We start from the raw sequence: 115,343 nt of genomic DNA, 5'->3' as shown, positions 1-115,343 counted from the left end.
GTAACTGTTGTAAAGAAGCGCTGATAGGGGGTAATGGAGTAATAGGCCTTCTCTTCCGGCTGTATCAGGTAGTAATTCCAGTTATTATAGGAAGAAGTCACTGTAGTAATCAGCATTTCCTCTCTGTCTTTTCCCTGGGAAACATGTGCAATATTGTGGTCAAAGGTCATATTTTTCAGGGTATCATACTCAATAACAGGACCGCCTCCGGAAAGAAGAAACACCTGATTGCCGTTTTTGTCATAGGCAACCAGATATCCGTCGTTATAAAAGTTGATGTTTGAAAAATAATTCATAATCTTGTCGTGGTCAAACTGATAGCAGATCACGGAGCTGCTGTGATTTGCCACCTGGGAGAGCGGCGTCAGAGGATATAGATAAAGAAAATTCTTTGACGAAACACCAAGCTGCTCAAAAGGAATAAATTTGTTCCAGTAAGCCGGATCTACCAGTATTTTTGATAACTGCGCCGGATCGATGGGATACTTCGTATTATGCCAGATGAAAAAATCGAAATCCGAAAAAACGATGGGAGAGATGGCATAGCTGGATTTCTCAATATAAATAAAAGCGTTGTTGATTGGCAGCAGAAGTTCCACTGGCGTAATGGATGATTTAAAACTCTGCTGGGTCTTATAACCAAGATAATAGAAGGAAGAATCCTCCCTGTTTTTTTTGTTAATCAGGTTATTAAAAAGGCTGTTGGCTGTTATCTGCTTCACGGATGCATTCGTCAGTTCCAGTGTATTGTCAAGCTGCGTGACTGAAGCAGACAGACTGAGCCGGTTCTGCTGATAGATACCGTTCTTTACCTGACGGTAGGAAAGCGAGTAAAGGATAACGCCGATCACGAGAATGATAGCCAGAATTAAAGTATAGGACAGCATCAGCTGTTTTTTGTAGGACATATTTTTATTATGTTTTAATGTAAGTCTGCGATTTTTCATATGCACCGTTCCTTTTTTCATATTGAAAATTATAGTATGAATCAGAGGTAAAATCAATCGTGTTTGCCCCTTTACATGAAGATGTGTACATAGAACGTAAAATATGTACTCAAAAACGAACTCAGTCACTTCATATATAATTATGTCAAACCACGTACGGACAAAAAAATGCAATATAAAATGTGCATAATAAACTACATGGAAAACAAGCTGTTTAGAGAAAAATGAACAACGATAGTAAATTATGTGCGTTGATATTGTGTGTCTGGGGTGCTATGATGGCAATGCAAAAAAGGTGCGCACCACCAAATAACAAAACAATTATATTGGGAGGTTCTAAATGAGAGTTAAAAAAATGCTTGCAGCTGGTATGGCGGTTACCATGGCTGCTTCTGTGGCTTTAAGCGGCTGTTCCTCAACCGGAAAATCAGGAACTGAGGCAACAAGTGCCGGGACAAATACGGAAAGCGGTTCTTCTGCGGGAGAAAGTAAGGCGGAGAACGATATCAAAAAACCTGAGAAGATTACCATAATGGTAAATGGAACGGTTACCACCAAACCAAATAACCGAGATGCATTTGAAAAAAGATGGGAAGAGCTGACTGGTATTGATTTGGAAATAATACAGCCTGATCATGATGCGTACTTTGATGTTCTGGGTCAGACATTCGCCTCCGGTCCTGAGAACTGGCCGGATGCAATTCTTCTTCAGGGAAGCTTCTATACCGGATATGCGGAGGAAGGGGCTCTCTGGGATATGACAGAAGCATGGAATAATTCCGAACTGAAGTCCTCCGGCCGTTTTACAGGAGAAGAAGTTGTTGATAACATGAAGATTGATGGTAAACTTTATGGATTTCCGGTCACCAGAGGAAACGGCTGTGTTACATATGTAAAGAAAAAATGGCTGGATAATGTGGGATTGCAGGCACCTACAACCTATGATGAGTATTTAAACATGCTAAAAGCGTTTACGGAGGGAGATCCTGACGGCAATGGAGTAAATGGGGATACCTATGGTTTATCGGCAGCCGGTTTCATTGGAACAGAAGAACCGTGGACCAATTATCTGCCTGAGTTTTATCAGGACGCATATCCATCCTTTGCAAAGGGAGAAGATGGTGTCTGGTACGACGGATTTACAAAGGATAATTTTAAGGCCGCACTGCAGCGTATGAGAGATGCCTATGCGGCAGGTTATATTGATAAGGAAACATTAACCAATGGTACAAAAGACTGCCGGAATAAGTTTTATGAGGATAAGTTCGGTGTGTTTACTTACTGGGCAGGTACCTGGGGAACCAACTTAAAGAACAATCTGGAATCAAACGGTCATGACAGTGAGCTGATTGCATTAAAGCCGATCAAGGAAGTTGGTACTTATGTAGAAAGAACTTCTCCGGTATGGGCAATTACTTCTTCCTGTGAAAATCCGGAGGGTGTATTCAAATATTTCATCGAATCCATGCTTGATGGCGGTGATCTGCAAATGCTCTGGTCCTATGGTGTAGAAGATGTTCACTGGTCAAAGAAAGCGGAAACTGTTCTTGATAAGACCTATAAAGAAGGTGAGTTCCATTTAAGAGAGAGTCTTGAAAACCCTGGCACACAGTACACCAAGCAGCACCTTGATCCTATGCTTGCCATCGCAGCCTGGGAGGGTGATCCGGGAAAAGATGCGGTTAAAGAAGAGGCTAAAAGCTCTCAGACTGTATTTAATGAAAACTGCCGTCAGGCGTCCATTACCCCTTCTACAGAAGAAATGGCTACGTATAACGGAGATTTAATGACACTGAAAAAATCAATTATTGCAGATGTTGTGGTACAGGGAACTTCTGTAGAAGAGGCATTTAAGCGTTTCGAAAGCGATGGCGGAGCGAAATGGTCACAGATGATTGTGGATTCACTTAATAAGAAGGAATCAGCAAAATAGATTTAGAAAGGTTTTCCTATGAATAAAAAGATGAAAGGGCCTGCAGCGAATGCTGCAGGCGAAAATAAACGGCCGCTGCTTGTTTCACTCCGTTATTACAAGGGATTTTATCTGATGTTTCTTCCTGTTCTGATTTTTGCACTGGTGTTTCATTACCTTCCCATGCTGGGAATCAGATATGCCTTTTATTCCTATAAAGGAATTAAGGAGCCAGTATTTATCGGTCTGGCACATTTTGAAAAGATGATGAATATGCCGGGCTTCTGGAACGCGTTTGTAAGTACCATCACATTAAGTATTGTGAAGCTTCTGTTAAATACCATTATGGCCGTTGTGCTTTCTCTTATGCTCAATGAGCTGCGGTCTGTAACTTTTAAAAAGATCACACAGACAATTGTGTATCTGCCCCATTTTATGTCTTGGGTTGTTACTGCATCTGTTTTTACTCTGATTCTTTCTCCGACCAGTGCAGGTCTTTTAAATGCTGTGCTGATTAAACTTGGAATTTTAAATGAGGGAATCTATTATCTTGGAAACCAGAGCTGGTGGCGCCCCATGTTTTATGTCATTAACGTCTGGAAGGATACAGGCTGGGGGACAATTATCTTCATGGCAACACTTTCCGGAATTAATCCGGAACTTTATGAGGCAGCTTCCATGGATGGAGCGGGCCGGTTTAACAAGCTGCGTTACATAACCATTCCGGCTCTTAATAATACCATTATTACAGTACTGATCTTAAATCTGGCAAAGGTTATGAACCTGTTTGAATCAGTATTCGTATTGCAAAACGATGCGGTACGCCAGCAGGCAGATGTACTTCAGACTTATATTTACACACAGACATTTAATTCCGGCGCTCTGCCTGATTACGGCTATACAACAGCAGTAGGCCTTGTTTCCTCGATGGTAGGCTGTTTCCTTGTTCTTATCTGCAACAAGGCCAGCTATAAAGTCCGCGGAAGAGGAATTGTGTAGGGAGGAGAAAACATGAAAAAGAAAGCAACCGCATTTGACTATATGCTGGTGATCATATTCGTACTCATAAGTCTTATCATGATTATCCCGATCTACAAGGTTTTAATTGACTCGTTTGATTTAAAGACAGCTTATGGTATGAAACTGTTTCCGGAAAAGTTTGGTTTTGCAGGTTATATTTCTGTATTTACCAATCCAACTTTATATAAACCGTTTCTGGTATCCATTTTTACGACTATAGTGGGGACGATTACAGGTCTTACTGTAGCAACACTGGGCGCTTATGTGCTGATTCAGTGGAAAATGCCAGGCAGAACGCTGCTTGCAAATATTATGCTGTTTACCATGATCTTTAATGGCGGTATGATTCCCACCTATCTGATTATGAAGTCATTTCATCTGACCAATACCTTATTTGTGGTAATCCTTCTTCCTGCTATTAATGTTTATAATATGGTGCTTATGAGAAATTTCTTTGAGGGAATTCCGGCCAGCTTATTTGAATCGGCAGAGATTGACGGCTGCCCGCCCATGGGAATATTTCTAAAAATTGTCCTGCCGTTATCGAAAGCGGCACTTACCGCAATCGGTCTGATGTATGCGGTATCCTACTGGAACGACTATACCAATTATAAACTTTATATTACGAATGAAAATCTATATAATTTCCAAATGAAGTTAAGATCTGTTATAATGGGAAGTGATTTACCCCAGGCAATCGGCGGCGCAACTGAGAACACAGTAAAAAACGCAGCGGTTATTGTAGCAATTCTCCCCTTCATGATCATATATCCATTCTGCCAGAAGTATTTTATCCAGGGTGTTAATATCGGTGCCGTAAAGGAATAACAATCAGGCAGAAAGAGGGGCAGAATTTCTGCTCCTTTTTTAGCGTAATTATTATGGGAGGTAATGGCGATGCCAATGTCAAAGTATCAGAACCCGGTTTTATATGCCGATTATTCAGATCCCGATGTAATACGGGTGGGAGATGATTATTATATGGTAGCTTCTTCCTTTACCTATCTTCCGGGTGTACCCCTTCTGCATTCGAAAGATCTGGTTCACTGGGAAATCATCAATCACTGTGTACGTTCTCTGCCTTTTGGGAAATATGAGCAGCCGTCACATGGCTCCGGCACCTGGGCGCCCTCCATCCGTTTTCATGAGGGTACCTTTTATGTATTTGTTCCACTTCCGGATGAGGGGATTTTTGTAGCCACATCAGATGATCCCTATGGAGAATTTAAGCTTCACTGCCTTCATGAGGTGAAAGGCTGGATTGATCCCTGTCCTTTCTGGGATATGGATGGAAAGGCGTACATGGTATTTGCCTATGCCAACAGCCGGTGCGGGATCAAACACCGACTGGATCTGGTGGAAATCGATCCCCTGTGCAGAGAAATCTTAGGAGAGCCTGTTACCATCTTTGACGGGGAGCAGATCGCTCCGACTACGGAAGGACCTAAAATGTATTATGATCAGGGATACTATTACATATTCATGCCATCAGGAGGCGTGGCTGCCGGCTGGCAGTCTGTTTTAAGAGCGAAGTCCGTAAAGGGACCTTATGAATACCGGATTGTGATGCACCAGGGGAATACAGCCGTAAACGGGCCTCATCAGGGCGGCTGGGTCATTGCGCCGGACGGCAGGCACTGGTTTATCCATTTCCAGGATGTAACAGAGCTTGGGCGGATTGTTCATCTGCAGCCCATGTGCTTTCACAACGGCTGGCCCTTCATCGGAACGGATCAGAACGGGGATGGAATCGGGGAGCCGGTTAAGGAGTGGAAGGTTCCTGCAGAAGGACAGCCGCAGTATAAAATTGCCCAGTCTGACGATTTTAAAAGCGGAAGACTTGGTCTTCAGTGGCAGTGGCAGGCAAATCCCAGAGAGTCTTTTTACTCCTTAGTTGGGCATAAAGGAATCCGGCTTTTCTGCCTGGCAAATCTCTTCAGGGAAAATCTTCTGTGGTATGCGCCCAATGCCATGACCCAGATTCCACAGCACAAGACATTTACTGCCGTCACAAAGGTACGTCTTAACTGGGAACAGGAGGGTGATATGGCTTCCATTGGCATGATCGGACATTCCTATGCCTATTTCGGCCTCCAAAGGACCGGTGAGGGTAACTGTCTTATGCTCTATACCGGAAAAGTAACCAATAAGGAGCTGCTTGGAGAGGCACAGGAAATTCCTGAGAGCTCCTGCCCATATGAGGGCGATACGGTTTATCTGCGCCTGGAGCTTTTCTCTGATAAGACGTACCGCTTTTCCTGGTCAGCAGATGGAATCCGCTATACCTTTACCGGAAGCCCCCAGCCTCTGTGCCGGGCGACCTGGACCGGAGCAAAGCTCTGTCTTTGGAGCGCAAATAAAAACAACGTAAGATCAGAAGGGTATGGGGAATATGAATTTATACACGTGGAAGACAGAAGCGGCGGCAAAGCAGGCGTTTGAGGCGGCGAAGCGGGGAGATTATGAAACAGTTGTCCGTTTGATTGATCACAGCTTCAATACAGAGGATTGTGATGAGGAAGGGAACAGCCTTCTCCACTATGCGGCAGTAGGAAAAAATCAGAAGCTGGTGAAGTATCTGGTGGAGCGCTGCAGGATGGACCCGACATGGGCGAATCAGTCTATGTGTACGCCTTATGACCTGGCGGAGGGGACCCCGCTGGAAGAATATTTTAAAGGTGTATGCGGTTTTTCCCGTGAGGAATGCTACCGCAACCCTGTTTTAAGAGGAATGCACCCGGATCCCAGTATTGTACGTGTGGGAGAAGATTACTATATGGTGAATTCCAGCTTCCTTTTCTTTCCGTGCATTCCCATTTCCCATTCAAGGGATTTAATCCACTGGGAAACCATCGGTTACGGGATCACAGATGAGAAATGGGCAGAGGAACATCTTGGAAAGCTGGAAGGCGGACGGGGATTCTGGGCGCCGGATATCAGCTGTCATAACGGGAGATTTTATATCTGTGCAACCCTGCGCAACAATGATGATGATGCCTTTATTCAGACCCAGATGGTTACCAGCTCCCATAATCCTGCAGGTCCCTATGAGACACCGGTCATTCACAATGTACTGGGAATAGATCCCTCCATTTTTACTGACGATGACGGAAAACGGTATATGCTCATTAACCGGGGTGCCAGAATTATGGAGATTTCAGAGGATGGAAAAGAACTGCTGTCATTGCCGGAGCTGATCTGGTACGGGCATTCCGGTCATGCGCCGGAGGGGCCTCATCTGATAAAAAAGGATGGGTATTATTATTGCTTTCTGGCAGAAGGCGGAACTGGAAAAGGACATATGATTACGGTTGCCAGATCTGAAAACTTATACGGCCCCTATGTGAACTGTCCGTACAATCCTATCATGCATCAATGGGATGTAATGGGTGCCATTCAGTGCTGCGGTCATGGAAAACCGGTTGAGACGCCTGACGGCAGATGGTTTATGGTATATTTATGCTCTCGGTTTATTGACGGGACCTATGGAATGCTTGGGAGAGAAACCTGTCTCGATGAAATTACCTGGACGGCAGACGGGTGGCCTGTGGTAAACGGAAGAAAAGGACCTTCCTATATGGCACCCCTTCCGTTTCCCTATGAGTCAGGAAAGCCCGCTTCCTGCAAAGCGGGGGACGGCTGGCTTTCCCCAAGGACCAGGGACAGCAGCCGGGTCCGGACAGAGAAAGACGGAACCCTGTGGATCAGAGGAGACGGACTGGATTTATGCTGCAGAGAGTGCAGCAGCCTGCTTGTTAAATTTCAGCCGGATTTCTGTTACCGCGCAGAGTTTGAGATGTGGATACCAGAGGAAGAGAAGGAAGAATATACCTCCGATGGAGGTGTAACGCTTTATTATGATGAAAACACCTACATAAAATTTGGTGTGACAAAGAACGAGGTATTTGTATCGGAATATGTGGATAACGCCTATGTAAGGACAGAGAGCAAAGAGTATTCCTTTGAAGGCCGTGTCCTGTTTCGGGTTGAGACAGACGGTCTTAACAGAACTTTTCTACTAAACAATAAAATCCTGTGGCGGTGGACCGATGTAACTTCCATTTGTTCGGAAGGCCTTATAAAAGGAAAACGTTTTACAGGAGCAGCTTATGGAGTGTACGTAAATGGCAGCAATCTTTTATGCTGGAGACAGCACGGTAAAATTTAATAAAGCCTCCACATACCCCCAGACGGGGTTATCACAGGCGATGCTTCTTTATCTGGCAGACGGTGTGGAGATGAAAAGCTTTGCCCAGAATGGGAGAAGCACAAAATCTTTTCTTAATGAGGGGCGTCTGGCTCTCATGGAAAAGGAGATGAAAGAGGGAGATTTTCTCTTTATACAGTTTGGCCACAACGATGAGAAGGATGATCCGGCCCGCCATACAGATCCGGATACCACATTTAAAGAAAATCTGATGAGATTCATTTTGGCGGCAAGAAAAAAAGGGGCTTATCCCGTACTCATTACCCCAATCGCCAGAAGACTTTTTAATGATCAGGGCAAATTTCTTCCTGGAAGCCATGGCGCCTATCCGGAGGCAGTTAAGCAGACCGGAGAAAAAGCCTGCGTTCCGGTAATTGATTTAACAGCTGTTACGGAAGCTTATCTGGAAGCAGTGGGTGACTTAGCCTCGAAAGCGTATTTCATGTGGCCTAAGGATAATACTCATTTAAAGCCGGAGGGAGCAGTCATCATAGCGGGGTTCCTTTGCGAAGAACTGAAAAAACTGGGAAAACCTTATGCAGACCTGTTAGACAATGGCAATGTTCCTGCCGAGAATCAGGGACTTGATGTTTCCTAGGGAGAAGACAATGGATCAATATGAGAAAATGGAACACCGGTTTGTGGACTGTTATAAGAGGTACGGGAATCGTTCGGTTATGGTGCTGCTTGGATTTTACAAGGGGCAGTACCATAAGTTTCTGCTTTCCACCTTCTTTTTTGTTATTAAACACGCCCCCAGTCTCTTTGCTGCGCTGCTGACCGCCAATGTGATCAACGGAGCCATAGCAGGAGGAGAAAAGGGAAAGCATGCAATCCTTTTAAACGTGGCAGTCTGGCTGGGGCTTTTGGCTGTTCATCTTCCGGCAAACTGGCTTCATAACAAATACAAAAACAAGGTAATTCGTAAAACAGAGGCCGGGTTAAGGGGCGCTCTGGTCAGGAAGCTTCAGGAACTGTCCATTCCCTATCACACGGAGATTCAGTCAGGCAGGCTCCAGTCCAAGATCATACGTGACGTGGAGGCAGTGGAGACTTTATCCTCCCAGCTGTTTGTTAATCTGATGAATATTATGATGAATCTGGTTATCACTCTGGGTATTACAGCCGTAAAAAACAGGGCCGTGCTTATGTTCTTTCTTCTGGTAGCTCCGGTGACTGCGGTGACAGTGGTTGCATTCCGCAAACGAATCCACAGCGAAAACAGGGCATTCCGCCGTGAGATGGAGGAGACCAGCGCCCGGGTAATGGAGATGGTGGAGCTGGTTCCTGTCACAAGAGCCCATGCACTGGAACAGCAGGAAGTCGAAAAAATCAAGGAACAGCTGGAAGAAACCGCGGACAAGGGATACCGGCTGGACATGGTACAGGCACATTTCGGGGCAGTCAGCTGGTGTGTATTTCAGGTGTTTCAGGCTCTGTGTCTGGGATTTTCCGGATATATGGCCTGGAAGGGATCCATAAAGATCGGAGATGTAACTTTTTATCAGGCAAGCTTTACCACGGTGGTCAACCAGTTTACAGGGCTTATTAATCTGCTTCCCATTCTGACCAAAGGACTTGAATCGGTTACTTCCATCGGCGAGGTTTTAATTTCCGATGATGTGGAGCATAATGAGGGAAAGAGAGAACTGAAGGAATTAAAGGGCAGGTTCACCTTTCAGCAGGTTGCGTTTTCCTATAAAGGTTCCAGTGAGCGGGTTCTTTCCGGAATCGATCTGGAAGTAAAGGAAGGGGAGACCATCGCGCTGGTTGGAGAATCCGGCTCCGGAAAGACTACCATATTGAATCTGCTGATTGGTTTTATCACACCCTGCAGCGGAAGGCTTTTCATCGACGGAACGGATATGAGTGACATCAATTTAAGAAGCTACCGGAGATTTATCTCGGTGGTGCCCCAGTCTCCGGTTCTCTTTACAGGTACTGTGAGGGAAAATATTACGTATGGACTTTTAAATGTACCGGATGAAGCGGTAAATCATGCGGTAGAAGCCGCAAATTTAAAATCAGTTATTGCCAGACTTCCGAAAGGGCTGGATACCATGATTGGAGAGCATGGGGCCAATTTAAGCGGCGGTCAGAGACAGAGGATTTCCATAGCCAGAGCGATTATCAGAGATCCCAGGGTGATTATACTGGATGAAGCAACCTCTGCACTTGATACGATTTCAGAAAAGGAGATTCAGGATGCTCTCGACCGGCTGATTAAAGGAAGAACTACATTTATTGTTGCCCACAGGCTTTCAACGGTAAGAGGAGCAGACCGGATCGTGGTTTTAGACCAGGGAAAAATCAAGGAAGAAGGAAGTTATGAGACACTGATGGAGTTAAAAGGGGAATTCTATGAGATGGAGCGGCTCCAGATGGCATTAAGATGAAAAAACGGTTTACATCTTAAACAATCCGGTGTATAATCAAATCTTACATACGTAGTAATTTAGCAGTCTGCAGGGAGGTTTTAAAAGGGGTCCCTGTTCCTTTCATATTATAAATATTACAAGCGTAAGAATAAGGAGAATTATGCGCCGCAGTCATTTATTTAAGAATAAGAGCTTTCCAGACATTTCCTTTCAGATTCCCAGATTATTGATATTGGGAATGTTTTTTGGATTTTTATTATCGGCACTGATCGTACGGTTATATCATTTACAGATCATGGAGGGGGCTGCCAGTCAGGAAGAGTTTATCACCTCCATTATGAAGACCCAGAGGCTTCCCGGCAACAGAGGGAACATCTATGACAGGAACGGAACGCTGCTGGCTTCCAACCGTCTTTCCTATAACATCACTCTGGAAGATTCCGGGAATTATAAGAATCAGAAGGAGAAGCAGAAAGCATTAAACGGAATCGCCTATCAGCTCATTGGTCTTGTAGGAGATGAGGATAAATTAAATGTCAGTCTTCCCATTAAGGTGAATGAGGAAGGAAACTATGAGTATACGGTAGACGGCTGGAAGCTGAGCAGGTTTAAGGCAGATTTTTATGGAAAGAGCCAGGTTACGGATTTAACAGAAGAGCAGTCGCAGAAGACAGCGGCAGAACTTATGGAGGATCTTTGCGGAAAGAAGAAATTCATGATTGATTCGTCCTATCCGCAAGAGGAGCAAAAGAAGTACGGACTGCCTGAGACGATGAGCGCCAAGGAGATCTTACAGGTTGCCAACATCCGTTACGGTCTGTCATTAAACTCCTATCGGAAATACTTACCATATCTTGTGGCCTCTGATGTATCAGACAAAGCCATGGTAGGAGTGATGGAACAAAAGCACAGTCTCCAGGGAGCCGATGTGGAGAACAGCAGCATCCGGGTATACTATGGCGGAGAAAGCATGTCTTCCATACTTGGATATACAGGCGGAATATCAGCCGATGAGCTGGAGGCTCTTGGTGAGAACAACAATATTTACTCCAATCAGTCGGTAATCGGCAAAAGCGGGATTGAAAAATCCATGGAGGAGTGGCTGCGGGGACAGGATGGAACCCAGGAATTCTATACAGATGTTGTTGGAAATCCCAAGACAGAACCGGTTATCACCAGCAGTCCGGGCACCGGCAAGGATGTTTATTTAACAGTGGACAAGGGATTGCAGGATGCGGTATATCAGATGTTAAAACAGCAGATTGCCGGAATTCTTCTGGCTAATATGGTGGAAACCAGAAGGGCTGAGATGCCAAAAGCTGCCGATGCATCCCAGATCCGCATTGCTTCTGACGAGGTGTACTATGCACTGATTCAAAATCATGTCATTGATACGGAACGGTTAAAAGAAGAGAATGCATCGGATCTGGAAAAAAAGGTATACGGAGATTTTAAGCGGAAAAAGGAAGCAGTGATTAGTCAGCTGTCAGCTGCCTTCGATGCGTCCGGAGCTGCTTATCAGGCACTTGGTCCGGAGGTGCAGGGATATTTGGATTTCCTGGTCAGTCAGGCTCGGAAAGACCAGTTTCTATTGAACGGAAGCGGAACCTGGGACTGGAAGGAAAAGAGCCTGAGGCAGTACTTAACTGAATCCATCGCAGCAGGCCATATGGATCTAAGCCGTCTGGAAAACAATGAAAAGTATACGGAGATCCAGGATGCAGAGCGTCTTGCAGAAGAAAAGATGCTGAAGGATATAACGGAAAACCGGGAATTTGAACAGAAAATTTATCAGGCGATGATCGGGGAGGGATCCTTAAGCGGAAAGGAGACGGAACAGCTGCTTTATGAACAGGGAGTTCTATCAAAGGATGATCCGGATTATCCCCTTCTGATGAATGGCCAGTTAAGTGCCTGGCAGTTTATCCGTAAGAAAATCACCAATCTGGAGATCACACCGGCTCAGCTGGCTTTAAATCCATGTTCCGGATCGGCAGTTGTGGTAAATCCCCAGAACGGAGAGGTGATTGCCTGCGTCAGCTATCCGGGCTATGATAATAACCGGCTGGCAAACCAGATGGACACCTCCTATTACCAGCAGCTGGAACAGGATTTGTCCCTTCCTCTTTTCAACCGGGCCACCAGCCAGCTGACGGCTCCCGGTTCCACCTTTAAGCCGGTTACGGTAATTGCCGGATTAACGGAAGGAGTCATTCAGACGGATACCAGCGTTTTATGTACCGGTGCATTTGATAAGGTAGAACCGCCTCTGCGGTGCTGGAAACGTGCCGGCCACGGGGTGATCTCTTCCAGTGCGGATGCACTGAAGAATTCCTGTAATGTATATCTGTCGGAGATCACCTACAGGCTGGGAACGGGTGCAGACGGCAGTTTTTCAGAGGATAAGGGACTGGGCAGCTTAATTAAATATGCCCAGCTTCTGGATCTGGATAAAAACACCGGAATTGAAATCGGGGAGGCAAAACCTCATGTGACCGATCAGTATGCGATTCCATCCTCCATTGGGCAGGGAACCCATAACTATACTACTTCCCAGATTGCACGTTATACGGCTACTCTGGCAAATCACGGACAAAGCTATCAGCTATCCATGATCGGCAAGATTACAGACGGAGACGGTACAGTGGTGAAATCCTTTGCCCCTTCCTTAAGCAGTACGGTTAACTTACCGGAATTTGTATGGAATGATGTGGCGAAAGGTATGAACGAGCTGGTAAAATCCAATGCGACCTTAAAAGATATAAAGATAGATGCAGCAGGAAAAACCGGTACTGCAGAAGAATCAAAAACAAAACCCAACCATGGTCTGTTTATTGGATATGCGCCCCTTGTCAATCCTCAGATTGCCATAACTGTGAGAATTGCAAACGGATACAGCTCCGGTAATGTGGTAGGCGTGGGAAAAAATATTTTTAATTATTATTTCCATCTGGAAGATACCGAAAAGATTCTGACCGGTACGGCTTCCGGTGTATCCAATAACCTTCGTACGGATTAAAGGAGGAATGGAATGAGTCGGGGAATAAAACGATTTGTATTCAGCACTGTCTGTACCTTATTGATATTGGTGACTGGTGTGGCCGGAGGGATGTTATTTCTCCGTTATGAGAATAAAAAGGAGTCAAAAAAGAAGCCGGATGCACTCCTAACAGATTATGTCTCCAGTTTACAACATGCAGATTACGGGGCCATGTACGGTATGCTTGACCAGCAGAGCCAGCTAAATATCAGTCTGGAGGATTTTACTGCCAGAAACAAGAATATTTATGAAGGAATTGAAGCAGAGGATATAAAGGCTGAAATAACAGGCGTTGACTTAAAAGATGGGGAAGCAGCAGTCACTTATCAGATGAGTTTAAACAGTCTGGCAGGTGAAGTCAGTTTTTCCAATCAGGCGGTTTTTAAAAAAGAGAAGAAAGCCGGCTATAAACTGGAATGGAATGACAGCATGATATTTCCGGAGCTTACTAAAACCGATAAAGTCAAAGTAGTAACGGATAAGGCGGAAAGAGGGAATATTTATGACAGGAACGGTTTTCTGCTGGCTGGAAAGGGTACTGCCTCCTCTGTTGGTCTGGTTCCGGGGAAAATGAGCCAGGATTCCGGCAAGGATGTGGAAAAACTGGGAGAACTGCTTTCCATATCTCCGGAGAACATACAAAAAAAGCTGTCTGCAGGATGGGTAAAGGAAGATTCCTTTGTTCCGCTGAAAACCTTAAAGAAGGCGGATGACTTTAAACTTCAGTCGGAACATGCCAGTGAAGAAGACAAAAAGAACAAAGAGCTTCAGGAACAGCTTCTGACCATTCCCGGAGTGCTGATTACAGATACAGCCGTGCGATCTTACCCGCTGGAGGAAAAAGGAGCCCATCTGATCGGATACGTCCAGAATGTGACGTCTGAGGATCTGGAAAAGCATAAGGGGGAAGATTACTTAACGGACAGCGTTATTGGAAAAAGCGGTATGGAAGGACTGTATGAAAAGGAATTAAAGGGAACAAACGGCCGTACCATATTCATTGCAGATGCGTCAGGAAATAGTAAGAAAAAGCTTGCGGTAAAACCGAGAACGGACGGTGCGGATATTACGCTCACCATTGACAGCGCGCTTCAGAGCACGATTTATGATACGTTCCAGGAAGATAAAAGCTGCAGTGTTGCCATGAATCCCCATACAGGAGAGATTCTGGCTCTTGTAAGCACTCCCTCCTACGATGACAATGATTTTATTCTGGGGATGCCGGCAGACAAATGGGATTCTTTAAATAATGATGAGCGAAAACCTCTTTATAACCGGTTCCGCCAGAAGTTTGCTCCGGGTTCTTCCTTTAAGCCAATTACTGCTGTAGTTGGACTGGGAAGCGGCGCTATTGATCCCAATGAAGATTATGGAAGCACAGGGTTAAGCTGGAGAAAGGATGAGAGCTGGGGGAACTATTACGTAACCACCCTTCATGACAGCAGTCCGCTTAATCTGGAAAATGCATTTATATATTCCAACAATATTTATTTTGCAAAGGCGGCTTTAAAGATAGGCTATGATGATTTTATGGCAGGGCTTAATAAGCTGGGATTTAACCAGCCCCTTCCGTTTGAGATTTCCGTTGCCCAGTCCCAGTATTCCAATTCAGACCGGATTAAGTCAGAAGTGCAGCTGGCTGACAGCGGCTATGGCCAGGGACAGATGCTTGTAAATCCGGTACATCTGGCTGCCCTTTATACGATGTTTGCCAATGAAGGGAATGTCATCCAGCCTGTTCTTAAGGCTGAACAGAATGCTGCGCCCAAAATATGGCTTCAGGGAGCCTGCTCTGCTGAGAATGCCAATCTGGTCCGTGAGGATTTGATTAAGGTTGTAAGCTCGGAGCATGGTACCGGTCATGCCATCATGAGATCTGACATTAAGCTTGCAGGAAAGACGGGAACTGCAGAGATCAAAGCCTCAAAAGGGGATACCACGGGGACGGAGCTAGGCTGGTTTTCGGTATTTACCGCAGATCCGGATACAAAATCACCACTGCTTCTTATCAGCATGGTGGAGGATGTGAAAAACCGGGGCGGAAGCGGGTATGTAGTGCGAAAGGATAAACGGATACTGGATTCCTATCTTCCGGTACAGTAGTGAAAAAGACAGAGCTTAAGGCTGGAGTAACTTCTCCTTTCTTAAGCTCTGTTTTATTGTTTGTAGATATTCCGGTCGTTTAAGATATCCAGTGTAATCGCTGCAGCGGTACGTCCATCGGCAAAACTGCCGTTGTGAATGTTGGTAGAGAACACATAGGTCTCATTGCAGGATTTTGCAAAACCGATAAACCAGCCGTTGATGCTTTGACGGTTTATTGTTCCGGTTCCCGTTTTCCCATATAAAGAGACACCCTGGCTGGAGGACAGGTAAATGGAATCCTGCACTGCTTTTATATGATCCGGTTTAAAAGGAAGCGTTCCCTGGGAAAGGCGGGCTAAGAGCTCCACCTGCTCTGCCGGGGAGATTTTAAGAGAAGATTCCAGCCAGTAGCTGCCAAGTCCTCCGGATAAATCCTGATTTCCATATTCCAGGCGCATCATGCAGTCTTTTAAGGCAGACATACCGTTCTTTTCATCAAGAGCTTTAAAATACCAGTTAACAGAGTGGTTCATAGCGGTATCAAGGGTCTGGTCCTCATTCCAGGCATCAAAGGGGTAGGGGGTTTTATCCCACTTTATGTAAGAGGAACCTGGGGTAATGACTCCGTGTTCCAGAGCGCACAGTGCGCTGTAAATCTTATAAGTGGAATCAGGGGAAATCCGGGTTACAGCCCCTTCCTGATTGTAGATATGGTATTGATTGGAATTGACTTCGTAGAGGACAAAGCTTCCTTCATATCCATGGAAATAAGAGTCTAAATCCAGCTGATTTATGTGTTCCGGATGAAACGGGTAAGAAGCCCCCCCGGATGCAGCTGCAGACGTGACAGGCATAAAGGCAAACAGCAGGAAAGCGGCAATGACCAGAATAAAACGGCTTTTCCACCGCACCCATCCGGATTCTTTCCGATAGGCAGCAATGCAAAGGATTCTCCTGTGGATTTCCTTTTCAGAACCTGCGATCTGGACAGCGGGAGAGAGGCGCCTGGACATATTTTCAGCGAAACGAATCAGGGTTCTGCCATAATCCAGATAGCTGTTCTCTTCCAGCCTGGAAAGCACCGATAAATCACAGGCAACTTCCTGATCCTTTCTCATCTCTTTTAACCCAAGCCATACTGCCGGATGATACCAGTACAGGATTTGAGCGAGAGCTATCAGCCGGTTAATAAAAAGATCTCCGTGTTTAATATGTGACAGCTCATGAAGAAAAATGTAGCGTATTTCTTTCTCAGTAAATTCTGACAGCATGTGAATGGGAATAATGATTACCGGTTTTATAAAGCCGGCAGCTATGGGTGAATTCAAATATGCACTGCTGTATACCGGGATATTCTTCTTTATTCCGAGTTCATGCCGGCAGCTGTCAAACAGCTGTCTGATCTGCCTGTTTTGCAGAGGAAGAGATGCCCTTGTGATTTGTCTGATTCTAAAGCTGGAAATAATATTCAGGACTGACATGACACCAATCCCAAGTCCACATATATATGGCAGAACGGAAGGAAAATGAAGAACTGCCCTGCGGCTGACGGATATTGAGAAATCTTCAATAAAACCGGAAACATCAGCACCATAACAGGAAGCTGATGCAGCTGCTTTTACTGGAGATATACCGTCTCCAAGCCGGCCAAACAGACCCAGTCCGTGACCTGCAGAAATCATGGAGGAGGGGAGAAATGGAAAGATCAGTACAAACAGCAGTAAATACCAGATTCTGTATTGGGCTTTCCAGGTAAGATGATTTTTAAGAAGCTTTTTTATCAGAGGGATGATTCCGGCTATTATAATTATAACAACGCAGTTTAACATAAGTCGGGTTATAAGTGAAAGAAGCATCATTATGATTCCTCCCCATGTTCTTTAAAAAGAAGCTTTTTCAGTTCAGCTAAGTCCTCGTCAGATATATGATTGCTGTTGATGTAATTAGTGACCATACCGGATATCCTGCCATTATAGAACCGGTTTAAAAAGTGGCTGTTTTCCTTCTTCAGATAGTCGTTCTCTTTAATAAGAGGAGTATAAATGAATACACGGCTCTCTTTTGTGTAGGTGACAGCCCCCTTTTGCACCAGCCTTTTTAACAGGGTGTGAATCGTCTTGGGATTCCAGTCAGTTGTCTGTGTCAGTTTTTCGGTTACCTCGTTGGTGTTAATTGGAGCGTACCTCCAAAGTACCTTCATCACTTCATATTCTGCTTCAGAAATTTGCGGAAGGTGGCTCATACTTAATCTCCTGTTCTTACAAGTGTAATACATATATTATAAGAGCACAAAGCCTAAGTGTCAACAAACCCGGTCCTATTATTTTATAAGTGTGTTTAAACCTGCCACATCATCAACCGGAATAGAGAATGTGATGGCGTGCTCTCCGGTTTCTTTTAATACGGTTTCACAGATGGATTTTAAAATCGCCGGTTTGTCTGTTTTGGGAACCAGCATAAGAAGAATTTCTTTCTCATTTGAAACTGTCATTCCTAACAGCTTTTTGGAAGAATCACCGCCCATTTCTCTTGCCTTTATAAGTGTGCCGCCTTTGCATCCTGCAATTCGTGCGGCCTCCATAACAGGGGTTGAAAGGTCTGTATGAATGACGGATGCGATTAACTCGTACGCGTTTGTATCTGACATAGGACGTTCCTCCTTGTGATAATCTGTAGATAAATGTTCCTGATTGCCCGTTATGCCTGGTTTCAGAAGATTGAAAGCCGCAGCGCTGATTCCGGTCAATGAGATGGTGAATACGATGCCATATCCGGGTTTATCCAGCTCCAGTTTTTTATGAAGCGCAGATAAAAGGGTATGGGAGGCTGACTGATCGGCAACTCCGATTATTAAGTCCTTTTCCGGTTCGTCCAGTCCGAGACAATCTTTAATGGCTGAACTGGCTGTTCCATGGCCTCTGACATTTAAAAGCAGTTCCTGATGATATTCTTTGAAAACGGAAGCAGCCTTTTCGCCTTTTCCACGGTCTGCAATGACCGTAATCCAGTAAATTTTATGATTGGAAGTCATCTGCTTCCTCCTTTCCTAAGTCTATAAATTCCAGTTCCATATCGATTGTGGGTATACCGGTGAAGGAACCGGATTTTTTCGTTTTGAAATGGTAGATCACCCCGATCAGCTGAATGGTGATTAAGGGTGTCATGGCAACCATGGCAACTATGCCAAAGGCATCAGTCACAATGTTTCCGCCCGCTGCTTCACATGCACCCATTGCAAACGGAAGCAGGAAGGTGGCTGTCATGGGACCGGAAGCCACGCCGCCGGAGTCAAATGCTATGGATGTAAAAATGTCCGGTACCACAAAGGACAGACCAAGTGCCAGTGCATATCCGGGAACCAAAAGTGCAAGAAGGGGGAGACCGGTTAAAATTCTTAGGACAGATAGTCCCAGTGAAACAGACATACCCACAGATAATCCTGTCATCATGGTTTTCTCGGAAACAGAGCCTCCTGTGATATCTTCCACCTGTTTATTTAATACTAAAACAGCCGGTTCAGCCTTTACAATGTAGTAACCGATGAGCATGGCGATGGGAATCATAATCCAGTTATAGGAAAGAGAGGCAAGCTGCTTTCCCAGGTAATTACCGGCCGGCATAAAGCCAACGTTGACCCCGGTTAAAAAAAGCGTGAGTCCAATGTAGGAATACACAATACCCATCAGTATTTTAATTACCTGTCTCTGCCTGAGCTTTAAGAAGAATATCTGAAAAACCACAAAAAACAGAAGAATGGGAAACAAGGCCAGAAATACTTCTTTTGCATAAACCGGGAATTCATGCTGAAAAGCCAGCCACAGATCCTGGGAATCGGTGAAAGCAGGAATTACCGTGGGCTCATAGCTGCTGGAAGAGGAACCGTAGAGCAATCCAAGAATCATAACTGAGATAACCGGTCCTACTGAGCAGAGGGCCACAAGACCAAAGCTGTCGCTGCCGGAATTTTTACTTCTGCCGGCAGAGGAAAGTCCGACGCCCAGAGCCATGATAAATGGAACTGTAATTGGCCCGGTAGTCACCCCTCCTGAATCAAAAGCCACAGCCAGAAAATCTTTTGGTACAAAAATGGCTGTAACAAAAAGTATTCCGTAGCAGATCAGAAGAAGCTTTGACAAGTTCCAGCCAAACAAAATTCTTAAAAAGGCCAGGGCAAGGAAGATTCCCACACCGGCTGCTACAAAAAGAATCAGCACCATATCAGGCACGGCAGGAGTCTGTCCGGCCAGAACCTGAAGGTCCGGTTCTGCGATGGTAATGATAAAACCAATAATGAAGCAGGCAAAAACAATAATGGGAAGTTTTTTTGATTTTGACAGATGGCTTCCTGTTTTTTCTCCGATGATCATCATGGACATATCTGCACCAAGAGTAAAAAAGCCCATTCCGACAATGAGTAAAGCTGCACCTACCAGAAACAGCATCAGCGGATCAAGCGGCATAGGTGTAATTGTTATACACAAAACCAGCACAATGCATGTAACGGGCAGAACAGATGAAAGGGATTCAATAATTTTTTCCTTTAATTTTTGTTCAAGTGAATACCTCCTGTTGTCCGTTTTTTTTTGAGCCGGGGGACATAGGAGTAAAATAGCCAAAAAGCCGTGTCCTGCCTCTCCGGCTCTGTTATATATTAAGTATAACACAAAAATAGTTGCGATTGCAACTAAAAGCCTGTTAGACTTTTGTTAATAAATTACCGGTACTTTGAAACCTCCTCGTAGTTTTCTCCCAGCCTGGTTTCTGTAAAGGGGACAGAGGGCCCAAGACGGAAAACAGGTTTTAATATAATGGGAGTGATAATGGTGGTAATAATGACAACAAGGACGACTGGTCCAAGAAAATCTCCGCTGAGGAGCCCTAGCTGCTGTCCTTTACCAGCCACAATAAGCGCGACTTCACCTCTGGAGATCATTCCCACTCCAATCCGAATGCTTTGATAATTTTTATAACCGCAGAGTTTTGCACCGATTCCGCAGCCAATTACTTTGGTTAATATGGCAGTGAGAGTTAAAAGAACTGCAAAGAGAACGATGGCAGGGGTCATGGGAGGAAGTTCCACTTTAAGACCAATGCTTGCAAAGAATACCGGTGAAAGCAGAAGATAGGACAGAGTGTCAAATTTTGAAGTTAAAAACTGGGATTTCTGGGTGTTGGATATGATGACTCCGGCGATATAGGCCCCTGTAATATCGGCTACACCGAAAAAGTGTTCCGCTATGTAAGACATAAGAAGACAGAGAGAGAAGGCAGCTATGGCGTGGCGCTGGAGGCCCCGTTCCGCGTTGTTGCTCCAACGGGAATATGCTTTATAGATCAGAACACCGCCAATGGCAGAAAAGACAAAGAATGCAGCAATTTTTAATAAAACAGCAAACAGATTGACGTTTGGATCGGTTGTGCTGGTGATGATGGTGAGTGCGATGATACCAAGTACATCATCGATTATGGCAGCTCCCAGTATGGCATTGCCCGAGTGGGTTTTTATTTTTCCGATTTCTTTCAGGGTTTCCGCCGTAATACTTACAGAAGTCGCAGTGAGAATGACTCCGATAAACATATTCTGAAGAAACAGAGAACAGGAAGCGTCTGATTCGATCATTCCCGGGCGGTTAAAGAAGCAAGCCACTGCGAAACCGCCAAACAGAGGCACAATGACACCAATCAGAGCGATGATAAACGCTGATTTACCGCTTTTTTTTAATTCCTTTGTATCCGTTTCCAGACCGGCACAGAACATGAGAACAATCACACCGATTTCAGCCAGTTTATCCAGAAACTCGGTTTCATGCAGCGTGCCTGTCACGGCCGGACCCATAATGACTCCTGCTAACAGCGCACCGACCACCTGAGGCATATGAAATTTTCTGGTGACAAGACCTAAAACCTTAGTGCTTAAAAGAATAATTGTGAGATTCAATAAAAATCTGTAATCCATACTAACCCCTCCTTATATTTATATAAGATCAACAAAATTTATCTTACTCCTCTTTAATAATACTGTCAATTGTTACTAAGAGTTTGTCTCTTCTTTACAGAAGTCCGGTTTCATGATATACTGACTGAAATAATTCTTCACTGAACCCGGAGGGCAGATTAATGCCATTATCTATTTTCTCATCATATGATCCCACGTAGAAAAAGTTGATATAATTTTTGGATTAAAAAAGCGCTGTTTTAAACAGAGCTTATTTTTGGTGCCTTTTATTCTACTAATTTTAGATCATTGGAGAAAATATGATATATAGACAGAATATATATTTACTTTATGCCATTTCCTTTTTACAGGGACTGGTATTTTATGGACCCGTTGCGACTCTTTACAGACAGGCAGCAGGTGTCAGTGTGTTTGAGATTACTGTAATTGAGAGCATTTCCCTGGCTCTTTGCATTGCACTGGAGATGCCCTGGGGGATGGTTGCGGACCGGATCGGGTACAGAAAGACCATGATTATTACCTGTGCCGTTTATTTTATTTCCAAGGCGGTATTCTGGAGAGCGGATGGGTTCGGGGGATTTTTGCTTGAGAGGGTGCTGCTCAGTGTGGTGATGGCCGGGATGTCAGGCTGCGATACCAGCATACTTTATCTTTCCAGCCGGGAAGGAGAAAGCCAGCAGACATTTGGTGTTTATCAGTCTTTCGGCATGGCAGGGCTTCTTGCTGCTTCCCTTTCCTATTCCATTTTCATTGGAAATAATTACAGGCTGGCAGGCTTTCTCACTATGGCCGCTTATGGTGTGGCAGCTGTTCTTGTTTTTGGATTAAAAGAAGTGAAGGAGCCGGAGAAAGAGAAAAAAAGCAGAAAGCATTTTTTTCGTACCTTTTTCGATGTGGTAAAAGACCGGTATTTTCTTCTTGGTATGGTGGGAATTACACTTCTTGAGGAGACGAACCAGACCATTACTGTATTTTTAAACCAGCTGCAGTATGTAAAAAGCGGCATGGAGCCAAAGACAATGGGCTTTGTTTATATCGTGGTTACCCTGTCAGGCATGGCAGGTGGTATGTGGTCTTTTCGAATGAACAGGAAAATGGGGATTCTACCTTTTTCCATCGCCCTGTTTTTTTGCGGCAGTATCTCCTGCCTGATTCTTTCCAGTACGAAAAGCGGTGTCATTTCCGTTTTATGCATCATTCTTCTCAGACTGGCCACCTGTCTGTTTACTCCGTTAAAGGCAGAACTGCAAAACCGACGGGTTACTTCTTCTGACCGGGCTACGGTTCTTAGCATCTATGCGGTAATCGGCGAGGCCTGCGGGACAGGGACCAACCTGATTTTTGGGAAGGCGGCAGCAGCGGATCTTTCCTTTGCCATGCTCTGCGGCGGGCTGCTGTGTGCCGTGGGAGGTACGTTTTTTGTGATTTTCCGCTTAAGAGAGGCTGGAAAAATTTAAGGAACTGTAAATTGGACTTCTCCTGTATGAAAGGTTTCATAACCGTTAAAGTGCAGGAGACTGTCCTTAAATTCTCTGGAATTGATTGTCTCAAGGATGGAGGCGAAACAGGTCTGTTCCATGGCAGACTTAAGAATAACCAGGTCCATGGAGGCCTCCGTTAAAGGGATGAATTCCAGCTGTGGATATGCAGCCAGATGGGAAAAATCTCCCATGCTGACATCGGCAAGTCCGGAGGCAACTGTATTGGCTGAAGACATATGGGACAGGCTTTCATCACTGTAACCCGGGATGAAGGACCTGTCTGTTTTTTGCTCTGTCAGCAGCCGGTCTAAATAAATCCGTAAGCCGTTTCCCTTCTCGCGGTTTAAAAATCTGATATCGGAGCGGCATAAATCTTTTAAGCTGTTTATTTTTTTCGGGTTTCCCTTTTGAACAAAAAAGCCTGTTTTTAGCGTACAGATATGGATGACAGCAGCTTCTATTCCGGGAAGAAAATGGCTGATCTGGCCGATCCTCTCCTCAAACTGCCGGAAACAAAAACAGGTGAGTGCCATATGCGTTTTTTCATAATAAAGGGAATACAGGCTGTTGTAATCGTTCATATAGGAATGAAGAAGGGGCAGGCTGTTTTCTCTCTGGCTTAACAGGCTGCGGAGCAGCTCAACAGTTCTGGATTCCTGGCTGTTTATAATAAGTCCGTTTGTGTGAAGAAGGTAATCCATCTGCCTGCTGGCCTGGTCGGCCGAAAAACGGGGTATGTCCATGACAGGAGGCAGCGCATCAGTAAGACCTGCGGGTTGTCCCGTCTGATTTGTTCTTGTTAAATATTCATCCAGCTGATCCTGGCTGATCCGGATCTGCTTGCCCACTTTTGCAGATTTTAATTCTCCCCGCTTAATTAGTTCGTATACGGTTGCCTTCTTGATTTTAAGCTGATCCGCCACTTCCTGGGGTCTGTAAATTTTTTCCATGTCATATCCTCTTTTCCCCTGTTCTCATTATTATTTATGTTATAACATGGTTTATTTTTTGTCAATCAAACGTGATGGTTTGTATGTTGAAAAAATTAATTAATATTTCATGGAATTTAAGAAATAATCTGAAGATGAAGGGATATTGACTTTTAATTATGGATCATATAAAATAAACTAATCATAACAAAACAGACCGAAACAGAACAAAACATAATGAAACACAGTACCAAAGAATCAGGAGCAGCCTGTGTGGATTGCTCCTCTAAAAAAAGGAGGAAAAAAATGAAAAAAGGAAAAAAATTACTGAGGATTATGATGGCGGTGTCATTGATTGGAGGACTGCTTTCAGGCTGCGGTCAGGCAGGCCCAAAAACGGTTCCAGCTTCCCAGTCTGCAGCGGCAGAATCACAGTCATCAAAACCGGCACAGGAAACGACGACTGCTGTTCAAACCACTAAGGCAGAGGAGACAAAGGCTGTTGATGTGTATGTATTTATTGCAGCAAGTCTGAAAAACACCATGGAAAAAATCAAGGAAAATTATGAAAGCGAACACCCGGGAGTAACTATCATTTACAATGCGGACAGTTCAGGCACGCTTCAGAAACAGATTGAGGAAGGTGCCCAGTGCGATATTTTCTTTTCTGCAGCACCCAAGCAGATGAATGCGTTAAAAGAAGGAGGTTTCGTAGAGGAAGGGTCTGATACAAGCCTTCTCATGAATCAAGTGGTTCTTATTAAGCCAAAGGGCGGAAAGACGACAGTTACCGGATTCGAAAATATTACGTCGGCTTCCAGTCTTGCACTTGCAGGAGAGGATGTGCCGGTTGGACAGTATGCCAGAAAGCTTTTCACCAACATGGGGATACTGGACCAGGTTATGAAGATGGAGATCAACGAAGGTGCCAATGTCACCGCAGTTTTAACAGCAGTTGCAGAAGGAAGCAATGAGGTAGGCGTGGTTTATGCCACAGACGCCGCTTCCATGCCGGACAAAGTGGAGATTATAGCAGAAGCGGATAAAGCAAAGATTGATCCGGCCGTCTATCCGGTAGGCTTAATCAAGGACAAGGAAGCCAGCGAGGACCAGAAAAAAGCAGCAGCAGAATTTAAGGATTATTTAACCAGCGATGAGAGTGTAATGAAGCTCTTTACAGATGCAGGATTTGCTAAATATACAGAATAAAACAACAGTAAGAAGGAGGTGAAATGCATTGGGGGAATTACTGAAAACCATCGACTGGAGTCCTCTCTATCTGTCTTTGAAAACAGGAATTGTGGCTACTGTACTGACCTTCTTTTTGGGAATCGGTGCAGCGAGGCAGATTATGAAGCTGAATAATACGGCAAAAGCCATTGCGGACGGGATTCTTACACTTCCCCTTGTGCTCCCTCCGACTGTGGCAGGCTTTTTTCTCCTTCTGATCTTCAGTCTGCGCAGACCATTTGGTAGATATCTTCTGGAAAACTTTGACATCAAGATGGTACAGACATGGCCGGGATGCGTTATGGCGGCATTTGTCATAGCCTTTCCTCTTATGTACCGCAATGCCAGAGCCGCGTTTGAACAGGTAGATGTAACCATGATACAGGCAGGAAGGACTCTTGGGTTGTCAGAAAGTAAAATTTTCTGGAAAATCGTGGTCCCCATAGCAGCCCCGGGACTGGCATCCGGTACGGTGCTTTCCTTCGCAAGAGCCATAGGAGAATACGGAGCGACTACCATGCTGGCAGGAAATATACTGGGTAAGACAAGAACGGTATCAGTGGCAATTGCTACGGAAGTGACTGCAGGAAACTGGGATACAGCAGGATTCTGGGTACTGGTAATCGTTTTGTTATCTTTCTTTATCGTCGCAGCAATGAACATCATATCCGGAAAAAAAATAAAAAATGGAAGCGGGTGGGCCTGACATGTCGCTGGAGGTAAGGATTATAAAAAAATTTCACGGATTTCATCTGGACGTGGAATTTGAAACTGACGGCGGATGCATGGGAATATTAGGGGCTTCCGGCTGCGGAAAAAGTATGACTTTAAAATGTGTGGCAGGGATTGAAAAACCGGACAGCGGCAGGATCGTCCACAATGGAAGGGTGCTTTTTGATTCGGAAAAAGGCATCAATCTCCCGGCAAGAGAACGCCATGTCGGTTATCTGTTTCAAAACTATGCACTGTTTCCCACCATGACTGTGGAGGAGAATTTAAAAATTTCCCTGGCAGGAAGGGAGAAGGAAAAGCGGATTCAGGTTTTAGAACAGATGGAACGTTTTCAGCTGCAGGGTCTGGAAAAACGCCTTCCCTCTCAGTTGTCAGGAGGCCAGCAGCAGCGTGTGGCGCTGGCACGGATGCTTTTATGTAAACCGGATATGATTTTGTTAGACGAACCCTTTTCTGCTTTGGATGGTTTTCTAAAAGATACCCTTCAGCTGGAGATGCTGGAACTTTTAAAGGAATTTAATGGAGATGTGCTGTTTGTTTCTCATTCCAGAGACGAGATTTACCGGTTCTGCGGCCATATGATATTGTTATCCAATGGCGAAAGTGTAGTAAAAGGACTCACTAAGGATATATTTCGAAAACCATTAAAAGTGGAAGCGGCAAGACTGACTGGCTGCAAAAATATTTCGCCAATAGAACGAATCAGTGAATATGAACTTTATGCACAGGAATGGGATATAAAACTGAAAACAGCCGAGCCCATTAGAGATTCCATTCATTATATCGGGATTAGAGGCCACAACCTGGTGCCAGTGGACAATCCTGAGGAAGAAAACACAATGAAAATTTCTCTTGCAGGAAGTGCCCATACAACCTTTCAGCGGCAATATTTAGTTCAGAACGCTTCCAGACTGTCATCTGCCAAAATCTGGTGGATCAGGGAAAAGAAAGAATATGAAGCGGAAGAAATGGAGACAATCCCATTATATTTAAAATTTCCAAAGGAAGATCTTTTGCTTTTGTCTTAATTTTATTAGGTATTCATGAAATAGATTGACAAATATGAGGAAAATAATTATTATGAATAAAAATAATACGATTAAGAGGGAGGCTGATGATATGAAACTAAGTGCCAGAAATCAGTTAAAGGGTAAGGTTGTAGAGATTGAGTCCGGTGCAGTGAATGCAATTGTAACCATAGACATCGGAGGGGGTAATTTTATATCTGCCACGATTTCCATGGCATCAGTAAATGATTTAAAGCTGGAAGTTGGGTCAGATGCATATGCCATCATAAAGGCGACTTCTGTTATGGTAGGGGTTGATTCATAAGACAGAACAGAGGAGGGGGCCGGTAATTCGGCTCCTTTTTATGATTACAGCGGCAGATTGTCAGGCTGTTATTTTTTTTAGATGGAATAATTTTTAGATAACAAGCATTAGTTTGTATAAAATACTGTAAATAAGAGATTTAAAGATTTATATTTGTGCATTGTGTTGTATTGAATTCAATGGTGAAAACATATATAGTGATAGCAACCTAAGTCGTCGACAAAACTTTAAGGTTACTTTTTCATTTTCTATTCACAAAGAGGTGGAATGGCAGGATCTGTGAGAGATCTGCCTTCCGCCTCTTCTTTTATGTAAGGAGGAATTGGTTATGAGACAGGTTGCGATCTATGGAAAAGGCGGTATCGGTAAATCCACAACGACACAGAATTTAACGGCAGGTCTGGCAGAGATGGGAAAGCACATTATGATTGTGGGATGCGATCCCAAAGCGGATTCCACCAGACTGGTTTTAGGCGGTCTGGCACAGAAGACGGTACTTGATACCCTTCGTGATGAAGGCGATGACATTGAGCTGGAGGCGGTTTTAAAGGAAGGATACGGCAAAATCAAAGGCGTGGAATCCGGCGGACCGGAGCCAGGTGTAGGCTGTGCAGGCCGTGGAATCATCACCTCCATTAATCTGCTGGAACAGCTGGGAGCCTATACCGACGATCTGGATTATGTTTTTTATGATGTTCTTGGCGATGTAGTGTGCGGAGGCTTTGCAATGCCGATCCGTGAGGGAAAGGCACAGGAAATTTATATTGTATGCTCCGGTGAGATGATGGCGCTTTATGCAGCAAATAACATTTCCAAAGGAATTACCAAGTATGCAAAGACCGGCGGGGTCCGGCTTGGAGGCCTCATCTGCAACTCCAGAAAAGTAGATAAGGAACAGGATCTTGTAGAGGCTGTGGCAGCGAAAATCGGCACCCAGATGATTCATTTTGTACCTCGAGACAATGCGGTGCAGAGAGCAGAGATCAGAAAAAGAACCGTTATCGATTTTTCCCCGGATGAGCCTCAGGCAGATGAATACCGTACTCTGGCAAGAAAAGTGGATTCCAATGAAATGTTTGTAATTCCAAATCCCATGAAGATTGATGAACTGGAAGAAATTTTAATGCAGTACGGAGTTATGGACTAAGAGGTGAGGGAGAGGAGAAAATATTATGTTATTGGTGAGAGCGATTATCAGGCCGGAAAAAGCGGATTTTGTTATGAAGGAAGCCTCAGAAGCGGGATTTCAGGCAGTGACCAAGATGGATGTATATGGACGGGGCAAACAGAAAGGAATCACGGTAGGAGATGTTCACTACGATGAGATTCCAAAAGAAATGCTGTTATTTTTCTGCAACGACGAAGATAAGGACGATCTGGTCAGAGTGATTATGAGAACCGCAAGGACTGGGGAAGGCAATTACGGAGACGGACGTATCTTTGTGTCTCCTGTAGAAGATGCTTATACCATCAGTACAGGAAAGCAGGGACTTTAGGAGGAACGATTGCTATGAAAGAGGTAATGGCATTTATCCGGGTGAACAAAATAAACCCCACGAAGAAAGCTCTGGCAGAAGGCGGATTTCCTGCATTTACCTGCAGACCGGTATTAGGAAGAGGAAAGAAACGGATTGATCCGGAGCTTTTGTCCCTGGTACTGGAAACAGGAGAGCTTCCCATGTCTCCCAAAGGAGAATATTTAACGGAGTCCTTCCGCTGGATTCCAAAAAGGCTGATCACCCTGATTGTAGAAGATCAGCAGGTAAAGGATGTGGTGGAAATACTGATAAAAACAAACCAGACAGGAAATCCCGGCGACGGAAAAATATTTGTGCTTCCCATTTATGAGGCTTACACCGTCAGAAGCGGAGAACGCACAATAGAGGCATATTGACAGGAGGTGAGGGAAATGTCAAAGGAACGAGATTTATTGCTGGATAAATATTCATCCAGAGTATTTAAAAATAGAAAAAGTCACATCACTCAGCTGGAATTCGGAGAAAATCCGGATGAGATTACAGCAAATACCAGGGCAATACCAGGGATTATTACAGCAAGGGGCTGCTGCTATGCAGGCTGTAAAGGCGTTGTGGTTGGACCGGTTAAGGATTCAGTCGTCATTACACACGGTCCCATTGGCTGTGCTTTCTATTCCTGGGGAACCAGAAGGAATAAAGCGAAACCTTCCTACGAAGGTGAACCCAATTTTGTTCCATATTCCTTTTGTACAGATATGAGGGCATCGGATATCGTATTTGGAGGAGAGAAGAAGCTGGAAGAGGGAATTGATGAGATAATGAAACTTTTCCATCCTAAGTGTATTTTCATCTGCTCCACCTGTCCCATCGGTCTGATTGGTGATGATGTGCAGGCAGTGGCAAGAAGAGTGGAGGAAAAATACGGCATTACTGCTATCGGCTATTCCTGCGAAGGCTATAAGGGAGTTTCCCAGTCAGCCGGTCATCACATCGCAAACAACGGATTGATGCGTTACGTAATCGGAAAAGGGGAAGAAGCGCCCAAAGGAAAATACAGCGTAAATATCTTAGGCGAATACAACATTGGTGGTGACGGCTGGGAACAGGAACGGATTCTTAAAAAGATTGGATATGAAGTGGTTTCTGTATTTACCGGTGACGGTTCCTATGAAACCTTAAAAAATTCCCATCTGGCAGATTTAAATCTGGTCATGTGCCACCGGTCTATCAATTACATAGCAGAGATGATGAAGACAAAATATGGAGTTGACTGGCTGAAGGTGAATTTTATCGGAGTAGGGGCTACGTCCAAATCACTGCGGATGATGGCGAAATATTTCAATGATCCGGAGCTGACGAAACGCACGGAAGAAGTGATTGCAGAGGAACTGGCGGAAATCAATGAGGATATGGAGTATTACAAATCCAAATTAAAGGGAAAAACAGCCGGAATCTTTGTGGGAGGTTCCCGTTCCCATCATTACCAGATGCTTTTAAGGGATTTTGGTATGGAAACAACCATTGCAGGCTATGAATTTGCCCATCGTGATGATTATGAGGGGCGGGAAATCATTCCTCAGATCAAGGCCGATGCAGATTCTAAAAACATCGAGGAGATTTCGGTGGAGAGGGCAGTGGGATATGAGGACAGATACTCTGAGGAGGAGTTGAAAGTTCTTAGAAATGAAGGGGTGGAACTGGATAACTACAGCGGAATGATAAAAGACATGAAGGCAGGCTATATGGTGGTGGATGACTACAACATGTTCGAGACAGACCAGCTGATTGAAGAGTATAAACCAGACATTTTCTTTTCCGGAATCAAGGATAAATATGCCATACAGCATGGCGGAGTCGTATCCCGCCAGATGCATTCCTATGACTATTCCGGACCGTATGCGGGCTTTCGGGGAGCAGTAAACTTTGGAAGAGATTTAACCATGAGTCTTTATACAAATGCCTGGTCACTGGTAAAACCGCCGTGGAAAACCATGCCGATGTTAGAAGGAACGTTAGGAGGTGCTGGCTGATGCTTGAATTAACACCAAAAGAAATTATGGAAAACCGCCACATGACCATCAATCCCTGTAAGACCTGTGAACCGGTAGGAGCGATGTTCTGCGCTCTGGGTGCCGAAAAGTGCATGCCCCATTCCCATGGATCCCAGGGGTGCTGTTCCTATCACAGAACGGTGTTGAGCCGGCATTTCAAAGAGCCTGCCATTGCTTCCTCAAGCTCCTTTACAGAGGGAGCCTCCGTATTCGGAGGACGCAGCAATATTAATACAGCAGTAAAGAACGTCTTTGATATTTATAAACCGGATATTATGGCAATACACACCACCTGTCTTTCAGAGACCATTGGTGACGACGTTGGTTCCTATATTCTGGATATGGAAGTGCCTGAGGGAAAAACAGTCCTTTATGCCAGTACACCTTCCTATGAAGGGTCCCATATTCAGGGCTTTTCCAACATGATGATTGGTTTCATGCGGTATATGACGAAGAAAACGGGAACGCCCAATGGAAAAGTAGCCATTTTCCCGGGCTGGGTCAATCCCGGAGATGACAGGGAGCTAAAACGGATTGCAGGGCTGATGGGTGCGGAATATATTTATTTTCCTGATCATGACGGAACACTGGATCATCCAATGGATGGAAAGAATGAATATTTCCATGACAATGCAGGTACCAAAGCCAAAGATATTGAAGCGCTGGGAGATTGTGAGAAGCTGATTTCCATGGGAATCTACTGTTCGCTGGAACCATCGGAGCATTTAAAAAAGGAATACAAAGTTCCTTTCTCCAATATTCCAGTCCCTGTAGGCGTCAAGCTGACAGACCAGTACATACTGGAGCTTCAGAAATTTACAAAAAAAGAGGTACCCAAAGAGCTGGAGGATGAGCGGGGCAGACTGGTGGATTTAATGCTGGATTCCCACCAGTATGTATATAAGAAGAAAGCCGCCATCTACGGAGATCCTGATATTGTGTATGGCTTCACCGCCTTATGCCTGGAACTGGGAATGAGTCCCAAATACATCATAACCGGTACCCCCAAAGCTCACTGGGAGAAAGAGATCAAAGAGCTGATGGATCAGTATGGAGTGGATGAAAGCGAATATGTGGTGAAGGCAGATACGGATTTATTTTATCTCCATCAGCTGATTAAAAATGAGCGGGTAGATCTTCTTTTAGGCTCCAGCTATGGAAAGCAGATTGCAAAAGCAGAAGATATTCCGCTGGTGCGGATGGGATTTCCTGTACTGGACCGCTACGGAAACCCCATACAGGCGACTGTAGGATATGCAGGTGCAATCCGGTATACGGAAAAGATCGTAGATGCCATGATGGACCGGCAGGACCGGGATGCGGCTGACGAAGATTTTGATGTAGTTATGTAAATCAGAAAGTGAATGGAACCAGGGAGGGAGCCGACCCCTCCCTATTTCTGTTTAAATTGGCGGGTCTTTGAAAGGAGTATGATCATGGAAACGGAGAACAGCAACAGGAATATATTGGACGCCAGGAGAAGTTCCATTGTTGTAAAAGACGGGTGCAATGGTCCGGGGGGCGGAATTTCATGTGACAGCAACAGTGTATCCGGTTCCGTATCACAGCGGGCCTGTGTATACTGCGGAGCCAGAGTTGTTTTAAATCCCATTACCGATGCCTGGCATATCGTCCACGGTCCAATCGGGTGTTCCAGCTATACCTGGGATATCAGGGGGTCCTTAACAAGCGGGGAGGACATTTACAGAAACAGCTTTTCTACGGATTTGCAGGAAACAGATATTATATTCGGCGGAATCAGAAAGCTTGAGGCAGCAGTCGATGAACTGATGGAGAAGGAAGATAACGTAAAGCTGATATTTATCTATGCCACCTGCATTGTCGGCGTGATCGGAGACGATGTGGAGGCCTTATGTAAGATGAAATCAGAGCAGTATCACATTCCTGTGATTCCTGTAAAGTCTCCCGGCTTTTCCGGTAATAAATCCACCGGCTACCGGATGGCATGTGATGCCATTATGAACGTGCTTCTTCCCCATAAAAGTGAAGAGAAGAGGACTGCCATTAACATATTAGGGGATTTTAATCTGGCAGGAGAAATGTGGATTATTAAAAATTATTTCAGGGAGATAGGGATTGATGTGATCTCCGGTTTTACCGGTGACACCTGCTATGAAGATATGATTGAAGCGCCGAAGGCTGCATTAAATATTGTCCAGTGTGCAGGCTCAAGCACCTATCTGGCAAACCGCATGGAGGAGGAATTCGGTATTCCCTTTATAAAGGTCAGTTTCTTCGGAATCGAGGATACCACCAATTCTTTAATCCGGACGGCTGAGGCACTGGGAAATGAACTGGCCAGAAAAAAGGCGGTAGAATTTTGCAGAAAGAAAGGGGAGGAGCTGGAAAACTTCTTAAGCCGGTACCGGAAAAATCTGGAGGGGAAAAAAGCCGCTATCTATGTAGGAGGGGGATTTAAGGCCATCTCTCTCATCCGCCAGTTCCAGGCTATGGGGATGGAAACTGTGGTGGTCGGAACCCAGACAGGGAAAAAGGAAGATTATGAAATGATTGAGAGTCTGGTGAAATCCGATACCATTATTCTTGATGATGCAAATCCTGCAGAGTTAGAAACCTTTATGAAAGAAAAGGGAGCGGATATTCTGGTGGGAGGTGTAAAGGAAAGACCTCTTGCCTATAAGCTGGGAATTGCATTCTGCGATCACAACCATGAAAGAAAGTTCCCGTTAGCTGGTTTTGAAGGGGTGGTCAATTTCACCATGGAAATCAATAAAAGCATAAACAGTCCGGTATGGGGATATATCAGCTGACAGAAAGGCGGAGTGACGATGAAAAGTGAAGTAAAACCTCTGGTGAATCTAAATATCAATCCCTGCAAAATGTGTATGCCTATGGGCAGTGCAACTGCATTTTACGGTCTGAAGAACTGTATGACCATCCTTCATGGTTCTCAGGGGTGTGCAACCTACATCCGCCGTCATATGGCGACTCACTACAATGAACCGGTGGATATCGCTTCCTCATCCCTGACAGAACAGGGAACGGTTTATGGCGGCAGTGAAAATCTGAAAAAGGGATTAAAAAATTTAATTGAGCTTTACCATCCGGAAATTATCGGTGTTATGACAACCTGTCTGGCGGAGACCATTGGAGAGGATGTTCCGGGAATACTCCAGTCTTTTCTGGAAGAAAATCCGGGGTACGGGGACATTACGCTGATCCCCTGCCATTCTCCCGGATATGGGGGAAGCCAGTATGAGGGATATTTTGCAGCCCTTTCTGCCATTGTTTCTTCTATTAAAATGGATGCCAAAAAGAATAATCTGGTAAATGTAATCACAGCGCCCTTAAGCCCTGCAGATACCAGATATCTAAAGAGGATGCTTTCTCTCTTTGGGATTGACGCCATTCTTCTGCCTGATTTATCCGATAATTTAGACGGTGCCCACGATCCCCGTTACAACCGTCTTCCTCATGAAGGAACGGAACTGGCCCGGTTAAAGCAGATGGGGGGAGCCAGATTTACTCTGGAATTAACCGCATTTCACCATAAGAATTCGGTGGGAGAATATCTGTCTGAAACATATGGAGTCCCTTATGAGCGGCTGTCCCTGCCGGCAGGTTTAAGAGATACAGATGCATTTTTAAATGCACTGTCCCGTATTTCCGGTAATGAAATCCCGGAGGAACTGAAAAAAGAGAGAGGGCGCTATATTGATGCCATGATTGATTCCCACAAATACCATTCTGCCGGGAGAGCCGCTGTATTTGGGGAGCCGGATCTGGTATATTCCACAGTGCGCATGATGTGTGAATGCGGAATCATGCCGGTCGTCTGTGCGGCAGGATCGGCAAGTCCAGAGCTTGACGGACTGATCAGACCGGAGATTGAAAAACTTGCGGGTCTGTATCTGGTGGACGAATATAAAATAGCAGATAAAGCAGATTTTAAGGATATTGAGGATATGGTTCTTGCCTATAAAGCCAATATCCTGACCGGCAGTTCTGACGGAAGGCGCATTGCAGAAGATTTACATCTTCCCCTGGTTCGCAGAGGGTTTCCCATTCATGACCATGTAGGGGGCCAGCGGTTAAAAATGCTGGGCTATGAAGGCTCCGTGGAATATATGGATGAGATTGCAAACCAGCTCATTGATACCGTTGAAACCACATTCCGCGAAACCTTATATGATACATACTACAAAGGCACAGCCATTGATCATAAAAAGCAGCCGGAATCGGAAGAAGAGATCATGAAACGCAAGACTAAGGAGCACCCCTGCTATAACTGCCAGGCCCATCAGTTCGCCAGAATCCATCTTCCGGTAGCCCCTGCCTGCAACGTTCAGTGCGGCTACTGTGTGAGAAAATTTGACTGTCCAAATGAAAGCCGTCCCGGAGTCACTTCTTCCATCTTATCGCCTGAAGAAGCGCTTAAGCGGTACCTGTCAGTGAAAGAAAAAATGCCGAACTTAACCGTAGTGGGCATAGCCGGACCGGGAGAAGCCCTGGAAAACTGGGAGAATGTGAAAAAAGTGTTTGAACTCATAAGGAAGGAGGATCCAAAAGTGACCTTCTGCCTTTCCACCAATGGACTGAAGCTGCCCCAGTATGCCAGGGAACTAAAGGAACTGGGAGTTTCCCATGTAACAGTAACAATGAATGCGGTTGATCCCCATATCAGCGGACAGATGTATCAATATATCCGGTTCATGGGCAGGGAATACACCGGTGACGCGGCAGGAGCTCTCATGGTGGCAAACCAGCTTGCGGGAATCAGGCTTTTAATTGCCAGTGATATATTGGTAAAAGTCAATATCGTAACAGTGAAGGGAATCAATGACAGTCATGTACCGGAGGTGGTAAAGGCTGTGAAATCACTGGGCTGCTTTATCACCAATATAATGCAGATGATTCCGGTAAAGGGAAGCGCGCTGGAGCATGTGGAGCCTGTTTCAAACAAGCAGCTAAATGAGATCAGAAAACAGTGTGAAGAGATCATGCCCCAGATGTATCACTGCCAGCACTGCCGGGCAGATGCGGTTGGAACGTTAACGGATGATAAATCTATACAATTAAAAGGATTTCTGTCTGAGGAAAAGCCGGTTTTTGTCCCTGTTCCAAAAAGCTACCGGTTTGCAGTCGCTTCTAAAAGCGGAGTCGTAGTGGATACCCACTTCGGCCATGCAAAGGAATTTTATTTATATGATTACCGGAATGGGGAAGTCCGGTTTGCAGAAAAAAGAAATGTGGAACAGTATTGTCAGGGGGAAGAGGAATGCGGGGAAAAAGAGGATAAAATTGAACGGATTATAGCTGCTTTAAACGGCTGCAACGGAGTCATTGCCATGCGCATCGGCATGGAGCCAGCCAAAAAGCTGGCAAAGCTGGGGATCAAGCCGGTGAATACCTATGACATGATTGAAGATGCGGTAAAAAAAGCGGCGGAAGCCATGTAAGAGGAGGAGAAAAATGGTACAGCCAAAATATCATGTATTTATCTGCACAAGCTGCAGAATCAACGGAACTCAAAAAGGGATGTGCTTTCAGAAAGGAGCGGTTGACTTAATCCAGGCTTTTATGCAGGAGATTGAAGACAGAGAGATGTCCGGAGAGGTGGTAATAAACAATACCGGGTGCTTTGGAATCTGTGACAAGGGGCCTGTTGTGGTGGTTTATCCGGAAGGAGTCTGGTACGGCAATGTATCCGGGGACGATGTGGAACGCATCTTTGATGAACATTTTGAGGGGGGAAAACCGGTTCGTGATTTAATGATCTAGCAGCTGTTATGACATGGAAGGGAGCACGGGAAAAAGGAGGGTTTGCTGTTGATTAAAATCATTGATGCCACACTGACTATGCTGGAGGAATATCCGTTAAAAAAGGAACTTATTTTTGAGTTTGCCCGGACCTTAGAAAGTCTTTGCGTATGGGGAGCTGTGTTAACTCCAAAAGTTTACCAGCTGATGCAGGGCGAATTACCACAGGGAATCACCTGGTATATGGAACTTCCAAATCCATCGGAAAGCGGGAAATATCCCGGAATTCATTTCTTCCTTTCCTCTTTTTGCGATGGTACCGGAAAGTATATACGCAATATTCAGGTCAATGATGTATCAGAGTTAAGAGGGCTGGAAAGTGCCGGACCGGATAATAAGCTAAGGCTTACGGGACTGGACGATTTACTCATTTATGAAAGCCGTGATATTTATGAACGGGGAATGAAGCTTTTAATCCAGGCTTCTCCCATCCTGTATCCGGAAAACTCCTGCTATTGTGCTTCTGCCATTGCGGCGGATTACTTACAAAATCACCATAACGGAACCGTGATGACCACTTTTACCGGTATCGGCAACAAGGCTGCCACCGAGCAGGTTATTCTGGCCATGAGAGTGGTGGAACGCTATAAACCCAACAACAGCTTCGAGAAGCTGGCTGACTTACGTAACATCTTTGAAGCCATGACAAATACACAGATCCCAGGTCATACACCTGTCATCGGAAGAAAGATCTTTTATATTGAATCCGGGCTGCATGTGGATGGAGTTTTGAAAAAACCATCCAATTACGAATCTTTTCCTCCGGAGCTTGTGGGAGCATCAAGAAAGGTGATCCTGGGAAAGCATTCCGGGGGTACGTCCATTCGGTATAAGCTGAAGCAGTACCATATGGAAGACTGTTGTTCAGTGGAGCATATTCTGGAAATGGTAAAACGGCTCAGCATTAAAAAGGGCGGGGAAGTAACTGATGAAGAGTTTTTAACAATTATGAGTGAGTGTGATAAGTATGAAAAGGCGAATCAAAATAGTTGATACCACTCTTCGGGATGGCGAACAGTGTCCGGGTGTCGTATTCTCACCTTCTGACAAGGTGCGTCTGGCTTTGTTTCTGGACAGCATCGGTGTTTCTGAAATCGAGGCGGGGATTTACGATGTAGGTACAGAGGGCGTTCATTATATCAGCGAAATTATGAAAAAGAAAAAGCAGGCAGCAATCTCCCTCTGGTCCAGACTAAACCCTGGGAATGTAGAGGAATCAGCCAGGCAGAAACCGGACTTAATTCATATCGGGACCCCTGTGTCTTATGCGCAGATCTATAATAAGTTAGGAAAAAATAAAAAATGGATTGAAAATTCCCTACAGGAATGTATTGTAGTTGCCAGGGATTATAACATTCCCATTACGGTAGGTTTAGAAGATGCTTCAAGGGCAGATGTGGCATTTTTAGTCTCTTTAATCCGTCTGATGAAACAAAAGGGAGTGGAGACCATTCGTCTTGCTGATACGGTTGGGGTATTGTTCCCAAAACGGGCAGGGGAACTGGTACGGGAAATAAAGCAGACAGGTATCATGATTGAGGTTCATGAACATAATGACTTTGGAATGGCAGTGGCCAATTCCATGGTCATGGCGCTGGCAGGCGCAGATCTGGTGGATGGAACGCTGCTTGGAATCGGAGAGAGGGCAGGAAATTGCAACCTCTATGAATTTGTCCATAGTGCAGCCCGTAAATTTGATTTAAGTGTCAGCAGTACGGATATCAAAAAAGGGGAAAATCTTTTAAATTCCATAATGAATGGAGGGAAGAGGAATGATTCGGAAGATTAAATTTGATGATGGCAGAAAAAAACTGGCGGAAGGAATTTTAAGTCTCTGCCGTGTTCTCTCCTTAGAAGGACAGGTGCTGGTAAACGGAGTTTACAGCTTTTCCGCTGCGGAGGTGGCAGGAAAGCTTGAGGGAACGGATTTATTTTTCAATCAGGGTATCCGTCTGGCAGCGCAGGCCATTGGTGAGATTAACCAGACTGCAGGCTGCGGAACCGGAGAGTCAGCACGTCTGGCAGCGGAGCTTCTGGCCTATTGTGAGAGAAAATCGGCATCGGGAATCAGTCCGGTACTTCTCGCCAGGGAGCTGAAGGCAGCTGCAAAAACCCTGGAAGCATTTGTCCGTGAAGAAGCGGTTCCCCTGTCTGATGCAAAAGCGGATCTGGTAGAAGCGATTACCAAAGACCGGGAGACTGCCCAAATGGTTGTTGATGGATCAAACGTGGGTGAGGTGGTTGTAAAAGATTCCATGTTTGGGGAAACAAGGCTGGAAATTACCAGAGGAATGCGTCTTGAAGGAGGGCTGGCAGTGGGAGCGGAAGGAACGGTATCGGATGCCCTGGTCCTGATTGTAAAAACCCCCATCACTTCCTTTTCAAGCCTCTATCCTCTTCTTGAAAAGACCGGACAGCAGAATTTATTCATTCTGGCTGACGGGATAGAGGGGGAAGCTCTGACTCTTCTTAATGCAAATGTAAAGCAGAACCGCATTCATGTAAGAGCCATGAAAGCGCCGGGAATGGGCAGGAGAAAAGAGGATCTGTTAGAGGACGCTGCGGTGTATACGGATACGGTGGTTTTTGACGGTATTTATCCTTGCAGAATAGAAGAAGTTTCGAAAGCCATGCTGGGGCGGGCAAAAACGGTGACAGCTGCCGGTTCCTATACGGTTATGGAGGGAAATTCGGATAACAGCCGGATTTGCAGACGGATTGAGGGGATAGAAGAACGCATCCGCGATCCCAAAACCAATTATTATGATAAGCAGAAATTAAGAGAAAGAATTGCAGGATTAATGGGCTGTGCCCCTGTGATTTATGCAGGCGGATACACAACCTTACAGGCGAAGGAAGAGAAAAGAAGAATCGAATCTGCAGTTGCCTATTATCAGTCGGTGAAGCAGTATGGAGTACTAAAAAAAGATGATTTAAACAACTTTCCGGCCGGAACAGAAGCAGAAAGGTTCCTGAAAGAGTCCATGAGACAAAGCTTTAAAAAAGAGGAAATCAGCGCATATCTGCTTATCCTGATGATTCAGAAGATCTGCGGGCTGATTGTCATGTGGCTGACAACCGGAGCCGTCATGGTGAGTACCGGATATGACAGAGAAGATTTGGAGCTGATAAAAAGCGGAGTGGATATAGAAAGGTTAAGGGGCTGATATGAACATCAGGAAAGTAAAGCTGAAGCCTGGATTTACATTAAAGGAACTTGGGGGAGAATTCTGTATTTTTGATGAAAGAGACAGCCAGAATGGTTCCTTAGATGGTCTGCCGTCGGTAAATGAAATCTGCATCTTTTTATGGAACAGCCTGGAGAGGGGGGCAGGAGTGGGGGAACTGACCGCTCTTTTATCCCGGGAAAAAAATATTGACGAAGAAGATGCAAGGCTTGAGCTGGAGGAATTTCTTGCAAAACTGATCCATGGCAATGTGGTTGAAATTGATGGGTAAAGGAGGAACGGGCAGGTGGAAAAAATAGCGGTAATCAGTAAAAATCAGGAACTTGTTCCTTTTTTGCATTGTAATCTGGTGGAAATTTTTCAAAAAGAGGGGACACAGTGGCAGGTGGTGCGGACCTCTCCCTTTTCCGCAATAAAAGGAACTACAGTTGAGGAACTAAGAAAAGAAACGGAAGCTGTCCTGGCTCTCACAGAGGATGCAAAAGCAGTTCTGTGCAGAGAACTTTCAGGAATCCCCTTTTCCGTATTCAACCAAAAGGGATATTGCATCTTTTGTGCCCCAAAAGCGGATCAGGACACATTAAACGGAGTGGTAAGGGATATGGAAGAAAGTGATGAAAAACGAAGAAGGAAAGAAGAGATGATTAAGAATGCCGGACCTGTGGAAACGGAAACGCCTGGAATCTATTTTCTGGATTTAATGCAGCTTCAGAAGGAGTGCCCGGAGATTTCCTCCAAAAAGGCGCTTTTATCATTCCTTTCCAATACTCCGTTTCTGGAACTGCGCCTTGTCTGTGCCCACATTCCCCCATGGCTGGAAACAGATGCTTCCTATGAAAAAAAGGTCCGCCCGCGGGAGGGCGGAGTACATATAACGGTAACCAGAAAACAGTGTTAGCAGGAGGTGAAAGGATGGAAAATTATATGGTTTTAGACGCACGGACACTTCAGACTCCTTATGGAGTCCTGGGCGGAGTGGACTCCTTTCTCTGCCATCCAGGCGGAGAACTTTCAGGAGTGAGCCTGTCGGAAAAAAATATGATCGTCACCCAGGCAGGAGAACTGATTCCGGCCTATACGGAAAACGGAAGAAGAAAAAAGAAGCCGTCTGTGGAATTTGACAAGCAGGGAATGGTGATCAGTGTGGCACTGGAAGAGCAGCAGGAGGTTCTTACTCCCATTGGGGAGCTGCCGGCTGAACTGATTAAATTTTATCCCACCGGAGAGATTCACCGGGTATTTATTCTCGATGGGCAGATAAGCGGTTTCTGGACGGAGGAAGATGAGCGGGAGCTTAACATTTCCCTGACCTTTGATCTGGGTTTTACTGAATTTCAGGCAATGATCAATGGCCTGTGTTTTTATAAAAGCGGTGATATTAAGAGTATTACCTTGTTTCCGGGAGAAAAGGCTTCCATACGGACTCCCCTGGGATTGGTGGAAACAAAGGTGGGGCTGTCCTTATATGAGTCGGGAAGTTTAAAATCAATGGAACCGGCAGAGCCTGTTCTGCTGCCGACTCCAATCGGAAGAATTACCGCTTACGATCCGGACCAGATCGGAATCAATGCAGACAGCAATTCTCTGTCTTTCACGGAAAATGGAGAGATTAAAGCTCTTATTACCTGTGATCACTCCATCTATGTTCAGACAGAGGAAGAGGTGATGAAAAAATATTCTCCCCATATAAAACCTCATCCGCTCTATGATGAGATCCTCACTGTATCGGGTATTAAAGTGGAGTTTTTACAGGATTCAGGCGAAGTGATGATAGAAAATGACAGATATAAACTGGAATCATGCGGCTTTACCATAGAACCTTTTGTACGGCCCGGAATGCACTGCAGTCCTTCTGACTGCGCAAACTGTTCCCTGTGCAACAAAGCCATGAGAGAATAAAGAATGGAACTGCCTCCGGCAGTTCCATTCTTTTGGATGCTTAGTCTGATTTTGCAGCAGCATACTCCGTCTCACATGCGGAAGCTCCTGCGTGGCTGCCTTTTCCCAGAACAGAGGTATAGTAAAAGGTACCAAAGCAGGCAGCGGCAAAAAGAATTCCGATTGGATAAGCAATTGTGGTGGAGATCTGGAGTCCCTCTTTAGCCATCAGTATATAGGTACAGGAGACAGCGGACATAAAGGTAGCGGGAAGCACTGTGATCCAGTAAAAACGTTTTTTCCGGTATAAATAAACGCTTACTGTCCATAACGCAATCATTGCCAGTGTCTGGTTGCTCCAGGAGAAGTATCTCCATACGATCTGAACATCAAACTGGGTCAGAACAGAACCAACTGCCAGAAGCGGTATGGTAAGGAGAAGCCGGTTTTTCACCGGTTTCTGGTCAAGCTTAAACCAGTCTGCCAAAGTCAGACGTGCACTCCGGTAAGCCGTATCTGCAGATGAGATGGGGCATGCGATAACTCCGATCATTGCAATAACGGCACCAACGGGCCCAAGAAGCTGAAAGCAGATTTCATAAACAACGCTGGATTGTCCATTTCCAAGTGCGGTTAAAAGACCGCCGGTTCCGTCATAGAAGGCAACTCCTGCAGCAGCCCAGATGAGCGCTATGACACCTTCTGCAACCATGGCACCGTAAAACACCTTCCGGCCGTCCGCTTCATTGGTAAGACAGCGTGCCATTAAAGGGGACTGGGTGGCATGGAATCCGGATATGGCACCGCAGGCGACGGATATAAACATGGTAGGCCAGATGGGTGTTCCTGCAGGGTGGAGATTGGAAAGCGTGATTTCCGGAATATGATACCCTTTAAACAGGATCGCACCGCCAACACCCAGAGCCATGACAATCAGGCAGATTCCAAAGAAAGGATAGATTTTACCAATCACCTTATCAATGGGGACAAAGGTTGCAATAAAATAGTAAATCAGTACAACTGCCAGCCAGAATCTGGAATTTAAGACATGGGGCGTCAGCATGGCCAGGAGGTTTGCCGGGCCGGTAGAAAAGGTCACACCTACCAATACAAGAAGAACCACTGAAAATACACGCATAATCTGCTTCATGGCAGTGCCCAGGTAGGAACCGGTCAGTTCTGACACACTGGCACCCTTGTGCCGCATGGACATCATTCCAATCATGTAATCGTGGACACCGCCGCCTAATAAAGTTCCGAAGGTGATCCATAAAAATACGCTGGGCCCCCAGCAGGCTCCTGCCAGTGCTCCGAAGATGGGACCAAGGCCTGCAATATTAAGGAGCTGGATCAAAAAGATGCGGGGGGTCCCCATGGGAACGTAGTCGCTGCCATCCGTCATGGAAAGAGCCGGTGTTTCCCTGTCATCGGGGCCGAAAACCTTTTCTGTAATTCTGCTGTAGAAGAAGAAACCTGCAACCAGAAGCAACAGACATAAAAAGAAACTTATCATATACCTACCTCCTATTATTGATAAAACATCTCATCACCATTGATTATAATGAAATATGCACAATAATAAATGAAAAATGGATGAAAAGTAGGTATTTATGCATAAACGGCAGCTAAACACCAATGATCTGCCGGAGCTGTTTGATTTTTTCTCTTCCTACGGGGAGAATCTCTTTCTCGAACCCCTGCATTTTAACTGCCATACTGTTATTGGCCCATGGAAACATTTCGGATATATAATTTAAATTAATCAGATAACTTTTGTGAATCCGGTAAAAATCATAAGAAGAAAGTCGTTTCTCATATTCGCCCAGCAGCTGGTTTTCCGTATAATCCCTGGTTACAGTATGAAGAATGCAGCTTCGGCAGCATGTCTCTATGTAGACAATCTGTCTGATATCAAGAAGAATAATGGTTCTGTTTACGTTAATAGGAAGCTTATGTGCAGGGAAAGAGAGCTCCTTTTTCTGAGGATTCTCTAAATCATGTCTGCATTTTTCAAGAATCCGGCGTAACCGCTCCGGATCAAAGGGTTTTAAAATGTAGTTATTCACTCCCAGTTCAAATGCCTGGACTGCATATTGGGAAAACGCGGTTGCAAAGACGATCTGGGCATGAGGCAACATTTTCCTGGCTGCTGCCGCCAGTGTTGTTCCTGCCATATCGTTTAAGCTGATATCCAGAAAAAGAATATCAAAAAGATGCTGGCCAAACAGTTCCAGTGCGGCACTGCCGCTGTCTCCTTCCATAATTTCGCTGTCAGGCATGATCGTTAATATCTGATGTATCAGTTCTTTTCGTGCCGGGCGTTCATCATCAATGACTGCAATTTTCATAGGTAAATCCCCCTTCTTTCCATTAGGACATCTTTTTCCCTGGTTACAGCATACTCCTCATCATCATATTTTGATTCAGATGAAGCCGGAATGGTGAAAGAAATGTCAGAGCCAGAATCGGAACTTTGGATATGAAGCCCATGCTCCTGTCCATAAATGCTTTTTAGCCGTTTATGGACATTTTCCAGACCTACTCCTCCGTAATGTTCCCCGTGATATAACTGGTGTATGATTGCTTCAGGGATCCCAGGCCCTCTGTCAGAAACCGAAATCTTTATGAATGCTCCTTCCATACAGGCACAGATGGACACATAACGGTTTCCGTTTTTATCAAAGCCATAGCGAATGGCATTTTCCACTAATGGCTGAAGTATGAAAGCCGGAATAAAGCAGTTTACTTTTTCGTCAGTTTTAATTTCAATATGCAGTTTTTCTTCGAATCTGGCCTTTTCCAGCTCTAAATAGCTGGTAATATGTTGAAGCTCTGTCTTAAGTGCATGCATGTAGGAATTATGCTCCAGTGTCTGTCTGTAATAGGAAGACAGGGTAAGGAGAAGTTCTCTTGCTCTGTCTGGATTCTCACGGCAGACGTAGGAGATAGTGTTGAGGGAATTATACAGGAAATGGGGATTGACCTGGGACTGCAGCGCTTTTAATTCAGCTTTTTGCCGTAATTTCTTCTGGTACTCTAGTTCGGACAGCTCAAACTGGGTGGAAAAAAGCCTGGCCAGTTCTGAGGCTAAATTTAAATCGGACTGGGACTGCTGCCAGTGTTTTTTTAAAACCATTGTAAGACTGCCTGTAACCTGATTCATTTCAATAATGGGTGCTGCAACAATCACATGGTTTTTTAGAACGGAATACAGTGGATCCCCTTTTCCAGCATAATGAAATACGGTTGGCTTACGGTCATGAGTGGAGGCGAGTATTGGAGGAAGGACAGAATTCTCCTGCATATCTGTCAGTTCAGAATTCTTTTTCATACCCAGAATTTTTTCCGAATCAGTAATTAAGATGGCAGAACAGCTGGTGGACTGAAAGATAATTTCAGCAACAGCCTGAATATCCTGGGTGCTGTGTAAGCCCTTGCGCAGATGAGGAAGACTTTGTTCCACGATTCCAAGAGCCAGGCGCATACGTTCAGCAAACTGGCTGTCCTCCTCTAAAAATACCATATTAAAAGTACCGAGAAATACCAGCATTCCCAGTGCGTTCATGGTCATCATGGGAAGTGAGATCAGCTTCACAAGCTGGACTGCTGCAGAAAATGGCCGTGAAATGAGAAGGATAATCACCATCTGAAGAAACTCAACAAAAACTGTAAGAAAAAAGACTCCGGTACTGCCAATTTTTCCTGCCTTAAACCGGCTGGAGAATATGGAGCCTGCAATACCCTCAACCAGAGTGGAGACAGCACAGGCTGCTGCGGTAAATCCTCCAATGTCAAACAGATAACGGTGAATACCTCCGATCAGTGCAGCACCCATTCCCACATATGGACCGCCTAAAAGGCCGGCAGCCAGCACTCCGATTACCCGGGTGTTGACGATGGCTCCCTGGGCGCGGACACCCGTGTAAGTTGATATGATGCTGATTGAGCCGAATATCAATGCAAGCATAATCCCGCAGCCGGCTGAATGTTTATCATAAAGGAGCATGCTCCGGACGATAGGGATTTTGGTCAGCAGAGCGGCAATCAGGACAAGAAGACCGATATTTAAAAGAAGACTGAAAAACATAGCACTGGACATAAGCTCCCCCTTATACTGACTGTTAAAATTCTGTTATAATTATACCAGATATTTTGCAGAAATATAGTGGGATGCAGGGAAAAACAATTTTTACCAAAGCAATTTTTATACCAGTGTGCTTACACCGGAGGCTTGCTTATGCAGAAGAATTTATTAATAGTTTACATTTGTAGTTTTAACACCATTATAATATAGTTAGTTATTTTGAATGTTTTATGTTTGTGCAGGTACCAATACTGTCAAACGAATATTTTTTGCCATCGATGGTTATGGTGGTGTCAACAGCCGCAACTCCCTGATTGTCAAAATAGTACCAGTTTTTTTCATGCCTTAACCAGCCTTTTACATATTTACCATCTATCTTACAATACCATTTGCCACCTTCGTGGATCCATTCCATCTTTGTTGATTTGGCTGCTTTATTGTTGTGGTAAGTTTGTGATTCAACAACAGCAGCGCTTTTATTTGCCATAGCATTGGCTGATATGGGCATTACTGCTAATACAGAAGCGCATGCGAATGCAGCAGCAATCATTTTTTGTGTAAATAAATGTTTCATTTTAATCCTCCTTTTTCAATCTACAAATGTAAACATAATTAATAGTTTACATTTGTAGATTGAAAATGTCAATACTTTTCTTATTTCATAAAGCAGGTATGGAAAGCGGGTAATTTTTATCAGGAAGAAAAAAATCAGGGCGAGAATTCTATGAAATGAATTCTTGCCCTGATCTTATTCGTATAAAAATACAATTGTAATTCTAAGACCTAATATTTAACACCCTTCCAGTAGAGGGGCTTATACACATTTGCTTCTTCCGGCAGAGAAACATCTTTCATCGCCCACCGGTAGAATTCCTCAAATCCGGTCCGGTCTACGATATAACCGATGTGCTCTTTCCCTCCCGGAGCGGTGGTATCAATGTATTTTGTCACATAATCATAGGTGTTGAGAATAATTTTTAAAATGCTGTCCTCGTCTGCCCATTTGATGAAATCTTCGCCCATGCGGGGGTTTTTCTTACCGGTCCGGCCAAGAAGTGTGAGACGGTAAAACTTCTCCTGACTCCTGGTCCAGGCACGGGTCGGGCAGGCAAGAACACATTCACCGCAGCCGATGCAGGTCTCATGATTGCGTGCCACCTTGCAGTTTACTGTTTCAAGAGCCCCTGTAGATTTCCGTTTGCATGCCTTCACACAGGCGCCGCAGTTGACACACCGGTCTGCATCGTAGTGGGGAAGTGTCATTCCCATAATGCCGAAATCATGCATCCGCACCTTGGCGCAGTCGTTGGGACAGCCGGTGAGTGCGATTTTAAAGTGGAGGTTGTTTGGGAAAACCGCTTTCTCGATTTTCTTTGCCAGCTCAGCTGTATTGTAGCAGGCATAAGGGCAGACGTTGTTGCCGATACATGCGGTAATATTCCGGGTTCCGGCAGCGCTGTAGCCCTGCCCCGATTTTTCCTGGTTAATATCCAGACCTTCTATAATCGGCTGGAGGAGGGCATTAACCTTTGGAATATCCGCAAATGGAATTCCGGGGATCTCAAACCCCTGCCTGGAGGTAATGTGTACCGTGCCGTTTCCGTAAGTATCGGCAATATTCTGAATCATTGGTAAAAATCTGGCTTCTAAGTGACCGCCGGGAACACGGATGCGGGAGGCGGTAAGGCCTCTGTGTTTCGTTACCCGGAAAGCATTTTTTTTCAGTTCCTTTGTATTGATATCCATAAGACGTTCCCCTTTCTAATCCAAGAGTTTGCGGCCTTTGGTAAATGGAAAGACAGGTCCGTCCAGGCACACATAGGTGTCATCAATTTTACAGTGTCCGCATTTGCCGATTCCGCAGCACATTTTCCGTTCATGGGAAATCCAGATATTTTCTTCTTTCAGTCCGATATCCAAAAGTCCCTGAGTGGTAAAACGCATCATGGCAGGAGGTCCCACCACGATTGCAGTGGTTTCATCTTTATTTTTCAGCTTTAATTTAGGTATATACTGGGTGACCAGTCCGATCTGGCAGGCAGTGTCGTCATCTGCGCAGTCAACGGTCAGTATGACTTCCATCGCCTGTTTCCATTTGCCGAAGTCTTCCAGAAAAAGAATGTCCTTCGGTGTTTTAAATCCGGCGATGAGGGTCATACCCTTTGTTTCTTCCATATGGCTGGAAAAATAGTCAACCACACCTTTGACTGGAGAAAGTCCGGTTCCGCCGGCTATGACCAGCAGTTCTTTTCCACGGAAATTTTCTATGTCAAATCCATTGCCGTAAGGCCCTCTTAAAAAAAGGCTGTCTCCCTGATACCGCTCAAAGATTTCCCCGGTCACCTTTCCGACCCGGCGAATGGTTAAATCCACCGAATCCTCCCGGATGCCGCTGACAGAGATAGGAGCTTCTCCGAATTTAGGAATGGAAACCTCGAAAAACTGACCCGGTTTCACGTCTCCATGATACGCCATGCGGAATGTGTATTCAATGTCCGTATGACGGATTACCTCTTTGATTTCAGAACGGAAGGGAAGATATTCATTATGATTCATTTCCATTTACCTCCTTCATGGCATCTTCCAGCTGATTGATGCAGTGGGAAAATGAGATGTACTCCGGGCAGACATCGTCGCACCGGCCGCAGCCCACGCACATATGAATACCGTTGCGTTTTTTGTAATCATATACTTTATGCATAACCTTAAAGCGCATGCGCTGACCATTATTCTGGCGGTAGCTGCCGCCGCCGGCCACATCGGTGAAACCATCTGTCATACAGGAAGCCCAGACTCTTCGGCGTTCTCCAGCTTTACCGTTATCGGTATAGAAAATGTCCTGCATGGTAAAGCAGGTACAGGTTGGACATACAAAGTTGCACCGACCGCAGTTTATGCAGCGGCTGTCATATTGTTTCCACATGGATGACTTCATGACATCTAAGGAGAGAGACTGGGGAATGTTTACCTGTGTCTGTGTTTCAGTTACATAGGAAGGGGAGACAACCTCCTGTTTTGCGCATACAGCAGCAAACAACTCATCCCACTCCGGATTTTTATTATCAATTCTTACTCCCTCTTTAGAAAACTCCATGGAAGCATGATAGTCGTCTGAACGGTTGGTTCCCATATCAACACAGAAACAGCTCTCAAAGGATTCTTTACAGCCCATAAGTACGAATTTAACCCGGTCCCGGAGGCGTTTGTAATAAGGGTCCTCCGCTCCGTTATGGAGATACATGGTATCTAAGCGTTTTACTGCATGAAGATCGCAGCTGCGCACAAAAATGATGGCCTGTTTCACAGGGGCGTCCGGTTCCTTCACAGAATTTTCCGTAAAATAGAATAAGGTTTCAGAGATTGGAAGAAGAATCTCTTTAAATGAAAAATCGGATTTTTTATCAAAGACGATTTCCTCTATGGACTGGATTTCGCCGTAATGAACCGAGTCTGTATCGGAAAATGCGCCGCCGTTTTTCAACAGCACTGGAGCATAGATGACAGAATCCTTTTTCCACTGGCGAAATACCTCATTAATGTCTTTTGCATTCAGAATATATCCCATGCTAAGCCTCCTTTTTTCCGGAAATCAGATAGTATGGAACAGCCGTAAATAAAATTCCGCCGGCCATATTGCCAAGGGTTACAACCAGAATATTATAAAAATATCCGGAAAGAGAGACAGCCGCTCCGCCTGGACTTAAGATTCCCACAGTGAGAAGTGTCATGTTTGCAATACTGTGTTCATAACCGCTGGTAATGAACGCAAAGAGACACCAGAATACCATAATTAATTTCCCGCTTTCTGATTTGCAGCGGAAGCCGCACCAGATAGCAAGGCACACTAAAATGTTGCAAAGAACTGCTCTTAAAAAGAGCGGAATAAGGGGAAGTGCCATTTTTGCAGCAGAGGTATTGGCCATGAATTCTCCCACAGGTCCCTTTGCCAGTCCGGCACCCCAGAAAATAAGGGCAAGGAGTATGGAACCGGCCCAGTTTCCAAGTAAACATACCACCCACAGCTTTACCGCTTGTGCAAATGTGACCGTACCCCTGAAAACACCGCCGGCCATAACTAAATTATTGCCGGTAAAAAGTTCCGCACCTGCCATAACAACAAGACTGAGAGCGATGCCGAAGGAGACGCCCATAATAATCTTGACGTAAGGCTGGTTTGAAATCATTCCTCCTGCCGTGAAAATAAGCAGGATTCCAAAACCAACATAAATGCCTGCCAGCATGGCCGCAACCCAGTAACCAACAGGATTGTTTTTAAGAAACTTTGATTTGTTTTCCGCTGCTTTTGCTAATGTTGAATATTCTTCCTGAAACATAAACAACCTCCTTTGTTTATTTTTTATCAAACTACCCACAAAACCAGTATAATCAATAAATAAAAAAATCACCGTGATCTAAATCACGGTGACTTAAAAAAAACAGACAGGGCATCCCGGTCAGGGATGATAAATTTTCCCCGCTGGACCCGGACCAGCCCCTGTTCGGTTAAATGCTTTAACTGACGGGATACGGTTTCCCGCCTGGATCCCAGCATATCGGCCAGATACGTAACGCTTAAATCCATATTGATTAAGGTTCCTTCCTCATCGGGAATGCCATAATCCTTAGACAGCCGCCATAGCTTCGCAGCGATCTTCTTTTCCCCATGTACGGAGTTGGAGGTATTTTTTAACTGGCGGTATAAGCGGCGGTTTTTTAAAGCCAGGGAATCAAGAATCAGTTTCGTCAGTTCAAAATCATGACGCATGACCTCCAGAAAATCCATCTTTCCAAAACACAGAACCAGAGATGGTTCAAAGGCTTCACAGTTAATGGAAGCGGGCATATTCTGCAAGACTTCTTCGTTCACCAATTCTCCTTTTCCCAGAAGAAAAATGGTTTTCCTCTCTCCCTGGGAGTTGATTTTATACAGGGATACGAAACCGGTTACTACTACATAAAGCGTTTGGTTCATTTCCTTATCCCAGAATAAGTGGGCGCCCTTGGGAAAACGCCGGAGGCTGGCGCAGGCCATCAGTGCAGCAGTTGATTTTTCTGATATGTTTTGAAAAAACTCAATACAGGAACAGGCTTCTTTTATATCCATGGGAATCCACATTCTCCTTTTTTACCGTTGTCTTGCGTTTTACTAAGATAGCTCTATTCCTTTGATTCAGCCTGGCGCAAAACATTCTTTAAAATAAGATCACGGTAAATATATAAGTATTATACTATACCATTAAATTGAACGCAAGGAATACCAAAACTGTCCTATACGCCTTTATTCACCGTCATTTTTCATCACGTGAGCCCCAAACAGCAGTACCAGATAAAAGGTACTTAAGATTAAAATATGCAGCGCCGTTTTAATAAACAGGGGCAGACCTGCAAATGGATCAAGAAAGGAAAAGGCGGCGTAATAGATTCCGATTGCCAGCAGCATGAGTGCCGATGGCTTTGCGATCATATCCCATGCATTCCACACAAAATCCACCATTTTCCTTAAAGTAAGCACATGCATGAAGGCCAGGAGCAGCTCACTTGCCAAAGCACCCACCAGGTAAGCGAATATTCCCAGCCGGGGGATACCAAAAAGTACAAACAGGAGCCGGAGCGTCATGGCGATTACATTCTGGGTGAAGGTGATGGAGGTTTTGCCAAGCCCGTTTAAAATACTTCCCATGGTGGTAGCCATGTAAAGAAAAGGGCAGAGCCATGCCAGCACAGTCATATACTGTCCGGCGGAGCTGTCCTTAAACACGCTCACTCCTAAGTCATTACCAAATAAAGTAAAGATTCCGATGCAGAGAATCCCCACATACATACAGTAGCGCAGGGACATGGAAATAGCGGTTCCGATCCGTTTCTCATTCCCCTCTGACTGGGCTTCCGCCACAGTGGGCAGCAAAAGCACTGCCAGGGAATTAAATACGGTGGAAGGGAACAAAATAAAGGGCAGTGCCATTCCTGTTAATACTCCGTATACGGAAAATGCGGCCGAATCCGAGAGACCGGACATCTGCAGCCTGCTTGGGATGAGTATGGCCTCTGCACTGGCAAGAACATTTAAAACCAGCCGGTTTCCCATGAGAGGAAGTGCAAGATGAAGGAGTCCCGGTGCGGTATTGCTGAAATGGGAGGAGTCATAAGCAAAGTCGTTTGCCATTTTCGGCGGGAAAAAGCGGTAGGCAAAGACGGTAAACAAAGACGAAGCAATTTCCCCGATTAAATGTCCCATGACCGCCAGCTGGACCGTGATGGTAATTCCTGACCGGATCATAATGTCGGCAATGAGAAAAACCGCGCCGATTCTTATGATCTGCTCCATAATCTGGGCCAATGCCGGAACGGAGGGTCGCTGCATACCATAATAGTAACCGTTGATACAGGCATGGATTGCTGCGCAGGGAACCGATACGGCAAGAAACGTAAGGAGAGGGGCGCAGCGCGGCTCCATTAATATGGAACCTGCGATAAAGTCCTTAAACTGAATAATGAAATAAGCCAGTATCATGGAAATAGCCACTGAAATGACCAGACCGCTTCGAAATACAGAACGGCCTTTCTTCACATTAGCGGCTACGGACTGGGATATGGCGGTTTGAATGGAACCTGCACAAAGAGCAAAGCAGATCCCAAAAACCGGATGAATCAGATTAAAAATACCCAGACCCTCAGCTCCGATGGTACGGGAGAGAAAGATCCGGTAAAAAAAGCCCAGCACCCGGGTGATGAGCCCGGCTGACGTAAGAAGAAGCGTGCCGGTCAGTAGCGCATATTTTCTTTTTGAAAGTTTTCTGGGGATCTTTAGGGAATCATTCATGAAATCTCCTGAAAAAGAGAATTATTATAAATATATGGAAATTGTTCTTTCTTCATGACATATTCATAATGAGAATCATTCCTATTGAATTTCTAGGAAATGTGTGTATAATAGAAAATGTAGATGAAGCTTTTAACTTTAGAACTACAGAAAGGCGGAACTAACAAATATGAAGCAACTGATTTATTTAGACAACGCAGCGACGACCAAAACCAGACCAGAGGTCGTAGAAGCCATGCTGCCTTACTTTACGGAATATTATGGTAATCCATCTTCCGTATACGAATTTTCCGGTATTTCAAAGAAAGCGGTTCAGGAATCCAGAGAGATCATCGCGAATTCTCTTGGAGCCAAGGCAAACGAGATTTATTTTACAGCCGGCGGTTCTGAATCCGACAACTGGGCTCTCATTGCAACAGCAGAAGCCTATGCAGAAAAAGGAAAACACATCATTACCAGTAAAATCGAACATCATGCCGTGCTCCATACCTGTGAGTATTTAGAGAAACGCGGTTTTGATATCACTTATCTGAATGTAGATGAGAATGGTTCCATAAAGTTAGACGAGCTGAAAAAAGCCATTCGTCCTGACACCATCCTCATTTCTGTCATGTTTGCCAATAACGAGATCGGCACCATTGAACCCATTAAGGAAATTGGTGAGATTGCAAAGGAGCATAAGATCTTATTCCATACCGATGCAGTTCAGGCATTCGGTCATGTGCCCATCAATGTAGATGAATACCACATTGATATGTTAAGCGCCAGCGGTCATAAGATTAACGGACCAAAGGGAATCGGATTTTTATATATCAGAACAGGAGTGAAGTCCCGTTCCTTTATTCATGGAGGCGGCCAGGAGAGAAAGCGCCGTGCAGGAACAGAGAATGTAACCGGAATCGTAGGTTTCGGTAAAGCGGTGGAACTTGCAGTGGCAGGAATGGAAGAAAGAACCCGCAAAGAGACAGAGCTTCGTGAATATTTGATGGAACGTGTTAGGAAAGAGGTTCCATACACCAGAATTAACGGCAGCAGAAAGAGCCGCCTTTCCAATAATGTAAATTTTGCCTTTCAGTTTATTGAAGGAGAATCCTTACTGATTATGCTGGATATGAAAGGAATCTGCGGATCCAGCGGTTCTGCATGTACGTCAGGTTCCCTGGATCCGTCCCATGTGCTGCTGGCAATCGGCCTCCCCCATGAGATCGCCCACGGTTCTCTTCGCCTGACTCTTGACGAGGAAAATACCAGGGAAGAGATGGATTACGTTGTGGAAGCCATCAAGGAGATCGTGGCGAAGCTTCGCAGCATGTCTCCTCTTTATGAGGATTATATCAAGCACCAGGGGAACTAGTACAGGGTAGATGAATTACCAGAAAGTGGAGAATATAGAATATGTATACAGAAAAAGTAATGGATCATTTTGAGCATCCCAGAAATGTGGGTGAAATAGAGAACGCCAGCGGCATGGGGACTGTTGGTAATGCAAAATGCGGCGATATTATGAGAATCTATCTGGACATTGATGAGAACCAGATTATTCAGGATGTAAAGTTTAAGACCTTTGGATGTGGTGCGGCGGTAGCTACCAGCAGCATGGCAACAGAGATGGTAAAAGGTAAATCAGTTCGGGAAGCCATGGAGGTAACCAACAAGGCCGTATGTGAGGCACTTGACGGGCTGCCCCCTGTAAAAGTCCACTGCTCCTTACTGGCCGAAGAGGCAATCCATGCTGCTTTATGGGATTATGCAACCAAGCATGGCATTGAGATTGAAGGCTTAAAGAAGCCAAAGTCTGATATCGGCGAGGAAGAAGTAGAAGAAGAATATTAATGGAAATGGAATACTATGAGTAAAGCGAAAGTAGTAGTAGGAATGTCAGGAGGCGTGGATTCATCCGTTGCAGCCTGGCTGTTAAAGGAACAGGGCTATGACGTAATCGGCGTAACTATGCAGATCTGGCAGGACGAGGATAACGTGACTCAGGAAGAGAACGGAGGATGCTGCGGCCTCAGTGCCGTAGACGATGCCAGAAGAGTTGCCTGGGATCTTGGAATTCCTTATTATGTTATGAATTTTAAAGAAGAGTTCAAATCACAGGTCATCGATTACTTTGTAGAGGAATACCAGAGAGGACGGACTCCCAACCCCTGTATCGCCTGCAACCGCTATGTCAAGTGGGAATCTCTTTTAAAGCGGAGCCTGGATATTGGAGCCGATTATATTGCCACAGGTCATTACGCACAGATTGACAGGCTTCCAAACGGCAGATATGCCCTTAAAAAGTCTGTAACTGCTGCGAAAGACCAGACATATGCACTTTATAACTTAACCCAGGATCAGCTGTCACGTACCCTGATGCCGGTAGGAGCTTATTCCAAAGATCAGATCAGGGAGATTGCTGACCGGATCAATCTTAACGTAGCTCACAAACCGGACAGCCAGGAGATCTGTTTTATACCGGATCATGATTATGCCGGATTTATTGAAGAGAGCGCAGGGGAGAGAGCGCCGGAAGGTGATTTTGTGGATTTGGATGGCCAGATGATCGGACGTCACAAAGGAATTACTCACTACACCGTCGGACAGAGAAAGGGCTTAAACTTATCTCTTGGATATCCGGTTTTTGTGGTGGAGATACGCCCTGAGACAAACGAAGTGGTCATTGGAAAAGGAGAGGATGTCTATTCTGACACTCTCCGCGCCGGACATTTAAACTGGATGGCGGTTGATGGTCTTCATGGAGAAGAGATGGAGGTAATGGCAAAGATCCGTTACAGCCATAAGGGCGCCCCCTGTACCATAAAAGAAGTGGAGGATGGCGTGGTAGAATGCAGGTTTGAGGAGCCGCAGAGAGCGATTACTCCCGGACAGGCCGTGGTATTTTATCAGGGCGAGTATGTAGTGGGAGGAGGAACCATACTGTGATACTCAGCAAAAAAACAATCAGATGGATATTCCCGGCCCTGCTTTTGTGTGTGTTACTGCTTTCCGGCTGCGGAAAAAAGTATGAAGCCATACCGACTCCTGCTGTTGAGGAAGCAAAAGGGGAGATAAGCGGGGAAACGCAGAGTAACCCTGTAACCATCGGGGATGAAGACGGAAAGACGGCCGAGAAAAGCTCCCACGAAGCCGCTGTAACAACGGAGACCGCTCCGGAGTTTCAAAAAGCAGACGAGACAGTCTATGTGACAGGCAGCGGGGTGAATGTGAGGACACAGCCATCTGTCTCCGGCCAGATAGCTGTTACCCTTAATCAGGGGGCTGCACTGAAACGAACCGGATACAGCCAGAGCTGGAGCCGTGTCATCTATGAGAATAAAGAATGCTATGTGTCTTCCCGCTATTTATCCACGGACAAACCGGCTGATCAAGCACAGACCCCTTCCATATCCGGAAGCGGAAACGGACGGCTGATTGCCATTGATCCGGGACATCAGGCAAAGGGGAATTCTCAGAAAGAACCCATTGGTCCGGGTTCATCCCAGATGAAACCAAAGGTAGCATCAGGAACCCAGGGAACTGCAACCGGAATACCGGAGTACAAGCTGACTCTGGCAGTCTCCCTTAAATTAAAGCAGGAACTGCTTAACAGAGGATACCGGGTTTATATGATCCGTGAGACCGATGATGTGAATATCAGCAATGCAGAGCGTGCCGGAATGGCCAATGAAAGCGGAGCAGATATTTTCATTAGAGTTCATGCCAATTCCTTAAATGACAGTTCCATAGCCGGAGCATTGACGATGTGCCAGACTTCCAGGAATCCTTATAACGGCAGCCTGTACGGTAAAAGCTCAGCGCTGTCAAAAACAGTGGTAAACGGAATCTGCAGTCAGACCGGATTTAAAAACCGGGGCGTACAGGAGACAGATTCCATGAGCGGAATTAACTGGTGCAAGATACCAGTAACCATTGTTGAGATGGGCTTTATGAGTAATGTAGAAGAAGATAAGAAGATGGCGACGGATGATTACCGGGACAAGATTGCAAAAGGGATCGCAGATGGGATAGATGCCTATTATGCAGGCGGCAACTGATATCCATCTTTTAAAATGAATCAGATTACAGATGTTAAGCCGGAAAGCGGAAGGATTATATCCCATATGCTTTCCGGCTTTTCGCTGTTTTTTTGTACTCCTCTCCAGGTCATAAATGAAGTGGAAAAAGCATACATTTTCCTGAAACGTTTCTTCCAGGCAAGGAGAAGAAAAACATGGCGGATTATGGGCTTGCATTAGCAGGAGGAGGAACCAGAGGAGCAGTTCATGTAGGTGTTCTTTCGGCGTTAGAAGAAAACGGTCTTTTACCCGACCGGATTGCTGGGGCCAGTGCCGGAAGTATTGTGGCTGGACTTTACGCTACCGGAATGGGGATTGGTAAGTTGAGAGAAACAGTGGGCTGGCTGGCAAAGCATGGAGAAAATTATATAGATCCCAATATAATTGGAGTCATCCTCTTTCTGCCCCAGGTACTGCTTCACAGAAATACATCTTTAACGGGATTAATTAAGGGCAACCGGCTTTCCCGTTTTCTCTGTGATTTAACCGATGGGCTGGAGATACAGGATTGCGTGAAGGGGCTTCTGATACCGGCTGTTGATATAAACAGCGGCAACACCGTTGTTTTTACCAACCTTTTTCAGGAAAAGGTCCCCATATCTGCGCTTCGGGAAGAAAATGTGAAGTGGCAGAAAAACGGACTTTTATGCGATATTATGATGGCAAGCTCTTCCGTTCCCGCTGTATTCTGCCCAAGGCAGATCAATGGTTTTTTACTGGTGGATGGAGGCGTGACCAATAACCTTCCGGTGGATTTACTTATTTCCACAGGGGAATCAAGAGTGATTGCAGTTGATATCGGGGAAGCATATGAGATGCCAAAGGATCATTCCATTATGGAGATCTCGTTCCATTCTTTTTCCATCATGAGCAGGGAGTTAAAGGACTGCCGTTCCAGCGGTGAAATTCTTCTTTTAAAGCCGCCGATTCCCAAAGGATCTGGGCTTTTGACCTTTGAATATATGGAGGAATGCATGGAGAGCGGATATTTATATACAAAAAAAATGATGCCCCGGATTAAGCATGTTCTGGAAAAAAGAAAATAAATAAGGTATACTGAATGAATACAGATGCACACGAGGAGGAAGCAAATGGAACTGACGTTTCGATATGCACAGGAATCAGATACAGCATTAATTCTGGAATTTATTAAAGAACTGGCAGATTACGAGAAAATGCTTGATGAAGTGGTTGCCACAGAAGAACTTTTAAAAGACTGGCTGTTCGGGCAGAAAAAGGCAGAAGTAATCTTTGCAATAACAGATGGGAAAGAAGCAGGATTTGCATTATTTTTCCATAATTTCTCCACATTTCTCGGCAGAGCCGGAATCTATCTGGAAGACTTATTTGTAAAGCCTGAATACAGAGGAAAGGGAATTGGAAAGGCAATCTTTAAGAAATTAGGAGCCATTGCCAGAGAACGGGGCTGTGGAAGGCTGGAGTGGTGGTGTCTGGACTGGAACCAGCCCAGTATCGACTTTTACCGTTCCATGGGAGCGGAGGCAATGGATGAATGGACCGTATACCGCATATCCGGTGAGAGGCTGAACGAACTGGGAGACGCCGGTGATAATTAAAGATCATTGAAGACAGGAAATACATGGGGAGCGTTTATAGGACGCTCCTTAATTTATTTGGAAAAGAATCATGAAATTGTAATGTCTTTGTAAACAATTTTATGGCATAGTGGGTTATACTTGAATAAAATTCCAAGGAGGATAGTTATGAAACGAATCATGGATAAAAAATACAACAGGAGGTTACTGACTGTACTGTTGCTTATAAGTATGATGGAAGTTACCGGTTGCAGCTTACAGCAAAAGGACAGGACAGGCGAAAATACTGAAGCTTCAACTGCCGTACAGGTAAGCCAGAATGATGTTACAAAAGAAAGTTCGGCAGCAGCTGTGACAGAAACAGAAACAGAAACAGAAACAGAAACAGAACCGGCTTTGTTAGACCGTTATATCGGGCTTCTCGGCCTTACGAAAGAAGAGTTGGTGAAATCCCTGGGTGAAGAGCCGGAGAAAATCGATGAGGGAGGTCTGGAATTTAAAAATGCCGGAATACGCATATGGTTTGATCATACAAATTACAGGACAGCGGAGCAGATTTTGGTCATGGATCCGCAGTTTGATATTCTTGGTGTAAAGCTGGGAGAAAAAATTGACAGATTTAAAGACGTATTAAAAGATCCGGTCAGTGACCAGAACGGAGATGCCCATTTTAAGTACAACAACGTATACCTGTCCATTATCTATGATACAGAAACACAGGATACCTATGGACTGTATATATTAAAGAATGATATCTGACCTGCGAAAAGAAATGACTGCCAGGGAGACGGAGAAATAAGCATGAAAAGAAGAAATAAAAAGATCCTGTTACAGATGACAATGTCAGCCGCCATGATGGTATGCTTATCCGGATGCAGTTATTCCGGCAATCAGGCAGGCTACGGCTGTTACCATCTGCCGTCTTAAAAATCCTCCATATGTGTACTTATAAAAAAATACCGCCGGAACTGGCGGTATTTTTATAATTAATATTTATCTGTTATGACCGGAGCTTCCGGTAATTCTGTTTCTTCTGCTGCTTCATATACCGGTTCACTGATCTGCTTTTTTTCAGAAACCTTGTCATCCATCAGCTGAATCCAGCTGATTTCATCTTTCATGGTCTGTGCCTGGGCTGCTAACTCTTCACTGGATGCAGAGCTTTCCTCTGCAGTTGCCGCATTGGTCTGAACTACGGATGATACCTGGGTTAAGCCTGTGTTGATCTGCTGGATGGCATCTACCTGTTCTGCAGACGCACTGCGGATCTTTTCCATGGATTCGCCAAGGAAGTCAGCTTTATCAGCCAGACCTTTCAGTATTTCCACTGTTTCCTGTGATAAAGTTTCTCCGTTTTCTACGAGAGAAGAGGAGTGAGCCAGCAGGGAAGAAGTTTCTCCGGCTGCTTCCGATACCTTAACAGCCAGATTGCGTACTTCATCTGCAACAACAGCGAAGCCTTTTCCTGCCTCTCCGGCCCTTGCTGCTTCAATAGCGGCATTCAGTGCCAGAATGTTGGTCTGGAATGCAATATCTTCAATCACTTTGGTGATATTTGTGATTTTCTTTGAAGCTTCTCCTATCTCATTCATGGCCTGGTTTAAATTCTGTATATAGGAATTTCCTTTTGTAAGCTCTATTCCGGTCTGTTTTACATATTCATTTACTGTTGAAACGGTAACCACATTTTCTTCCGCATGATGAGCCACATTGGAAATGGATGCATTTAACTCTTCCACAGTAGCCGCCTGTTCGGTTGTACCGGAAGCTAAAAGCTGGGCTCCGGAGGAAATCTGATCCGCTCCGTTTGAAATCTGATTAATGGAGTCTCGGAAATTTCCGAAAATGGTATTTAAATTGGTAATGATTCCATTGATGGAGGTTTTAAGACGGATAAAATCCGCCTTGTAATCCGATTCAATGGTCAGGGTATAGTTCCCTTTCTCTACGCCGTCTAAAACAGTTGTGGTATCATTAATAATGGAGCGGAGAGAAGAAACGGTATATTTTAAAGAAGCGGACAGAGTGCCGATCTCATCGTCGCTCACATATTCCGGGACCTCGGAATGAAGATCACCCTGAGAAAGAAGCTCCAGTCTGTCCACCATTTTAATGACCGGATTAACAATAGGAGAGGCAATCCTGATTGCGCAAATCAAAGCGATGATCAAAAATACAACTATAAAAAGTATCATAATGAAGATTGAGATGTAGAAACCTTCCATGAGTTCGGAGGTTTTTGCCGCCACACCGATGGACCAGCCGTCTGTATTAGGAATGGGGGCATAACCTACGGTAAGCTGACTTCCTTTATGATGAATCGATTCGATACCGGGCTTACCGGCTATCATGTTCTGCACCATCTTTGCAGCGTCAGAAAAGGATGAATCTGTTTTGGCAGTTTCTATGTAATTTAACTGCTGGTTTACATTATCCTGATCTTTATGTGCAACAACGGTTCCTGTTTTATCCACGATGAATCCGTAACCTGATTTTCCAAGGGAAATGTCATTAATCATCTTGCTGAAGGAATCACAGGAGAGTCGTGCAAATACGATGCCCTTGCTTCCGTCCCCATTAACCGGGGCTGAAAGAATCATAAGCATCTGACCGGTTGCTTTGCTTAAAAGGGGAGAGGAGATGTAGGTTTCCCCGTTTGTGGATTTCTGAAAGTATTCCCTTTCTTTGATATCTGTTCCGTCGGAAGTCATTCCCTTGGGATCGCTGACGACTATGGAATCAAATCCATATTCCTTTGCCAGCTGGGCTAAGTCTTTCTTAAGCTGTTCCGATGCGCCTGTGGAGGTTCTGATTCTGCTGTCCTTTGAAATTGATTCAATTTTAGTCTTAAAAATGAGAATAGCGTTTTCTACCGAATGGTTGTATGCGTTGGTGTTTTCCTGGATTCTAAGCTGCATGTTGTTCCTTGCATCCCGATAGACGATAATGGAATTGACGGTGCCGAAAAGTAATGTGATAATGGTTGACAATGCTGCGATACTGATTTGAAGCTTGCGTTTGATAGAATTTTTGCCCATGTTTTTTCCTATCGGCTTCTTACTGCCTGGTGTGGGCAAGTGTTTTTCCTGCGACATGTGTTTTTCTCCTGATCTGGTTTTATTCTTTTTCTTCTTTTGTCAAAATTTTATCTTATGTAATCAGAGCAATTATAAATCAAGAGTATCTGGCTGTCAATTGTCATGGACAAGAAAAAAAAGATTAAACATTATGTGGGATTTTTCCATCTTTTTGAGTCCGGTTATTGTGAATAATGATCTGCTATTCAGAGAGAAAAACAGGAATTGGGCTGAATTAGATGTCAGCCACAATTCCTGTTATTATTTAGAAATGATTATTTTTTTAGTTCCTGCATCTTCATTGCACGAACCTTTAACGGAAGACCGAACAGAGTGATGAAGCCGTCTGCATCGTGATGATCATAGAGATCACCGGTGGTAAAGGAAGCAAGAGATTCGCTGTATAAGGAGTAAGGAGAAGAGGTTCCTGCTTTGATGATGTTACCTTTATAAAGTTTGAATTTCACTTCTCCTGTGACATATTCCTGTGTGGAAGTAACAAATGCCTGAACTGCCTCGCGAAGCGGTGTGAACCATTTTCCTTCGTATACGATCTGTGCAAATTTATTACCCATATCTTTTTTCACTTCCATGGTAGCTCGGTCTAAAACCAGCTCTTCCAGCTGCTGATGTGCTTCCAAGAGAATGGTTCCGCCGGGAGTTTCATAAACTCCTCTGGATTTCATGCCTACTACACGGTTCTCCACGATATCCACAATACCGATGCCGTGCTTTCCGCCCAGCTCATTTAATTTTGTTATAATATCGGAAACCTTCATGGTTTCGCCGTTTACGCTGACAGGAATGCCTTTTTCAAAGGTCATGGTCACGTATTCCCCTTCATCAGGAGCCTTTTCAGGAGAAACGCCAAGGACCAGAAGGTGATCATAATTTGGTTCATTAGCCGGATCTTCCAGCTCTAAGCCTTCATGGCTGATGTGCCATAAGTTACGGTCACGGCTGTAGCTGTTGTCTGCTGAGAACGGAAGGTCGATTCCGTGCTGTTTACAGTATTCGATCTCATCTTCGCGGGACTGCATGGTCCATACATCGGTCATACGCCATGGTGCGATAATCTTTAAATCAGGAGCAAGAGCCTTGATGCCAAGTTCGAAACGGATCTGGTCGTTGCCCTTCCCGGTTGCTCCGTGGCAGATGGCAGTAGCGCCTTCCTTCCTTGCAATTTCAACCAGTCTTTTTGCAATGGCCGGACGAGCCATGGAAGTGCCCAGAAGATACTTATTCTCATAAACTGCATTGGCCTGTACACAGGGGATGATGTAGTTGTCACAGAAGTCATCTACCAGATCTTCTATATATAATTTGGAAGCTCCGGATAATTTGGCTCTCTCCTCCAGACCATCAAGCTCGTTGCCCTGTCCGCAGTCGATGCAGCAGCAGACTACTTCATAATCAAAATTTTCCTTTAACCATGGAATAATGGCAGTGGTGTCAAGTCCGCCGGAATAGGCTAAAATTACTTTTTCTTTCATATATGATTCCTCCTCAATGGTTTTTGTATATTTTCTTTTTGAACTTACATAAATATACAACAAAACCGGGAAAAATGCAAGGGTAAAATGAAAAATATAAAAACATCTTGCATAATATACAAAAGAGATGTATAATTATGAAAATCCTTAAAGGAATGGCAAATCGCTCATGAATGGAGAGCGGATGACCGATACAAAATAGAGAATGGTAAGGAGCGATGACGATGATTAAAGCAGGAATTATAGGATCAACCGGATATGCAGGCGGTGAGCTGGCAAGACTTTTACTCCAGAGAGATGATGTGGAGATTAAATGGTACGGATCGAAAAGCTACGTGGACCAGAAATACGCTTCCATTTATCAGAATATGTTTGAAATCGTCAGCGATTCCTGCATGGATGATAATATAGAAGCATTGGCAGAGAAAGTGGATGTTATTTTTACGGCAACACCCCAGGGCTTTCTGGCAGCTGCCTTAAATGAACACATTCTATCACAGACCAAAGTCATTGATTTAAGTGCGGACTTTCGGATTCAGGATGTGAAAATCTATGAAGAGTGGTACCAGATCCAGCATAAATCACCTCAATATATAAAGGAAGCGGTATACGGACTTCCGGAAATCAACCGGGAAAAGATTAAAAATGCAAGACTGATAGCCAATCCGGGCTGTTATCCCACCTGTTCTGAGCTTTCCATTTATCCCCTGGTAAAAGAAGGTCTGATTGATCCTGATACAATTATCATCGATGCAAAATCAGGAACGTCAGGAGCGGGAAGAGGAGCGAAGACTGACAATCTTTACTGTGAAGTGAATGAGAACATCAAAGCTTACGGGGTCGGTGTACACAGACACACTCCGGAGATTGAAGAACAGCTTTCTTACGGGGCAGGAAAACCGGTAACCATCAGTTTTACACCGCATCTGGTTCCCATGAACAGAGGTATTCTAATAACTGCCTATGCATCGTTAACCAGGCAGGTTTCCTATGAAGAAGTAAAATCCGTTTATGATAAGTACTATGGCAAAGAATTCTTTGTCCGGGTGCTGGAAAAAGATGTGACGCCTCAGACAAAATGGGTGGAAGGCAGCAACTTCGTTGATGTGAATTTTAAGATTGATCCAAGAACAAACCGGATTGTAATGATGGGCGCCATGGATAATCTGGTAAAGGGAGCCGCCGGGCAGGCAGTGCAGAACATGAATATTCTGTTTGGACTGGAGGAAAACAAGGGACTGAAGCTGATCCCCATGTTTCCGTAGCTGTTTGAATGAAAGCGTAATGATAAAGGAAAAAAGAATGATAATACGATCAATGACAATAGAAGATTATGACCAGGTATTTGCACTTTGGTCCGGAATTAAGGGGTTCGGTATCCGCGCTGTTGATGATTCTAAGGAAGGAATCAGTCGGTTTCTTCTAAGAAATCCGGATTTAAGCGTGGTAGCAGTAAATAACAAAACCGTGATCGGTTCTATCTTATGCGGTCATGACGGGCGCAGGGGAACGTTATATCATGTATGTGTGGCAGAAGAATACAGAAAGCATGGAGTCGGTCATGAGATGGTTTTGGAAGCCGTCAGCCGACTGAGAAAAGAGGGAATTAATAAAGTTAATCTGATTGCCTTTCGTTCCAACCTTTTGGGAAATAATTTCTGGCGGAAGGAAAGATTCACATTCCGCGATGATTTAAATTACTATGATTTGGCCATCAGTGAGGATAACCGCACTGATTTTGTAAGCTGACAGGACAGGATACCATTACCGGAGACAGGGAGGAAATATAATTATGAAGCAGATAAGCGGAGGAGTAACAGCAGCGAAGGGATTTAAAGCTGCATCAACGGCAGCAGGCATTAAATATAAGAACAACCGGAACGATATGGCAATGATTTACAGTGAGGTTCCATGCAGGGCGGCAGGGACCTTTACTACCAACATTGTAAAAGCAGCCCCTGTCAAATGGGATAAGGAGATCGTGACCAGTTCTCCCTTTGCACAGGCGGTTGTGGTAAATGCAGGTATTGCCAATGCATGTACCGGTGAAGAAGGATTTTCCTACTGCAGCCAGACGGCAAAGGCCGCTTCTGAGTGCCTTTCCATACCGGAAGATTCGGTACTTGTTGCTTCCACCGGAGTAATTGGTATGCAGCTTCCAATCGACCGCATCACAGCGGGAGTGAAAGCAATGTCTGCTATCCTTGATGGCAGTGAGGAGAGCGGAACAGCAGCAGCACAGGCCATTATGACTACCGATACAGTAAAAAAAGAAGTGGCAGTTCAGTTTGAGGCAGGGGGAGCCACCATCACCATCGGAGGCATGTGCAAGGGCTCCGGAATGATCCACCCTGATATGTGCACCATGTTAAGTTTTGTTACCACGGATGCTGCGATTTCAAAGGAACTTTTGCAGGAAGCGTTAAGGGAAGATATCAAAGATACGTACAACATGATTTCCGTAGACGGAGATACTTCTACCAATGATACCGTTCTCCTTCTGGCAAACGGCATGGCTGGAAATAAGGAAATTACGGAAAAAAATGAAGATTATCTGTTATTCATAAAAGCACTTAATTTCATCAATGAAACTCTGGCAAAGAAGATGGCAGGGGACGGAGAAGGCTGTACTGCTTTATTTGAAGTGAAAATTATCGGCGCGGAGACAAAGGCACAGGCTGTTACATTATCAAAATCAGTCATCACCTCCAGCCTGACAAAAGCAGCCATATTCGGTCACGATGCCAACTGGGGACGCATTCTTTGCGCCATGGGATATTCCGGAGCATCCTTTGATCCGGAAAAGGTGGATCTGTATTTTGAAAGTGCAGCAGGAAAGCTTCAGATCATTGAAAATGGTGTGGCACTTCCTTACAGTGAAGATGAGGCGACTAAGATATTATCGGAGCCGGAAGTGACTGCCATCGCTGACATCAAGATGGGAAATGCATCTGCAACGGCCTGGGGCTGTGACCTGACCTTTGACTATGTAAAGATCAACGCAGATTACCGTTCTTAAGCATTTGAAATCAGACCGTAAGAAGGAGAGGAAAAATAAATGGAACTGGATCAGAGCATTATGCAGAAAGCCGAAGTGTTAATTGAAGCACTTCCTTATATACAGAGGTTTAACCGAAAAACGATTGTGGTAAAATACGGCGGAAGCGCCATGGTAGATGAAGAACTGAAAAAACAGGTAATCCAGGATGTGGTACTTTTAAAACTGGTAGGCTTTAAGCCCATTATCGTCCACGGCGGCGGAAAAGAGATCAGCAGATGGGTGGAGAAAACCGGTATGGAACCTCATTTTGTCAATGGCTTAAGAGTCACGGATGAACCAACCATGGAGATTGCAGAGATGGTATTAAACCGGGTGAACAAAAGCCTGGTACAGCTTGTCAATGAGCTGGGAGTTAAGGCTGTGGGAATCAGCGGAAAAGACGGCATGATGCTAAAATGCCGGAAACGTTATTCAGACGGTGAAGACATTGGTTTTGTAGGCGATATCACAGAGGTTGATACCCAGATCATCAACGATCTTCTGGAAAAAGATTTTCTTCCAATCATCTGTCCGGTAGGCTTTGATGAGGACTTTAAAACCTATAATATTAATGCGGATGACGCGGCATGTGCCATTGCAACCGCCATGAAGGCAGAAAAACTGGCTTTTTTGACGGATGTGGAGGGCGTTTACAGGGACTTTCAGGATAAAGATTCTTTAATTTCTGAAATGTCCATTGAAGACGCTCAGGAGTTCGTAAGCGGAGGAACTCTTGGAGGCGGAATGCTCCCCAAACTTCAAAACTGCATAGATGCCATGAACCACGGGGTGTCCAGAGTACATATTATGGACGGAAGAATTCCCCACTGCCTGCTGCTTGAGATCTTCACCAATAAAGGAATCGGAACTGCAATCGTAAGCCCGGGAGAGGAGCGTTTTTATCATGCTGAATAAACAGGAATATATCGATAAGGCGGAATCAGAGATTTATAAGACCTACAACCGTTTTCCAGTTGTCTTTGACCATGGGGACGGAGTAAGGCTTTATGATACAGACGGAAATGAATACCTGGATTTTTATGCGGGAATCGCAGTAAATGGTCTTGGATATAATGATGCGGAATTTAATGAGGCAGTAAAGGCTCAGGTAGATAAACTGCTTCACATTTCAAACCTCTATTATAATGTACCGTCTGTAGAGGCGGCAGAACTGCTTTTAAAGGCATCTCAGATGGATAAAGTGTTTTTCACTAACAGCGGAACGGAAGCCATTGAGGGTGCTTTAAAAATAGCCAGAAGATACGCTTATAACAAAGACGGCGGTCATGACCATGAAATTATCGCCATGAACCATTCTTTTCACGGAAGAAGCCTTGGTGCACTTTCCGTAACCGGTAATGATCATTATCAGGAGCCGTTTAAGCCTTTAATACCCGGAATTAAGTTTGCCGATTTCAATGATTTAGAAAGTGTGAAGGCTGTTGTAAATGAAAAAACCTGCGCCATTATTATGGAGACTGTACAGGGAGAAGGCGGGATTTACCCTGCAACCCAGGAATTTTTATCCGGCGTAAGAGAGCTTTGCGATAAAAATGATATACTGTTAATCCTTGATGAAATTCAGTGCGGAATGGGCCGCACAGGCTCTATGTTTGCCTGGCAGCAATACGGCGTGAAACCCGATGTGATGACGGTTGCAAAGGCACTGGGGAACGGAGTTCCCATTGGGGCATTCCTGGCAGCAGGAAAAGCGGCTACTGCTATGGTGCCTGGTGATCATGGAACTACTTACGGAGGCAATCCATTTGTAACTGCTGCAGCATACAAAGTTTTGGAACTGTTTGAAAAGCGGGATATTGTGAATCATGTAAAGGAAATGGGGGATTACCTGACCAAAAAACTGGAAAAACTCAAAGATAAGTATGAGATTATCACAGCAAGAAGGGGGCTGGGCCTCATTCAGGGGTTGGAATTTACGGTTCCGGTTTCCTCTATTATCAGTCAGGCGTTGATCGAGCAGAAGCTGGTTATAATCAGTGCAGGTACCAATATAATACGGTTTGTCCCCCCTCTTATAATTGAAAAAGAACATGTAGACGAGATGGTGGAAAAACTATCTGCTGTGCTGGAACAGCAAAAATAAAAATGCGGAGTGTCCGGTTGTATAAATCGGATGCTCTTTTTTAGTGAGGCTTTAGAACAATGATTCCTGAAGATTCCAGTTCGAATATATAAAAAAGAAATCAGTTTTGGAACAGCGGATTTCTCTCTTATCCGATATAATAAAGCTACCACGTGGAATAAAAGAAAGGAGGCAGGCGAAAATGGGAGCCAATGACAGAATATCCATGGTTGCTGTTTTCATTGATGAGCACATAAAAGAGGAGCTGACCATCCTTCAGCTGTCTGCATGGGCAGGTTATTCCGCCGGCTATTTTACCAGATGTTTCAAAAGAAAATTCGGCATATCTCCCATGGAATATGTAAAGCAGAGAAAGCTTTTAACAGCTGCAAAGGAGATCGCGAAAGGGAGGCGGATTCTTGATGCAGCTCTGGACTACGGCTGGGAAACCCACAGCGGATTTACCAAATCCTTCACCTCTGTATTTGGATACTCCCCTGTTTTACTGCGGGCTTTCTACGTTCGTGATGCCTCAGTGAAAGGAGACAGACAATTGATGGAAGCTTATATAAAAACAACACAGAGGTATTTAAAACCGGAGGAATTGTGGCAGATTCTGCGCCTTACATTAAAAGAAAATAAAACAGAGTATGACAATGCCAGGTTAAGAAGAATATACGAACTGGCGGAAGTATTACATGAGGGAGAGAAAAGAAAATCCGGAGAGGAATATATTACCCATCCGTTAAATGTGGCAATCATCCTTGCGGATATGGGAACCGATGAAAATACTGTCTGTGCCGGACTTCTTCATGATGTATGGCAGGGAGAGTATAAGGAAAAAATTGCTGAAGATGCAGGACCTGTAATTTGTGAGATTCTTTTATCTTACGAAGAATTTGAGCGTACACATGTAAGTTCGGATGACAGGGGAGCGTTGGTAGCACTTTCTGACCGTCTTCATAACATGAGAACAATTGAATTTGTGGATCCGGCAACATGGAAAAGAAGGGCAGAGGATACGTTGCGGCTTTTTTCCCCAATTGCATCAAAATGTGCCGATTTCAGACTTCGTTCTGAACTTGATGAACTATCTATCAAGTTTCTTTAAGGTTGACAGAACGGATAAGTGCTGATAGAATCTTTAAATTAAAAAGGGTGTATATTAATTCAATTAAAATGCATAGATCACATGCTTTTTGACGAGAGGAGAAATAAGATGAAAATTGGTGCGATTACAGTGGGACAGAGTCCAAGAACAGATGTCACAGCCGATATTATGGGTATTTTTGAGGGAAAGGCAGAACTTAGTGAAAAAGGAGGATTAGACGGGCTGACAATAGAAGAAATCCGGAAATTCAAACCGGAGGAAGGCGATTACGTGCTGGTATCCCGATTAAATGATGGTTCTTCCGTAACGTTTGCAGAACGTTTTATTCTTCCCCGTCTTCAGACAGCAATCCACGAACTGGAGGCGGAGGGAGCAGAACTTATCATGATGTTTTGCACGGGCAAGTTTCCGGATACACTGAAATCCTCCGTTCCCCTGATTTATCCCTGTGATATTCTGGACAGAATGGTTCCTCTGTTTTCCCCAAATTCATCTATTATTGTAGTAACCCCGTCCCCTAAGCAGTTAAAACAGAGTCTGGACAAATGGTCACAGATTGTAACGGATGTAAACGTTATTTCTGCGTCCCCTTATGGAGCATGGGAGGAAATTATAAAAGCGGCAGAGCAGATAAAGGGGTTAAATGCAGATGTGATCGTACTGGACTGCATTGGATACAGTCAGGAAATGAAAAAGGTGTTTGCGGGAGAAACGAAAAAACCGGTGATTCTGCCCAGGACGCTGCTTGCACGTATGATCTCAGAATTAACAGACCGGTAAATGCACAAATCCCCTGATTTCTGTGCACGCTGCTTAATTTGTCCCGAAATGACTGTGCACGCAGCTATTTACAAAGAGGAAACTGCCTGCTAGTATATTCATAATAATTTATAAATATAAGTCAGGAGGATTCTTATTATGAGTGATATCTTATTCAGAGCAAGGGAACTTGAGTCATATGGGATTGCCATAAGACGGCAGATTCATAAGAATCCTGAGCTTGGCTTTGAACTTCCAAAGACAATAGAGCTTGTTGAAAAAGAACTGGTTTCATTGGGGTATGAGCCGGTTCGCTGCGGAAAGGCCGGGATCACTGCAGCAGCAGGAAAACCAGGCAGGACTTTTTTGCTCCGGGCAGATATGGACGCTCTTCCGATGAAAGAGGAAACCGGTCTGGAGTTTGCATCAGAGAACGATTGTATGCATGCCTGCGGGCATGATATCCATACCAGCGCTCTCCTTGTGGCAGCCCGGATCTTAAAAGAAAGAGAAGAAGAATTACAGGGAACCGTAAAACTGATGTTTCAGCCCTGTGAAGAAGGCGTGGCAGGTGCACTTGACATGGTGAGGGCGGGAGTGCTTGGAAATCCTAACGCAGACGCAGCCATGGCTCTTCATGTAGTACATGAAAAAGCTGGAACGGTAGGATATTCCTGGACTACGGCGTGTGCTTCCAGTGATGTATTTGCCATAACGGTGAAGGGAAAGGGCGGTCACGGAGCGGCACCTCACAACTGCGTGGATCCAATCAATACAGCAGTGCATATACATATGGCCCTGCAGGCGGTAAACAGCAGAGAGGTTCATCCCGATGAGATGCTGGTGCTTAGCATCTGCGAAATACATGGGGGAACCGCTTCCAATATATTTCCTGAGACAGTAGTGATGAAGGGAACGATCCGGACCATGAATCCGGAAGTAAGAAGTTTTGCAAAGGATCGCCTGGTTCAGATCGCAAAGCAGACTGCAGCTGCATTTCGGGCCGAAGCTGCGGTTGAGTTTCTTCACGAAGGTATTCCTCCAATGAGAAATGATACCATTCTTTTACAGGAAACCACAGGATATATTAATCGTATTTTGGGAGAAGACACCTGTTATGAACTTCCCCGTATGACGGGTTCAGAGGATTTCTCCGTTGTATCCCAGCTGGTTCCATCGGTACTCTATTGGGTCGGGACCGGGTCAGAGGAAGAAGGATATCCCTACGGTGTTCATGACCCGAGAGTCACATTTAATGAGGAAAGTCTACATAAAATGGCAGCTATCTATGCGGGAACTGCCATGGAATGGCTGAGAGAACATTCTTAAGTACAAGATTTATTTCATACTGGCATAATAAACGATAGTTAAAGGCGACTATGTCTTCTTTGGCTGTCGTTTTATTAAAATATAAAGAAAAGAGGAAGAATTATGAAAAAGAGAATCTTAGCAGCAATCGCCGCCTTGGCAGCTACTGCTGTCTTAAGTGCATGCGGCTCTGATAAACCAGCCTCGACAGCAGCAGCGACTGAGCAGGCCAGCACAGCACAGGAGACGGCAAAAGAAGAGAAGACACCTGGGGAACCGGTATCCGGAGGCGTTTTAACCATCTCCCTTTCATCCTCCCCTAAGAATCTGGATCCCGTAAAGTATACGGGAACTTACGAATCCCAGATCATCGGAACTGTCTGCGATACCCTTGTAGAGTACAACACAGAACTGACCGAAATCCAGCCTGGTCTGGCAAAATCATGGAAGGTTAGTGACGATGGACTGGCTTATACCTTTACACTTCGGGATGATGTTTATTTCCAGCCTGGTAAATATCAGGAAGGAAGAAAGATGACGGCAGAAGATGTGAAGTATTCTCTGGAACGTTCCCGTCAGCTTTCCGCCATGAACCGTCTGGACATGCTTGATCATTGTGAGGCAGTCAGTGATACAGAACTGGTATGTTATCTGGCAGAGCCCAATGCTGTATTCTTAACAGCACTGACTGATGCCGGAAATGTGATTGTTCCAAAAGAAGAAGTGGAAGGCTGGGGAGATGATTTCGGCACTCATCTTGTAGGAACCGGCCCATTTGCCCTGGAGTCCTTTGAACTGGACCAGCAGGCTGTATTAAAACGCAACGACAAATACTGGGCTGCAAAACCTTATCTGGATGGAGTTACATTTAAGCCTGTCAGCGACGGAAATCAGGCAGTGAATGCTCTGAGAACCGGGGAAATCAACCTGGCTACCAGCTTAAGCGGAGAAGCAGTCAAGATTGCAAGAGAAGATCAGTCTGTGGAACTGATGGAGACACCGGGACTTCATGTTGCATACATCTATTTCAACCAGAAGAGCGGTCCCACTGCTGATATCAAAGTAAGAGAAGCAATTATCAAAGCAGTCAATGTGGATGAGCTGACTGCCGGAGTATATCAGTATAATGAGGCAAAACCGGCCAGCCTTCCGCTGCCTCCTGGTTCCTGGGGATATGACTCCAGTCTTGAGTCAGAAAAACCGGCCTATGATCCGGAAGGAGCAAAGAAGCTTCTGGCAGAAGCAGGTTATCCCGATGGCTTTGATTTAAATATCTACATCTCCAACACAGAAGCAAGAATAAAAATGGCAACCTTGTTCCAGGCATATTTAAAGCAGAACTTAAACATCAACGTGAACATCAACACCAGTGAATGGGGAGCCTTCAGTGAAATTGCAGCATCCGGCAAAGCTGATGTCTTCGCAATGTCCTGGACCTGGTATCCGGATCCTTACTTCTTCTTAAATAAGCTGTTCCACTCCAGTTCCATCGGTTCTCTTGGAAATGGTCAGGGATTTGAAAATAAAGAGGTAGATCAGTATTTGGATGATGCCCTTCTTACAACCGATCAGGCAAAACGTGCAGAACTCTATAAAAAAGCCCTTGCTGTTATTGTGAAACAGTATCCGGGAATCTTTTATGCCAATGAAAATGTAAACTGGGGCGTAAGCTCCAATGTTCAGGGTCTCACACAGAGAGCAGATGGAAAAGTTAAAATCTGTACGCCTGATATCAATGTATGGTTATCAAAATAAGAAGCTGGAATGAGGGATATTGCGCAGGCAATATCCCCTGTTTCAAAAACACGAGAGGAGATCTATGTTTAAAACAATATTAATCAGATGTCTGCAGATCCTTCCGTCTCTCTTTGTGGTCGTCACGCTGACGTTTATCCTTACCAGAATGATTCCCGGTGACCCGGCAAGAGCGGTTTTAGGACCTCAGGCATCCGTGGAGGATGTACAGAAAATGCGTGAGACCATGGGGCTTGATCAGCCTCTTGTCAGTCAGTATAAAGATTATATGATTCAGATTGCAAAGGGAGACTTCGGTGTCTCCTATTCTTACAATCAGCCGGTTTTGGGACTGATTGCAAAAAGAATACCCAATACCCTGCTTCTGGCATTGCCGTCAGTATTGATCGCATTGATTGCAGGTCTGTTAATCGGTGTTACTTCGGCAGTCCGACAGGGAACCTTAGTTGATTATCTGTTCATGGTACTGGCACTGGTGGGAGTTTCCATGCCTATTTTCTGGCTTGGTCTGATGCTGGTGCTGGTTTTCAGCGTTCAATTAGGCTGGCTTCCTGTACTGGGAATGGGAAGTATTTCATCTGGAATCGGAGATGTGATCCGCCATATGGTGCTGCCCTGTTTTTGTCTGGCTACCATACCGACCGCAACATTTTCAAGAATCACACGTTCCAGCATTCTGGAATCCATTCATGGGGATTCCATTCGTGCTCTCAGAGCCAGGGGGATCAGGGAATCAGTTGTGATCTGGAAATATGCATTAAAAAGCGCACTTCCGCCCGTAATTACGGTTCTGGGACTGCAGCTGGCAGGATGCTTTGCAGGCGCGATTCTTACAGAAACCATTTTTGCCTGGCCGGGCATGGGAACTCTGATTGTAGGGGCAATTGATAACAGAGACTATGCGCTCATACAGGGAGCGGTTCTGGTGATTGCATTGGCATTTGTAATTATTAACATGCTTGTGGATGTGGTGTATATGATAATCAATCCCAATGTCAGCTACGAAGGAGGTTACTAAATGGCAAAGGTGCTTTTACAGGACCAGCAGTCTCAGGAAGAGATTCTGAGAAAAGAGAGGAAAGCAAATAATGCATGGAATAAGCTGAAACGAAATAAGACAGCAGTGCTGGGACTTGCAGCTGTTTGCTTTATGATTGCCATTGCTGTGTTTGCTCCACTTATAACTGATGGAAAACCAAATGAAATCCACCCAATTGATGCTTACCTGACTTTTTTTGAAAAAGGTCATCTGTTTGGAACCGACGAATTTGGAAGAGATTTATTTACCAGAATCTGCTATGGAGCCAGAGTTTCTCTTTTGGTGGCTGCAGGAGCTACCATAGTGGGCGGCATTGCCGGTGTTCTTTTGGGGCTTCTTGCCGGATATATGGGAGGAATTGTGGATGCGGTTGTGATGCGGATTATGGATGGAGTTCTGGCGTTTCCCTTCATCCTGCTTTCCATTGTCCTTATGACTGTACTTGGTTCCGGAATGACCAATGTCATTCTGGCCATCGGAATTGCCGAGATTCCAAGGTTTGCACGGGTAGTAAGAGGCCAGGTGCTGGTGGTGAAGCGGGAAGAGTACTGCAATGCAGGAAGAGTAATCGGAATCTCTCATTTTCGCATGCTGTTCCATCATATCCTTCCCAATACCATTTCGGAAGTAATCGTCTATGCGACGTTAAATATAGCCAGTGCCATTATTTCGGAATCAGCCTTAAGCTTTCTGGGACTTGGAATCGATCTGCCTACGGCTTCCTGGGGAAGCATTCTAAGGGCAGGAAGAAATTCACTGAATACAGCGCCTCACATTGCGGCCGTATCCGGTGTATTTATCCTCATAACGGTAATTGGGTTTAATCTTCTTGGCGACGGGATCCGGGATGTGCTGGATCCGAAAATGAAAAAGTAGGGAAACGTATGGAAATGAACAGGATAAAAGAAGTGGCATTACAGGTGATTGAGGAAAAATCGGATCTGCTTTGGGAACTGGCTCTCTACCTGTGGGACAACCCGGAATATAATTTCAATGAATATGCCTCCAGCAAAGCGGTGAGCGGACTGCTTGAGACCTTTGGTTTTCAAATAGAGCGGGGAATCTGCGGTCTTGATACGGCATTTTGCGGGCGTTATGACAGCGGAAAGCCAGGACCTCATATTGGATTCCTTGCTGAGTATGATGCTGTTCCCGGTATGGGACATTCCTGCGGGCATAATCTGATGGCAGCCATGGCTGTGGGTGCAGGTGCAGCTGTAAAGTCAGTCATTGACCAGTTGGGCGGAATCATAACGGTTTACGGAACTCCGGCAGAAGAGGGCGGAGGCGGAAAAGTGATCATGCTTGAGCGGGGAGCCTTTAAAGAACTGGACGCAGCCATGATTATACACTCTGCAAATGAGACTGTGGTCAACGATATCTCCTATTCTGTAACCGATATCATTGTCACATATCATGGAAAAAAGGCTCATGGAGCAACCTGGCCGGAGGAAGGCGTCAGCGCACTGGAACCGTTGCTTTTGCTGTTTCAGTATATAAACGGACAGAGGCTGTCATGGAATGGAAGAGGTACAATTCTGGGAGTGATAACCGACGGCGGCAGGGAGCCGGTCACCATACCGGAAGTCACTGAGGCGAAGTTTACAGTCAGGTCCTTTGACCAGAAATTCAAAGAAAAAATATTAAAGGAATTTCTGGAAGCCGGTGAATCCATTGCACGGATGACAAGGACAACCGTTCAGTATAAGCAGGCAGGATACACTTACGAGGATATCCGTAATAATCCCGGATTGGAAGCATTGCTTGAAAAGAACTTTACGGAACTTGGAGAAGTGGTAATGCCAAGAAGGAAAGAACTGGGAATCGGGTGCACAGATGTAGGAAATATCACTCATGTAATTCCTGCACTCCAGTCATACGTAAAGGTGGTGCCGGAACTGAGGGGGCATACCAGGGAGTTTGAAGAGGCATGCAAAAGTGAAGACGGGAAGAGGGCTTTATTAACAGGGGCGAAGGCACTTGCCCTTACCGCACTGGATCTTCTGTCATCTCCTGAGGCGATGGAGAAGGTGAAGAAAAGCTTTGAAGAAAGGAGGGAATGCTTTGAGTGAGGCATTATTAACCGTAAAGGATTTAAAAACCTATTTTTATACGTCAGGCGGTGTAAGCAAGGCGGTAGACGGAGTGAGTTTTCAGATTAACCGCGGAGAGATCATGGGAATTGTTGGCGAATCAGGATCTGGCAAAAGTGTGACTTCTTCCTCAATTATCCGTCTTTTACCGGCAGGTACTGGAAAAATTGTAAGCGGCAGTATTGATTTTGATGGGACAGACGTCCTGGCTCTTAATAAGAAAGAACTTCTGTCTTTTCGCGGAAAGGATGTTTCCATGATTTTTCAGAATCCCATGACTTCCTTATCTCCTGTTTTTAAAGTCGGACACCAGATGACAGAGCTGATCCGGACCCAGCAGAGGGTGGACCGGCAGTCAGCCTGTCGTATGGCAGAAGAGGCATTAATGAAGGTTGGCATAACAGATGCCAGGCGGCGAATGGATTCCTATCCCTATGAACTGTCAGGCGGTATGTGCCAGCGTGTAATCATTGCCATGTCCATTTTAAGCAGTCCCAAAATGATTATTGCAGACGAACCCACCACTGCCCTTGATGTGACCATTCAGGCTCAGGTGTTAGACTTATTAAAAGAGATGCGGAAGACCTATCAGACAGCCATTCTTTTAATTACCCACAATCTGGGGGTGGTCTGGAAAATGTGTGACAGCGTCATGGTGATGTATGCCGGCAAGACAGTGGAATACACCACATGCAGCAATTTATATCACAACCCGCTGCATCCTTATACGTGGGGGCTTCTGGATTCCATGCCAAGGCTTGGCAGTGAATCAGAAGAAGAATTGTCCACCATTCAGGGAACGCCTCCTGATTTAAGGCTTACAGGAACCTGCTGTAATTTTTCCAACCGGTGTCCCTATGCCAGTGAAATCTGCAAAAGCGTGGTACCGGAATTAAAAGAACTGGAACCGGGACATTTTGTCGCCTGTCACAGGCAGTGTGAAGAAGGCGGTCTTGTGCGGGGAGGTGTGTTAAGACATGAGTGAAAATTCAATCATTTTGCAGATAAAAAATCTGTCTAAGGATTTTGAGGTAAAGGGCAGAGGCCTGGGAGGAAAAAAATCGGTTCTCCATGCTTTAAAGGACATCAGCCTGGATATCAGAGAAGGAGAGGTCCTTGGAATTATCGGTGAATCGGGGTGCGGAAAGTCAACGCTTGGAAGATGCCTTGTGGGACTTCATAAACCCACTGGGGGAGATATTCTGTTTGAAGGAAAGAGCATATTAAATTTATCTTCCAGAGAACGGTTTGAGTTATGCAAAAACATTCAGATGGTTTTTCAGGACCCATACTCATCCCTGGACCCCAGACATACAGCTGCCGACTCCGTATCCGAGCCGATGATTGTCCATAAAACGGTAAAGGGCCGGAAAGAACTGGAAAAGAAAGTGTTAGAGCTGTTTCATCAGGTAGGTCTGGACATTCAGCATATGAACCGCTATCCCCACGAGTTCTCAGGCGGACAGAGACAGCGTTTAAATGTGGCAAGGGCCATTTCCATTCAGCCTAAGGTGGTTGTCTGTGATGAACCGGTATCGGCGCTTGATGTATCCATTCAGGCACAGGTAATCAATTTACTAAAAGGTCTGCAGAAGAAATATCATCTTACCTACGTGTTTATATCCCATGATTTAAGTGTGGTGAAATACGTCAGTGACCGGATTGCAATCATGTATCTGGGACAGATTGTAGAACTGTGCAGTGGAGGAGATATTTATAAAAATCCGCTTCATCCCTATACGAAGGCTCTTTTATCTGCCATTCCGCCGGAAAGCCCGGATGAGAATAAGGAGCGGATTACACTGGAGGGAGAGATATCAAGCCCCATTGGAGACAGGGAAGGCTGTGCCCTCGCCGGACGGTGTCCTGCGTGTATGGAACGGTGTAAAAAAGAAGTTCCGCCGCTTTTATCGTATGGAGAAGAGGGGCATCAGGTGGCCTGCTTTTTATATGAAAGCAAAATAGCACAGGGAGGAAAATGAGATGACAAAAAAAGAGCTGGTACAGTACGTGGAGAACCACCGTGATGAACTGATTACACTGACATCTCAACTGATTCAGATAAAAAGTGAAAATCCAACCGGCACACAGAGAGATGTGGTTGATTTTGTGGAAACATTTTTAACAGATGCTGGTATTGAATATAAGGAGACGGGCTGTAATCCGGATTATCCCTGCGTAGTAGCAGGCTATGGAAAAGACATGGGTTTTTCCCTGATTATAAATGGCCATGTAGATGTAGTGCCTGCGGGGGATTTAAACCAGTGGGAGTTTGATCCTTTTTCCGGTGAGATAACAGATACCCAGATCCTGGGAAGAGGGACCTCGGATATGAAGGCAGGGGTGGCAGGCGTTTTATTTGCTCTTTCCCTCTTTGCAAAAAAGCAGGTTCCCTTAAATGGCAATATCCGTCTGCATATTGTCTCTGATGAAGAAAGCGGAGGACAGTTTGGAACCCAGTGGCTTTGTGCCAACGGATATGGGGAACACGCCGATGCATGCCTGGTAGCCGAGCCCACTTCCATGAATACCATAGAGATCGGGCAGAAGGGCGGCCTGCTTTTAAAGATAAAATCGTTCGGTAAATCCGCACATGGAAGTCTTGGGGATTTTAAAGGAGAAAATGCCATTTTAAAGCTTTCCAGGGTTCTTTCCCACGTTTCCCTTCTCTCTAAGATAGAAGGACATTTTTCCGAACGTCAGAAAAAGCCGCTCATGGATTCCAAGCTTCTTGCAGAAAGAGAAAATCACATTCCAGGACTTGGAAGAGTGATTGATCATGTCAGCACCAATGTAGGTCTGATTCAGGGAGGAACCAGGCACAATATGGTTCCTGACTATTGTGAAGCGACCGTCGATGTGAGGCTTCCCATCGGAGTGAACAAAGAAGAAATTGATGAAACCTTAAAACAGATTCTAAAAATCAGTGGAGTCGAGGGTGTGGAGTATGAGCTTCAGTACAAGAGTGATGCCAATTTTACAGACCATGAGGCTCCCATCGTGCTGGCGTTTAAAGAAAATGCAGAACTGCTTCTTGGTAAAGAAGTGATCCCGGCATACCAGTGGGCCTCCAGTGATGCAAGGGATTACCGCAAGCTGGGGATTCCTACGATTCAGTTTGGTCCCTCGAATACAGTGGGTATCCATTCTTATAATGAGACAGTCCAGATCGAGGATGTGGTGACAGCAGCTAAAATCTATGTGGCAGCTATTTGTGATTTGATGGAAATTAAGTAAAGAACATGGAGGATTCATTATGCTGATGAAACAATTGATCGAGGTATATGATCTGCTTGACAGCAGTTATGCCAGCGGAAAACAGGTGGAAGGTTATTTAAAAGGCATACGAAGCGATGCCGATGTGGAAGTTTATACTCTGAAAGGGCCAAAAGGAAAAACCGATATGGTCAAGGTGAGAATTCCAGGATCAAAAGGGAAAAGCAAAGGCATGGATGCCCCCACCATCGGTTTGCTTGGAAGACTTGGCGGACTGGGAGCCAGACCGGAGCGGATCGGCTTTGTGTCAGACGGAGACGGAGCTCTGATTGCAATCTCTCTGGCATCAAAAATCCTGGATATGCAGAATAAAGGAGATTATCTGGAGGGGGATGTATTTATTTCCACCCACGTTTGTCCCGATGCACCCACCAGAGAGCATCATCCGGTACCGTTCATGGATTCTCCGGTGAACATGGCCCAGGTAAACCGGGAAGAGGTGACAGAAGAACTGGATGCTATATTATCCGTGGACACCACAAAAGGGAACCGGATTATCAATACCAGAGGCTTCGCTATTTCACCAACAGTGAAGGAAGGATATATTTTAAAGGTTTCAGAGAGTATTCTGGATCTGATGCAGATGACCACTGGAAAACAGCCTTTTGTATATGCCCTTTCCCAGCAGGATATCACCCCCTATGGAAACGGCCTTTATCATTTAAACAGCATTCTTCAGCCTGCCACAGCCACGAAAGCACCGGTAATCGGAGTTGCTGTAACAACGGAAGCTCCTGTGGCAGGCTGTGCAACCGGAGCCACGCACATCACAGACTGTGAAGAAACCGCCAGATTTATGCTGGAGGTAGCCAAGGCTTATGGCAGAGGAGAGTGCAGCTTCTATGATGAAGGGGAATATGAGCGGATTCAGTATCTTTACGGCAATATGGAGCACTTTCAGACTCTGGGAACAGGCAATGAGTGCGACGATGATGCATAAATGCTACATATTCTGAATCAGCTCCCAGGCACAGATTCCAAGATAGAGGCGCAGAATATCCTCAACTGCCGATAATTCGCAGCAAAGCAGCTTTTTGACCTGTGTCAGCCGTGAGGTAAGAGTATTCCTGTGTATAAATAATTTCTGGGCTGTATCCGTTAAATTCATGGAATTTTCCAGATATGTTTTAAGCGTTAAAAGAAGCTCGCTTTTGTTTTCCTGATCATAGGAAACAAGCTCTTTTACCGTATCTGTGTAAATTTTATTTAACTCATAGGAACTAAGCTGAGTCAGGACATGGTAGGCGTACTGCGCAGAGTATGAATTAACAAGAGAAGCTTCCGCAAATGGAGTCTGCAGATGTAAGGTCTGCAGGCTTTCTTCATATGCCTTTGCAATGGATGAGCAGGATAAATGGCACCGGCTGATCCCAAGTCTGAAAAAGGAGTGATAGTCGTTCAGCGCTTCCAATAGCTGAGAAACTGCCTGATTAACAAGAAAAAGTGCCTTTCCATTGGAAACTTGTTTTGAATACAGAAAAAATATAACAATACGGTTATCATGGTTGCACAAAAAGTATTTATAATCAAGACGAATCATTTCATGATTGATTAAGTTGTACAGACTCCTAAACATTTTGTTTTCCTTATCCAGGCATTCAAACGTGACGCAGATTCGTTTTAACTGATAAGGAAATGAGTAAGAGTCGCAGATCAGCTGAATCTCCTCCGCAGATTTTTTCTTCTTATCGGTAAGCATGTAAAAAAAAGAATCAAAATAATTTTTCTGTGAAAATGTCCTGTTTTGAACCTGCATGGAGGACAGCTCCAAAGCGATTACCGAAAAAATCTGCTTCAAAATAACGGCGGTTGTCTCATCAATATTCGTTTTTGTATGATCGATACACAAATAATGCCTGTTGTCAGGAAGCAGAAAGGTCTGAAAGCTGAGGAGCGTATTATTGAAATAAAACGTTCGATTTCCAGAAGGATCTTTTTCGGTGTCCTGCCGGGACACTGTATGGAGAGGCTGGGCATGCAGCTTATTTATTTTGTTGAATTCCTCCTGTTGTCTGGGAGGAATATAGTAATATAGCGGAAAATCGGAGATGGTGGTGATCATCACAATGGAATTGGTATAATGGGATATTTCTTCCAGCATTTTCATAATCCCTTCTTTATTAAAATAGAGATGGTGAAATTTTTCTGTTTCCCTGAGAATAAACTGCTGCAGGGAAATCTTCTGGTCAATTAAGTTCTGATTGATTACGCTGATGATATTGGAATAGACATGATAATATGGTACGGAGACCAGAGGAACCCCATATTTTTCAGCCTCTTTGATCAGGGAATCTGGTATCTGATCAAAGAAGCGCTTTACTTTTATACAGAAAGCAGTGCATTCAATGGCGTGGAGATCGGCAATGACCTGCTTTTGCAGTTCCACGTCATTATAGAATATATATCCGGTTGTCAGAATAATCTCATGTTTCTTAATCCATCTTACACCATCGGGATTATCAAGAACACTGATTCCGGTAATCGGCTTTTGAAGGTCTTCTTCTCTGCCGATAAATTCAAGGTTGTCAATTGGAGTTTCATATAGAAACCATCCGAGAGTCAGGGGCGGATACTTCATTCCATTCTCCTTTCACAGCGTATCAAAAGTTTGCATTCCATTTTTATTAACGACAATGATAACATTGATCCTCCCTTATTACAAGTTTATGTTGTAAAAAAATGTCGAAAAAGAGCCTTGTGTTTTTTCTGCAAGGCCGATATAATGGTAAAAAATAATGCCGGAAAGAGAGGAACATATAAATGATAAAGGATCTTACAGTTTCCGGGTTTCTGGAAGAACTGTCCTCCAAAAATCCCACACCGGGAGGCGGTGGTGCGGCAGCTCTTGGTGGTGCCCAGGGCGTGGCATTAGGTGAGATGGTAATTAATCTGACTCTGGGAAAAAAGAAGTATGCGGATGTGGAAGAAGAGATGCGGCGTCTTCTTATAAAGCTGGAGGAAATAAAAAAAGAATTTTTAAGACTGGCTGATGAGGATGCGAGAGTATTTGCGCCTCTGGCAGCAGCCTATGGCTTACCTTCCACAACGGAAGAGGAAAAAAAACATAAGGAAGAAGTTTTAGAAACCCATCTTCTTGCAGCCAGCCTCGTTCCCAAAGCTGTTATGGAACAGGCGCTGGAAGCAATTGCAGTCATGGATATTCTGGCACATAAGGGCAGCCGCCTGGCTGTCAGTGACGTGGGCGTGGGTGTTTCATTTCTCAGATCAGCGCTTTTAGGAGCAAAGATGAACGTTTCCATTAATACAAAATTCATGAAACAGAGAGAAACAGCCAGTCAGCTGGACCAGGAGGCGAAAGCGCTTGCTGAGACAGGAGTCAGGCTCTCTGATGAGATATATGCTGACGTGGAGGCTGCGTTAAAGTAAAGATAAAGGAGTTTAAGGTATCGTGATAACATTAAAAGGAGCAGCTGTGTCTGCCAAAATCAGAGAAGAGGTAACGGAAGCTTTACATGAGTTTCCGGGAGCAGCACCGAAGCTGGCAATTGTAAGAGTGGGAGAACGTCCCGATGACATGGCATATGAACGTGGTGCATTAAAGAAAATGGAAAACTTCGGACTTCAGGCAGAAAGCTTTTCCTTTCCTGGTGATATTTCAGATGAAGCTTTTCAGGCTGAATTTAAAAAGATCAATGATAATCCGGACATAGACGGAATTCTCCTCCTGCGTCCGCTGCCTGAGCAGATCAACGAACGGGATATCGAGCATATGATCAGCTCTGAAAAGGATTTAGATGGAATCTCACCTGAGAATATAGCCCGTGTTTTTGCCGGAGAGAATGAGGGCTTTGCGCCCTGTACCGCAGAAGCGGTTATTGAAGTGTTAAAGGCCAATGACATCTCCCTGTCCGGAAAGCGGGTGGCTGTTATTGGAAGAAGCATGGTAGTGGGCCGTCCTCTTTCCATGCTCTTACTAAAAGAGAACGCAACGGTTACCATATGCCACACCCGCACCAGGGAGCTAGAGAAGACCTGTAAGGATGCGGAAATCTTAATTGCAGCTGCGGGAAAGGCAAAGATGATAGATTCCTCTTATGTTGGGGCAGATGCAGTTGTGATTGACGTGGGAATTAATGTGGATCAGGATGGAAATCTCTGCGGAGATGTGGATTTTGAGTCATTGAATAGTATTGCTTCTATGGCAACTCCGGTACCGGGTGGTGTGGGGGCCGTAACAACAGCAGTGCTCGCAAAGCACCTGGTAACGGCAGCGAAAAAGCGCAGAGGCAGCAGAAAGTAAATCAGACAGCAATAGTAAAAGCGTTAGAAACAAGGCGATAAAAATATATTCAGCCGGTTTCTGACGCTTTTATTTTTAACCATTTTATTTCTTTGGAATATTGGGATGATGAATTTCTTCCGAAAATTCCGTTAATAAGCGGCGGCGTTTCGCAGTTTCCTCCTGAGTACGGCTTGGATTTTGAATCTTACGCTTTGCTGAGGCACGAACCAGCGGATAACAGGCTGAGAAAAAGGCTACCAGAGCCATGCCTGTAACAAATCCAATGGTCTGTCCTTTAATAAAAGGCATACTGAACATGGCAATGAGGAGACCGGCCAGAGTAAATAAGGAACTGTAGGGGAAGCCGCACAGCCTGCAGTTTCCCTCCGGTTTCCCGTTCTTTTTCCGGAACCGGATATGCGTTGCCATGAGTATAATATAAGTGAAAAGAAGAGCAAATCCTCCGGAACTGATTAAGAATAAATATACTTCAGGAAAAATCAGTCCAAAATAAAGAAACAGCAGCATGGAGCAGCCGGAGAAAAGGATACCGCGGTAAGGAACGTCGGTTCTGTCCTTTAGAAAACCGGGTCCAAGTCCGTCCTCTACCAGAGAACGGAGCATTCTGCCGATTCCAAACATGGCAGCTACCATAGTTGACAATATGGCACTGATTAAGATGACTGTCATGGCAGTGCCGGCCCAGGTCATCTGATAGCGGTTTAAAGCCGTTACCATGGGGCTCACCTCTTCGCTTAAGGATGAGGTAGGTACCAGAAGCAGTAGAACTGAAATGCAGAGAATATAAAGCGTCACCAGCCATCCCACGGTCATATGAATGGCCCGGGGGATATTTTTTTCCTTGTTCTGTGTTTCACTGGCCGCAAGTCCGATAATCTCAAAGCCAGCATAGGTGAAAAGAACAATCAGCATGCTGCCGGCCAGGTTTTTAATGCCGCCTGGGAGAAATGGTTCAGATCTTAAAACCTGAAATCCCATGGGCTGATAACCTGGAACGAAACCGAATACGATCAGAGCACCAAAAAGAATAAATCCCAGGATGGCAGCAATCTTTACTCCGGCAAGGATACTTTCCAGACTGCTGAGCTGGCTGGCTCCAAGAAGATTAATAAGGGTCACTCCGAGAATCAGAATTGTTCCAAGAACCGGTATGGAGATATTAGGAAACCATGTCCGAAACAGCAAAGAGACAGCAGTTGCTTCACTTGACATGGCAATCACCATACCGGTCCAATAGACCCACCCAACAACAAAACCGGCCCCGTTGCTTAAATATTCCGAAGCAAATGACCGGAAGGAACTGGAGGCAGGATTGGAAACGGTCATTTCTGAAATGGCAAACAGGATGAAATAGACCATGACTCCGCATAGAAGATAAGAAAGTATTATCCCGGGACCAGCGGCCTGTATGGCAACGGATGACCCGAGGAAAAAGGAACCGCCGATCACGGTCCCCAACGCCATCATTGTTAAGTGGCCTGCAGTCAGGCCATTTGTTTTCTGTTTCATGGGACGCCTCGCTTTTTGCTTTTTGTCTTAGTATTTCTGTTATTGTGAAACTTATTCGAAATACAGGAACACAAAGAAAAATCAGGGGCATTTCAATCATATTTCTAAGAATCTTTCTTTTCATCCTTCATTAAATTGAGGGATAGTGCCTCATTATAAGCCTGTTTGCATGCAGCCAGATCTTTTTCCAGCAGAGCATTGTAAATAATAACATGTTTGTCCGGATCTTCGTTGTACTTCTTTTCTATCCAGAGATTATTTTTCCTGGGTATAATTTCAAGCAAATACTGGCGGATTATATTTTTAATCAGTAAAAATAAATCAGCATAAACTGTGTTGTGGCTGATACGGAAAATATGGTAGTGGAAAATAAGGTCTTCCTCTACCAATGCCTGTATGGATTCATCAGTTCCTTTTTCCTGGCATTCTTTCCTGGCTGTCAGATACCGGTCCAGCTGTTTTTTTAAAAGATCCAGCTCATGATCTGTAGCATGGATCATAGCCAGCCTGCAGCATTCCACTTCTATCAGCATACGCAGTGAATAAATTTCGTCAATCGGCTTTTTAGAAGAAAAAAAGTCTGAAATATCATAAAAAATATCTCCAAGGGAGAATTTTTTCACGTAAGTCCCTTCTCCCACCTTTGTTTCCACAACCCCTAACGTATTAAGTTTCTGAAGTGCCATACGTACAGTAAGGCGGTTCACTCCATAAAGCTCTGCCAAGCTGCTCTCTGACGGAAGTTTCTCGCCGATTTGCCATTCCTCTGCAAGAATGGATTGCTTGAGACTTTCGCATACCTGCTCTACAGCAGAAATGTGTGTAATTTTCATTGATTTTTTATCATTCATTTTTTCTCACTCGCTTTTTTAAGTTGTACCTATTTTGACATAAAAAAATATATATTGCAATTCTTTTTTCAGATTTGCCATTTTAGAGAAGAATATAAAAGATGCATTACTGTTAAAAATGTACAATAAAAGATGTTTTTATTTGTATATAACATAAAAAATAAACAAAGGATTGACACCGATTAAAAGTTGATGTACGATTAACCTAGCGAACAAGTGAACAAACAAACAAGGAGGTTACAAGATGATAATTACAAAGGTTGACGTGTTTCAGATTAACAATCCGGATAACCCAATGTGGAAGCCGGTACTATGCCGGATTTATACGGATGAAGGGATTTACGGAGACGGAGAAGCTGCCATGGCCTATGGGATCGGGTCCACAGGCGCTTTTGGTATGGTTCAGGATTTATCCAGACTGATTATAGGCATGGATCCACTTGATAATGAAGTGATCTGGAATAAGCTTTATAAGCAGACGTTCTGGGGACAGAATGGCGGTTGTGTATTTACGGCAGGAATGAGTGCCATTGATTTAGCCTTATGGGATATACGAGGCAAGTTCTTTGGTGTGCCGGTTTATAAGCTGCTGGGGGGAAAAAGGCAGGATGATCTCAGAACCTATGCCAGCCAGCTGCAGTTTGGCTGGCAGCCTTCCATGGAAGCTGCTTATACAACAGAGGATTACGTAAAGTATGCAAAAAAGGCAGTTTCTGAAGGATATGACTGTATTAAGATTGACTTTTTTACCTACAAAGAGGATGGCACAAGCTACAGCGATACAGAACGTACCACACTTTTGCCTCCGGAGAGGCTTGACACCATAGCCGGAAGGGTAGAAGCAGTCCGTAATGCAATCGGCCCAAAGGTGGATTTAATTATTGAAAATCATTCATTTTTGGATGCGCAGTCATCCGTCCAGCTTGGAAGAGCAATTGAAAAGTACAATATATTTTATTATGAAGAACCCAATACGCCGGATCCTGTTACAGCCAGGTACATATCAGGCAGTCTGAATTTCCCGATTGCCAGCGGGGAGAGAATCTATACCAGATGGCAGTATGCAAAATATTTTGAGAATGCCTCCTTGCAGGTGATCCAGCCGGATCTTGGAACATGCGGAGGAATCACAGAAGTAAAGAAAATTGCAGATATGGCTTATACCTACGATATAGCGGTACAGATTCACGCCTGCGGCAGTCCCATCAGCACCGCAGCCGCACTTCAGATAGAATGCGTAATTCCAAATTTCGTTATTCATGAACATCATATTGTAAATCTCTGCGATTTCAATAAAAAGCTGTGTAAATACGATTATCAGCCCGTGAACGGTAAATTTAAGGTTCCAAAACTTCCGGGCCTTGGCAATGAACTTTCTGATTTTGTTATCAATGGGGAAAAGGTAACAATAAAAGGAGATAAGTTATTCTGGTCCATGTAGTGAGTTTTTCTGGAGGAGGTATTTTATTATGGGCAAAGACGGAGTTAAGAAAGAAGAGGGTGTTCTTGGGTTTACGGAATTGTGGGCGATTGGAATTGGCCAGGTAATCGGCGCAGGGGTTATTACCCTCATCGGACCAGCCATAGGCCTTACTGGTTATTCGGTATGGCTGGCTTATTTTGTGGCGGTTTGCCTTGGTGCTATTACGAATCTGCCGATTATTATTTTTTCATCAGTTACAAAGTATTCCGGAGGAGATTATTCCATCATCACTATGCTTGGGGGGCAGAAGGCTGGCGGGATGTATATTGTAGGATTTTCATTACAGACTCTGGGAATGTCACTGTTTGCCACAGCTCTCGGCTGGTATGTAAATTCCATGTTTCCTGATGCAAATGGAATGATTGTGGGGATCTTCTTCCTTGTATTCTTCTATTTCATTAATATGATGGGGGTTGCAAACATGGCGAGAGCCCAGAAAATTATGAGCGCAATTTTGGTTGCATCCCTTCTCCTGTTCATCTTTGCGGGGGCACGAAAGGCAAATTTCACACCAGCCTTTGATTTTGGCAGCAGTGAGTTTTTTAAAGGAGGCAGCAAAGGCTTCTGGGCAGCCGTTATGCTGTTGGTCTACTCCTGTCAGGGATATAAATTTAATGTTAATTACGGTGCCCAGACAAGGAATGCAACACGGAATATGCCTTTATCCATGCTGGCTGTTGTGCCTGTACTGCTTGTGGTATACTGCGGAGCCGCACTGATTGATTCTGTAGTACTGCCTATCGAAACCGTTGCAGGCAAGCCTCTTACTTTGGCGGCAGGAGAGATTCTTCCAAAGGCACTGTTCTACGTGTTTATGTTTGGAGGTCCTATCATGGCACTTTTAACAACGATGAATTCCAGCTATGGTGCGATGTGCGGCCCCTTTTTAAAAGCTTCAAAGGATGGCTGGTTTCCTGAGAAGCTGGGAGCGGTTAACCGGAAAGGAGGAGCTTATGTAGTTCTGACAATTCAGCTGGTAGTGGGGCTGATCCCGGTATTGCTTGGATTTTCAGTTAAAATGATTGTTAACAACATGATGTTAATTACTTCTGTTTATAATTTCCTGCTGTTTTATTCCCTTACCAGGGTTCCGCAAAAGATGCCTGTTAAATGGGCAAAAGCCAGAATGCATATGAGTAATCCGGTGTATTATTTCATTCTTGCAGTTGCATTTATCGTGCAGGCAGCAATTGGCTGGAATTCCATGAGATCGTTAACGCCAGCGCTTGCAGTATTTAACATTGCAGCTTTGATTATCTGCTTTACATATGCAATTGTGCGCCACAGATCGGGGAAGACTCACGTGGATACGGAAGGAATGGTAGAATTAGGATAAGAAAGGTTGAAAATAATTATGAAAATAATAAAAATTGATGTGTTCCGTCTTCAGACCTCTAACAATCGTATGAACAGCCCTATCGGCTGCCGTATTTACACGGACAATGGTATCTTTGGAGACGGAGAAGCTGGTATGGCTTACGGAACAGGGGGAAGCGCTGCATTTGGCATGGTGTGTGACTTGGCGGAGCTTGTTATAGGAATGAATCCTCTTGATACGGAAGCTATATGGGAGAAGATGTATAAAAGTACGTTCTGGGGGCAGAACGGCGGTCCAGTCATATTTTCCGGTATTGCAGCTATTGATGTGGCTCTCTGGGATATCAAAGGCAAATATTTTAACGTCCCATGTTATGTACTCCTGGGCGGAAAGCTGCGGGATAAGCTGAGATGTTATGCCAGCCAGCTGCAGTTTGGCTGGGGAAAAGAAGGAGAGGAGCAGCTTTGGGCGGTGACTCCGGAGGATTATGCCGATAATGCCCGTCTGGCAGTGGCTGAAGGTTATGATGCCATTAAAATCGACTTCTTCGACCGTAATGAAAGGGGAGAAAAGCTGACTTCTCTCGACACCACCGGACTTCTCTCCCCCAAAAAACTTCGTATGGTGGAGGCGCGGATGAAAGCGGTCAGAGAGGCCATTGGTCCTGATGTTGATATTATTATGGAGAATCATTCCTATCCCGATGCTTTAAGTGCTGTACAACTGGGAAAGCTGGCGGAACAATACGGGATCTGGGCATTTGAAGAGCCAAATACACCAGGGATTAAGACATCGGAATATATTACGAAAAACATTTCTATTCCGATTGCAAACGGAGAGAGGATATTCAGCCGCTGGCAGTATGCACCATATTTTGAGAAGAATTTAATTCAGCTGGCGCAGCCGGATATCGGAAACTGCGGGGGAATAACTGAGGTGAAGAAGATCTGCGATTTGGCATATATTTATGATGTGGCCATTCAGGTACATGTGGCGGGCAGCCCTCTTGCTACTAACGCAGCCCTTCATTTAGAAGCAGCCATACCTAATTTTACCATACATGAGCATCATGTCTGCAACCGTATGGAGACCTCGAAGGGGCTTACAAAATACAATCTCCAACCTGTAAATGGCAGTTTTACACTGCCGGAGCTTCCTGGGCTTGGCAATGAATTTTTAGAATCAGCTATCAGCTGTGCACGTATGTTTCAGTCAATTGAATAGAAACTAAAAGGTGGTGCCGATTTCATAACGAAAATATAGTTATGAGACCGGCACCTTCCCTTTGGCACGGGCCTGTTTATTTTTTCCTCGCCCTGATTAAATACTGGTAGGCGGTAAATGCCTCCATACTGCTGGAACTGATGGAGCAGAGCTGTTCAATCAGCTTTTGCTGTTCGGGAGTGATATAAATTCTGGTAACACCAATATCTTCAATCTGGTAACCAGTCTGGGAAAACATTCGTGTGATCTCATTCCGGGTGAAGAAACGCAGATGGGTTTTATCCAGAATTCCGCTTTCCTCATAGGTCCAGTATCCGTTTAGCAGATTGCTTACTACCGAAATGTGCATGATATTGGGGATGCTTGCCAGTATGGCTCCGCCCGGCTTTAGATACCGTTTCATATTTTCCAGTACAGCCGCTGGCTGATGAAGGTGCTCTAAAACATCTCCGAAGATAATATAATCAAAATATCCGTCCTCATAGTCCAGTTTCTCCTCTACATTTCCCTGGGTGACAGGAAAGAGAAGGGAAGAGATGTTCCAGGACCCTTCATCCAGTTCAATTCCGTGGAGGGAGGCTTTGGGGTATTTCTTCCTGATGGCAAGCAGGGAGGCACCGCAGGCACAGCCTACATCTAATACATTTATAGGAGTGTCTGTGGGATCTTTAATCAGGGCCAGAATATCCGGACGGGGGAAGAGAGAATAGTTAAGCCGTACATTCCATTTTTCATAAAAATGGCTGTAGTCACTCCACCTTGCCTGATTGCTCTGCTGCAGACCAAAGGTATAAACATAGCCATGATGGCATAAAAAGGTAATTTTCTTCAATTTAAGAAGCTGAAAAGAAAAATCCTTTTCTGTTACTTCCTGTGTCAGGTAATGCTCATCAAATCCTGCGGTTTTGTCAAATAAGTCTCTGCGTATGAGAACCGTGCAGCAGGAAGGAATCAGAACCGGATCCATTTGCTCATCCCCGGGCAGGTTGTGCTCATCCGCATAAACGCTGGCCCGGTCAATGGGAGTGATAAAATCAGTCAGCCCGAAAGCAGGGCCGTTGGTAACCGCGTTGGCTGCACCAATTGATTCCTCCTTATAAAGGGACATACGTAGCTGAAACAATGCATGGGGGAGCAAAGCGGAACCTTTTCCAAGCACGAACAGATCCTCCTGTTTTTTCGTCTGTCCTATGGCTTTATTAAGTGCGGCACCAGGTGTGAGGCCTTTCACGCAAACAAGCTTAATTTCATTTTGCTCCTTCAGCCATTCAGTAACTTCCATAGACTCTTCATCATCGTGGACTATCATGGTTTTTACGTCTTCCCTGTTTAACAGGCATGTCTGTATGATGGCTTTCATCATAGTTAAGTCAGGGACAGATGGGATTAAGAGAGCAGCTTTTGCCAGCTCCGTTGAATGCTCCTTTTCCCAATCCTTTTTAATTTTAGACAGCCGTTTGGCTTCCTCCGGGCTGCTGCACAGGAACAGGCTGTGAGCGTAGCAGAGATAAGCCCGTTTAAGATTGCCGTTCTGGTGATAATAATCCCCCATTTCCTCATAAGTTTTATAGTTTCGGCTATTTTTTGCCGCTTTTTTGTGTAAATCCTGAATATTCATGAAGACTCCTTTCAAGAAATCATAATTTAGTTATGTTAGCACTCTCATACCAGTATATTCTGCTGGTACATGCCGGTGTGATAAAATCTGGTTGGGACAAACATTTGATAGAAAAAACCACAATGATAATATCAAATTCGGATAATTTATTAAGAAAAGCTTAAGTATTGTTGAATTGAAACCAAGAGTATTGTTTGTTATAATAAATAAGACTGTATTTTATGAACAGTTCGAAATATTACACCAATAGAAAGGGGAAAAGAATATATGAGTATGAGTATGATCAATATGAGTATGATTTCCACAATTATCACCGTTGTTCTTGTTGTAGTTATCCTGGGTATCCTGATGTCAGGATACGTAAAGGCTCCGCCGGATATGGCATTTATTATTTCCGGTTTAAGAAGAAAGACGGTGATCGGCAAAGCCAGCATTAAGATTCCGTTTCTTGAGCGGATTGACCGATTGAGTTTAAAGCTGATCCCGATTGACGTTAAGACATCCAATGCGGTTCCTACTGCGGATTACATTAATATCCAGGTAGATGCGGCTGTTAATGTGAAAATCAGCAGTGAGCCAGGCAAATTGTCTTTGGCAGCACAGAACTTCTTAAATCAGAATTCCGAATACATAGGCTCGGTGGCGAGAGAGGTTTTAGAAGGAAACATGCGTGAAATTGTTGGGCGCATGAGACTGGAAGAGATGGTCAGCGACCGTATGAAATTTGCAGAGCTGGTGAAGGAAAATGCCATGCCGGATCTTGCAGCCATGGGACTTGACATCGTCAGCTTTAACGTACAGAACTTTTCCGATGCCAACGGTGTTATAGATGACCTTGGTATTGACAATATTTCCCAGATTAAGAAGAAGGCAGCCATTGCAAAAGCCGAAGCGGATAAAGAGATCGCCATTGCAAAGGCATCTGCAGATAAACAGGCCAATGATGCAAGAATCAATTCGGAGCGGGAAATAGCGATCAAAAATAATGAGCTGGATATTCAGAAATCCGACTTAAAGAAAATTGCTGATGTGAAAAAGGCAGAGGCAGATGCTGCATACCAGATTCAGCAGGAAGAACAGCGTAAAACCATTGAGATCACTTCGGCTGATGCGGACATTGCCAAGCAGGAAAAAGAAGTTTTAATTAAGCAGCGGGAAGCCGAAGTTATGGAAAAATCTCTTGATGCGGAAATCAGAAAGAAAGCGGAAGCCGATAAATTTGCCAGACAGCAGAAGGCAGAAGCCGAGCTTTATGAGCGTCAGAAAAACGCGGAAGCCAAGAGGTTTGAAAAGGTTCAGGAGGCAGAAGCACAGAAGGCAAGTGCAGAAGCCGAGCGTTATACAAAAGAGCAGGAAGCCCAGGGAATCCGTATGGTGGGTGAAGCGGAAGCGGAAGCCATCAAGGCAAAGGGTCTTGCAGAAGCAGAAGCCATGGAAAAGAAAGCCCAGGCTTATCAGAAATACAACAATGCGGCTGTTGCTGAAATGATCATTAAGGTATTGCCGGAAGTGGCAGGAAAGATTGCAGAACCTCTTTCTCAGATTGATAAGATTACTATCATCGGAGGCGGAGAAGGCGGCAGCCTTGATTCTGTATCCGGCAACGTTCCTGCCGTTATGGCAAAACTGTTTGAATCCATGAAGGAAACCACTGGTATTGATTTAGGTGATATTGTAAAAGCCGGAACCTATGATGCGAAGGTAAACCGGAATATTAACATCAGTGGAGTGCCGGAGATTACCATTAAACAGGAAGACAAGACGGTGGTTCAGAAAGCAGATGCAGGAACAGATACAGGAACAGATACAGGAACAGATACAGAACCAACTATGTAATGAGGATTGCGGTATCGGAGAGAGAAACTCTGGTACCGCTTTTTTGTACCTTTTTGTGCCCAAAATGGACAGAATCTTACCAAAAATTACATTTAGAGCGTTATTTATTACATGACACGCAAAAATGTTACGAAATAAAGTATAATATTTTAAAATATATTATTTTGTAATTATTGGAACTAATTGTAATTTTATATGATTAAGGAGATTCAAAGAGACAAATTTAAAAGGAGGAAATTTTATGGCGGAATATATAAACATAAAAATCATGTTAAATTCCCAAGAAATATTTTTAATTAATCCCATGATAAATATTCAAAAAAACACAGGAGAACATACAAAACTGAAAATACAGGGGATTGTCAGGGAGAATAGCTATCGACAGCTTATTATTGCTGACACAAGTACTGATGTGCAGGTACAACTATCAGATCAGCCTGAAAATATTTTCTGGGGTATTGTAACTTATATTGATATTCAGGTTAGTGTATCTGAAGGAAAACAATATCAGGAGCTTTGTTTGGAAGCAAGGTCATTTAGCAGTTTGCTGGATAAAAATAAACAGTATCATTCTTTTCAAAAGCAGACTGCCTCATATAAGGAAATTATTGAATTTATTTTAAAAGATTACCAGGGGGCCAATTACATATTAAACCCTGAAGTATCAGGAAAATCTTTAAACCGTTTTGCAGTGCAATACAATGAGACAGACTGGGAATTTCTTAAGAGAGTAGCCTCCTTTCTTCATGTTCCGCTGGTAGCCAGTCATAATACGAAAGGTGCAAAATTTACATTTGGAGTAATTTGGAAAACTAAAGTATTCGAGATTTCCCTAGAAGATGAGTGTCAGGTAGAGATTATACATAGTTCTATTAATAAATCAGAAACAGCAGCAGATGATTATCAGGGAGAGCAGCAGTATTTTAAATGGAAGATAGATAGTCCGGAAGTTCCGGTCTTTGAAGTAGGAGACTGTGTACTTTATAAGGGAATTAAATGTTACGTTAAGAAAGCAGATGTGGTAATACAAAACCATATAATTTCACAGGAGTGTTATCTATATGGTAAAAAAGGCTTTTATGTCCCTCAAGAAAGAAATCCATATATAACAGGTTTATCGCTTCCTGGAAGTGTAAAAGAGGTGAAGAATAACCAAATAAAGGTATCACTTGATATTGATGCGTTAAATGAAAATGAATGCTGGTTTCTTTACTCTACTTTTTATTCCACCTTTTATTGCATGCCAGAGAATGGAGACAGAGTAAATTTGTATTTTCCAGACAATATAGAGAATCATGCTTTTGTATTGAATTCTGTCAGAACAGTTCCACAAAAGGCTGTAATTGATTCCGCATCTCAAAAGACAGATGGTACTTCTGGGGATACTGGAAAGCAGGCAGGAACAGATTCTGTTAAACAGATGCAGGGAACGGAAGAGACAGAAATAGACATTTCACCAATATTGGAAATGCTGGCCAATCCTCAAAATGGAAAGCTTATCAATGCTTCCGTTACCTATAAGGAGAACAATGATAAGGCATCTTCCCAGCAGCAAGGGCAGGCTGAAAATAATGGTGGGAATGCTCAAAGAGGTATGGGGGGGACCTCCGGAACAGTAGCAAAAAGTGCTCAGCCCAATTATGATTTCCAGACCCTGGCCGCTAATGAAAACACAAAGGTCCTATGTACGAAAGGTGGGAAAATGGTAATTTTAGATGACTCGAATGGCAGCGTCTCTATAGTCTGTAATGATGGGACCTTTATTGGGTTGGCAGGTTCGAATATTACGATTACCTCCAATAATAAAATAACTTTTTATGCAGCAGAAGATATTAATCTATCAGCAGGTAAAACTCTTAACATATCAGCAAAAGAAAAGATTCAGATAAATTGTGATCAGTGTGGATTGGAAATAGTACCTGAGAAGATAGGAATACAGGGTACGGATATAAAGATAAATGAATAAAGGAGCAGATGGAATGATTACGACAGGAGCAAATCCCAAACAGGCTATTATTATGTCAGAATTAAAAAATAATTTTGGAAAAAGCGTATCTAATGGAATTTTCAGTGCGGCGGGCAAGGTTTTTTTCCCAACAGGGACCCAAATGGAAAAGGCAGTGCAGAAGGGATACTATAATATCATTCAGTCCATGGTAAGCAGTCAGTGTTATAAAGACCAGAAATAGGGGGGATTTGATGCAGAAAGCGGAAGCACTGAAAATTTTTTTAGAGAAAGATGTGAAAGAAAGATCCAGAATTTTTTTATTAAGTTCCTTAGATGAGTTGAAGATAGAATTAAGACAGAAGAAGATAGAAGCTTTCGTAAATGATTTTCTTATATTGCTCAATGAATGCGAAAAATCAGGAGAATCTGTTCGTTATATTCAGCTCTCACTTGTCCGGTCAAAGGCACTTAGCAATAAGCCTTTTTATATTTTAGAAGGATATGGAAGTCTGTTTTATCTTTCACAGCCAATTGCAGTACACGAACTTAGTCTCGACTGGTTCTATGAAAAATTTAATGAATTCTGCGAAGCTGTTAAGAAGGACAGCAAGAAATATATCCTTAAGATTGGAGGAATGGAATTAGACCGCATAATTCTTGCAGAACTTATTAACTGCAACAGATTACTGAAATATCTTTTGGAGGAATCATTGGTACATATCATTAACTTGGAAGAATTTACTAAACTTAAACTATCGGAAGGAATTCAGATTCAGATAGGGGAATATAGAGGACCGTTTGAAACGATTATGGTAACCAACGAGTATACAAACAATTTAGGCAGGTGGTGGAATGGAATATTATAGAATCACGCAAAAGGATGACTGGTGGAATGTAATAAAACCTGAGGTTCCCCATGTGACTGAAATATGGGCAAGATCTGAACCATTTTTTCTGCCAGGGCTGTCAAAGGAGCCGGACGATTATTTAATGTTTTTGCCTTTTTATGATGGTGATGCATTTTTGATTTCAGACCCAGTTAAATATATTTGGAAAAAATACCAAAAAGGAGGCAGATACCGTCCATGTGCATTTGGAAGCGTAAAGCAGAGACAAATTCTGCCCTATTGTTTTATGATGCCAAGAATTCTGGAAGCAATCCACAGTGATACAGAATATTTTAAGAATGGTGATATCAGGGAACTGATTTTAAATAAAAAAATCATTGGTGCAAACCGGGTATTTGGCGTAAGATCTCTCAGACGCATCAGACTGATTGTTTCAGCAGATGTACTGGAAGAAATGATAAGAGAAAATATAACCGGATATAACTGGTCGATGGTTAAAACAAGTCAGGAGTGATTTGAGATGTCAAAAAAGTATGTAATAGAAGAAGCTCTTCTAAGCTGCCAGTATGGGAATGGTACTTGTAAATTAAAACCATGGGATGACCGTCATATTTATACTGGAGATAAGCTGATTGCCAGTGAATGTGATATTGGAAAATTGTGTTGTAATGGAACCTTTGGTTCGTGCAGGAGTCCGTTTGTGGCTTCTGTAAAGCGTGAGTACAGAGATGGATTGAAGAGTCAACAGCAGTTGGTTTTATGTAATGATATACCATGTGAGATGTCTGTAAGGCTTCAATGGCAAAATGCGAAGGAAGATGTTTTTTTAGGAGGATATAAAGCTTTACTGGATGATGGCTGGACTATTTGTGAGACGGGGTTAGGCATTATTTCACTTGTTGATTCGGGGCAGACGCAAGAAGCACTAATCCAGGAAATGCAGGAACGGCTTTTGCAATTAAACAGTATTGTTGATGACTATATTAGTAAACATGGAATTTCGCCAAAACAGAAATCTGCAATAATGGATAGTGTACTGCTGTGGAATGGATATTTAGGTCAGGACATTTGTTGGGATTATAAAAGCAATGGGACTAATCGCGAATTCTGTTCTTATTTAGAAAAAACAAACCCGCATTTATTCAATTACTTTGAACGTGGTCTTTATATTGAAGATGGGGAGAACGGACCTATTGATTTAAGTTATATGATGGGGGTTAATAAAGCTCTTAATGGAACGAAAGATGAATGGGAATGTGTATCACAGACTATTGCAGAAGACAGGGGAATGTATAACGGATATTTGGAAGCATGCCGACAGGAGCGTGGAAAAAATTCCTATGAATTTCTAAACAGTTTTTTTAACTCTTACAGTGATCCAGACTACGATAGTTATGGAAGATACCAATCATATGCCAGTTATCCGCCACAGGAATGGAGAGACAGATATTGCCTGGATCAAGGCTATGACCCAAATGAACTATCTGTTACAGAACAGAATATAGGTATTTTACACAACATGATTACAGGAAGAATACAAGATCATATGCCTTTTAACATAGAGGGAGATCCAAAGCTGGGAGAAATTGTACAAGAACAGTCAAAGAACGCGAATAAGGTTGCTGATTTATTTCTTGGAGCGCTGAGAGAAGATTTAAAGAAGGGGGAATGAACATGGAGATTCTGGAACAGGGAAGTCTGGAATTGATTGGGAAGGAATGTTTTGGTTCCCTGGCAGATGTAAGCCTGCAACAGAGTTTTGGGAAACATGGTTTTTTAAAGGCGATTGTATGGCTGAAATATGGAATAGAATGGGATGAAAACAGCAAGCAGTGGGAAGATATGCCGATTGCACTGATTCCCAGAGGTAAGGCACAGGAGCCTATATTTTCCGGAATAGTAACTTCCTCTGCATTTTCACATATTAATGGGAGACCTGTGGTAAAATTGGAGGCTTATTCCTATACGATCATAATGGACAGATTTAATAGAGATCGTTCCTTTCAACAGGAGAGTAATACATATGGCGGTTTAGTTCGCAGCATACTGTCTCCCTATCAGGCGGCATATATCTGGAATCGTGAAGGACGTGACGAACCAGTGGGAAGATTTCTGATGCAGTACCAGGAGAGCGATTGGGAATTTTTACGCAGGGTAGCATCTCTTTATGGGCACCCAATTATACCGGAAGTACGTTTTCCTGGAGCAAAGATGTTTATCGGACTGCCTGCAGGAAGAAAAGCTCAGCCTTTGGCTGCTGATCAGTACCGAATTAAAAAAAGTCTTGAAAAAACCTGCAGGAACCTGGATAATAAGACTACGGGAGGCCTTTCAGAGGGATTGGAGATAGAGGTCAAAGACAGCTATGAAAATTACTTTCTCGGAGATATTGTAGAATTTCTAAAAGTCCATTTGGTAGTAACAGCAAAGAATTCTTACCTAAAAGGCGGTCAATGGATTCATGATTATAGTTTGAGACCGTCATTGAATTGTAAAATGGAGCGGATGGATAACCTTAGACTGGCGGGAGCAGCCATATCAGGAAGGGTACTGGGAACCTCCCTGACATCTACCATGCTTGCTTTGGATACAGATATAGGGGAAGGAACTGTGGAAAGCTGGCATGTACAGCCGGTATATTATGCAGGTGGGGGAAAAGGCTACAGTGGACAGCCTGAAAAGGGTGACGGCCAGTACCTGTATTTTCCAACCATGCGGGAAGAAGACCGTTTCATTCTGGGAGGAGCAGATGCAGGAGAAGAGAGGATCTCGTCCATTGTGAGTAAGGCCTCATCTGAAGAAAAAAAGGAAGAATTGAAGAGGAAGAAAGTTTCGGCAGGAGGAGATGGTTCGGCAGCATCCCAGCCGCTTTCAAAAACAAAGAGCTGGACAACACCTGGAAATCAGAAACTGATACTGAATGGAAGCGGAGTGAGCTTGTCAAACAAAAAACAGACAAGAGTAAGTGTGAATAGGAATGGGATTAATATATCCAGTTCTGGAAATCTATCACTTGAGACAGGAAATATTCTTGGGTATGGCAAAAATATAGAAATGAATGCTAAGGAATATGTCTGGATTAATTGTGAAGAGAGCGGACTTCTTCTGTTACCAGATGCAGTTCATATGAAGGCAGAAGAGATCTACATAGAAAGCCCACAAAATGTTCCGCATGAAATTGTTAAGGAAGATGCTGTTGAGGAGATTCTGGGTATTTACGAAAAATCAAAAAAAACAATACCCCCTATATATGCTTCAGATGGAAGCATAATACGAAGAGAGGGGTATGACGATATTCTTTTCAGTGAGGAGCTGTTTCACTATTTTGAAGAAAATGTGTATGGTAAGGGTGAGTACGAGAATCCAATTGGGCAGCCAGTCCTGAATTTTTATGATAGCTGGTTGGATGAGACATATGGGAAATCTAAATTAAAGAAATTTTGGGAGCATATGAGCACTCTCGATGGATTCCAGGATATGCTTGATGTTGCAGGGATTGTTTTTGACGGAGCAGATCTTCTAAATTGCTTTATTTACGCTTGCCGGGGGAATGGCAAGGAAGCAGTACTTTCATTAATTTGTACAGCACCGCTGATCGGTGATCTGATAGGAAAAGGCGGTAAGGCGGTAATGGGAGCCAGTACAGATTTGGCTGTAAAGCTTGGAAAAGACGGAAAGAAGATAGTGGAAGGTCTGGAATTGGTATATAAAACTTCGTCAGATGGAGCCGCATTTTTGAGAAAACATATAGATGACGCTCTGGATCTTTTAAGCAGCGGCATGCACGGGGAAGATGGCTACAGACTAGCATTTGCGGGAGGGGGATATTTTGATGATGCTGGTAAGATAACATTTAGAATAGTTGATGATGGGGGCAATGTTTCATCTTATGTCAGGTATATCGATGATGTTGTGGATGGGGCGAATAGAAGTGCTAGAGATGGAAGTGCCAAAGTTGCAATTGAGGGGGCGGGTAAGAGTATTAATCCTAATGAAATCAGATTTAGCCAGAGTTCTGTAAATGGTGCAGATGATATTATTACAAGTATGAAGAAAGATGGCTGGGTTGGAGATCCAATTGATGTAGTTAAAATGCCTGATGGAAGCTATACCACTATTGATAATACAAGGGTTGCGGCAGCAAGAGAAGCTGGGATTAATGTTCAGGCTAACGTACATAATTATAACGATCCGTTGCCAAGTAATTTTGTCAACCGTTTTACAACTCCAAAGGGAGTACCATCTACGTGGGGTGAGGCTACAAACTTAAGAATACTTAAACAAAATTCAGCATTTAGAGGAAATTATCCATCGGGCTCATTTGATATGCCTAAAATGAAAAATTAAAGGAGTATTAAAAATGTTAGAAAAATTAAAAGAATATGAGAATTTACTTGGTTATAAATACCCTGATGCATATCTAAAGGTTGTTGAACTTAAATTACTTGATTTTGATAACTGGTTTTTAATGAGCTTTGAGCAATTGGTGGATCGAAGGGAAGAACTAATTAAAAGATACCCCAATAGAAATCTGGTTCCTTTTGCTGGAAGATACGATAGCGATGACATTGCATGTTTTGAAATAGATTTTGGCGAAAAAGTATTTATTGTTCACGATTATGCGACTGAAGGATTTGAAAGAAGGCAAGAATTTGATGACTTTTGGTCGTGGTTTATTAGCGCTATTAAAGAACTCATTGGAATAGAGTAAGGAAGTGAAATCATGAATTATTCAGAATTAAGTAAGGAAGTATCTTATGCTTTACGTCATGCACCATGGGAGTATGAACTGGAGATGGATGAAAACGGTGGTGTACCACTAGAGCAATTATTAGCTTCTTTACACCTAACTTCAAAATGGGAACATCTTACTGAGAAAGATTTAATGGAAATGATTGAAATATCAGAAAAGAAGCGACATGAAATTTATGATGGTAAAATCAAAGCATTTTATGGACATTCTATACCTATGAAAATTATTAAAGAAGAAAAGATGCCCCCAGAATTTTTATACCATGGAACAGCAAGAAGATTTCTAAATTCTATTAAGGAAAATGGTTTATTACCCCAAAGTAGGCAGTATGTTCATTTATCACAAGACATTGAAACGGCTGAGACAGTAGGGAAAAGGCATGATAATAAGCCATGTATTTTAATAATTGATTCCTTAAAAGCTTGGAATGATGGGATAAAGTTTTATTATGGTAATGAAAAGGTATGGTTAGCAGATATGGTACCTTACAAGTACGTTTTAGAAAATAGCAATAAAGCTTCCAATTTGTAAATTTACCAAGAGAGCATAGGAAAGGAGCTTAGAATACGGCTGGTTTCAGTTTAAATCTAAGCTCTTTTCCAGTTTATAATTTGTATCTGGTGATATTTTATGCGGTGTACCCATACAGACACCTTAGAAAACCTAAAATTTGGTTGATATCAGAGCTGTTACAGCCACCTGATAGGTGTATCTTGACCAATTTACAGCCACCTGATGAAAATGAAAGGCTATGCTGAAATCCTTATGCAGTCGGCATTGCCGGCTGCTGTGAATCGGCTGGAGCGCCATAAGGTGCACCTGCTTTTAACCTGCATCATTTTCGACCCCATGGTTCATTCCTATTTTTGTAGCAAAATAAGGGATAATCTTACAGTTCGGGAACTTGTAAATGGTTGCGATTGTGCGACCTAAGGTATGTGAAAAACTGGCTTATATGCGACATTCTTCTGAAAAAGCAACTGGAAGACGAACAGGAGGCAATAGATATCCAAACAGTTATTAGACGCAAAGGTAAAATCCTATGTTTTTTAAATTTGCCCAACGAGGTGTTTTATTGCCTGAATGGCATATATGTTCTACCATCGGTTTTAAAGGTCACACAGGGGCAATTATTTGCGACACAGGGCAAACCTAAAGTGGTCTATTGATTCTGTTCCACCAGAAAATTAGCCAGATCATCTACCCTATGGTTCATGGTGAACCATGAATTTACATCAAATAGGATCTATGGTAAAATGATGCTGCCGGGGGTTACAGGGGGAGAAAAATACTTCTTCTGTAGCTCCTTTTCTATTCTTTTTTCTGCCATTCTTTCTCCCAAAAAAAAATCCAGAAATGACTTGCAATCCATTCCATACAGAGTTAACATCAACAACCAATAATAGAAATAACTTGTCCATCCACCTATTGGTTTGTTGTAGATTGGCTGTCGCCCCCTTGCGGACTCATAAAGAGTTAACGCTGTCATCTGAGGTTGCCGGTACAGGATCTGATCGGTTGGAAATAAGATCTGGAGGGAGAGAATTGCAGAAAAGAGAAAATCTGCTTTATGTGGGGATTGACCTGCATAAGGAAAGTCATACCGCAGTGATGGTGAACTGCTGGAATGAAAAGTTAGAGGTTGTCGTCATAGAAAACAAGCCCAGTGAATTTAAAAAGCTGGCAGAAAAGGTAAACAAAAAATCCAATCATCTTGGGCTTGAACCCATTTACGGATTGGAGAATGCATACGGCTACGGCAGAAGTTTAGCTGTCTGGCTGATTGAAAAAGGTTACATTGTAAAAGATATTAATCCTGCCCTGGCATATGACCAGAGAAAAAGTGCACCTATGCTCCGTAAAAATGATGAGCATGATGCGTATTGTGTGGCAACGGTACTCATAAACCAGTTACATACTTTGCCAGATGCTAAGCCAAAAGATAACGAATGGACATTGGCTCAATTAGTAAATCGGAGAGATTTATTGGTGAAAGACGGTATTCGCTTTAAGAACGGACTCCATGAGCAGATATCCATAGCTTATCCCAGCTACAGTAAGTTCTTTAGCGAAATAGACGGGAAATGTGCCATGTATTTCTGGAAAACCTACCCATCCCCTGTTCAATTGCAGGGAAAAACGGCAGAAGACCTAACAATCGAATTTAAGGAAATATCCCGTATTGCCAAGAAAGATAAAGCGGAGTTGATTCTGGATTGTGTTCAGAATGATGGAAATACCTTTCGAGAATATCAGGAATCCAGAGATTTTATCACAACAAGTTTGGTACGGGATTTGGAACATCAAAAAGAAGAATTAGCAGGGCTTGATCAAGAAATCGAGAAAATCCTGCTTAGCTTTGATTATAAACTGACCAGTATGCCTGGAATCGGAACCTCTATTGCCAGCAAACTGATTGCAGAAATCGGAGATATCCGAAGGTTTCCCAGTGCAGACAAGCTGGCAAGATTTGCAGGAGTAGCTCCTGTAAAGTTCAGCTCTGCTGGGAAAGGCAAGGAGCAAAGCTCCAGACAAGGAAACCGCCAGTTACATGGACTGTTTTATTTCCTAGCGGTAACAATGGTTTCCAAGCCAAAGAACGGAATACCCAATCATCCGGTATTTTATGATTATTACATGCGGAAAATCGGTGAAGGAAAGACAAAGTCTCAAGCGCTGGTCTGTATCATGCGCCGTTTGGTGAATATTGTGTACGGAATGATGAAAAACAAGACAGAGTATCGGGAACCGATTCGAAAAGAAGAACAGTAATTTTTCTATTTAAAAACAGCACAAAGACGTGCTATAATTTTTTTAATTGAATAAAGATTTCTACCGTTCGTCGCATACCTCAGTACTCCACCTGAGGGGACGGGGGTTGCTGGTAAAAGTGGTTTGAGTTCTAACAATCCAGAAACATATTTACAAAAAGCATTAAAAAATCAAGGACTGGAAGATACACCAGCCCGAATGAAAGAAAACTGGATAGATGGAGATTATAAATACACTGTAAGAGTCCATGAGGGTAATTCAACATATACGGATGCAGATTCCATTTATAGAGTATCAAGAAAAAGTACAGTAGTAGATGAATTTGGTCAAGGTAGAGGATTAGAATATTTAGGAACTGATGGAAATTGGTATCAAGAGTCAGTTTTAAAAGAATTTTATAAGGATGGAAGTATAAATCCGTTATTTAATGAGAGTGCATCAAAAATGACACATATTCCTTTAGGAGGAGGCAAATAATGAATAACGAAGATTGTATAAAAGTAATAAATAAAATAAATAATTGTTTGAAAGAAAATCAATGGATGGATTTCGAAATATGTAGAATGAATGAAGGTCAAATTATATTAAGTGGTAAGTTGGATGAACTGGATGAAGAGATAATTGAGATTTCTTTTGTTCAACCATTTATGGTTTCCTGTTTAATGAAATTTTCTTATGATGATGGAGATTTTATTTCTTTAGTAGATGGGGAAGAAGCTATTGGTATAAATAGAAATTACAAAGTAGAACAAGGAAATTATATATTTAAATTATCAATTGATGATAATGACAAATCTTGTTTTATAATAGCTAAAGAAATAGATGTTAATATTACAAATGAGAGCGTAAATTTTCTTGTGTCCGGAGAGTGAACAACTATCTGGAATTGAATTAGATATGTAGTAAATTCCTATGATTCGGAACTTATTTGCAATGTCGAACATAAGTTTCTAGCAGTAGTTTCTCCTGATTCCAAATTTATATACTTTCGGACAGCAAAAATAGTCGTTACCTATAGCGTTCTTTTTGTGGGCTCTGCCCACACCCGACCTCTGGAATTATTAGGAAAAAACCGGGCATACTATAAGTACCGACGGAATAAGGAAATCATTAGGATGGTCAGACAGTTGTGGTAAACTGTCTGACCGGTTTTTCTTTATAGATATTCATTCAAGCGTTCCGGATACAATAGCATTAACTGGCTGAGTACTAAATCCCAATTCCGGTACCGCTGCGTCCATTTCTTTTTAACATTCTGACTTGCTAAATATAACATCTTCTCCAAAGAATTGTCACTGGGAAAACTACTTTTGGCTTTTGTCACTTTACGGAATTGTCGGTTGACTCCTTCAATGATATTTGTGGTATACATGATCCTTCGAATATCTTCGTTAAATCCAAAAAACGGGCGTACCACTTCCCAATTCTGTTCCCAGTTGGCTATTGCATAAGGGTATTTCTTGCCCCAAATTTCTTTCACAGTCTCCAGTTCGGATAGAGCCAGCTCTTCTGTAGGAGCCTTATAAACTGCCTTGAAATCCGCTGCAAATTTTTTAATATCTTTATAGGATACATATTTAAAAGAATTACGCAGCATATGAATAATACACCGTTGTACTTCTGCCTGGGGATAAACGGCATAAATTGCTTCTTTAAAACCAGCAAGCCCATCTACACAAAAGAACAAGACCTCCTGTACTCCGCGATTCTTTAAATCATTAAGCATACCAAGCCAGAACTTTGAGGATTCATTTGCACCTATGTTAATACTCAGGATATCTTTGTTTCCATCAAGTGTCACCCCAAGAACCACATAGGCAGCACGATTCATGATCCGACCATCTTCACGAATCTTATAGTGGATCGCATCCATGAAGATAAAGGGATAAACCGGCTCCAGAGGACGAGATTGCCACTCTTTTATTTCCGGTAAAATTTTATCTGTAATCTTACTGACCATATCCGCGGAAAGTTCTATCCCGTACAAATCATGAAGCTGGTCATGAATATCTCTGGTAGACATTCCTCTTGTATAAAGAGAAATAACCTGTTCTTCAATACCAGAAATGTCACGTTGATATTTGGGGACGATTTGGGGTTCAAACTCTCCATTTCTATCTCTGGGAATATCCAGAGTTAATTGCCCAAATTTACTTTTCACCGTTTTTGGAGAATATCCATTGCGCTTGTTATCAGTATCAGTAACTTCTTTTTTGTTTTTTTCATAACCAAGTGATGCATTAAGCTCTGCTTCCATTAATTCCTGCAACATGTCTTTAAAGCTGTCCTTAAATAAGGAGTAGATATCACCGACACTTTTAATATCGTTGTCTGCGATGATTTGCTGTAACTGTTCTTTAGCGATTGCCATAGAAAAAGCTCCCTTCTGAAAATGAATTATTTATCTAATTCATTCCCAGAAAGAAGCCATTTATTTCCAGAGACACAAAATTTATTACACTACTTTACAAATTAATGAAATAGAATTCTATTTAAGGAGTCGTTAATAACCCCGTTAATCTTTTGCATATATGGGCATTCCCTGTAAGTGCGACCCCAGTTTCGACCCCAATGCTAAAAATCCGACCCCTATAAAAAATCCTCTCAGCCCGCATTGCGGGCTGATGTAATCTGAGCCAGGGAAGTTTTTGACCCCGGCTCTTTAACCTGCATCATTTTCGACCCCATGGTTCATCCCTGCTTTTGAAGCAAAATAGACTGAAAATCTTTCAGTTCAGAATTTTATAAATGGTTGCGAATGTGCGACTTGGAGAATATAAAAACTGGCATATATGCGACATTTTTCTGTAAAAGCAACATGAAAACGAACAGTAGGTAACAGTAATCCAAGCACTTAGCAGGTAAAAGAGGAAAATCCATCTTTTTCAGATTTGCCCAACGAGGTGTTTAATTGCCTGGATGGCATATATGTTCCACCATCGGTTTTAAAGGTCACACAGAGGCAATATTTTGTGATACAGGGCAAACCAGAAGTGGTATATTAATTCTATTTCACCAGAAGCTTAGCCAAATCATTTACCCCATGGTTCATGGTGAACCATGAATTTACATCAAACTGGTTCTATGGTAAAATGGTGCTGCCGGGGGTTTCAGGGGGTAAAAAAATACTCTTTCTGTGGCTCCCGTTTCTAATCTTTTTTCTGCCGTTTCTTCTCCTAAAAACAAATCCAGAAATGACTTGCAATCCATTTCATACAGAGTTAACATCAACAACCAATAAAAGAAATAACTTGTCCTACCACCCATTGGTTTGTTGTAGATAGGCTGTCGCCCCCTTGCGGACTCATAAAGAGTTAACGCTGTCATCTGAGGTTGCCGGTACGGGAACTGATTGGTTGGAAACAAGAACTGGAGGGAGAGAATTGCAGAAAAGAGAAAATCTGCTTTATGTAGGGATTGACCTGCATAAGGAAAGTCATACCGCAGTGATGGTGAACTGCTGGAATGAAAAGTTAGAGGTAGTCGTCATAGAAAACAAGCCCAGTGAATTTAGAAAGCTGGCAGAAAAGGTAAACAGAAAATCCAATCACCTTGGGCTTGAACCCATTTACGGATTGGAGAATGCATACGGCTACGGCAGAAGTTTAGCTGTCTGGCTGATTGAAAAAGGTTACATTGTAAAAGACATTAATCCAGCTCTGGCTTATGACCAGAGAAAAAGTGCACCTATGCTCCGTAAAAATGATGAGCATGATGCGTATTGTGTTGCAACGGTTTTAATTAACCAATTACATACTTTGCCGAATGCAAAGCCAAAAGATAACGAATGGACGTTGTCACAACTGGTAAATCGAAGAGATTTACTGGTGAAAGACGGTATTCGGTTTAAGAACGGACTCCATGAGCAGATATCCATGGCGTATCCTAGCTACAGTAAGTTCTTTAGCGAGATAGACGGAAAATGTGCCATGTATTTCTGTACCCATCCCCTGTTCATTTGCAGGGAAAGACGTCAGAAGACCTAACAATCGAATTTAAGGAAATAGCTCGTATTTCCAAGAAAGATAAGGCAGAATTAATTCTGGATTGTGTTCAAAATGATGGAAATACCCTACGGGAATATCAGGAATCCAGAGATTTTATTACAACAAGTCTGGTACGGGACTTGGAGCATCAGAAAGAAGAATTGGCAGGGCTTGATAAAGAAATCGAGAAAATCCTGCTTAGTTTTGATTACAAACTGACCAGCATGCCAGGTATCGGAACTTCAATAGCAAGTAAGTTGATTGCAGAAATCGGAGATATCCGAAGGTTTCACAATGCAGATAAGCTGGCAAGATTTGCAGGAGTAGCTCCTGTAAAGTTCAGTTCTGCCGGGAAAGGAAAGGAGCAAAGTTCCAGACAGGGAAACCGCCAGTTGCATGGATTGTTTTATTTCCTGGCAGTAACCATGGTTTCCAAGCCAAAGAACGGAATACCCAATCACCCGGTATTTTATGACTATTACATGAGAAAAATCGGTGAAGGAAAGACAAAGTCTCAAGCGCTGGTCTGTATCATGCGTCGTTTGGTGAACATTGTGTATGGAATGATGAAAAACAAGACGGAATACCGTGAACCAATTCGAGAAGAGGAACAGTAATTTTTCTATTTAAAAACAGCACAAAGACGTGCTATAATTTTTTAATTGAATAAAGATTTTTACCATTCGTCTGATATCTCAGTACTCCACCTGAGGGGACGGGGGTTGCTGGTAAAAGTAGTCTAAAGACTACTGAAGTGACACCACCAGGTTCTAGTCATCCTGTAAAAGTTTATACTGATGGTAATGCACAGATTAATACAGGTAAAATTGATACATATATGAGAGGAAAAGTTGAATTAGATGTTGATGCTGTTAAATCACGAATAAATGAGTTGAAAAATATAAAGAAAACTAATCCAGAAATCTTTAATAAAAATATGAAAAATGAGCTTAAATCGATTGAAGATAAACTGCACAATTATCAGAGATCACAGGAAATGAGCAAAACACTAAATAATGCTGGCATATTGGACAATGCTGAGAATAATCAGATGATAGCTGAAGAGTTATTAGAAGCAGCTAAGTCTGCAAAGATCGGTAATACGGAAATTATAAGTTATATTGAAGGATCTACTGGAAATATTCAAGTCGTTAGCAGATGGAAGATATTAGATGATGGTACGCCTTATTTGGCTACAGTAATACTAAAACCTATTAAATAATGGAGGTTGTTGTATGGAAGATGAATTAGAATATATCAAAAGATTGGAGACAAGTAAGTTAATTGAAATAATACAAGATATTTTTGGATTTGAGGAAACTAGTGCAGCATTGCTTGAGTTATATAATAGAGATATTAATAAAACCCTTGAATTAGGTATAGATATTCTTGAAAATAATAAGGGTGATGATTATTTGCAAGCTACCGTTTTTGATATTATATATGATATTAATCCGATGAAAACATTGGGCTGCATCTACAAACGAAAAGCTGATATTGGAGTAGTACTATTAGGAGATATAATGTCTGAAGTATCTATTGATATTTATAAAAAGACAAATATTCAAATACCAGATGAGTTATTAAATTTATTATTGGAAAGATATCATAATTTAGATGAATTTGAACAAAATAAAATAATTGATTATTTTACAGAATTTGAAGAGAACATTAATGCTAGGGGTCGTACGTGACTCCGTAAATCTTCTGCATTAATGGGAATTTCTTGCGCTTACGACCACGCTTACGACCCCAATGCCAGAATTCCGACCCCGATAAAAAAGTCCTATCAGCCCGCATTGCGGGCTGATGTAAGCTGAGTCGGGGAAGTTTTTGACCCCAGCTCTTTAACCTGCATCATTTTCGACCCCATGGTTCATCCCTGCTTTTGAAGCAAAATAAGGCGAGTATTTACCAGTTCAGGAATTTATAAATGGTTGCGATTGTGCGACTTGAGGGATATGAAAAACTGGCCTATATGCGATATTTTTCTGAAAAAGCAACAGGAAGACGAACAGGAGGCAATAGCAATCCAAACAGTTATCAGGTGCAACGGAAAAAGCCTATGTTTTTTAGAGTTGCCAACAAGGCTTTTCATCGCCTGAATGGCATACATGTTCTACCATCGTATTTAAAGGTCACACAGGGGCAATATCTTGCGACACAGGGCAAACTGAAAGTGGTATATTAATTCTGATTTGATCAGAAACTTAGCCAGATCATCTACCCTATGGTTCATGGTGAACCATGAATTTACAGCAAAAGGGTTCTATGGTAAAATGGTGCTGCCGGGGGTTACAGGGGGTAAAAAAACACTCTTTCTGTGGCTCCCGTTTCTATTCTTTTTTCTGCCTTTTCTTCTCCTAAAAACAAATACAGAAATGACTTGCAATCCATTCCATACAGAGTTAACATCAACAACCAATAAAAGAAATAACTTGTCCTACCACCCATTGGTTTGTTGTAGATTGGCTGTCGCCCCCTTGCGGACTCGTGAAGAGTTAACGCTGTCATCTGAGGTTGCCGGTACAGGAACTGATCGGATGGAAACAAGATTTGGAGGGAGAGAATTGCAGAAAAGAGAAAATCTGCTTTATGTAGGAATTGACCTGCATAAGGAAAGTCATACCGCAGTAATGGTGAACTGCTGGAATGAAAAGTTAGAGGTAGTCGTCATAGAAAACAAGCCCAGTGAATTTAAAAAGCTGGCAGAAAAGGTGAACAGAAAATCCCGTCATCTTGGGCTTGAACCCATTTATGGATTGGAAAATGCTTATGGCTACGGCAGAAGCTTAGCTGTCTGGTTGATTGAAAGAGGATATGTTGTAAAAGACATTAATCCTGCCCTGGCTTATGACCAGAGAAAAAGTGCACCCATGTTACGCAAAAATGATGAGCATGATGCGTATTGTGTGGCAACGGTTTTGATTAACCAGTTGCATACGTTGCCGGATGCAAAGCCAAAAGATAACGAATGGACGTTGTCACAACTGGTAAATCGGAGAGATTTACTGGTCAAAGACGGAATCCGGTTTAAGAACGGACTCCATGAGCAGATATCCATGGCATACCCCAGCTACAGTAAGTTTTTCAGCGAGATAGACGGGAAATGTGCCATGTATTTCTGGAAAGCCTACCCATCCCCTGTTCATTTGCAGGGTAAGACAGCAGAAGAACTAACAATCGAATTTAAGGAAATATCCCGTATTGCCAAGAAAGATAAAGCGGAGCTGATTCTAGATTGCGTTCAGAATGATGGAAATACCTTTCGGGAATATCAGGAATCCAGAGATTTTATCACAACAAGTCTGGTACGGGACTTGGAACATCAGAAAGAAGAATTGGCAGGACTTGATCAAGAAATCGAAAAGATCCTGCTTAGTTTTGATTATAAACTAACCAGTATGCCAGGAATTGGAACTTCCATAGCCAGTAAGCTGATTGCAGAAATCGGAGATATCCGAAGATTTCCCAGTGCAGACAAACTGGCAAGATTTGCAGGAGTGGCACCTGTAAAGTTCAGTTCTGCCGGAAAAGGCAAGGAACAAAGCTCCAGACAAGGAAACCGTCAGTTACATGGACTTTTTTATTTCCTGGCGGTAACAATGGTTTCCAAGCCAAAGAACGGAATACCCAATCATCCAGTATTTTATGAGTATTACATGCGAAAAATCGGTGAAGGAAAGACAAAGTCTCAGGCATTGGTCTGTATCATGCGCCGTTTGGTGAACATTGTGTACGGAATGATGAAAAATAAGACGGAATATCTGGAACCGATTCCAAAAGAAGAACAGTAATTTTTTTATTAAAAACAGAACAAAGACGTGCTATAATTTTTTTAATTGAATACAAAAAATCACCGTTTGTCGCATATCTCAGTACTCCACCTGAGGGGACGGGTGAGGCTGGTAAAAGTTCTTTAAATATTGTAAAAGAAACAGATATGTTTGTAGATTATGTCAATGAATCAGGTACAGTAATACGAGTTCCAAAACAAACATCACAATCTATTGCTGATTCAATAAGTAAGAATTTAGATAGTGCAGATATTGGAGTAAGTACAGAGGCAAAAGTAGCAGATTTCATAAAAAATAATACTGATGCCACAATAACAGATTTTGGTAATAAAATTAAGTCTTCTAATGGAAATCTTTTGGGAGATATTGATGTTGCAACAGAAAATAGCCTAATTGAAGTAAAAGCATCAATTTCATCGGTAAAAGAAAAGCAATTATATAAGTATATTGATAGTACTAAAAATACATATATAAATACTGGGAACAAGCAGGCTATATTGTATATTGGTGAACCTATAGATATGGCTAATCCGAATAATGTGAAATTGCTAGAACGGATAAAAGATATGGGTGTTACTGTTGTTAATGATATAAATGAATTGAAAGGAATGGTTAAGTAATGGGGTTATCTGGAATACTTTTAAAGAAGAAGGAGAAATTTGACTTTGATAAGTTAATATATGATATCAGGTGTGCAGCTAACAAAGCAAGTATTATTTGTTTAGATGGAATGGAATATGAAAAGAATAATAATGGAACATATGAATATGTAACATTTGTTCTTAAAGATACTGAAGTGGAGACTGATAATCAATTTATCATGTATGTGTATAATGATGTTCATAATATGGTAGATGGAATGTTTAATTTTATTGATGAGAAAAATAACTATCAGCAATGTATAAATATTGAGGATTTTAGGTCATGTAAAATGCTCTTAAATTTTATATATGAGTATTTGAAATTAAATTTGGACGACATATTTTATGATGAATTAAAATGGCATTATACATTCATGGATATTGAAAAAATAGCTAAGAGTGAGAATTTTGACTCAGAATGGTGTTATAAAAATCCACGTGAATAGAAAACTATCAGATTGATTAAAAAACCTTTTTAAAGGAGTTAAAGTAGGGTAAAGAATCGAATTAAGGGAACCGACAATTGCATGGACTGTTCTATTTCCTGGCAGTGACCATGGTGTCAAAACCAAAGAATGGAGCACCCAATCATCCGATATTTTACGAGTATTACATGCGAAAAATCGGCGAAGGAAAAACAAAGTCTCAGGCACTGGTCTGTATCATGCGCCGATTGGTAAACATTGTTTACGGAATGATGAAAAATAAGACAGAATATCGGGAACCGATATGGGAAGAAGAACAGTAGTTTTTCCTTAAAAATAGCACGAAGATGTTCTATACTTTTTTTAATCGAATATAAAACTTCACTGTTCGTCGCATATCTCAGTACTCCACCTGAGGGGGCGGGTAAACCGCTATATGACATAGAAGGTAATTATACAGGCGGTAGAACTTCCACTGAGTTAGATTCTTTGGCTAAAGATCCAGCACATACAGGTTCAAATAGACCAATAGATATTGAAAAAGGAATACATGAACGTACAGTTGGACTAAATGTAGAAGAAAGTGGAAAAATCAAAGGACCTATTGTAAGAGATCCTTCTGGAAAAGCAGAATTTTTTTGACGCCAATGGTCAAGCGTGGGATGTTAAATCATTTAATTCTAACTTTAAACCTAAAAAAGGAGGATATACACTAGAAAGTTCACTTAGATCTATTAATAAATCTTTAAGTGAAGGTGAATTTGTGATTCTTGATACATCAAATTTAAGTTCATTGCATAAGGCTGAACTTCTTGAGAAGCTTTCAGATTTAAATTTGATGGATAAAATAGTTACTTGGCCATAAGGAGGTTATATGGATTTAATTACCAATCTTCAAAAATATACGGAATATTCTTTAGGAAAAACAAAAGAGAAATGTAGTTTAATTTATCAGGATGTTACCATAAATAATATTGATTTTTCTCCATATGATTTGAATAACAGTAGCTTTTTAGAGATTACATTTAATAATTGTGATTTTTCAAAAGTTTATTTAAGCGGTGCTTCTCTTTGCGGTAGTATTTTTAATCAGAGAGCTGGTGGATAATAGACAGTGATGGAATACCATATTGCAGCACTATTATATTAAAAGCAGTAAAATGATGAAAGGGGAATCAAAAATGGAGGATGAATATGGTTATATAAGAGACAAAAGTACAGAAGAGTTAATAACTATTATAGAAAAAAATTTGATATGGATGTAACTGTTGAAGCAATGATAGAATTGTCAGACAGAGATGAGAGAAAAACTTTAGAATTGGGAATAAAACTGTTGAAAAACAATGAAGGTGATACATACTTTCAAGCATTTTCAAAGTGCATAGACACTTAGTCAAGTGCGAAGTTTGAGTAAATTATATTATAAATGAGATGAGGAGAATTAAGTGGTGAAAAAACGTAATTACTTGCTGTGTGTTTTACTGACGATATTAACTTTGGGGTTGTACGGATTTTATTGGCTTGTGCAGATTACTGACACGGTTAATGAACTTGCAAAGCCTGATAAAAAGACATCGGGCATAAAATCTTTGCTGTTTGAACTGATTACCTGTGGAATCTATATCTATTTTTGGTCTTGGAAAATTGGTATTGTGCTGGATCAGGAAAGGAGCAAAGCAGGGTTGCCTCCTAAAAATTTGAAGCTGTTATTTCTGATTTTGACATTCTTTGCTTGGCCGGTTTCTATGGCATTGATGCAGAAGGAAATTAATGAAATAGGCGGTATTCCTGAGCAAAATGCTTCCTTATATGATGTGCAGCAGAACACAAGCAACAGAATAATGAGATGGATCACCTCTATAGCAGGAACTTTTGCGGCTTTATTGTTCCTACTTGTCTCCCAAATCTTGAAACTGGGATTTGTACAGAAAAATGGTATGAGAAAGGGGGTGGGATATGGTATCACCTTATGGATAAAAGATACCTTTACATATAATCCCTTTTCCTTCAGTCTAATTCTCACAGCCATCTGCATACTGGTTATTAGTTGTTTATTTCTGGGACCATGTTATGGAGGGAAAAAAAGCAGGGCCGTCAGTATAGTAGCGATTACAGCCATGATACTCTTATCCGTGTCTCTTTTTATAAATGGTGTTTATTACAAGCCGTTCTACATGGAATTTCGTTTCCTTAGTTCTTTGTTTATATGTAATATTGTTATGATTAGCAGTATGCTGGTAGCTGGGCTAGGTGCGGCAGTATTTTGTTGTATAGAATTTATGATTTCTTTATCAATAAATAAACTGCGTTCGGTTTTCCTTGCTGCGACCACTGTCTTTTTTGGAATTACATCAGTGGGTATTACCGTTATAGTATTGCTCCAACACAGAATCTATGTAGTGCCCGGTTATTTATTTCTTTTTGGGTTTCCATTCCTGTTGCTTGCAATATCGCAGCTTTCCGGATGCATAAAGAGAAACTTTTGAATCAATTCCTTATAAAACGAGGAATTATAAAAGACTATTTTTAGATCATACCCTGATAAGTTTAGACCCAGTGTTAAGACTAGAAATGACTTGCAATCCATTTGATACTGAGTTTACATCAACAACCAATAAAAGAAATAACTTGTACTTTCGTCTATTGGTTTGTTGTAGATTGGCAGTCGTCCCCTTGTGGACTCAATAAGAGTTAATTGGGTTGTTAAAAACAATTTGATTACGCTAAGAGTTTTACCACAAGTTTTTAATATTAAATAAGATTTAAAAACAAGATGAAACTAGATTTAATGGTTTGTAATTTAAATGTGCACAGTAGTTATATATGTTCCTAAACTACTGTGCTTTTGTTGTATCTCGGTACAATAAAA

104 protein-coding genes and 1 pseudogene (1 of these 105 running past the window's edge) are annotated in these 115,343 nt (G+C 43.3%); 81 read left to right on the top strand and 24 right to left on the bottom strand.

The annotated features are described in order from the left end of the window. Positions 1 to 947 carry the 5' end (the start) of a helix-turn-helix domain-containing protein gene (locus DS742_RS09015; protein WP_170313401.1) on the bottom strand. It extends 1,318 nt beyond the left edge of the window, so the window shows 947 of its 2,265 coding nt (coding positions 1-947); its start codon is at positions 945 to 947; the stop codon falls past the left edge of the window. 340 nt (positions 948 to 1,287) lie between these two features. Between DS742_RS09015 and DS742_RS09010 the strand changes: the two genes are divergently transcribed. From DS742_RS09010 to DS742_RS08970, 9 genes are all read left to right on the top strand, one after another. Continuing rightward, positions 1,288 to 2,880, top strand: coding sequence for an extracellular solute-binding protein (locus DS742_RS09010; RefSeq protein WP_117416659.1), 1,593 nt, complete (start codon positions 1,288 to 1,290; stop codon positions 2,878 to 2,880). An 18-nt stretch (positions 2,881 to 2,898) separates the two neighbouring features. Then, positions 2,899 to 3,858 carry an ABC transporter permease gene (locus DS742_RS09005; protein WP_117416658.1) on the top strand — a complete coding sequence of 320 codons (960 nt, stop codon included), beginning with the start codon at positions 2,899 to 2,901 and terminating at the stop codon, positions 3,856 to 3,858. Positions 3,859 to 3,870: 12 nt separating this feature from the next. Beyond that, positions 3,871 to 4,707, top strand: a complete 837-nt coding sequence (locus tag DS742_RS09000) for a carbohydrate ABC transporter permease (protein ID WP_117416657.1) — start codon at positions 3,871 to 3,873, stop codon at positions 4,705 to 4,707. 75 nt (positions 4,708 to 4,782) lie between these two features. After that, a complete protein-coding gene (locus DS742_RS08995; RefSeq protein WP_117416688.1) occupies positions 4,783 to 6,321 on the top strand; it encodes a glycoside hydrolase family 43 protein in 1,539 nt (512 codons plus the stop codon). Then, the gene (locus tag DS742_RS08990; RefSeq protein ID WP_170313400.1) at positions 6,272 to 8,047 is read left to right on the top strand and encodes a family 43 glycosylhydrolase; all 1,776 of its coding nucleotides are present in this window, start codon (positions 6,272 to 6,274) and stop codon (positions 8,045 to 8,047) included. The genes DS742_RS08995 and DS742_RS08990 overlap by 50 nt, the downstream gene beginning before the upstream one ends. Next, entirely contained in the window at positions 8,004 to 8,684 is a 681-nt protein-coding gene (locus tag DS742_RS08985; RefSeq protein WP_117416655.1) for a rhamnogalacturonan acetylesterase, read from the top strand. The genes DS742_RS08990 and DS742_RS08985 overlap by 44 nt, the downstream gene beginning before the upstream one ends. A 10-nt stretch (positions 8,685 to 8,694) precedes the next feature. Then, positions 8,695 to 10,482, top strand: a complete 1,788-nt coding sequence (locus tag DS742_RS08980) for an ABC transporter ATP-binding protein (protein WP_242996434.1) — start codon at positions 8,695 to 8,697, stop codon at positions 10,480 to 10,482. Positions 10,483 to 10,624: 142 nt separating this feature from the next. Then, positions 10,625 to 13,483 (top strand): penicillin-binding transpeptidase domain-containing protein, encoded by a 2,859-nt coding sequence (locus DS742_RS08975; RefSeq protein ID WP_117416654.1) that lies wholly within the window; start codon positions 10,625 to 10,627, stop codon positions 13,481 to 13,483. A gap of 12 nt (positions 13,484 to 13,495) precedes the next feature. Beyond that, complete coding sequence (locus tag DS742_RS08970) at positions 13,496 to 15,607, top strand: penicillin-binding transpeptidase domain-containing protein (protein ID WP_117416652.1); 2,112 nt, start codon at positions 13,496 to 13,498, stop codon at positions 15,605 to 15,607. A gap of 53 nt (positions 15,608 to 15,660) precedes the next feature. On the opposite strand, the gene DS742_RS08965 is transcribed toward DS742_RS08970, so the two are convergent. The 5 genes from DS742_RS08965 to DS742_RS08945 form a co-directional block, all read right to left on the bottom strand. Continuing rightward, the gene (locus DS742_RS08965; protein WP_117416651.1) at positions 15,661 to 17,448 is read right to left on the bottom strand and encodes a BlaR1 family beta-lactam sensor/signal transducer; all 1,788 of its coding nucleotides are present in this window, start codon (positions 17,446 to 17,448) and stop codon (positions 15,661 to 15,663) included. Beyond that, positions 17,448 to 17,831 (bottom strand): BlaI/MecI/CopY family transcriptional regulator, encoded by a 384-nt coding sequence (locus tag DS742_RS08960; RefSeq protein WP_117416650.1) that lies wholly within the window; start codon positions 17,829 to 17,831, stop codon positions 17,448 to 17,450. Before DS742_RS08960 ends, DS742_RS08965 begins: the two co-directional genes overlap by 1 nt. Positions 17,832 to 17,909: 78 nt before the next feature. Next, positions 17,910 to 18,620: a hypothetical protein gene (locus DS742_RS08955; RefSeq protein ID WP_117416649.1), complete on the bottom strand. Its 711-nt coding sequence runs from the start codon at positions 18,618 to 18,620 to the stop codon at positions 17,910 to 17,912. Continuing rightward, positions 18,604 to 20,199 carry a DUF1538 domain-containing protein gene (locus DS742_RS08950; RefSeq protein WP_117416686.1) on the bottom strand — a complete coding sequence of 532 codons (1,596 nt, stop codon included), beginning with the start codon at positions 20,197 to 20,199 and terminating at the stop codon, positions 18,604 to 18,606. Before DS742_RS08950 ends, DS742_RS08955 begins: the two co-directional genes overlap by 17 nt. A 104-nt stretch (positions 20,200 to 20,303) precedes the next feature. Beyond that, a complete protein-coding gene (locus tag DS742_RS08945) occupies positions 20,304 to 21,545 on the bottom strand; it encodes a cation:proton antiporter (RefSeq protein WP_117416648.1) in 1,242 nt (413 codons plus the stop codon). A 299-nt stretch (positions 21,546 to 21,844) separates the two neighbouring features. Between DS742_RS08945 and DS742_RS08940 the strand changes: the two genes are divergently transcribed. Beyond that, positions 21,845 to 23,002, top strand: a complete 1,158-nt coding sequence (locus DS742_RS08940) for an MFS transporter (protein ID WP_117416647.1) — start codon at positions 21,845 to 21,847, stop codon at positions 23,000 to 23,002. Here the strand turns inward: DS742_RS08940 and DS742_RS08935 are convergent. Then, a complete protein-coding gene (locus DS742_RS08935; RefSeq protein WP_117416646.1) occupies positions 22,999 to 23,976 on the bottom strand; it encodes a substrate-binding domain-containing protein in 978 nt (325 codons plus the stop codon). The genes DS742_RS08940 and DS742_RS08935 overlap by 4 nt on opposite strands. 285 nt (positions 23,977 to 24,261) lie before the next feature. Between DS742_RS08935 and modA the strand changes: the two genes are divergently transcribed. The 18 genes from modA to DS742_RS08845 all read left to right on the top strand — a co-directional run bounded on the left by modA (position 24,262) and on the right by DS742_RS08845 (position 41,667). Beyond that, positions 24,262 to 25,164 carry a molybdate ABC transporter substrate-binding protein gene (modA, locus tag DS742_RS08930; protein WP_117416645.1) on the top strand — a complete coding sequence of 301 codons (903 nt, stop codon included), beginning with the start codon at positions 24,262 to 24,264 and terminating at the stop codon, positions 25,162 to 25,164. 28 nt (positions 25,165 to 25,192) lie between these two features. Beyond that, the gene (gene modB / locus DS742_RS08925) at positions 25,193 to 25,891 is read left to right on the top strand and encodes a molybdate ABC transporter permease subunit (RefSeq protein WP_117416644.1); all 699 of its coding nucleotides are present in this window, start codon (positions 25,193 to 25,195) and stop codon (positions 25,889 to 25,891) included. Position 25,892: 1 nt separating this feature from the next. Beyond that, positions 25,893 to 26,945, top strand: coding sequence for a sulfate/molybdate ABC transporter ATP-binding protein (locus DS742_RS08920; protein ID WP_117416643.1), 1,053 nt, complete (start codon positions 25,893 to 25,895; stop codon positions 26,943 to 26,945). A 52-nt stretch (positions 26,946 to 26,997) separates the two neighbouring features. Continuing rightward, positions 26,998 to 27,249, top strand: a complete 252-nt coding sequence (locus DS742_RS08915; RefSeq protein WP_437126134.1) for a TOBE domain-containing protein — start codon at positions 26,998 to 27,000, stop codon at positions 27,247 to 27,249. A gap of 328 nt (positions 27,250 to 27,577) precedes the next feature. Next, positions 27,578 to 28,396, top strand: coding sequence for a nitrogenase iron protein (gene nifH / locus DS742_RS08910; RefSeq protein WP_117416642.1), 819 nt, complete (start codon positions 27,578 to 27,580; stop codon positions 28,394 to 28,396). 25 nt (positions 28,397 to 28,421) lie between these two features. Next, positions 28,422 to 28,745: a P-II family nitrogen regulator gene (locus DS742_RS08905; RefSeq protein WP_117416641.1), complete on the top strand. Its 324-nt coding sequence runs from the start codon at positions 28,422 to 28,424 to the stop codon at positions 28,743 to 28,745. A gap of 14 nt (positions 28,746 to 28,759) precedes the next feature. Beyond that, positions 28,760 to 29,143: a P-II family nitrogen regulator gene (locus DS742_RS08900; RefSeq protein ID WP_117416640.1), complete on the top strand. Its 384-nt coding sequence runs from the start codon at positions 28,760 to 28,762 to the stop codon at positions 29,141 to 29,143. A 15-nt stretch (positions 29,144 to 29,158) separates the two neighbouring features. Continuing rightward, complete coding sequence (locus tag DS742_RS08895) at positions 29,159 to 30,757, top strand: nitrogenase component I subunit alpha (RefSeq protein WP_117416639.1); 1,599 nt, start codon at positions 29,159 to 29,161, stop codon at positions 30,755 to 30,757. Next, positions 30,757 to 32,130, top strand: coding sequence for a nitrogenase component 1 (locus tag DS742_RS08890; RefSeq protein WP_117416638.1), 1,374 nt, complete (start codon positions 30,757 to 30,759; stop codon positions 32,128 to 32,130). Before DS742_RS08895 ends, DS742_RS08890 begins: the two co-directional genes overlap by 1 nt. An 84-nt stretch (positions 32,131 to 32,214) precedes the next feature. Beyond that, complete coding sequence (gene nifE, locus DS742_RS08885) at positions 32,215 to 33,570, top strand: nitrogenase iron-molybdenum cofactor biosynthesis protein NifE (protein WP_117416637.1); 1,356 nt, start codon at positions 32,215 to 32,217, stop codon at positions 33,568 to 33,570. A gap of 18 nt (positions 33,571 to 33,588) precedes the next feature. Then, on the top strand, positions 33,589 to 36,219 hold the full coding sequence (locus DS742_RS08880; RefSeq protein ID WP_117416636.1) for a nitrogenase component 1: 2,631 nt from the start codon (positions 33,589 to 33,591) through the stop codon (positions 36,217 to 36,219). Positions 36,220 to 36,232: 13 nt separating this feature from the next. Continuing rightward, positions 36,233 to 36,541 (top strand): 2Fe-2S ferredoxin, encoded by a 309-nt coding sequence (locus DS742_RS08875; RefSeq protein ID WP_117416635.1) that lies wholly within the window; start codon positions 36,233 to 36,235, stop codon positions 36,539 to 36,541. 48 nt (positions 36,542 to 36,589) lie between these two features. Next, on the top strand, positions 36,590 to 37,573 hold the full coding sequence (locus tag DS742_RS08870; protein ID WP_117416634.1) for a homocitrate synthase/isopropylmalate synthase family protein: 984 nt from the start codon (positions 36,590 to 36,592) through the stop codon (positions 37,571 to 37,573). Then, on the top strand, positions 37,548 to 38,369 hold the full coding sequence (locus DS742_RS08865) for a hydroxymethylglutaryl-CoA lyase-like TIM-barrel protein (protein WP_117416633.1): 822 nt from the start codon (positions 37,548 to 37,550) through the stop codon (positions 38,367 to 38,369). Before DS742_RS08870 ends, DS742_RS08865 begins: the two co-directional genes overlap by 26 nt. After that, positions 38,353 to 39,747 carry a TCP-1/cpn60 chaperonin family protein gene (locus tag DS742_RS08860; protein WP_117416632.1) on the top strand — a complete coding sequence of 465 codons (1,395 nt, stop codon included), beginning with the start codon at positions 38,353 to 38,355 and terminating at the stop codon, positions 39,745 to 39,747. Before DS742_RS08865 ends, DS742_RS08860 begins: the two co-directional genes overlap by 17 nt. A 1-nt stretch (position 39,748) precedes the next feature. Continuing rightward, positions 39,749 to 40,039: a PqqD family protein gene (locus tag DS742_RS08855; RefSeq protein ID WP_117416631.1), complete on the top strand. Its 291-nt coding sequence runs from the start codon at positions 39,749 to 39,751 to the stop codon at positions 40,037 to 40,039. Between the two features lie 15 nt (positions 40,040 to 40,054). Further along, a complete protein-coding gene (locus DS742_RS08850) occupies positions 40,055 to 40,666 on the top strand; it encodes a Fe-only nitrogenase accessory AnfO family protein (RefSeq protein WP_117416630.1) in 612 nt (203 codons plus the stop codon). A 14-nt stretch (positions 40,667 to 40,680) separates the two neighbouring features. Beyond that, a complete protein-coding gene (locus tag DS742_RS08845; RefSeq protein WP_117416629.1) occupies positions 40,681 to 41,667 on the top strand; it encodes a hypothetical protein in 987 nt (328 codons plus the stop codon). A 40-nt stretch (positions 41,668 to 41,707) separates the two neighbouring features. Here DS742_RS08845 and DS742_RS08840 read toward each other — a convergent pair whose 3' ends face one another. The 10 genes from DS742_RS08840 to DS742_RS08795 form a co-directional block, all read right to left on the bottom strand. Beyond that, positions 41,708 to 43,159 carry a carbon starvation CstA family protein gene (locus DS742_RS08840; RefSeq protein WP_117416628.1) on the bottom strand — a complete coding sequence of 484 codons (1,452 nt, stop codon included), beginning with the start codon at positions 43,157 to 43,159 and terminating at the stop codon, positions 41,708 to 41,710. Positions 43,160 to 43,271: 112 nt separating this feature from the next. Next, complete coding sequence (locus tag DS742_RS08835) at positions 43,272 to 43,994, bottom strand: LytR/AlgR family response regulator transcription factor (protein ID WP_117416627.1); 723 nt, start codon at positions 43,992 to 43,994, stop codon at positions 43,272 to 43,274. After that, positions 43,991 to 45,745 carry a LytS/YhcK type 5TM receptor domain-containing protein gene (locus DS742_RS08830; protein WP_117416626.1) on the bottom strand — a complete coding sequence of 585 codons (1,755 nt, stop codon included), beginning with the start codon at positions 45,743 to 45,745 and terminating at the stop codon, positions 43,991 to 43,993. Before DS742_RS08830 ends, DS742_RS08835 begins: the two co-directional genes overlap by 4 nt. Before the next feature lie 199 nt (positions 45,746 to 45,944). After that, the gene (locus tag DS742_RS08825; protein ID WP_117416625.1) at positions 45,945 to 46,304 is read right to left on the bottom strand and encodes a hypothetical protein; all 360 of its coding nucleotides are present in this window, start codon (positions 46,302 to 46,304) and stop codon (positions 45,945 to 45,947) included. A 209-nt stretch (positions 46,305 to 46,513) separates the two neighbouring features. Continuing rightward, positions 46,514 to 47,476, bottom strand: coding sequence for a sulfite reductase subunit C (asrC, locus tag DS742_RS08820; RefSeq protein ID WP_117416624.1), 963 nt, complete (start codon positions 47,474 to 47,476; stop codon positions 46,514 to 46,516). Between the two features lie 15 nt (positions 47,477 to 47,491). Beyond that, complete coding sequence (asrB, locus tag DS742_RS08815; RefSeq protein ID WP_117416623.1) at positions 47,492 to 48,286, bottom strand: anaerobic sulfite reductase subunit AsrB; 795 nt, start codon at positions 48,284 to 48,286, stop codon at positions 47,492 to 47,494. Next, positions 48,276 to 49,295, bottom strand: a complete 1,020-nt coding sequence (gene asrA, locus DS742_RS08810; RefSeq protein WP_117416622.1) for an anaerobic sulfite reductase subunit AsrA — start codon at positions 49,293 to 49,295, stop codon at positions 48,276 to 48,278. Before asrA ends, asrB begins: the two co-directional genes overlap by 11 nt. Position 49,296: 1 nt before the next feature. Continuing rightward, complete coding sequence (locus DS742_RS08805) at positions 49,297 to 50,064, bottom strand: formate/nitrite transporter family protein (RefSeq protein WP_117416621.1); 768 nt, start codon at positions 50,062 to 50,064, stop codon at positions 49,297 to 49,299. Between the two features lie 83 nt (positions 50,065 to 50,147). Then, entirely contained in the window at positions 50,148 to 50,834 is a 687-nt protein-coding gene (locus DS742_RS08800; protein ID WP_117416620.1) for a Crp/Fnr family transcriptional regulator, read from the bottom strand. 174 nt (positions 50,835 to 51,008) lie between these two features. Beyond that, positions 51,009 to 52,550, bottom strand: a complete 1,542-nt coding sequence (locus DS742_RS08795) for a polysaccharide biosynthesis protein (protein WP_117416619.1) — start codon at positions 52,548 to 52,550, stop codon at positions 51,009 to 51,011. 169 nt (positions 52,551 to 52,719) lie between these two features. Between DS742_RS08795 and nifS the strand changes: the two genes are divergently transcribed. The 8 genes from nifS (at position 52,720) to DS742_RS29765 (ending at position 59,094) form a co-directional block, all read left to right on the top strand. Continuing rightward, a complete protein-coding gene (nifS, locus tag DS742_RS08790; RefSeq protein WP_117416618.1) occupies positions 52,720 to 53,904 on the top strand; it encodes a cysteine desulfurase NifS in 1,185 nt (394 codons plus the stop codon). Positions 53,905 to 53,945: 41 nt separating this feature from the next. Then, positions 53,946 to 54,383 carry a Fe-S cluster assembly scaffold protein NifU gene (gene nifU, locus DS742_RS08785; RefSeq protein WP_117416617.1) on the top strand — a complete coding sequence of 146 codons (438 nt, stop codon included), beginning with the start codon at positions 53,946 to 53,948 and terminating at the stop codon, positions 54,381 to 54,383. A gap of 15 nt (positions 54,384 to 54,398) precedes the next feature. Then, complete coding sequence (mnmA, locus tag DS742_RS08780) at positions 54,399 to 55,478, top strand: tRNA 2-thiouridine(34) synthase MnmA (protein WP_117416616.1); 1,080 nt, start codon at positions 54,399 to 54,401, stop codon at positions 55,476 to 55,478. Beyond that, positions 55,475 to 56,590, top strand: a complete 1,116-nt coding sequence (locus DS742_RS08775; protein WP_242996433.1) for an N-acetylmuramoyl-L-alanine amidase family protein — start codon at positions 55,475 to 55,477, stop codon at positions 56,588 to 56,590. Before mnmA ends, DS742_RS08775 begins: the two co-directional genes overlap by 4 nt. Positions 56,591 to 56,766: 176 nt before the next feature. Beyond that, a complete protein-coding gene (locus DS742_RS08765; protein ID WP_117416614.1) occupies positions 56,767 to 57,657 on the top strand; it encodes a patatin-like phospholipase family protein in 891 nt (296 codons plus the stop codon). Positions 57,658 to 57,702: 45 nt separating this feature from the next. Next, positions 57,703 to 58,188, top strand: coding sequence for a GNAT family N-acetyltransferase (locus tag DS742_RS08760; protein WP_117416613.1), 486 nt, complete (start codon positions 57,703 to 57,705; stop codon positions 58,186 to 58,188). Positions 58,189 to 58,335: 147 nt separating this feature from the next. Beyond that, on the top strand, positions 58,336 to 58,926 hold the full coding sequence (locus DS742_RS08755) for a hypothetical protein (protein ID WP_117416612.1): 591 nt from the start codon (positions 58,336 to 58,338) through the stop codon (positions 58,924 to 58,926). A 42-nt stretch (positions 58,927 to 58,968) separates the two neighbouring features. After that, entirely contained in the window at positions 58,969 to 59,094 is a 126-nt protein-coding gene (locus DS742_RS29765; RefSeq protein WP_278335949.1) for a hypothetical protein, read from the top strand. Between the two features lie 59 nt (positions 59,095 to 59,153). On the opposite strand, the gene DS742_RS08750 is transcribed toward DS742_RS29765, so the two are convergent. Together DS742_RS08750 and DS742_RS08745 are read right to left on the bottom strand one after the other, a co-directional pair. Next, positions 59,154 to 61,262: a methyl-accepting chemotaxis protein gene (locus tag DS742_RS08750; RefSeq protein WP_117416611.1), complete on the bottom strand. Its 2,109-nt coding sequence runs from the start codon at positions 61,260 to 61,262 to the stop codon at positions 59,154 to 59,156. Between the two features lie 257 nt (positions 61,263 to 61,519). After that, on the bottom strand, positions 61,520 to 62,737 hold the full coding sequence (locus tag DS742_RS08745; RefSeq protein WP_117416610.1) for an argininosuccinate synthase: 1,218 nt from the start codon (positions 62,735 to 62,737) through the stop codon (positions 61,520 to 61,522). 224 nt (positions 62,738 to 62,961) lie between these two features. On the opposite strand from DS742_RS08745, the gene argC reads away from it, so the two are divergent. The 16 genes from argC to DS742_RS08665 all read left to right on the top strand — a co-directional run bounded on the left by argC (position 62,962) and on the right by DS742_RS08665 (position 80,141). Then, positions 62,962 to 64,002 (top strand): N-acetyl-gamma-glutamyl-phosphate reductase, encoded by a 1,041-nt coding sequence (gene argC, locus DS742_RS08740; RefSeq protein WP_117416609.1) that lies wholly within the window; start codon positions 62,962 to 62,964, stop codon positions 64,000 to 64,002. Between the two features lie 37 nt (positions 64,003 to 64,039). Continuing rightward, on the top strand, positions 64,040 to 64,486 hold the full coding sequence (locus DS742_RS08735) for a GNAT family N-acetyltransferase (RefSeq protein ID WP_117416608.1): 447 nt from the start codon (positions 64,040 to 64,042) through the stop codon (positions 64,484 to 64,486). A gap of 43 nt (positions 64,487 to 64,529) precedes the next feature. Beyond that, the gene (gene argJ / locus DS742_RS08730) at positions 64,530 to 65,756 is read left to right on the top strand and encodes a bifunctional glutamate N-acetyltransferase/amino-acid acetyltransferase ArgJ (protein ID WP_117416607.1); all 1,227 of its coding nucleotides are present in this window, start codon (positions 64,530 to 64,532) and stop codon (positions 65,754 to 65,756) included. A 39-nt stretch (positions 65,757 to 65,795) separates the two neighbouring features. Beyond that, positions 65,796 to 66,692: an acetylglutamate kinase gene (argB, locus tag DS742_RS08725; RefSeq protein WP_117416606.1), complete on the top strand. Its 897-nt coding sequence runs from the start codon at positions 65,796 to 65,798 to the stop codon at positions 66,690 to 66,692. Next, positions 66,685 to 67,881: an aspartate aminotransferase family protein gene (locus DS742_RS08720; protein ID WP_375340384.1), complete on the top strand. Its 1,197-nt coding sequence runs from the start codon at positions 66,685 to 66,687 to the stop codon at positions 67,879 to 67,881. Before argB ends, DS742_RS08720 begins: the two co-directional genes overlap by 8 nt. 181 nt (positions 67,882 to 68,062) lie before the next feature. Further along, positions 68,063 to 68,971: a helix-turn-helix domain-containing protein gene (locus tag DS742_RS08715; RefSeq protein ID WP_117416604.1), complete on the top strand. Its 909-nt coding sequence runs from the start codon at positions 68,063 to 68,065 to the stop codon at positions 68,969 to 68,971. Positions 68,972 to 69,079: 108 nt separating this feature from the next. Further along, positions 69,080 to 69,751 carry an AroM family protein gene (locus DS742_RS08710; protein ID WP_117416603.1) on the top strand — a complete coding sequence of 224 codons (672 nt, stop codon included), beginning with the start codon at positions 69,080 to 69,082 and terminating at the stop codon, positions 69,749 to 69,751. 138 nt (positions 69,752 to 69,889) lie between these two features. Then, positions 69,890 to 71,059 (top strand): M20 metallopeptidase family protein, encoded by a 1,170-nt coding sequence (locus tag DS742_RS08705; RefSeq protein WP_117416602.1) that lies wholly within the window; start codon positions 69,890 to 69,892, stop codon positions 71,057 to 71,059. 102 nt (positions 71,060 to 71,161) lie between these two features. Next, positions 71,162 to 72,793, top strand: coding sequence for an ABC transporter substrate-binding protein (locus DS742_RS08700; RefSeq protein WP_117416601.1), 1,632 nt, complete (start codon positions 71,162 to 71,164; stop codon positions 72,791 to 72,793). Positions 72,794 to 72,857: 64 nt separating this feature from the next. After that, positions 72,858 to 73,811, top strand: coding sequence for an ABC transporter permease (locus tag DS742_RS08695; protein ID WP_117416600.1), 954 nt, complete (start codon positions 72,858 to 72,860; stop codon positions 73,809 to 73,811). After that, positions 73,812 to 74,708 (top strand): ABC transporter permease, encoded by an 897-nt coding sequence (locus DS742_RS08690; RefSeq protein ID WP_117416599.1) that lies wholly within the window; start codon positions 73,812 to 73,814, stop codon positions 74,706 to 74,708. A gap of 8 nt (positions 74,709 to 74,716) precedes the next feature. Further along, positions 74,717 to 75,904, top strand: coding sequence for a M20 family metallopeptidase (locus DS742_RS08685; RefSeq protein WP_242996432.1), 1,188 nt, complete (start codon positions 74,717 to 74,719; stop codon positions 75,902 to 75,904). After that, entirely contained in the window at positions 75,897 to 76,910 is a 1,014-nt protein-coding gene (locus tag DS742_RS08680) for an ABC transporter ATP-binding protein (RefSeq protein WP_117416597.1), read from the top strand. Before DS742_RS08685 ends, DS742_RS08680 begins: the two co-directional genes overlap by 8 nt. After that, entirely contained in the window at positions 76,903 to 77,907 is a 1,005-nt protein-coding gene (locus DS742_RS08675; protein ID WP_117416596.1) for an ABC transporter ATP-binding protein, read from the top strand. The genes DS742_RS08680 and DS742_RS08675 overlap by 8 nt, the downstream gene beginning before the upstream one ends. A 1-nt stretch (position 77,908) precedes the next feature. After that, positions 77,909 to 79,162, top strand: coding sequence for a M20 family metallopeptidase (locus DS742_RS08670; RefSeq protein WP_117416595.1), 1,254 nt, complete (start codon positions 77,909 to 77,911; stop codon positions 79,160 to 79,162). A gap of 19 nt (positions 79,163 to 79,181) precedes the next feature. Further along, positions 79,182 to 80,141, top strand: a complete 960-nt coding sequence (locus DS742_RS08665) for a DUF1177 domain-containing protein (protein WP_117416594.1) — start codon at positions 79,182 to 79,184, stop codon at positions 80,139 to 80,141. Positions 80,142 to 80,144: 3 nt separating this feature from the next. Here the strand turns inward: DS742_RS08665 and DS742_RS08660 are convergent, their stop codons facing one another. After that, positions 80,145 to 81,779 (bottom strand): PucR family transcriptional regulator, encoded by a 1,635-nt coding sequence (locus DS742_RS08660; protein ID WP_117416593.1) that lies wholly within the window; start codon positions 81,777 to 81,779, stop codon positions 80,145 to 80,147. 182 nt (positions 81,780 to 81,961) lie between these two features. Between DS742_RS08660 and DS742_RS08655 the strand changes: the two genes are divergently transcribed. Next, positions 81,962 to 82,588: a cyclodeaminase/cyclohydrolase family protein gene (locus tag DS742_RS08655; protein ID WP_117416592.1), complete on the top strand. Its 627-nt coding sequence runs from the start codon at positions 81,962 to 81,964 to the stop codon at positions 82,586 to 82,588. A gap of 22 nt (positions 82,589 to 82,610) precedes the next feature. Further along, positions 82,611 to 83,462 (top strand): bifunctional 5,10-methylenetetrahydrofolate dehydrogenase/5,10-methenyltetrahydrofolate cyclohydrolase, encoded by an 852-nt coding sequence (locus DS742_RS08650; RefSeq protein WP_117416591.1) that lies wholly within the window; start codon positions 82,611 to 82,613, stop codon positions 83,460 to 83,462. Between the two features lie 84 nt (positions 83,463 to 83,546). On the opposite strand, the gene DS742_RS08645 is transcribed toward DS742_RS08650, so the two are convergent. Next, positions 83,547 to 84,974, bottom strand: coding sequence for an amino acid permease (locus DS742_RS08645; RefSeq protein ID WP_117416590.1), 1,428 nt, complete (start codon positions 84,972 to 84,974; stop codon positions 83,547 to 83,549). 104 nt (positions 84,975 to 85,078) lie between these two features. Next, positions 85,079 to 85,825 (bottom strand): FadR/GntR family transcriptional regulator, encoded by a 747-nt coding sequence (locus DS742_RS08640; RefSeq protein WP_117416589.1) that lies wholly within the window; start codon positions 85,823 to 85,825, stop codon positions 85,079 to 85,081. Positions 85,826 to 86,069: 244 nt separating this feature from the next. Between DS742_RS08640 and DS742_RS08635 the strand changes: the two genes are divergently transcribed. The 3 genes from DS742_RS08635 to DS742_RS08625 are packed head-to-tail and all read left to right on the top strand — an operon-like array spanning position 86,070 to position 89,850. After that, a complete protein-coding gene (locus tag DS742_RS08635; protein WP_117416588.1) occupies positions 86,070 to 87,266 on the top strand; it encodes a mandelate racemase/muconate lactonizing enzyme family protein in 1,197 nt (398 codons plus the stop codon). A 28-nt stretch (positions 87,267 to 87,294) separates the two neighbouring features. Further along, positions 87,295 to 88,644, top strand: coding sequence for an APC family permease (locus DS742_RS08630; RefSeq protein WP_117416587.1), 1,350 nt, complete (start codon positions 87,295 to 87,297; stop codon positions 88,642 to 88,644). Positions 88,645 to 88,662: 18 nt separating this feature from the next. Next, complete coding sequence (locus tag DS742_RS08625; RefSeq protein ID WP_117416683.1) at positions 88,663 to 89,850, top strand: mandelate racemase/muconate lactonizing enzyme family protein; 1,188 nt, start codon at positions 88,663 to 88,665, stop codon at positions 89,848 to 89,850. A gap of 76 nt (positions 89,851 to 89,926) precedes the next feature. On the opposite strand, the gene DS742_RS08620 is transcribed toward DS742_RS08625, so the two are convergent. Further along, entirely contained in the window at positions 89,927 to 91,468 is a 1,542-nt protein-coding gene (locus DS742_RS08620; RefSeq protein WP_117416586.1) for a bifunctional glycosyltransferase/class I SAM-dependent methyltransferase, read from the bottom strand. A gap of 279 nt (positions 91,469 to 91,747) precedes the next feature. On the opposite strand from DS742_RS08620, the gene DS742_RS08615 reads away from it, so the two are divergent. The 12 genes from DS742_RS08615 to DS742_RS08560 all read left to right on the top strand — a co-directional run bounded on the left by DS742_RS08615 (position 91,748) and on the right by DS742_RS08560 (position 104,497). Further along, positions 91,748 to 93,304 carry a flotillin family protein gene (locus tag DS742_RS08615; protein ID WP_117416682.1) on the top strand — a complete coding sequence of 519 codons (1,557 nt, stop codon included), beginning with the start codon at positions 91,748 to 91,750 and terminating at the stop codon, positions 93,302 to 93,304. A 241-nt stretch (positions 93,305 to 93,545) separates the two neighbouring features. Beyond that, positions 93,546 to 95,270 (top strand): contractile injection system protein, VgrG/Pvc8 family, encoded by a 1,725-nt coding sequence (locus DS742_RS08610; protein WP_117416585.1) that lies wholly within the window; start codon positions 93,546 to 93,548, stop codon positions 95,268 to 95,270. 13 nt (positions 95,271 to 95,283) lie between these two features. Further along, on the top strand, positions 95,284 to 95,493 hold the full coding sequence (locus DS742_RS08605; protein WP_147325742.1) for a hypothetical protein: 210 nt from the start codon (positions 95,284 to 95,286) through the stop codon (positions 95,491 to 95,493). Between the two features lie 10 nt (positions 95,494 to 95,503). After that, positions 95,504 to 96,118: a hypothetical protein gene (locus DS742_RS08600; protein ID WP_117416583.1), complete on the top strand. Its 615-nt coding sequence runs from the start codon at positions 95,504 to 95,506 to the stop codon at positions 96,116 to 96,118. Beyond that, positions 96,105 to 96,614, top strand: a complete 510-nt coding sequence (locus DS742_RS08595) for a hypothetical protein (protein ID WP_117416582.1) — start codon at positions 96,105 to 96,107, stop codon at positions 96,612 to 96,614. The genes DS742_RS08600 and DS742_RS08595 overlap by 14 nt, the downstream gene beginning before the upstream one ends. Before the next feature lie 6 nt (positions 96,615 to 96,620). Continuing rightward, positions 96,621 to 97,772 carry a PAAR-like protein gene (locus DS742_RS08590; RefSeq protein ID WP_117416581.1) on the top strand — a complete coding sequence of 384 codons (1,152 nt, stop codon included), beginning with the start codon at positions 96,621 to 96,623 and terminating at the stop codon, positions 97,770 to 97,772. A 2-nt stretch (positions 97,773 to 97,774) separates the two neighbouring features. Continuing rightward, positions 97,775 to 100,447 (top strand): hypothetical protein, encoded by a 2,673-nt coding sequence (locus tag DS742_RS29220; RefSeq protein ID WP_205692747.1) that lies wholly within the window; start codon positions 97,775 to 97,777, stop codon positions 100,445 to 100,447. 13 nt (positions 100,448 to 100,460) lie between these two features. After that, the gene (locus DS742_RS08580) at positions 100,461 to 100,811 is read left to right on the top strand and encodes an SMI1/KNR4 family protein (protein WP_117416580.1); all 351 of its coding nucleotides are present in this window, start codon (positions 100,461 to 100,463) and stop codon (positions 100,809 to 100,811) included. 12 nt (positions 100,812 to 100,823) lie between these two features. Then, positions 100,824 to 101,384, top strand: coding sequence for an RNA 2'-phosphotransferase (locus DS742_RS08575; RefSeq protein WP_117416579.1), 561 nt, complete (start codon positions 100,824 to 100,826; stop codon positions 101,382 to 101,384). 1,014 nt (positions 101,385 to 102,398) lie between these two features. Further along, on the top strand, positions 102,399 to 103,625 hold the full coding sequence (locus DS742_RS08570) for an IS110 family RNA-guided transposase (RefSeq protein WP_117416578.1): 1,227 nt from the start codon (positions 102,399 to 102,401) through the stop codon (positions 103,623 to 103,625). A 123-nt stretch (positions 103,626 to 103,748) separates the two neighbouring features. After that, positions 103,749 to 104,102: a hypothetical protein gene (locus DS742_RS08565; protein WP_117416577.1), complete on the top strand. Its 354-nt coding sequence runs from the start codon at positions 103,749 to 103,751 to the stop codon at positions 104,100 to 104,102. Beyond that, positions 104,102 to 104,497 carry a hypothetical protein gene (locus tag DS742_RS08560; RefSeq protein ID WP_117416576.1) on the top strand — a complete coding sequence of 132 codons (396 nt, stop codon included), beginning with the start codon at positions 104,102 to 104,104 and terminating at the stop codon, positions 104,495 to 104,497. Before DS742_RS08565 ends, DS742_RS08560 begins: the two co-directional genes overlap by 1 nt. Positions 104,498 to 104,781: 284 nt before the next feature. Here DS742_RS08560 and DS742_RS08555 read toward each other — a convergent pair whose 3' ends face one another. Beyond that, positions 104,782 to 105,996, bottom strand: a complete 1,215-nt coding sequence (locus DS742_RS08555) for an IS256 family transposase (protein WP_117416575.1) — start codon at positions 105,994 to 105,996, stop codon at positions 104,782 to 104,784. 1,012 nt (positions 105,997 to 107,008) lie between these two features. Here DS742_RS08555 and DS742_RS29890 point away from each other — a divergent pair. From DS742_RS29890 to DS742_RS08505, 12 genes and pseudogenes are all read left to right on the top strand, one after another. Further along, on the top strand, positions 107,009 to 107,611 hold the full coding sequence (locus tag DS742_RS29890; protein WP_242996431.1) for an IS110 family transposase: 603 nt from the start codon (positions 107,009 to 107,011) through the stop codon (positions 107,609 to 107,611). Continuing rightward, entirely contained in the window at positions 107,548 to 108,228 is a 681-nt protein-coding gene (locus tag DS742_RS29885; protein WP_242996430.1) for a transposase, read from the top strand. Before DS742_RS29890 ends, DS742_RS29885 begins: the two co-directional genes overlap by 64 nt. A gap of 137 nt (positions 108,229 to 108,365) precedes the next feature. Next, the gene (locus DS742_RS08545; RefSeq protein WP_117416574.1) at positions 108,366 to 108,833 is read left to right on the top strand and encodes a hypothetical protein; all 468 of its coding nucleotides are present in this window, start codon (positions 108,366 to 108,368) and stop codon (positions 108,831 to 108,833) included. 13 nt (positions 108,834 to 108,846) lie between these two features. Further along, positions 108,847 to 109,305: a hypothetical protein gene (locus DS742_RS08540; RefSeq protein WP_117416573.1), complete on the top strand. Its 459-nt coding sequence runs from the start codon at positions 108,847 to 108,849 to the stop codon at positions 109,303 to 109,305. 239 nt (positions 109,306 to 109,544) lie between these two features. After that, positions 109,545 to 109,802: a hypothetical protein gene (locus tag DS742_RS08535; protein ID WP_117416572.1), complete on the top strand. Its 258-nt coding sequence runs from the start codon at positions 109,545 to 109,547 to the stop codon at positions 109,800 to 109,802. A 379-nt stretch (positions 109,803 to 110,181) separates the two neighbouring features. Further along, positions 110,182 to 111,408: an IS110 family RNA-guided transposase gene (locus DS742_RS08530; protein ID WP_117416681.1), complete on the top strand. Its 1,227-nt coding sequence runs from the start codon at positions 110,182 to 110,184 to the stop codon at positions 111,406 to 111,408. A 146-nt stretch (positions 111,409 to 111,554) separates the two neighbouring features. After that, a complete protein-coding gene (locus tag DS742_RS08525) occupies positions 111,555 to 112,028 on the top strand; it encodes a hypothetical protein (RefSeq protein WP_117416571.1) in 474 nt (157 codons plus the stop codon). Next, positions 112,028 to 112,495 (top strand): hypothetical protein, encoded by a 468-nt coding sequence (locus DS742_RS08520; RefSeq protein ID WP_117416570.1) that lies wholly within the window; start codon positions 112,028 to 112,030, stop codon positions 112,493 to 112,495. Before DS742_RS08525 ends, DS742_RS08520 begins: the two co-directional genes overlap by 1 nt. A gap of 65 nt (positions 112,496 to 112,560) precedes the next feature. Continuing rightward, positions 112,561 to 112,797 (top strand): annotated as a pseudogene (locus tag DS742_RS08515) (hypothetical protein); the annotation flags it as partial. A gap of 166 nt (positions 112,798 to 112,963) precedes the next feature. Beyond that, complete coding sequence (locus DS742_RS28765; protein ID WP_170313399.1) at positions 112,964 to 113,116, top strand: hypothetical protein; 153 nt, start codon at positions 112,964 to 112,966, stop codon at positions 113,114 to 113,116. Positions 113,117 to 113,348: 232 nt separating this feature from the next. Next, the gene (locus DS742_RS08510; RefSeq protein ID WP_117416569.1) at positions 113,349 to 113,582 is read left to right on the top strand and encodes a pentapeptide repeat-containing protein; all 234 of its coding nucleotides are present in this window, start codon (positions 113,349 to 113,351) and stop codon (positions 113,580 to 113,582) included. A 340-nt stretch (positions 113,583 to 113,922) separates the two neighbouring features. Further along, entirely contained in the window at positions 113,923 to 114,960 is a 1,038-nt protein-coding gene (locus DS742_RS08505; protein WP_170313398.1) for a DUF4234 domain-containing protein, read from the top strand. The last annotated feature ends 383 nt before the right edge of the window (positions 114,961 to 115,343 follow it).

This window comes from Lacrimispora amygdalina, from assembly GCF_003432035.1.
Classification (GTDB): Bacteria; Bacillota; Clostridia; order Lachnospirales; family Lachnospiraceae; genus Lacrimispora; species Lacrimispora amygdalina.
The sequence above is the reverse complement of the archived record's forward strand: the minus strand, read 5'-3'. Positions and strand labels throughout refer to the sequence as shown.

What these genes read in the sequence shown, in the direction of transcription:
- DS742_RS09010 (WP_117416659.1), top strand. Translation starts at nt 1,288, where the DNA reads ATGAGAGTTAAAAAAATGCTTGCAGCTGGTATGGCGGTTACCATGGCT.
- DS742_RS09005 (WP_117416658.1), top strand. Translation starts at nt 2,899, where the DNA reads ATGAATAAAAAGATGAAAGGGCCTGCAGCGAATGCTGCAGGCGAAAAT.
- DS742_RS09000 (WP_117416657.1), top strand. Translation starts at nt 3,871, where the DNA reads ATGAAAAAGAAAGCAACCGCATTTGACTATATGCTGGTGATCATATTC.
- DS742_RS08995 (WP_117416688.1), top strand. Translation starts at nt 4,783, where the DNA reads ATGTCAAAGTATCAGAACCCGGTTTTATATGCCGATTATTCAGATCCC.
- DS742_RS08990 (WP_170313400.1), top strand. Translation starts at nt 6,272, where the DNA reads ATGAATTTATACACGTGGAAGACAGAAGCGGCGGCAAAGCAGGCGTTT.
- DS742_RS08985 (WP_117416655.1), top strand. Translation starts at nt 8,004, where the DNA reads ATGGCAGCAATCTTTTATGCTGGAGACAGCACGGTAAAATTTAATAAA.
- DS742_RS08980 (WP_242996434.1), top strand. Translation starts at nt 8,695, where the DNA reads ATGGATCAATATGAGAAAATGGAACACCGGTTTGTGGACTGTTATAAG.
- DS742_RS08975 (WP_117416654.1), top strand. Translation starts at nt 10,625, where the DNA reads ATGCGCCGCAGTCATTTATTTAAGAATAAGAGCTTTCCAGACATTTCC.
- DS742_RS08970 (WP_117416652.1), top strand. Translation starts at nt 13,496, where the DNA reads ATGAGTCGGGGAATAAAACGATTTGTATTCAGCACTGTCTGTACCTTA.
- DS742_RS08965 (WP_117416651.1), bottom strand. Translation starts at nt 17,448, where the DNA reads ATGATGCTTCTTTCACTTATAACCCGACTTATGTTAAACTGCGTTGTT.
- DS742_RS08960 (WP_117416650.1), bottom strand. Translation starts at nt 17,831, where the DNA reads ATGAGCCACCTTCCGCAAATTTCTGAAGCAGAATATGAAGTGATGAAG.
- DS742_RS08955 (WP_117416649.1), bottom strand. Translation starts at nt 18,620, where the DNA reads ATGACTTCCAATCATAAAATTTACTGGATTACGGTCATTGCAGACCGT.
- DS742_RS08945 (WP_117416648.1), bottom strand. Translation starts at nt 21,545, where the DNA reads ATGGATTACAGATTTTTATTGAATCTCACAATTATTCTTTTAAGCACT.
- DS742_RS08940 (WP_117416647.1), top strand. Translation starts at nt 21,845, where the DNA reads ATGATATATAGACAGAATATATATTTACTTTATGCCATTTCCTTTTTA.
- DS742_RS08935 (WP_117416646.1), bottom strand. Translation starts at nt 23,976, where the DNA reads ATGGAAAAAATTTACAGACCCCAGGAAGTGGCGGATCAGCTTAAAATC.
- modA (WP_117416645.1), top strand. Translation starts at nt 24,262, where the DNA reads ATGAAAAAAGGAAAAAAATTACTGAGGATTATGATGGCGGTGTCATTG.
- DS742_RS08920 (WP_117416643.1), top strand. Translation starts at nt 25,893, where the DNA reads ATGTCGCTGGAGGTAAGGATTATAAAAAAATTTCACGGATTTCATCTG.
- DS742_RS08915 (WP_437126134.1), top strand. Translation starts at nt 26,998, where the DNA reads ATGAATAAAAATAATACGATTAAGAGGGAGGCTGATGATATGAAACTA.
- nifH (WP_117416642.1), top strand. Translation starts at nt 27,578, where the DNA reads ATGAGACAGGTTGCGATCTATGGAAAAGGCGGTATCGGTAAATCCACA.
- DS742_RS08905 (WP_117416641.1), top strand. Translation starts at nt 28,422, where the DNA reads ATGTTATTGGTGAGAGCGATTATCAGGCCGGAAAAAGCGGATTTTGTT.
- DS742_RS08900 (WP_117416640.1), top strand. Translation starts at nt 28,760, where the DNA reads ATGAAAGAGGTAATGGCATTTATCCGGGTGAACAAAATAAACCCCACG.
- DS742_RS08895 (WP_117416639.1), top strand. Translation starts at nt 29,159, where the DNA reads ATGTCAAAGGAACGAGATTTATTGCTGGATAAATATTCATCCAGAGTA.
- DS742_RS08890 (WP_117416638.1), top strand. Translation starts at nt 30,757, where the DNA reads ATGCTTGAATTAACACCAAAAGAAATTATGGAAAACCGCCACATGACC.
- nifE (WP_117416637.1), top strand. Translation starts at nt 32,215, where the DNA reads ATGGAAACGGAGAACAGCAACAGGAATATATTGGACGCCAGGAGAAGT.
- DS742_RS08880 (WP_117416636.1), top strand. Translation starts at nt 33,589, where the DNA reads ATGAAAAGTGAAGTAAAACCTCTGGTGAATCTAAATATCAATCCCTGC.
- DS742_RS08875 (WP_117416635.1), top strand. Translation starts at nt 36,233, where the DNA reads ATGGTACAGCCAAAATATCATGTATTTATCTGCACAAGCTGCAGAATC.
- DS742_RS08865 (WP_117416633.1), top strand. Translation starts at nt 37,548, where the DNA reads ATGAAAAGGCGAATCAAAATAGTTGATACCACTCTTCGGGATGGCGAA.
- DS742_RS08860 (WP_117416632.1), top strand. Translation starts at nt 38,353, where the DNA reads ATGATTCGGAAGATTAAATTTGATGATGGCAGAAAAAAACTGGCGGAA.
- DS742_RS08855 (WP_117416631.1), top strand. Translation starts at nt 39,749, where the DNA reads ATGAACATCAGGAAAGTAAAGCTGAAGCCTGGATTTACATTAAAGGAA.
- DS742_RS08845 (WP_117416629.1), top strand. Translation starts at nt 40,681, where the DNA reads ATGGAAAATTATATGGTTTTAGACGCACGGACACTTCAGACTCCTTAT.
- DS742_RS08840 (WP_117416628.1), bottom strand. Translation starts at nt 43,159, where the DNA reads ATGATAAGTTTCTTTTTATGTCTGTTGCTTCTGGTTGCAGGTTTCTTC.
- DS742_RS08835 (WP_117416627.1), bottom strand. Translation starts at nt 43,994, where the DNA reads ATGAAAATTGCAGTCATTGATGATGAACGCCCGGCACGAAAAGAACTG.
- DS742_RS08830 (WP_117416626.1), bottom strand. Translation starts at nt 45,745, where the DNA reads ATGTCCAGTGCTATGTTTTTCAGTCTTCTTTTAAATATCGGTCTTCTT.
- DS742_RS08825 (WP_117416625.1), bottom strand. Translation starts at nt 46,304, where the DNA reads ATGAAACATTTATTTACACAAAAAATGATTGCTGCTGCATTCGCATGC.
- asrC (WP_117416624.1), bottom strand. Translation starts at nt 47,476, where the DNA reads ATGGATATCAATACAAAGGAACTGAAAAAAAATGCTTTCCGGGTAACG.
- asrB (WP_117416623.1), bottom strand. Translation starts at nt 48,286, where the DNA reads ATGAATCATAATGAATATCTTCCCTTCCGTTCTGAAATCAAAGAGGTA.
- asrA (WP_117416622.1), bottom strand. Translation starts at nt 49,295, where the DNA reads ATGGGATATATTCTGAATGCAAAAGACATTAATGAGGTATTTCGCCAG.
- DS742_RS08805 (WP_117416621.1), bottom strand. Translation starts at nt 50,064, where the DNA reads ATGTTTCAGGAAGAATATTCAACATTAGCAAAAGCAGCGGAAAACAAA.
- DS742_RS08800 (WP_117416620.1), bottom strand. Translation starts at nt 50,834, where the DNA reads ATGGATATAAAAGAAGCCTGTTCCTGTATTGAGTTTTTTCAAAACATA.
- DS742_RS08795 (WP_117416619.1), bottom strand. Translation starts at nt 52,550, where the DNA reads ATGAATGATTCCCTAAAGATCCCCAGAAAACTTTCAAAAAGAAAATAT.
- nifS (WP_117416618.1), top strand. Translation starts at nt 52,720, where the DNA reads ATGAAGCAACTGATTTATTTAGACAACGCAGCGACGACCAAAACCAGA.
- nifU (WP_117416617.1), top strand. Translation starts at nt 53,946, where the DNA reads ATGTATACAGAAAAAGTAATGGATCATTTTGAGCATCCCAGAAATGTG.
- mnmA (WP_117416616.1), top strand. Translation starts at nt 54,399, where the DNA reads ATGAGTAAAGCGAAAGTAGTAGTAGGAATGTCAGGAGGCGTGGATTCA.
- DS742_RS08765 (WP_117416614.1), top strand. Translation starts at nt 56,767, where the DNA reads ATGGCGGATTATGGGCTTGCATTAGCAGGAGGAGGAACCAGAGGAGCA.
- DS742_RS08760 (WP_117416613.1), top strand. Translation starts at nt 57,703, where the DNA reads ATGGAACTGACGTTTCGATATGCACAGGAATCAGATACAGCATTAATT.
- DS742_RS08755 (WP_117416612.1), top strand. Translation starts at nt 58,336, where the DNA reads ATGAAACGAATCATGGATAAAAAATACAACAGGAGGTTACTGACTGTA.
- DS742_RS29765 (WP_278335949.1), top strand. Translation starts at nt 58,969, where the DNA reads ATGAAAAGAAGAAATAAAAAGATCCTGTTACAGATGACAATGTCAGCC.
- DS742_RS08750 (WP_117416611.1), bottom strand. Translation starts at nt 61,262, where the DNA reads ATGTCGCAGGAAAAACACTTGCCCACACCAGGCAGTAAGAAGCCGATA.
- DS742_RS08745 (WP_117416610.1), bottom strand. Translation starts at nt 62,737, where the DNA reads ATGAAAGAAAAAGTAATTTTAGCCTATTCCGGCGGACTTGACACCACT.
- argC (WP_117416609.1), top strand. Translation starts at nt 62,962, where the DNA reads ATGATTAAAGCAGGAATTATAGGATCAACCGGATATGCAGGCGGTGAG.
- DS742_RS08735 (WP_117416608.1), top strand. Translation starts at nt 64,040, where the DNA reads ATGATAATACGATCAATGACAATAGAAGATTATGACCAGGTATTTGCA.
- argJ (WP_117416607.1), top strand. Translation starts at nt 64,530, where the DNA reads ATGAAGCAGATAAGCGGAGGAGTAACAGCAGCGAAGGGATTTAAAGCT.
- argB (WP_117416606.1), top strand. Translation starts at nt 65,796, where the DNA reads ATGGAACTGGATCAGAGCATTATGCAGAAAGCCGAAGTGTTAATTGAA.
- DS742_RS08715 (WP_117416604.1), top strand. Translation starts at nt 68,063, where the DNA reads ATGGGAGCCAATGACAGAATATCCATGGTTGCTGTTTTCATTGATGAG.
- DS742_RS08710 (WP_117416603.1), top strand. Translation starts at nt 69,080, where the DNA reads ATGAAAATTGGTGCGATTACAGTGGGACAGAGTCCAAGAACAGATGTC.
- DS742_RS08705 (WP_117416602.1), top strand. Translation starts at nt 69,890, where the DNA reads ATGAGTGATATCTTATTCAGAGCAAGGGAACTTGAGTCATATGGGATT.
- DS742_RS08700 (WP_117416601.1), top strand. Translation starts at nt 71,162, where the DNA reads ATGAAAAAGAGAATCTTAGCAGCAATCGCCGCCTTGGCAGCTACTGCT.
- DS742_RS08695 (WP_117416600.1), top strand. Translation starts at nt 72,858, where the DNA reads ATGTTTAAAACAATATTAATCAGATGTCTGCAGATCCTTCCGTCTCTC.
- DS742_RS08690 (WP_117416599.1), top strand. Translation starts at nt 73,812, where the DNA reads ATGGCAAAGGTGCTTTTACAGGACCAGCAGTCTCAGGAAGAGATTCTG.
- DS742_RS08685 (WP_242996432.1), top strand. Translation starts at nt 74,717, where the DNA reads ATGGAAATGAACAGGATAAAAGAAGTGGCATTACAGGTGATTGAGGAA.
- DS742_RS08675 (WP_117416596.1), top strand. Translation starts at nt 76,903, where the DNA reads ATGAGTGAAAATTCAATCATTTTGCAGATAAAAAATCTGTCTAAGGAT.
- DS742_RS08670 (WP_117416595.1), top strand. Translation starts at nt 77,909, where the DNA reads ATGACAAAAAAAGAGCTGGTACAGTACGTGGAGAACCACCGTGATGAA.
- DS742_RS08665 (WP_117416594.1), top strand. Translation starts at nt 79,182, where the DNA reads ATGCTGATGAAACAATTGATCGAGGTATATGATCTGCTTGACAGCAGT.
- DS742_RS08660 (WP_117416593.1), bottom strand. Translation starts at nt 81,779, where the DNA reads ATGAAGTATCCGCCCCTGACTCTCGGATGGTTTCTATATGAAACTCCA.
- DS742_RS08655 (WP_117416592.1), top strand. Translation starts at nt 81,962, where the DNA reads ATGATAAAGGATCTTACAGTTTCCGGGTTTCTGGAAGAACTGTCCTCC.
- DS742_RS08645 (WP_117416590.1), bottom strand. Translation starts at nt 84,974, where the DNA reads ATGAAACAGAAAACAAATGGCCTGACTGCAGGCCACTTAACAATGATG.
- DS742_RS08640 (WP_117416589.1), bottom strand. Translation starts at nt 85,825, where the DNA reads ATGAATGATAAAAAATCAATGAAAATTACACACATTTCTGCTGTAGAG.
- DS742_RS08635 (WP_117416588.1), top strand. Translation starts at nt 86,070, where the DNA reads ATGATAATTACAAAGGTTGACGTGTTTCAGATTAACAATCCGGATAAC.
- DS742_RS08630 (WP_117416587.1), top strand. Translation starts at nt 87,295, where the DNA reads ATGGGCAAAGACGGAGTTAAGAAAGAAGAGGGTGTTCTTGGGTTTACG.
- DS742_RS08625 (WP_117416683.1), top strand. Translation starts at nt 88,663, where the DNA reads ATGAAAATAATAAAAATTGATGTGTTCCGTCTTCAGACCTCTAACAAT.
- DS742_RS08620 (WP_117416586.1), bottom strand. Translation starts at nt 91,468, where the DNA reads ATGAATATTCAGGATTTACACAAAAAAGCGGCAAAAAATAGCCGAAAC.
- DS742_RS08615 (WP_117416682.1), top strand. Translation starts at nt 91,748, where the DNA reads ATGATCAATATGAGTATGATTTCCACAATTATCACCGTTGTTCTTGTT.
- DS742_RS08610 (WP_117416585.1), top strand. Translation starts at nt 93,546, where the DNA reads ATGGCGGAATATATAAACATAAAAATCATGTTAAATTCCCAAGAAATA.
- DS742_RS08605 (WP_147325742.1), top strand. Translation starts at nt 95,284, where the DNA reads ATGATTACGACAGGAGCAAATCCCAAACAGGCTATTATTATGTCAGAA.
- DS742_RS08600 (WP_117416583.1), top strand. Translation starts at nt 95,504, where the DNA reads ATGCAGAAAGCGGAAGCACTGAAAATTTTTTTAGAGAAAGATGTGAAA.
- DS742_RS08595 (WP_117416582.1), top strand. Translation starts at nt 96,105, where the DNA reads ATGGAATATTATAGAATCACGCAAAAGGATGACTGGTGGAATGTAATA.
- DS742_RS08590 (WP_117416581.1), top strand. Translation starts at nt 96,621, where the DNA reads ATGTCAAAAAAGTATGTAATAGAAGAAGCTCTTCTAAGCTGCCAGTAT.
- DS742_RS29220 (WP_205692747.1), top strand. Translation starts at nt 97,775, where the DNA reads ATGGAGATTCTGGAACAGGGAAGTCTGGAATTGATTGGGAAGGAATGT.
- DS742_RS08580 (WP_117416580.1), top strand. Translation starts at nt 100,461, where the DNA reads ATGTTAGAAAAATTAAAAGAATATGAGAATTTACTTGGTTATAAATAC.
- DS742_RS08575 (WP_117416579.1), top strand. Translation starts at nt 100,824, where the DNA reads ATGAATTATTCAGAATTAAGTAAGGAAGTATCTTATGCTTTACGTCAT.
- DS742_RS08560 (WP_117416576.1), top strand. Translation starts at nt 104,102, where the DNA reads ATGAATAACGAAGATTGTATAAAAGTAATAAATAAAATAAATAATTGT.
- DS742_RS08555 (WP_117416575.1), bottom strand. Translation starts at nt 105,996, where the DNA reads ATGGCAATCGCTAAAGAACAGTTACAGCAAATCATCGCAGACAACGAT.
- DS742_RS29885 (WP_242996430.1), top strand. Translation starts at nt 107,548, where the DNA reads ATGTGCCATGTATTTCTGTACCCATCCCCTGTTCATTTGCAGGGAAAG.
- DS742_RS08540 (WP_117416573.1), top strand. Translation starts at nt 108,847, where the DNA reads ATGGAAGATGAATTAGAATATATCAAAAGATTGGAGACAAGTAAGTTA.
- DS742_RS08535 (WP_117416572.1), top strand. Translation starts at nt 109,545, where the DNA reads ATGGTTGCGATTGTGCGACTTGAGGGATATGAAAAACTGGCCTATATG.
- DS742_RS08525 (WP_117416571.1), top strand. Translation starts at nt 111,555, where the DNA reads ATGTTTGTAGATTATGTCAATGAATCAGGTACAGTAATACGAGTTCCA.
- DS742_RS08520 (WP_117416570.1), top strand. Translation starts at nt 112,028, where the DNA reads ATGGGGTTATCTGGAATACTTTTAAAGAAGAAGGAGAAATTTGACTTT.
- DS742_RS08510 (WP_117416569.1), top strand. Translation starts at nt 113,349, where the DNA reads ATGGATTTAATTACCAATCTTCAAAAATATACGGAATATTCTTTAGGA.